Origin of the sequence: Xanthomonas bonasiae, from assembly GCF_014836395.1 — a bacterium.
GTDB classification, from domain to species: domain Bacteria; phylum Pseudomonadota; class Gammaproteobacteria; order Xanthomonadales; family Xanthomonadaceae; genus Xanthomonas_A; species Xanthomonas_A bonasiae.
In genome coordinates, this window is the sequence record NZ_JACSQX010000008.1 from 115,344 (window position 1) to 226,676 (window position 111,333).

The 111,333-nt window shown below is 67.0% G+C and carries 120 protein-coding genes and 3 pseudogenes (2 of these 123 running past the window's edge); 78 read left to right on the forward strand and 45 right to left on the reverse strand.

The annotated features are described in order from the left end of the window. From H9658_RS14335 to H9658_RS14345, 3 genes are all read left to right on the forward strand, one after another. Positions 1-96, forward strand: partial view of an aromatic ring-hydroxylating dioxygenase subunit alpha gene (locus tag H9658_RS14335; RefSeq protein ID WP_191825838.1) — the final stretch only. It extends 981 nt beyond the left edge of the window; 96 of the gene's 1,077 nt are visible here — the last part of the coding sequence; its start codon lies beyond the left edge, outside the window; its stop codon occupies positions 94-96. Positions 97-121: 25 nt separating this feature from the next. Next, a complete protein-coding gene (locus H9658_RS14340; protein ID WP_191825839.1) occupies positions 122-904 on the forward strand; it encodes a GntR family transcriptional regulator in 783 nt (260 codons plus the stop codon). Between the two features lie 82 nt (positions 905-986). Further along, the gene (locus tag H9658_RS14345; RefSeq protein ID WP_191825840.1) at positions 987-1,970 is read left to right on the forward strand and encodes a PDR/VanB family oxidoreductase; all 984 of its coding nucleotides are present in this window, start codon (positions 987-989) and stop codon (positions 1,968-1,970) included. A gap of 718 nt (positions 1,971-2,688) precedes the next feature. Here the strand turns inward: H9658_RS14345 and pobA are convergent. Then, positions 2,689-3,882: a 4-hydroxybenzoate 3-monooxygenase gene (gene pobA / locus H9658_RS14350; protein ID WP_191825841.1), complete on the reverse strand. Its 1,194-nt coding sequence runs from the start codon at positions 3,880-3,882 to the stop codon at positions 2,689-2,691. A 100-nt stretch (positions 3,883-3,982) separates the two neighbouring features. On the opposite strand from pobA, the gene H9658_RS14355 reads away from it, so the two are divergent. Continuing rightward, the gene (locus H9658_RS14355) at positions 3,983-4,906 is read left to right on the forward strand and encodes a helix-turn-helix domain-containing protein (protein ID WP_191825842.1); all 924 of its coding nucleotides are present in this window, start codon (positions 3,983-3,985) and stop codon (positions 4,904-4,906) included. Between the two features lie 61 nt (positions 4,907-4,967). Here the strand turns inward: H9658_RS14355 and H9658_RS14360 are convergent, their stop codons facing one another. From H9658_RS14360 to H9658_RS14410, 11 genes are all read right to left on the reverse strand, one after another. Then, a complete protein-coding gene (locus tag H9658_RS14360) occupies positions 4,968-5,939 on the reverse strand; it encodes an alpha/beta hydrolase (RefSeq protein WP_179570952.1) in 972 nt (323 codons plus the stop codon). Positions 5,940-5,989: 50 nt separating this feature from the next. Continuing rightward, on the reverse strand, positions 5,990-8,137 hold the full coding sequence (locus tag H9658_RS14365) for an acetate--CoA ligase family protein (protein ID WP_191825843.1): 2,148 nt from the start codon (positions 8,135-8,137) through the stop codon (positions 5,990-5,992). Positions 8,138-8,159: 22 nt separating this feature from the next. After that, complete coding sequence (locus H9658_RS14370; protein ID WP_179570954.1) at positions 8,160-8,999, reverse strand: p-hydroxycinnamoyl CoA hydratase/lyase; 840 nt, start codon at positions 8,997-8,999, stop codon at positions 8,160-8,162. Between the two features lie 275 nt (positions 9,000-9,274). Continuing rightward, positions 9,275-10,744 carry a benzaldehyde dehydrogenase gene (locus H9658_RS14375; protein WP_191825844.1) on the reverse strand — a complete coding sequence of 490 codons (1,470 nt, stop codon included), beginning with the start codon at positions 10,742-10,744 and terminating at the stop codon, positions 9,275-9,277. A 38-nt stretch (positions 10,745-10,782) separates the two neighbouring features. Further along, positions 10,783-11,550, reverse strand: a complete 768-nt coding sequence (locus H9658_RS14380) for a coniferyl-alcohol dehydrogenase (protein ID WP_191825845.1) — start codon at positions 11,548-11,550, stop codon at positions 10,783-10,785. Between the two features lie 16 nt (positions 11,551-11,566). Next, positions 11,567-12,544 (reverse strand): SphA family protein, encoded by a 978-nt coding sequence (locus H9658_RS14385; RefSeq protein WP_225209977.1) that lies wholly within the window; start codon positions 12,542-12,544, stop codon positions 11,567-11,569. Positions 12,545-12,711: 167 nt separating this feature from the next. Beyond that, complete coding sequence (locus H9658_RS14390) at positions 12,712-13,230, reverse strand: MarR family winged helix-turn-helix transcriptional regulator (protein WP_179570957.1); 519 nt, start codon at positions 13,228-13,230, stop codon at positions 12,712-12,714. A gap of 349 nt (positions 13,231-13,579) precedes the next feature. Further along, positions 13,580-14,890 (reverse strand): MFS transporter, encoded by a 1,311-nt coding sequence (locus H9658_RS14395; RefSeq protein ID WP_191825846.1) that lies wholly within the window; start codon positions 14,888-14,890, stop codon positions 13,580-13,582. Between the two features lie 28 nt (positions 14,891-14,918). Then, positions 14,919-15,803 (reverse strand): type I 3-dehydroquinate dehydratase, encoded by an 885-nt coding sequence (gene aroD, locus H9658_RS14400; protein ID WP_225209979.1) that lies wholly within the window; start codon positions 15,801-15,803, stop codon positions 14,919-14,921. A 62-nt stretch (positions 15,804-15,865) separates the two neighbouring features. Next, the gene (locus H9658_RS14405; RefSeq protein ID WP_191825847.1) at positions 15,866-17,161 is read right to left on the reverse strand and encodes a carbohydrate porin; all 1,296 of its coding nucleotides are present in this window, start codon (positions 17,159-17,161) and stop codon (positions 15,866-15,868) included. 38 nt (positions 17,162-17,199) lie between these two features. Continuing rightward, the gene (locus tag H9658_RS14410; protein WP_191825848.1) at positions 17,200-18,705 is read right to left on the reverse strand and encodes a right-handed parallel beta-helix repeat-containing protein; all 1,506 of its coding nucleotides are present in this window, start codon (positions 18,703-18,705) and stop codon (positions 17,200-17,202) included. A 382-nt stretch (positions 18,706-19,087) separates the two neighbouring features. On the opposite strand from H9658_RS14410, the gene H9658_RS14415 reads away from it, so the two are divergent. Continuing rightward, positions 19,088-19,639 (forward strand): gamma carbonic anhydrase family protein, encoded by a 552-nt coding sequence (locus H9658_RS14415; protein ID WP_191825849.1) that lies wholly within the window; start codon positions 19,088-19,090, stop codon positions 19,637-19,639. 27 nt (positions 19,640-19,666) lie between these two features. Here H9658_RS14415 and H9658_RS14420 read toward each other — a convergent pair whose 3' ends face one another. Next, positions 19,667-20,140, reverse strand: a complete 474-nt coding sequence (locus H9658_RS14420) for an Lrp/AsnC family transcriptional regulator (RefSeq protein ID WP_179570962.1) — start codon at positions 20,138-20,140, stop codon at positions 19,667-19,669. Positions 20,141-20,265: 125 nt separating this feature from the next. Between H9658_RS14420 and H9658_RS14425 the strand changes: the two genes are divergently transcribed. From H9658_RS14425 to H9658_RS14460, 8 genes are all read left to right on the forward strand, one after another. Further along, positions 20,266-20,826 (forward strand): RBBP9/YdeN family alpha/beta hydrolase, encoded by a 561-nt coding sequence (locus H9658_RS14425; protein WP_191825850.1) that lies wholly within the window; start codon positions 20,266-20,268, stop codon positions 20,824-20,826. 83 nt (positions 20,827-20,909) lie between these two features. After that, entirely contained in the window at positions 20,910-21,830 is a 921-nt protein-coding gene (locus H9658_RS14430) for a DUF2167 domain-containing protein (protein WP_191825851.1), read from the forward strand. Positions 21,831-22,062: 232 nt separating this feature from the next. Next, on the forward strand, positions 22,063-22,740 hold the full coding sequence (locus H9658_RS14435) for an RDD family protein (protein ID WP_191825852.1): 678 nt from the start codon (positions 22,063-22,065) through the stop codon (positions 22,738-22,740). Beyond that, positions 22,737-23,762 (forward strand): stage II sporulation protein M, encoded by a 1,026-nt coding sequence (locus H9658_RS14440; RefSeq protein WP_191825853.1) that lies wholly within the window; start codon positions 22,737-22,739, stop codon positions 23,760-23,762. Before H9658_RS14435 ends, H9658_RS14440 begins: the two co-directional genes overlap by 4 nt. After that, the gene (locus H9658_RS14445; RefSeq protein ID WP_191825854.1) at positions 23,752-25,449 is read left to right on the forward strand and encodes a DUF4129 domain-containing protein; all 1,698 of its coding nucleotides are present in this window, start codon (positions 23,752-23,754) and stop codon (positions 25,447-25,449) included. Before H9658_RS14440 ends, H9658_RS14445 begins: the two co-directional genes overlap by 11 nt. Continuing rightward, positions 25,446-26,633: a DUF4350 domain-containing protein gene (locus H9658_RS14450; protein WP_191825855.1), complete on the forward strand. Its 1,188-nt coding sequence runs from the start codon at positions 25,446-25,448 to the stop codon at positions 26,631-26,633. Before H9658_RS14445 ends, H9658_RS14450 begins: the two co-directional genes overlap by 4 nt. Then, complete coding sequence (locus H9658_RS14455; RefSeq protein WP_191825856.1) at positions 26,630-27,622, forward strand: AAA family ATPase; 993 nt, start codon at positions 26,630-26,632, stop codon at positions 27,620-27,622. Before H9658_RS14450 ends, H9658_RS14455 begins: the two co-directional genes overlap by 4 nt. Positions 27,623-27,785: 163 nt before the next feature. Further along, a complete protein-coding gene (locus H9658_RS14460) occupies positions 27,786-29,084 on the forward strand; it encodes a DUF58 domain-containing protein (RefSeq protein ID WP_191825857.1) in 1,299 nt (432 codons plus the stop codon). Between the two features lie 30 nt (positions 29,085-29,114). On the opposite strand, the pseudogene H9658_RS22965 reads toward H9658_RS14460, so the two are convergent. Further along, positions 29,115-29,291, reverse strand: a pseudogene (locus tag H9658_RS22965) (phage integrase N-terminal SAM-like domain-containing protein); the annotation flags it as partial. 500 nt (positions 29,292-29,791) lie between these two features. After that, positions 29,792-30,013, reverse strand: coding sequence for a SymE family type I addiction module toxin (locus tag H9658_RS14465; RefSeq protein WP_191825858.1), 222 nt, complete (start codon positions 30,011-30,013; stop codon positions 29,792-29,794). A 391-nt stretch (positions 30,014-30,404) separates the two neighbouring features. Between H9658_RS14465 and H9658_RS14470 the strand changes: the two genes are divergently transcribed. Together H9658_RS14470 and H9658_RS14475 are read left to right on the forward strand one after the other, a co-directional pair. After that, positions 30,405-30,731, forward strand: coding sequence for a hypothetical protein (locus tag H9658_RS14470; RefSeq protein WP_191825859.1), 327 nt, complete (start codon positions 30,405-30,407; stop codon positions 30,729-30,731). A 72-nt stretch (positions 30,732-30,803) separates the two neighbouring features. Then, entirely contained in the window at positions 30,804-31,286 is a 483-nt protein-coding gene (locus H9658_RS14475) for a RusA family crossover junction endodeoxyribonuclease (protein WP_191825860.1), read from the forward strand. Between the two features lie 275 nt (positions 31,287-31,561). On the opposite strand, the gene H9658_RS14480 is transcribed toward H9658_RS14475, so the two are convergent. The 3 genes from H9658_RS14480 to H9658_RS14490 are packed head-to-tail and all read right to left on the reverse strand — an operon-like array spanning position 31,562 to position 33,981. Further along, positions 31,562-32,197: a hypothetical protein gene (locus H9658_RS14480; protein ID WP_225209980.1), complete on the reverse strand. Its 636-nt coding sequence runs from the start codon at positions 32,195-32,197 to the stop codon at positions 31,562-31,564. A 19-nt stretch (positions 32,198-32,216) separates the two neighbouring features. Further along, on the reverse strand, positions 32,217-33,398 hold the full coding sequence (locus H9658_RS14485; protein WP_191825862.1) for a glutathionylspermidine synthase family protein: 1,182 nt from the start codon (positions 33,396-33,398) through the stop codon (positions 32,217-32,219). A gap of 40 nt (positions 33,399-33,438) precedes the next feature. Then, positions 33,439-33,981: a DUF1190 domain-containing protein gene (locus tag H9658_RS14490; protein ID WP_191825863.1), complete on the reverse strand. Its 543-nt coding sequence runs from the start codon at positions 33,979-33,981 to the stop codon at positions 33,439-33,441. 261 nt (positions 33,982-34,242) lie between these two features. Between H9658_RS14490 and ilvD the strand changes: the two genes are divergently transcribed. Further along, positions 34,243-36,081: a dihydroxy-acid dehydratase gene (ilvD, locus tag H9658_RS14495; RefSeq protein ID WP_191825864.1), complete on the forward strand. Its 1,839-nt coding sequence runs from the start codon at positions 34,243-34,245 to the stop codon at positions 36,079-36,081. 128 nt (positions 36,082-36,209) lie between these two features. Here the strand turns inward: ilvD and H9658_RS14500 are convergent, their stop codons facing one another. Then, positions 36,210-37,223, reverse strand: a complete 1,014-nt coding sequence (locus H9658_RS14500; protein ID WP_191825865.1) for an integron integrase — start codon at positions 37,221-37,223, stop codon at positions 36,210-36,212. Positions 37,224-37,395: 172 nt separating this feature from the next. Here H9658_RS14500 and H9658_RS14505 point away from each other — a divergent pair, with 172 nt between their 5' ends. From H9658_RS14505 to H9658_RS14565, 13 genes are all read left to right on the forward strand, one after another. Further along, a complete protein-coding gene (locus tag H9658_RS14505; RefSeq protein WP_191825866.1) occupies positions 37,396-37,701 on the forward strand; it encodes a hypothetical protein in 306 nt (101 codons plus the stop codon). A 709-nt stretch (positions 37,702-38,410) separates the two neighbouring features. Beyond that, complete coding sequence (locus H9658_RS14510) at positions 38,411-39,025, forward strand: hypothetical protein (RefSeq protein ID WP_191825867.1); 615 nt, start codon at positions 38,411-38,413, stop codon at positions 39,023-39,025. Between the two features lie 408 nt (positions 39,026-39,433). Beyond that, positions 39,434-39,832: a hypothetical protein gene (locus H9658_RS14515; protein ID WP_191825868.1), complete on the forward strand. Its 399-nt coding sequence runs from the start codon at positions 39,434-39,436 to the stop codon at positions 39,830-39,832. A 59-nt stretch (positions 39,833-39,891) separates the two neighbouring features. Then, a complete protein-coding gene (locus H9658_RS14520) occupies positions 39,892-40,173 on the forward strand; it encodes a hypothetical protein (protein WP_191825869.1) in 282 nt (93 codons plus the stop codon). A 404-nt stretch (positions 40,174-40,577) separates the two neighbouring features. Next, positions 40,578-40,871, forward strand: a complete 294-nt coding sequence (locus tag H9658_RS22970) for a DUF2695 domain-containing protein (RefSeq protein ID WP_225209981.1) — start codon at positions 40,578-40,580, stop codon at positions 40,869-40,871. A gap of 84 nt (positions 40,872-40,955) precedes the next feature. Next, complete coding sequence (locus H9658_RS14530) at positions 40,956-41,402, forward strand: hypothetical protein (RefSeq protein WP_191825870.1); 447 nt, start codon at positions 40,956-40,958, stop codon at positions 41,400-41,402. Between the two features lie 73 nt (positions 41,403-41,475). Next, entirely contained in the window at positions 41,476-41,886 is a 411-nt protein-coding gene (locus H9658_RS14535; protein ID WP_191825287.1) for a hypothetical protein, read from the forward strand. 123 nt (positions 41,887-42,009) lie between these two features. Next, a complete protein-coding gene (locus H9658_RS14540) occupies positions 42,010-42,234 on the forward strand; it encodes a hypothetical protein (protein WP_225209982.1) in 225 nt (74 codons plus the stop codon). 712 nt (positions 42,235-42,946) lie between these two features. Further along, positions 42,947-43,792: a hypothetical protein gene (locus H9658_RS14545; RefSeq protein ID WP_191825872.1), complete on the forward strand. Its 846-nt coding sequence runs from the start codon at positions 42,947-42,949 to the stop codon at positions 43,790-43,792. Between the two features lie 90 nt (positions 43,793-43,882). Continuing rightward, entirely contained in the window at positions 43,883-44,374 is a 492-nt protein-coding gene (locus H9658_RS14550; RefSeq protein ID WP_191825873.1) for a DUF4760 domain-containing protein, read from the forward strand. An 11-nt stretch (positions 44,375-44,385) separates the two neighbouring features. Then, positions 44,386-44,826, forward strand: a complete 441-nt coding sequence (locus H9658_RS14555; RefSeq protein ID WP_191825874.1) for a hypothetical protein — start codon at positions 44,386-44,388, stop codon at positions 44,824-44,826. A gap of 70 nt (positions 44,827-44,896) precedes the next feature. Beyond that, a complete protein-coding gene (locus tag H9658_RS14560) occupies positions 44,897-45,202 on the forward strand; it encodes a hypothetical protein (protein ID WP_191825875.1) in 306 nt (101 codons plus the stop codon). A gap of 57 nt (positions 45,203-45,259) precedes the next feature. After that, the gene (locus H9658_RS14565) at positions 45,260-45,601 is read left to right on the forward strand and encodes a hypothetical protein (protein ID WP_191825876.1); all 342 of its coding nucleotides are present in this window, start codon (positions 45,260-45,262) and stop codon (positions 45,599-45,601) included. 110 nt (positions 45,602-45,711) lie between these two features. Here the strand turns inward: H9658_RS14565 and H9658_RS14570 are convergent, their stop codons facing one another. Then, entirely contained in the window at positions 45,712-45,936 is a 225-nt protein-coding gene (locus H9658_RS14570; protein ID WP_191825877.1) for a SymE family type I addiction module toxin, read from the reverse strand. Between the two features lie 367 nt (positions 45,937-46,303). Between H9658_RS14570 and H9658_RS14575 the strand changes: the two genes are divergently transcribed. From H9658_RS14575 to H9658_RS23325, 28 genes and pseudogenes are all read left to right on the forward strand, one after another. Beyond that, a complete protein-coding gene (locus tag H9658_RS14575) occupies positions 46,304-46,648 on the forward strand; it encodes a hypothetical protein (protein WP_191825878.1) in 345 nt (114 codons plus the stop codon). 496 nt (positions 46,649-47,144) lie between these two features. Beyond that, positions 47,145-47,531: a hypothetical protein gene (locus tag H9658_RS14580; RefSeq protein WP_191825879.1), complete on the forward strand. Its 387-nt coding sequence runs from the start codon at positions 47,145-47,147 to the stop codon at positions 47,529-47,531. A gap of 147 nt (positions 47,532-47,678) precedes the next feature. Continuing rightward, positions 47,679-48,362: a LamG domain-containing protein gene (locus H9658_RS14585; RefSeq protein ID WP_191825880.1), complete on the forward strand. Its 684-nt coding sequence runs from the start codon at positions 47,679-47,681 to the stop codon at positions 48,360-48,362. A 499-nt stretch (positions 48,363-48,861) separates the two neighbouring features. Beyond that, positions 48,862-49,083 carry a hypothetical protein gene (locus tag H9658_RS23205; protein ID WP_318241375.1) on the forward strand — a complete coding sequence of 74 codons (222 nt, stop codon included), beginning with the start codon at positions 48,862-48,864 and terminating at the stop codon, positions 49,081-49,083. A 55-nt stretch (positions 49,084-49,138) separates the two neighbouring features. Next, the gene (locus H9658_RS14590) at positions 49,139-49,372 is read left to right on the forward strand and encodes a hypothetical protein (RefSeq protein WP_191825881.1); all 234 of its coding nucleotides are present in this window, start codon (positions 49,139-49,141) and stop codon (positions 49,370-49,372) included. A 76-nt stretch (positions 49,373-49,448) separates the two neighbouring features. Next, positions 49,449-50,255 carry a trypsin-like serine protease gene (locus H9658_RS14595; protein ID WP_191825882.1) on the forward strand — a complete coding sequence of 269 codons (807 nt, stop codon included), beginning with the start codon at positions 49,449-49,451 and terminating at the stop codon, positions 50,253-50,255. A gap of 70 nt (positions 50,256-50,325) precedes the next feature. Next, positions 50,326-50,640: a hypothetical protein gene (locus tag H9658_RS14600; protein ID WP_191825883.1), complete on the forward strand. Its 315-nt coding sequence runs from the start codon at positions 50,326-50,328 to the stop codon at positions 50,638-50,640. A 769-nt stretch (positions 50,641-51,409) separates the two neighbouring features. Further along, positions 51,410-51,721, forward strand: coding sequence for a hypothetical protein (locus tag H9658_RS14605; RefSeq protein ID WP_191825884.1), 312 nt, complete (start codon positions 51,410-51,412; stop codon positions 51,719-51,721). Positions 51,722-52,056: 335 nt separating this feature from the next. Then, positions 52,057-52,383, forward strand: coding sequence for an excalibur calcium-binding domain-containing protein (locus H9658_RS23210; RefSeq protein WP_318241376.1), 327 nt, complete (start codon positions 52,057-52,059; stop codon positions 52,381-52,383). 79 nt (positions 52,384-52,462) lie between these two features. Beyond that, positions 52,463-52,789 (forward strand): DUF4288 domain-containing protein, encoded by a 327-nt coding sequence (locus H9658_RS14615; protein WP_191825886.1) that lies wholly within the window; start codon positions 52,463-52,465, stop codon positions 52,787-52,789. Positions 52,790-53,433: 644 nt separating this feature from the next. Further along, entirely contained in the window at positions 53,434-53,766 is a 333-nt protein-coding gene (locus H9658_RS14620; RefSeq protein ID WP_191825887.1) for a hypothetical protein, read from the forward strand. A gap of 59 nt (positions 53,767-53,825) precedes the next feature. Continuing rightward, positions 53,826-54,245 (forward strand): hypothetical protein, encoded by a 420-nt coding sequence (locus H9658_RS14625; protein ID WP_191825888.1) that lies wholly within the window; start codon positions 53,826-53,828, stop codon positions 54,243-54,245. A 78-nt stretch (positions 54,246-54,323) separates the two neighbouring features. Beyond that, a complete protein-coding gene (locus H9658_RS14630) occupies positions 54,324-54,869 on the forward strand; it encodes an NADAR family protein (protein WP_191825889.1) in 546 nt (181 codons plus the stop codon). 46 nt (positions 54,870-54,915) lie between these two features. Continuing rightward, positions 54,916-55,593 (forward strand): DUF1963 domain-containing protein, encoded by a 678-nt coding sequence (locus H9658_RS14635; protein WP_191825890.1) that lies wholly within the window; start codon positions 54,916-54,918, stop codon positions 55,591-55,593. A gap of 225 nt (positions 55,594-55,818) precedes the next feature. Beyond that, a complete protein-coding gene (locus tag H9658_RS14640; RefSeq protein WP_225209984.1) occupies positions 55,819-56,127 on the forward strand; it encodes a hypothetical protein in 309 nt (102 codons plus the stop codon). 2 nt (positions 56,128-56,129) lie between these two features. Then, on the forward strand, positions 56,130-56,540 hold the full coding sequence (locus H9658_RS14645) for a hypothetical protein (RefSeq protein WP_225209985.1): 411 nt from the start codon (positions 56,130-56,132) through the stop codon (positions 56,538-56,540). Between the two features lie 211 nt (positions 56,541-56,751). Continuing rightward, the gene (locus H9658_RS14650; protein WP_191825891.1) at positions 56,752-57,738 is read left to right on the forward strand and encodes an AI-2E family transporter; all 987 of its coding nucleotides are present in this window, start codon (positions 56,752-56,754) and stop codon (positions 57,736-57,738) included. Positions 57,739-58,070: 332 nt separating this feature from the next. After that, a complete protein-coding gene (locus H9658_RS14655; RefSeq protein WP_191825892.1) occupies positions 58,071-58,712 on the forward strand; it encodes a DUF2625 domain-containing protein in 642 nt (213 codons plus the stop codon). Positions 58,713-58,768: 56 nt separating this feature from the next. After that, positions 58,769-58,996, forward strand: a complete 228-nt coding sequence (locus H9658_RS22975) for a VOC family protein (RefSeq protein WP_225209986.1) — start codon at positions 58,769-58,771, stop codon at positions 58,994-58,996. Positions 58,997-59,383: 387 nt separating this feature from the next. Beyond that, positions 59,384-59,827, forward strand: coding sequence for a DUF3592 domain-containing protein (locus tag H9658_RS14665; protein WP_191825893.1), 444 nt, complete (start codon positions 59,384-59,386; stop codon positions 59,825-59,827). A 352-nt stretch (positions 59,828-60,179) separates the two neighbouring features. After that, a pseudogene (locus H9658_RS14675) lies at positions 60,180-60,380 on the forward strand (AI-2E family transporter); the annotation flags it as partial. 79 nt (positions 60,381-60,459) lie between these two features. After that, a complete protein-coding gene (locus H9658_RS14680; RefSeq protein ID WP_225209987.1) occupies positions 60,460-60,948 on the forward strand; it encodes a YcxB family protein in 489 nt (162 codons plus the stop codon). Between the two features lie 25 nt (positions 60,949-60,973). After that, the gene (locus tag H9658_RS14685) at positions 60,974-61,261 is read left to right on the forward strand and encodes a hypothetical protein (RefSeq protein WP_191825895.1); all 288 of its coding nucleotides are present in this window, start codon (positions 60,974-60,976) and stop codon (positions 61,259-61,261) included. A 198-nt stretch (positions 61,262-61,459) separates the two neighbouring features. Beyond that, complete coding sequence (locus H9658_RS14690) at positions 61,460-61,687, forward strand: hypothetical protein (protein WP_191825896.1); 228 nt, start codon at positions 61,460-61,462, stop codon at positions 61,685-61,687. Between the two features lie 116 nt (positions 61,688-61,803). Beyond that, on the forward strand, positions 61,804-62,202 hold the full coding sequence (locus tag H9658_RS14695; protein WP_191825897.1) for a VOC family protein: 399 nt from the start codon (positions 61,804-61,806) through the stop codon (positions 62,200-62,202). 228 nt (positions 62,203-62,430) lie between these two features. Beyond that, on the forward strand, positions 62,431-62,637 hold the full coding sequence (locus tag H9658_RS14700) for a hypothetical protein (RefSeq protein ID WP_225209988.1): 207 nt from the start codon (positions 62,431-62,433) through the stop codon (positions 62,635-62,637). 244 nt (positions 62,638-62,881) lie between these two features. Then, complete coding sequence (acpA, locus tag H9658_RS14705) at positions 62,882-64,582, forward strand: acid phosphatase (protein ID WP_191825898.1); 1,701 nt, start codon at positions 62,882-62,884, stop codon at positions 64,580-64,582. Positions 64,583-64,729: 147 nt separating this feature from the next. After that, the gene (locus H9658_RS23325; RefSeq protein WP_406848133.1) at positions 64,730-65,011 is read left to right on the forward strand and encodes a hypothetical protein; all 282 of its coding nucleotides are present in this window, start codon (positions 64,730-64,732) and stop codon (positions 65,009-65,011) included. Between the two features lie 76 nt (positions 65,012-65,087). Here the strand turns inward: H9658_RS23325 and H9658_RS14715 are convergent, their stop codons facing one another. Then, entirely contained in the window at positions 65,088-65,393 is a 306-nt protein-coding gene (locus H9658_RS14715) for a hypothetical protein (protein WP_218848638.1), read from the reverse strand. Between the two features lie 141 nt (positions 65,394-65,534). Here H9658_RS14715 and H9658_RS14720 point away from each other — a divergent pair, with 141 nt between their 5' ends. Next, positions 65,535-66,002, forward strand: coding sequence for a metallophosphoesterase family protein (locus H9658_RS14720; RefSeq protein ID WP_179571015.1), 468 nt, complete (start codon positions 65,535-65,537; stop codon positions 66,000-66,002). A gap of 36 nt (positions 66,003-66,038) precedes the next feature. Here the strand turns inward: H9658_RS14720 and H9658_RS14725 are convergent, their stop codons facing one another. After that, complete coding sequence (locus H9658_RS14725; protein ID WP_225209989.1) at positions 66,039-66,416, reverse strand: TfoX/Sxy family protein; 378 nt, start codon at positions 66,414-66,416, stop codon at positions 66,039-66,041. A gap of 266 nt (positions 66,417-66,682) precedes the next feature. Here H9658_RS14725 and H9658_RS14730 point away from each other — a divergent pair, with 266 nt between their 5' ends. The 3 genes from H9658_RS14730 to H9658_RS14740 all read left to right on the forward strand — a co-directional run bounded on the left by H9658_RS14730 (position 66,683) and on the right by H9658_RS14740 (position 70,308). Beyond that, positions 66,683-68,779, forward strand: a complete 2,097-nt coding sequence (locus tag H9658_RS14730) for a S9 family peptidase (RefSeq protein ID WP_191825899.1) — start codon at positions 66,683-66,685, stop codon at positions 68,777-68,779. A 459-nt stretch (positions 68,780-69,238) separates the two neighbouring features. After that, positions 69,239-69,664: a hypothetical protein gene (locus tag H9658_RS14735; protein ID WP_179571018.1), complete on the forward strand. Its 426-nt coding sequence runs from the start codon at positions 69,239-69,241 to the stop codon at positions 69,662-69,664. A 116-nt stretch (positions 69,665-69,780) separates the two neighbouring features. Continuing rightward, positions 69,781-70,308, forward strand: a complete 528-nt coding sequence (locus H9658_RS14740) for a hypothetical protein (protein WP_225209990.1) — start codon at positions 69,781-69,783, stop codon at positions 70,306-70,308. 99 nt (positions 70,309-70,407) lie between these two features. Here the strand turns inward: H9658_RS14740 and H9658_RS14745 are convergent, their stop codons facing one another. Further along, entirely contained in the window at positions 70,408-71,988 is a 1,581-nt protein-coding gene (locus H9658_RS14745; RefSeq protein ID WP_191825900.1) for an SDR family NAD(P)-dependent oxidoreductase, read from the reverse strand. Positions 71,989-72,250: 262 nt separating this feature from the next. Next, positions 72,251-72,715: a winged helix-turn-helix transcriptional regulator gene (locus H9658_RS14750; RefSeq protein ID WP_191825901.1), complete on the reverse strand. Its 465-nt coding sequence runs from the start codon at positions 72,713-72,715 to the stop codon at positions 72,251-72,253. Between the two features lie 92 nt (positions 72,716-72,807). On the opposite strand from H9658_RS14750, the gene H9658_RS14755 reads away from it, so the two are divergent. Together H9658_RS14755 and H9658_RS14760 are read left to right on the forward strand one after the other, a co-directional pair. Then, a complete protein-coding gene (locus tag H9658_RS14755; RefSeq protein WP_191825902.1) occupies positions 72,808-74,040 on the forward strand; it encodes an MFS transporter in 1,233 nt (410 codons plus the stop codon). Between the two features lie 223 nt (positions 74,041-74,263). Beyond that, the gene (locus H9658_RS14760; RefSeq protein WP_191825903.1) at positions 74,264-75,013 is read left to right on the forward strand and encodes a CPBP family intramembrane glutamic endopeptidase; all 750 of its coding nucleotides are present in this window, start codon (positions 74,264-74,266) and stop codon (positions 75,011-75,013) included. A gap of 81 nt (positions 75,014-75,094) precedes the next feature. Here the strand turns inward: H9658_RS14760 and H9658_RS14765 are convergent, their stop codons facing one another. Both H9658_RS14765 and katB read right to left on the reverse strand, forming a co-directional pair. Next, positions 75,095-75,640, reverse strand: coding sequence for an ankyrin repeat domain-containing protein (locus tag H9658_RS14765; RefSeq protein WP_191825904.1), 546 nt, complete (start codon positions 75,638-75,640; stop codon positions 75,095-75,097). Positions 75,641-75,713: 73 nt separating this feature from the next. Beyond that, positions 75,714-77,237 (reverse strand): catalase KatB, encoded by a 1,524-nt coding sequence (gene katB / locus H9658_RS14770; protein WP_225209991.1) that lies wholly within the window; start codon positions 77,235-77,237, stop codon positions 75,714-75,716. A 291-nt stretch (positions 77,238-77,528) separates the two neighbouring features. Between katB and H9658_RS14775 the strand changes: the two genes are divergently transcribed. Beyond that, the gene (locus tag H9658_RS14775) at positions 77,529-78,794 is read left to right on the forward strand and encodes an alginate lyase family protein (RefSeq protein WP_191825905.1); all 1,266 of its coding nucleotides are present in this window, start codon (positions 77,529-77,531) and stop codon (positions 78,792-78,794) included. Between the two features lie 18 nt (positions 78,795-78,812). Here the strand turns inward: H9658_RS14775 and dinG are convergent, their stop codons facing one another. From dinG to aroE, 4 genes are all read right to left on the reverse strand, one after another. Next, complete coding sequence (dinG, locus tag H9658_RS14780) at positions 78,813-80,942, reverse strand: ATP-dependent DNA helicase DinG (RefSeq protein ID WP_191825906.1); 2,130 nt, start codon at positions 80,940-80,942, stop codon at positions 78,813-78,815. 56 nt (positions 80,943-80,998) lie between these two features. After that, complete coding sequence (locus H9658_RS14785) at positions 80,999-81,346, reverse strand: hypothetical protein (RefSeq protein ID WP_191825907.1); 348 nt, start codon at positions 81,344-81,346, stop codon at positions 80,999-81,001. 80 nt (positions 81,347-81,426) lie between these two features. Continuing rightward, complete coding sequence (locus H9658_RS14790; protein WP_191825908.1) at positions 81,427-81,753, reverse strand: hypothetical protein; 327 nt, start codon at positions 81,751-81,753, stop codon at positions 81,427-81,429. Positions 81,754-81,798: 45 nt separating this feature from the next. Further along, on the reverse strand, positions 81,799-82,647 hold the full coding sequence (aroE, locus tag H9658_RS14795; RefSeq protein WP_179571027.1) for a shikimate dehydrogenase: 849 nt from the start codon (positions 82,645-82,647) through the stop codon (positions 81,799-81,801). A gap of 52 nt (positions 82,648-82,699) precedes the next feature. Here aroE and H9658_RS14800 point away from each other — a divergent pair, with 52 nt between their 5' ends. Further along, positions 82,700-83,599, forward strand: a complete 900-nt coding sequence (locus tag H9658_RS14800; protein WP_191825909.1) for a TolB-like translocation protein — start codon at positions 82,700-82,702, stop codon at positions 83,597-83,599. A 236-nt stretch (positions 83,600-83,835) separates the two neighbouring features. Here H9658_RS14800 and H9658_RS14805 read toward each other — a convergent pair whose 3' ends face one another. Next, entirely contained in the window at positions 83,836-86,340 is a 2,505-nt protein-coding gene (locus H9658_RS14805) for a PepSY domain-containing protein (protein WP_191825910.1), read from the reverse strand. A gap of 196 nt (positions 86,341-86,536) precedes the next feature. Here H9658_RS14805 and H9658_RS14810 point away from each other — a divergent pair, with 196 nt between their 5' ends. Continuing rightward, positions 86,537-87,289 carry a DNA/RNA non-specific endonuclease gene (locus H9658_RS14810; RefSeq protein ID WP_179571030.1) on the forward strand — a complete coding sequence of 251 codons (753 nt, stop codon included), beginning with the start codon at positions 86,537-86,539 and terminating at the stop codon, positions 87,287-87,289. Between the two features lie 184 nt (positions 87,290-87,473). On the opposite strand, the gene H9658_RS14815 is transcribed toward H9658_RS14810, so the two are convergent. After that, on the reverse strand, positions 87,474-88,361 hold the full coding sequence (locus tag H9658_RS14815; protein WP_191825911.1) for a LysR family transcriptional regulator: 888 nt from the start codon (positions 88,359-88,361) through the stop codon (positions 87,474-87,476). Between the two features lie 93 nt (positions 88,362-88,454). Between H9658_RS14815 and H9658_RS14820 the strand changes: the two genes are divergently transcribed. Continuing rightward, complete coding sequence (locus H9658_RS14820; RefSeq protein WP_191825912.1) at positions 88,455-89,459, forward strand: NAD-dependent epimerase/dehydratase family protein; 1,005 nt, start codon at positions 88,455-88,457, stop codon at positions 89,457-89,459. Positions 89,460-89,615: 156 nt separating this feature from the next. Here the strand turns inward: H9658_RS14820 and hemB are convergent, their stop codons facing one another. Next, on the reverse strand, positions 89,616-90,608 hold the full coding sequence (gene hemB, locus H9658_RS14825; RefSeq protein ID WP_179571033.1) for a porphobilinogen synthase: 993 nt from the start codon (positions 90,606-90,608) through the stop codon (positions 89,616-89,618). Positions 90,609-90,817: 209 nt separating this feature from the next. After that, positions 90,818-91,066, reverse strand: coding sequence for a hypothetical protein (locus H9658_RS14830; protein WP_053839316.1), 249 nt, complete (start codon positions 91,064-91,066; stop codon positions 90,818-90,820). A 177-nt stretch (positions 91,067-91,243) separates the two neighbouring features. Between H9658_RS14830 and H9658_RS14835 the strand changes: the two genes are divergently transcribed. Next, positions 91,244-91,717: a hypothetical protein gene (locus tag H9658_RS14835; protein WP_191825913.1), complete on the forward strand. Its 474-nt coding sequence runs from the start codon at positions 91,244-91,246 to the stop codon at positions 91,715-91,717. 302 nt (positions 91,718-92,019) lie between these two features. Continuing rightward, entirely contained in the window at positions 92,020-92,394 is a 375-nt protein-coding gene (locus H9658_RS14840; RefSeq protein WP_191825914.1) for a hypothetical protein, read from the forward strand. Between the two features lie 45 nt (positions 92,395-92,439). On the opposite strand, the gene H9658_RS14845 is transcribed toward H9658_RS14840, so the two are convergent. From H9658_RS14845 to H9658_RS14860, 4 genes are all read right to left on the reverse strand, one after another. Beyond that, positions 92,440-94,233, reverse strand: a complete 1,794-nt coding sequence (locus H9658_RS14845; protein ID WP_191825915.1) for a DUF885 domain-containing protein — start codon at positions 94,231-94,233, stop codon at positions 92,440-92,442. 290 nt (positions 94,234-94,523) lie between these two features. Next, positions 94,524-95,114: a cytochrome c oxidase assembly factor Coa1 family protein gene (locus tag H9658_RS14850; protein WP_191825916.1), complete on the reverse strand. Its 591-nt coding sequence runs from the start codon at positions 95,112-95,114 to the stop codon at positions 94,524-94,526. Between the two features lie 39 nt (positions 95,115-95,153). Continuing rightward, positions 95,154-97,385: a S9 family peptidase gene (locus H9658_RS14855; protein WP_191825917.1), complete on the reverse strand. Its 2,232-nt coding sequence runs from the start codon at positions 97,383-97,385 to the stop codon at positions 95,154-95,156. 74 nt (positions 97,386-97,459) lie between these two features. Next, positions 97,460-98,149 carry a glutathione binding-like protein gene (locus H9658_RS14860; protein WP_179571038.1) on the reverse strand — a complete coding sequence of 230 codons (690 nt, stop codon included), beginning with the start codon at positions 98,147-98,149 and terminating at the stop codon, positions 97,460-97,462. 111 nt (positions 98,150-98,260) lie between these two features. On the opposite strand from H9658_RS14860, the gene H9658_RS14865 reads away from it, so the two are divergent. Then, positions 98,261-98,863, forward strand: a complete 603-nt coding sequence (locus tag H9658_RS14865; protein WP_191825918.1) for a TIGR00645 family protein — start codon at positions 98,261-98,263, stop codon at positions 98,861-98,863. Positions 98,864-99,041: 178 nt separating this feature from the next. Continuing rightward, entirely contained in the window at positions 99,042-100,046 is a 1,005-nt protein-coding gene (locus H9658_RS14870) for an energy transducer TonB (protein ID WP_191825919.1), read from the forward strand. A 139-nt stretch (positions 100,047-100,185) separates the two neighbouring features. On the opposite strand, the gene H9658_RS14875 is transcribed toward H9658_RS14870, so the two are convergent. From H9658_RS14875 to H9658_RS14900, 6 genes are all read right to left on the reverse strand, one after another. Beyond that, positions 100,186-101,367 carry an ABC transporter permease gene (locus H9658_RS14875; protein WP_179571041.1) on the reverse strand — a complete coding sequence of 394 codons (1,182 nt, stop codon included), beginning with the start codon at positions 101,365-101,367 and terminating at the stop codon, positions 100,186-100,188. Beyond that, the gene (locus H9658_RS14880; RefSeq protein ID WP_191825920.1) at positions 101,364-102,110 is read right to left on the reverse strand and encodes an ABC transporter ATP-binding protein; all 747 of its coding nucleotides are present in this window, start codon (positions 102,108-102,110) and stop codon (positions 101,364-101,366) included. Before H9658_RS14880 ends, H9658_RS14875 begins: the two co-directional genes overlap by 4 nt. 31 nt (positions 102,111-102,141) lie before the next feature. Next, positions 102,142-103,659 carry an alpha/beta hydrolase gene (locus H9658_RS14885; protein ID WP_179571043.1) on the reverse strand — a complete coding sequence of 506 codons (1,518 nt, stop codon included), beginning with the start codon at positions 103,657-103,659 and terminating at the stop codon, positions 102,142-102,144. A gap of 82 nt (positions 103,660-103,741) precedes the next feature. After that, positions 103,742-103,942, reverse strand: a complete 201-nt coding sequence (locus tag H9658_RS14890; RefSeq protein WP_003472309.1) for a helix-turn-helix transcriptional regulator — start codon at positions 103,940-103,942, stop codon at positions 103,742-103,744. Beyond that, positions 103,939-104,520, reverse strand: coding sequence for a hypothetical protein (locus tag H9658_RS14895; RefSeq protein ID WP_191825921.1), 582 nt, complete (start codon positions 104,518-104,520; stop codon positions 103,939-103,941). The genes H9658_RS14890 and H9658_RS14895 overlap by 4 nt, the downstream gene beginning before the upstream one ends. A 487-nt stretch (positions 104,521-105,007) precedes the next feature. Then, positions 105,008-105,763: an SDR family NAD(P)-dependent oxidoreductase gene (locus tag H9658_RS14900; RefSeq protein WP_191825922.1), complete on the reverse strand. Its 756-nt coding sequence runs from the start codon at positions 105,761-105,763 to the stop codon at positions 105,008-105,010. A 237-nt stretch (positions 105,764-106,000) separates the two neighbouring features. On the opposite strand from H9658_RS14900, the gene H9658_RS14905 reads away from it, so the two are divergent. After that, complete coding sequence (locus tag H9658_RS14905; protein ID WP_179571046.1) at positions 106,001-106,894, forward strand: AraC family transcriptional regulator; 894 nt, start codon at positions 106,001-106,003, stop codon at positions 106,892-106,894. Positions 106,895-107,007: 113 nt separating this feature from the next. Here H9658_RS14905 and H9658_RS14910 read toward each other — a convergent pair whose 3' ends face one another. After that, entirely contained in the window at positions 107,008-107,757 is a 750-nt protein-coding gene (locus H9658_RS14910; protein WP_191825923.1) for a ferredoxin--NADP reductase, read from the reverse strand. A gap of 100 nt (positions 107,758-107,857) precedes the next feature. Between H9658_RS14910 and H9658_RS14915 the strand changes: the two genes are divergently transcribed. From H9658_RS14915 to H9658_RS14940, 6 genes and pseudogenes are all read left to right on the forward strand, one after another. After that, on the forward strand, positions 107,858-108,865 hold the full coding sequence (locus tag H9658_RS14915; RefSeq protein ID WP_225209992.1) for an ABC transporter ATP-binding protein: 1,008 nt from the start codon (positions 107,858-107,860) through the stop codon (positions 108,863-108,865). A gap of 21 nt (positions 108,866-108,886) precedes the next feature. Beyond that, entirely contained in the window at positions 108,887-109,702 is an 816-nt protein-coding gene (locus H9658_RS14920) for an ABC transporter permease (RefSeq protein ID WP_191825924.1), read from the forward strand. After that, complete coding sequence (locus tag H9658_RS14925) at positions 109,699-110,142, forward strand: hypothetical protein (protein WP_191825925.1); 444 nt, start codon at positions 109,699-109,701, stop codon at positions 110,140-110,142. Before H9658_RS14920 ends, H9658_RS14925 begins: the two co-directional genes overlap by 4 nt. Positions 110,143-110,232: 90 nt before the next feature. Beyond that, positions 110,233-110,436: pseudogene (locus H9658_RS14930) on the forward strand (ABC transporter permease); the annotation flags it as partial. 176 nt (positions 110,437-110,612) lie between these two features. Then, on the forward strand, positions 110,613-110,846 hold the full coding sequence (locus H9658_RS14935) for a hypothetical protein (RefSeq protein WP_191825926.1): 234 nt from the start codon (positions 110,613-110,615) through the stop codon (positions 110,844-110,846). A 418-nt stretch (positions 110,847-111,264) separates the two neighbouring features. Continuing rightward, positions 111,265-111,333 carry the 5' end (the start) of a pilus assembly protein gene (locus H9658_RS14940; protein WP_184413945.1) on the forward strand. Its footprint extends 210 nt past the window's final position, so only the first 69 of its 279 coding nucleotides appear in the window; the start codon lies at positions 111,265-111,267; its stop codon lies beyond the right edge, outside the window.

Consider the following 111,333-nt stretch of genomic DNA (forward strand, 5'->3'; position numbering starts at 1 on the left):
GTCGATGCCGGCGGGATGTGGGCGCGGCGGCTGATCGAGCGCATGGTCGCGCGCGAGCAGCGCAGCCGCGACCTGGATCTGCGCATGGTCGGCTGACCGTCCCACCCACCACCGGAACGCCATGCACGCCACGCCTCCCTTCCGCTCCAGCGCCGCCCAGACCACCCGCGCGCTGCTGGAACTGCGCGACCTGATCCTCGGCGGCGCCCTGGCGCCGGGCGAACGCCTGTCCGAACTGGCGGTGGTCGAACGCCTGGGCGTCTCGCGCACGCCGGTGCGCGCGGCGCTGCAACGCCTGTGCGAAGAAGGCCTGGCCACCGCCCTGCCCGGCGGCGGCTACGCGGTCAAGGCGTTCAGCGAACGCGACGTGCACGACGCGATCGAACTGCGCGGCACCCTGGAAGGGCTGGCCGCGCGCCTGGCCGCCGAACGCGGCGCCAGCGTCGCCGAGCTGCAGCAGGCGCACGCGCTGCTGGAGCGACTCGATGCGGTCCTCGCCTCGGAGCTGGGCGAGGACGACTTCGCCAACTACGTGCAGTACAACGAACAGCTGCATGCCTTGCTGATCGCGATGGCGGGCAGCGACCTGCTGGCGCGCGAGTTCGCGCGCACCGTGCAGCTGCCGTTCGCCTCGCCCAACGGCTTCGTGATGGCCCAGGTGGCGGTGCCGGAAGCGCGCCTGATCCTGACCCTGGCGCAGGACCAGCACCGGCAGGTGGTCGAAGCGATCGCGCAGCGCCAGGGCGCGCGCGCCGAAGCGCTGATGCGCGAGCACGCCCGCCTGGCCCAGCGCAATTTCGGCTATGCCCTGCGCGACCAGGCGATCGGACGGGTGCACGGCGGCGGGCTGATCCAGCCGAACCCGCCAGACGCGCCGGCGCGCAGCCGTGGTGGCAGCGCCTGAGTCGAACCACGCCGGCGCCGGCCGCCGTCGGCACCCGCAGCGCCAGCCCGGCGCTCTTCTTCCTCCCCACCTGGACCCCGCCATGCGCAAGGAAACCCAGTGGTACCCGGCCCGCGTGGTCGCCGTCGCCGATGCCTGCGACGGCGTGCGCGAACTCCTGCTCGACCCCGGCGCGCATGCGCGTCCGTTCGCGGTCGGCAGCCACCTCGATTTTCGCCTGCGCCTGCACGGGCGCGAGGACATTCGTTCCTACTCGCTGGTCGGCGAGCCCCGCGCCGATGGCCGCTATCTGATCGCCGTCCGCGCGATGCCCGACAGCCGCGGCGGCTCGCGGCACATGTGGACGCTGGCGCCAGGCGACAGCATCGAGACCTCCGCGCCCAGCAACAACTTCGCGCTCGACGAGCGCGCCGCGGAGATCCTACTGGTGGCCGGCGGCATCGGCATCACCCCGATCCTGGGCATGGCGCAACGGCTGGCGCAGCGGCATCCCGCGTTCCGCCTGCTCTACGTGGGCCGCTCGCGCAGCGCGATGGCCTACGTGGCGCAGCTGCAGGACACGCTCGGCGAGCGCCTGCACGTGCATTGCGACGACGAGCGGGGCGCGCCCGACCTGGAAGCCGAGATCGCCAGGCTCTCCCCCACCGCCGAGATCTACGTGTGCGGCCCGCTGGGCATGCTCGACGCGGTCCGCCGCCACTGGCACGCCGCCGGCCGCTCGCGCGCGCGGCTGCACTTCGAGACCTTCGGCAACAGCGGCAACGCGCCAGCGCGCCCGTTCGTGGTGCGGCTGCCGGCCCTGGGCATGGAGGTCCCGGTGGCGGAGAACGAATCGATGCTCGACGCCCTGCAGGCGGCCGGCGTGGAAATGATGGCCGAATGCCGCCGCGGCGAATGCGGCCTGTGCCAGGTGGACGTGCTCGACGCCGACGCCGGCCTGGACCACCGCGACGTCTTCTTCAGCGACGAACAGCGCCGCGAGAACCGCAAACTCTGCGCCTGCGTCTCGCGCGCCCTGGGCGGCAGCATCAGCATCGACACCGGCTACCGCCCCGACGCGCTGTGAGCGCGCGCCGATCGCAAGCGAACAAGCTGCAGCACCTCACAGGGCACCCCGCAGGAATGGAGTGAGGGCACGCGCACAGCTTTGTGCGATGAAGGCAGCACGAGGCTTCGCCCGTACCCTCACCCAACCCCTCTCCCGATGGGAGAGGGGCTAAGAGCGCGCTCGCGCCGTTACTTCCACCGTCGCGCTTGTCCTTACCCGGCTCTTGCTCTTGCTCCTGCTGTTGCTGTTGCTGTTGCTGCTGTGCTTTTGATCTTCCGGGCCCCCTCAGCGCGGCAGACCCGGCGGGCGAATACCCGAAGGGCGGCGCGCAGGATGCGCGACGTTTTTCGTTGGCACATGGATGTGCCATCGAAAAATGCCCGTCGGGGCTGCGGACCTGGAGCGCGCAGCGCGGAAGGCGCGCTGCGGGGTGTGCTTGACCAGCCTTCGGCTGTGGTGAAGCGCTTCTTTTGGTTACTTTTCTTTGCACAAGCAAAGAAAAGTGACTCGCCGCAAGGCGAAAGCCTTTGCTCTCAATCTTTGCTCTAGCTCTAGCTCTAGCGATCGCTCCAGCCATGACTCCAGAATCCCAAACAACATCCGGATCAGAAATGATCCAGCGCCCGCAGTGAACGAGATCGGCAGCGGTGAGGCTTCGTTCGTCGCGGCTGAAGCCGCTCCTACAGGGGGCGCAGGAACCGATAGGCAAACCCCATCCAGCGCCGCGCCGACCCAACTAACCCAACGCCGCCCCCGTCTCCAGCGGCAACCCCGCATAGTTCTCCGCAATCGTCGCCCGCCCCTCTGGACTACCCAGCAGATAGTCCAACTCCGCCTCATGCAAGCGCCGTTCGAACGCATCCTCGTCCGGGAAGTGGTGCAACATCGTCGTCATCCACCACGAAAAACGCACCGCCTTCCATACCCGCTTCAACGCCAATTCCGAATAGCGCAGCAACGGCGCAGCGTCGCCCTGCTCCCGCGCCTGCGCGAACAACGATGCCAACAGCCCCACGTCGCCCGCCGCCAGATTCAAACCCTTGGCCCCGGTCGGCGGCACGATATGCGCCGCATCGCCGGCCAGGAACAGCCGGCCATACTGCATCGGCTCCACCACATAACTGCGCAACGGCGCGATGCTCTTCTCGATCGACGGCCCGGTGCGCAGGCGCGCCGCCACCGCGTCCGGCAGGCGCGCGCGCAACTCGTCCCAGAAGCGCGCATCCGACCAGTCCTCCACACGCTCGCCGGCCGGCACCTGCACGTAATAGCGGGTGCGCGTGGGCGAGCGCATCGAACACAGCGCGAACCCGCGCGCATGCCGCGCATAGATCAACTCCTCGTTGACCGGCGCGGTATCGGCCAGCACCCCGAGCCAGCCGAACGGATACACCCGCTCGTACTCGCGCAGCACCCCGGCCGGGATCGACGCGCGGCTGACGCCATGGAACCCGTCGCACCCTGCGATGTAGTCGCACTCCACCCGCACCCGCTCGCCGTGCTGCACGTACTCCACCCACGGATGCTCGCCGTCCACCCCATGCAAGGTCACGTCCTCGGCCTCGTAGACGCTGACCCCGCCGGCCTCGGCCCGCGCCTGCATCAGGTCGCGGGTGACCTCGGTCTGGCCGTAGATGGTGACCGCGACCGCGCCGCCGGAGCCGCCCAGGTCGATGCGCTCGCGGTGGCCGTCCAGCACCAGCTCGAAGCCATGGTGGACCACCCCCTCGCGCTGCAGCCTGGCGTCGGCACCGGCCGCGCGCAGCAGATCGACCGTGCCCTGCTCCAGCACCCCGGCGCGGATGCGCGAGAGCACGTACTGCGGCGAACGCCGCTCGATGACGAGGGTGTCGATGCCCTGGCGCAGCAGCAACTGGCCCAGCAACAGCCCGGCGGGGCCTGCACCGATGATGGCGACTGACGTCTTCATACGTTCTCCGAAACCGGCATGGCGGTACTTTTCGCCAGTCTTCTCGCGCCGTTGCGCGATTCCAATGGACTAACCGAAGAATTTCCTGCACTTTTCGCCGATGGCTGCGATCACCGAACCGCCCGTTCAGGCCCAACCCGTCCCCGCGTTCCGCCTGTACGGCGAAACCGGCGACGCCACCGCGGCCGATGCGCTGCACTGGGAGTCGATCGCGGCGCGCAGCCGCCTGCACGGCTGGCGGATCCGGCCGCACCGGCACCACGATCTGTCGCAATTGCTATACGTGCAGAGCGGCCCGGCCGGGATCCATATCGACGGGCGCAGCCAACGGGTGGATCGGGCCGCGCTGGTGTGGATGCCGCCGCTGTACGTGCACGGCTTCGATTTCCATCGCCGCATCCGCGGCCACATCGTCACCCTGTCCGCCGCGCTGCTGCAGGCCTGGCACGCGCAGTGGCCGCAGATGGCGCAGGCGCTGGCGCGACCTGCCTGCCTGGACGTCGGGCGCGACCGCGCCATGCTCGACGCCTGCTTCGCCGGACTCGCCACCGAACACGCGCACCGCCGCGAAGGCCGGGTGCCGATGCTGCACGCGCTGGCCGGCCAGTTGCTGGTGTGGACCGCGCGGCGCGTGCTGCAGCAACCCGCGCCGGGTGCGGACAGCGGCCACGACCGCGGCAGCGAGCACGTTCGCGGCTTCCTCGCCCTGGTGGACCGGCACTATCGCGAACACTGGCCGCTGCAGCGCTATGCCGACCAGTTGGGACTCAGCGCCAGCCACCTCGGCGCGGTGTGCCGGCAGCATGCCAACGCCGCGCCGCTGCAGTTGCTGCAGCGGCGGGTGATGCTGGAGGCGCAGCGCAGCCTGGTCTACACCTCGCTGAGCGTGCAGCAGATCGCCACCTGGCTGGGGTTCGCCGACGCGGCCTATTTCAGCCGCTATTTCGCCCGCAATGCCGGCTGTTCGCCGAATGCGTTCCGCCGCGCGCAGCAGGGCGGCGTCGGCGCGCCGGCAACGCGCTAGGAACGCCCGCGCTGCCGGGTGCCGCCTATCGGCGCGATCGGGATCGGCCTGCCCGCATCGCTCAAGCCAGGCGCTCGCGCAGGAACGCGCCGCTACGCTCGATCGCCTGCACCGCAGCCGGCAGCACGCCCGCCATCTCGATGAAGCCGTGGACCATGCCGGGCAGTTCGACGTACTCCACCGGTACGCCCGCGGTGCGCAATGCATCGGCATACAGGCGGCCGTCGTCGAGCAGCGCATCGCATTCGGCGGTGAACACCAGCGCCGGCGGCAATCCGGACACGTCCGCTGCCTGCAGCGGCGACAGGCGCGGGTCGCGCGGGTCCAGGCCCGAGGACAGGAACGGGCCGGACATGGCCTGCATCAGCTCCAACGTCAACGGCGGTACCGCGCCGTTCCTGCGCCGCGAAGGAAACGCATCGCCGCCGGGCGACAGGTCGGTCCCCGGATAGAACAGCACCTGCGCGCGCAAGGCCACCGCGCTGCCGCGCAACGCCTGGCAGGCCATGGCGGCCAGGCCGCCGCCAGCGCTGTCGCCGGCCACCGCGAGGCGTGCCGGATCCAGCGCCAGTTCCGCGGCGTGCGCGTGCAGCCAACGGATCGCCGCCAGCACGTCCTCGGGACCGGCGGGCGCCGGATGCTCCGGGGCCAACCGGTAGTCCACCGCGATCACCGCACAGCCGGCGGCATGCGCCAGGCGTCGGCAGACCTTGTCGTGGCTGTCCAGGTCGCCCAGGATCCAGCCGCCGCCATGCAGGTACACGATGGCCGCAGACGGCGCCGCGGCCGCCGCGGGCAGATAGCGCCGCAACGGAATCGGCCCGAGCGGCCCGTCGGCCTGCAGGTCGCGCACCTCCCGCATCGGCCACGCGTCGCCGCCGAGCACCGTGGTGATTTCGCGGTAGGCGCGGCGCATCGCCGGCATCGGCAAGGTATGCAACGGCGGCTTGCCGTCCGCAGCGGCAGCCATGGTCGCCAGCGCCGTGAGGACGTCGGGCGCCAGGCGCGAGGGGTCGAAAGGATCGGCTTGCATCGCTCGCTCCAGGTCTGGGGTCGTGGTGGAAAGGCGGCCAGGTGGCCGGATCAGTCGATCAGCATCAGCGCATCCAGCGCGAGCACGCCGCGCCCTTGCGGATAGACGATCACCGGATTGAGGTCGATCTCGCGGATCCGCGGTTCGGCGCGCAGCACTGTGCCCAGCCGCACCACCAGGTCCGCCAGCGCGGCCACGTCCAGCGCCGGCGCGCCGCGATGGCCGTGCAGCAGCGCCGCGCCCTTGAGCCGTTGCAGTTCGCCGATCACCGACGCCGCCGGCAGGTCCGGCGCGAGCAGGCGCACGTCGCGCAGCACCTCGGCGGCGACGCCACCGAAGCCGACCAGGATCACCGGCCCCCACTGCGGATCGTGGCGCGCGCCGACGATCATCTCCATGCCGCGCTCGCCCATCGCCTCGACCAGCACGCCCTCCAGCGGCGCATCCGACGCATGCCGGGCGAGATTGGCGTGCAGCCGTTCCCAGCCTTCCGCCAGCGCCGCGGCGTCGCCGAGGCCGAGGATCACGCCGCCGACATCGCTCTTGTGGCCCAGTTCGACCGACTGCACCTTCAGCGCCACCGGATAGCCGATCCGCGCCGCAGCCGCCTGCGCCTGCTGCAGCGTGGCGGCCAGTTCGCCGCGCGCGAACGGCAGCCCGAGCGGGGCCAGCAGCGCCTTGGCGCGATGCTCGGGAATCACCCCGCCCTGCGCCGGCAACGCGACCTGCACCGCCACCGCCGCGGCTTCGTCGAAATCGCGCTCGGCCAGCGCCGCCAGGCGTGCGATGGCGCGCAGCGCGCGTTCGCTGCTGGGGAAGTACGGCACGCCCACTTCGCGCAACTGCGCCAAATAGTCGGCCGGCAACGCCGCGCCCTCGTCGAGGCCGGCGAAGATCACCGCCTTGTGCGGGCGCAGCTCGCGCACCGCGCGCAGCACCGGCGGCAGCTTGATCGCGCAGGTCACCGGATCGGTCTGGATCAGGCCGACCACGATCGTGGCGAAGCGCGGGTCGTCGAACAACGCCGCCAGGGTGCGCTGGTACAGGTCCGGATCGACCAGTCCCTGCGCGGTGAGATCGAGCGGATTGCTGACCGCGACGAATGCCGGCATGGCCGCGCGCAGCGCCGGGGAATCGCCGTCGTGCAGCGGCGGCAGGGCCAGCCCCAGGTCTTCGCACAGGTCCAGGCACAGCGCCTTGAACGCGCCCGACTCGCCCAGGATCGCGGTGCCCACCGCCGGCAGGCGCGGGCAGCGCAGCGCGATCTCGGCGATGTCGCCCAGTTCTTCCAGGGTGTCGGCGAGCACCACGCCGGCGCGTTCGACCAGCGTGCGCATCACCTGGTAGTCGCCGGCGAGCGCGCCGGTGTGGGTGGCGGCGGAGTCGCGCGCGGCGCTGCTCTTGCCCGGATGCAGCAACACCAGCCGCGTGCCGGCGGCGCGTGCGCGCCGCGCCAGCGCCAACAATCGGCGCGGCTGGCGGAACTGTTCGGCGATCATCGCGATCACCCGCGTGCCGGCGTGATCGAGCAGGAAGTCGAGGTAGTCCTCGATGTGGCTAGCGGCCTCGTTGCCGGTGGAGATCGCATAGGACAGCGGCAGGTCACGGCTGGCCAGCGTGGTGTTGAGCACCGTCATCATCGCCCCGCTCTGCGAGAGGATGCCGATCGCCGGAGCGGCGCGGTTGCGCGCGGCCTGTTCGGCGCTGACGTCGGCTTCGATGAAGGTCAGCGGGATGCGCGCCAGGTAGTTGATGCAACCCAGGCAGTTGGGGCCTTCGACCAGCATGCCGGCCGCCGCGGCGATCCGCGCGATCTCGCGCTGCTGCGCCTGGCCCGCCTCGCCGGCCTCGGCGAAACCGGAGGAGAAGATCACCGCCGCGCCCACGCCGCGCGCGGCCAGCGCGCGCACCGCGTCGAGCACCGCCGGCTGCGGGATCGCCAGCACCGCCACGTCCACGCCATCGGGCAGGAGCGCGATCGACGCCAGGCACGGCCGCCCGCCGATCTCCTCGCGCTTGGGGTTGATCAGGTGGATCTGTCCGGCGTAGCCGTTGCGCTCGAGATTGCCCAGCACCGAGGCGCCGAGCGCGCCCGGCGTCGGCGAGGCGCCGACGATGGCGATCGAAGCCGGTTCCAGCAGCCGCTGCACCGGGGTCCGCACCGCGCCCAGCGGCGGCGCGGCGGGAGTCGTGCTCATGTCCATCGTGACCTCGCTGTGCTCAGGCGTCGCGGCGTTGCCGGGACAGATCGTAGGCGCCCAGGCCGGGCTTGTAGCTCTTCTCGTCCAGGAACTGCTTCAGCCCTTCCTTGCGGCCGTCGTCGTAGCTGTTGGCCGCTTCCTGCGCGCGCACCAGATAGTCCTCGGCGTTCTCGTAGGTCATTTCGCGCACGCGCCGCACCGCGTCCTTGGTCGCCTTCAGCGCCACCGGATTCTTCTTCGACAGCGCCTGCGCCACCTCCGCCACGCGCGCGCGCAGGCGCTCGCCCGGCAGCGCCTCGTTGACCAGGCCCCACTCGGCGGCGGTGCGGCCGTCGATCGGTTCGCCGAGCATCGCGTGGTACATCGCGCGCCGGAACGACAGCAGTTCGGCCGCCACCTTGGAGGCGCCGCCGCCGGGCAGGATGCCCCAGTTGATCTCGGACAGGCCGAACTTGGCGTCCTCGTCGGCGAAGGCCAGGTCGCAGGCGAACAGGGGGCCGTAGCCGCCGCCGAAGCACCAGCCGTTGACCATCGCGATGGTCGGCTTCTGGTACCAGCGCAGGCGCCGCCACCAGCCGTAGCTCTCGCGCTGCGCCTTGCGCGTGCCGGCCAGGCCATGCGCCTCGGTGTCGCGGAAGTATTCCTGCAGGTCCATGCCGGCGGTCCAGGCGCTGCCTTCGCCGGTCAGCACCAGCACGCGCACGTCGTCGCGGAATTCGAGTTCATCCAGGACCTCGAGCATCCTGCGGTTGAGCGCCGGGCTCATCGCGTTGCGCTTCTCCGGGCGGTTGAATTTCACCCAGGCCACGCCGTCCTCGACGGCATAGGCGACGGTGTCGTGTTCGGGTTTGCTGCTCATGTGGATCGACCTCGGTGGGGGGGAGAATGGGAACTCCCTTCTCCCATCGGGAGAAGGTGCCCCGAAGGGGCGGATGAGGGGCGCCGCGAGAAATCCAACGCTGCAGTGACGACGAACGCGTCGCCACGCGCCAGTGAGGCAAACGATCCAGCAACAGCATCATCGTGGTTCACCTTGGCTGACGCGTGGCGACGCGTTCGTCATGGCGGCTTCTGTGGATTTCCTGCGGCGCCCCCAACCCCTCTCCCGGAGGGAGAGGGGCTTAAGCATGGCGCTCAGTACGGGTACTGCGGCACCGCATCCTGGATCGTGACCCACTGCCAGTGGGTGTACTGCTCCCAGTCGGCCGGGCCTCCGACACTGGTGCCGTTGCCGGAGGCGCCGGTGCCGCCGAACGGGTTGACCACCTCGTCGGCCACGGTCTGGTCGTTGATGTGCAGCAACCCGGTGTGCAGGCGCTCGCCGATCGCCAGCGCGCGGCCGACCGAGGCCGAGATCACTCCCGCCGACAGGCCGTACTCGGTGCGGTTGGCCAACGCCACCGCCTCGTCGTCGCTGTCGAACACGATGATGTTGGCGACCGGTCCGAACACTTCCTCCTCGAACGCGCGCATGCCCGGCTGCACGTTGGACAGCACGGTCGGCGCGTAGAACAGGCCCTCGTGACTGCCGCCGGCCTCGACCACCGCGCCGGCCGCCACCGAGGCGGCGACGATGTCCACCACGTTCTGCAGCTGGCGCCGGTCGATGATCGGCCCGAGCGCGACCTGGCCGCTGGCCGGATCGCCGACCGGCAGGTGCCGCGCCTTCTCGGCCAGGCGCCGGGTCAACTCGGCGGCGATGCCGCGCTGGACCAGCACGCGGCCGGTGGCCATGCAGATCTGGCCCTGGTGGAAGTAGGCGCCGAACGCGATCGCCGAGACCGCGCGCTCCAGGTCGGCGTCCTCCAGCACGATCAGCGCGTTCTTGCCGCCCAGTTCCAGCGAGACCTTCTTCAGGTGCCTGCCGGCCAGCTCGCCGATCTTGCGGCCGGCCGCGGTGGAACCGGTGAACGCGATCATCGGCACGCCGGGCGCCTCGACCAGCGCCTGGCCGGCATCGGCGCCGCCGGGCAGCACGTGCAGCAGGCCCTTGGGCAGGCCGGCCGCGGCCAGCACCTCCGCGATGACGAAGCCGCCGGCATACGGCGTCCGCGGATCGGGCTTGAGCACCACCGCGTTGCCGACCGCCAGCGCCGGTGCCACCGAGCGCAACGACAGCACCAGCGGGAAATTGAACGGCGAGATCACCCCGATCACGCCCAGCGGCAGCTGTCGCGCCAGGCTCAAGCGGCCCGGCGCGCTCGGCAGCACCTGCCCGCTGGCGTGCAACGGCATCGCCGCGGCGCGCTGCAGCAGCACGATCGCCTCGCGCACTTCGTGCTCGCCCTTGGCCAGGATGCCGCCGGTCTCGCGCGCGATCAGCGCCGCGGCCGCGGCCGCCTGTTCCTGCAGGATCGCCGCGGCGCGATGGAACACCGCGGCACGCTCGCGCGGCGGCGTCGCGGCCCAGGCGCGCTGCGCCGCGCGCGCCTTCGCCACCGCGGCGCCGACCTCGGCCGGCCCGGCCTTGCCGACCGAATACAGCGGCTGGCCGGATCCCGGTTCGATCACCTCGAGGGTGTCGGCCGCGGCGATCCAGTCGCCGTCGAACAGCGCGCCCTGCCAGGTCGCGGCAAGGGCCAGGGGAGTGCTGGGGTTGTTCATCGTGCGTGGTCTCGGAAAAGGGACGGGAGAACGAAGGTTCAGATCGCGGTGGCGGCCAGGCCGCCATCCACCGGCAGGTTGACGCCGTTGATCCAGCGCGCGGCATCGGAGGCGAGGAACACGATCGCCTCGGCGACCTCGTCGGCATAGGCCGGGCGCTTCATCTTGCCCGCATCGGCCTGGACCCGCTCCGGCCCGAGCATCGCCACGAAATCGCCCAGGATCGGCGTGAACACCGGGCCGGGCGCGACGCTGTTGACGCGCACGTCGTGGCCGGCGAACCAGTCCTGCGAACGCAGCGCGCTCCACACGATCAGCGCTTCCTTGAAGTACTGGTAGCAGGTGGCCTGCGCCACCGGATGCGCCTGCAGCCAGCGTTCGCCGGCGGCGTAGTCGGGGGTCTGCGCCAATGCGCGATGCAGGTCCAGCCGTTGCGGCCATTCCGCGCCGAGGATCGAGGCGACGTTGACGATGCTGCCGCCGGCGGCGATGCGCGGCAGCAGCGCCTGGCTGAGATGGCGTAGGCCCAGGTAGTTCACCTTCGCCACCAGCTCCACCGGCGCGGTGCCTGGCACGCCGGCGATGTTGGCCAGCGCGTCGATGCGTTCGGGCAAGTGCGCCACCAGCGCATCGATCGCGGCAGGATCGCCGAGGTCGGCCTGGTGGAAACCGTCCAGCGTCATGTTGACCGGATTGCGGTCCACGCCGATCACGCGTGCGCCGTGGAAGCGTGCCAGCCGCGCCACTTCGCCGCCGATGCCCGAGGCCACGCCGGTCACTACGAGGGTCTTGTTGTGCAGGTTCATGAGAGCGAAATCCGGTTCAGAACACGTGGACGTACTGGAAGTTGACGTTGTTGCCGGAGGCGGCGTTCTTCACCTCCACCGGCAGGTACAGATTGGCGTTGAGCATGTTGTGCGCATCGATCCGCCACGACGCGCCGGGGCCGAGATAGAACTGGCTCTGCTTGGTGTCGGCCACGCGCTCGCCATTGGTGCGGTTGTCGCGCAGCTGCTTGAGGTAGTAGCCGTTCACGCCCAACCGGAACGCGGGCGTCAGCGCGTAGGAACTGGCGAAGTTGACCCAGAACGCATCGCCGGCCTGGCCGTTGCGGAACGTGAAACCGTCCAGTTGCGGTGGGTTGGCGGCCTTGTCGGCGCGGAAGTTGTAGACGTAGTTCAGGCGCGCGCTGAGTTCCCACTGCGGCGTGGGCAACACGGTGAACGCCCAGCTCGGGATCAGCGACCAATAGCCCGAGCTCTGGTTGAGATCGCGGTCGCGATCGAACTTGCCGACCGGCGCGATCGCGTCGAACTCGAAACGCTGGACGAACACCGGCCGCCCGTCGCGGATCGTCGGCAGCATCTGCAGATACGGACCGAAAGTGATGTCGCCGAGGCCGAAGCCGTTGTCGCGCAGCCGTGCCGGGCTGTCGGCCGCGAACGCGGCGTCGAGATTGACCAGCGGCACCAGCGCGTTGAGGCCGAACACGCCGCCGAACAGCTTGTACCGCGTCGCGTAGGCGAACTGGGTCAGCAGCAGCGTCGAGCCGATGTCGGTGCCGCGGAACGCCGGCACGTCGTCGCCGTGCGCGTCTTCGATCGCATCCAGGTGCGTATAGCGTGCGTACTGCACGATCGCCCAGCCTGGCTCGGTGCGGGTGAAGCCATCCAGGAAACTGGTGCCGCCGGTGTTCAGCCCGTTGGTCAGTTGCACGGTCTGCGGCACGCTCTGCGCCCAGGCCGGGGTAGCGGCGAGCGAGAGCAGGAGGGCGAAGGCGAGGTGCCGCGGACGCGGCATTGCGGGGACAGCGACGGGCATGCGACTCACGGCGAGGGTTCTCCTGGACAGGATGGAACGGCCGAGCGCGGGGGGGAGACGAACGCCGCACGCGCTGCACGCGCCGGCCAGAGAATCCGGCGGCGTGGAGCGGGATGCGGCGGAGCGGCGCGCAGGCGCCGCGGGGATCAGGTCGTCGGTGCGATCCTGCCGAGCAGGTCGAGCGCGCGCAGCAGCGAGCGCCCTGCGGACGCGCCCAGCGCGTCCAGCAATTGCGCTTCCATCCGCTGCACCGCCGCCTCGGCCTCGTCCAGCAATGCCTTGCCGGTCGCGGTCAGATGCAGATGCTGCATGCGCCGGTCCTGGCGTCCGCGCACCTGGCGCAGCAGCCGGCGCTTGATCAGCCGCGCGATCACGATCGCCAGATTGGGCGGGGAGACATCCAGCACTTCGGCGAGCTGGCGCTGGTTGGCGCCGCTGTTCGCATCCACCAGCACCAGCACCGAGAAGTCGACCGGCTTCAGGTCGTAGTCGCGCACGCACTCCAGGAACATCCGCCGGATCTGCAATTCGGTGCGGGTCAGCCGGAAGCCGAGCAGCCGGGTCAGCCGGGCCTGGTCGATCGATTCGGCCGGTGCGCTGCTGTCGGGAAGTTGCGTGTTGCTCAAGGGCGGTGCGCCGTGCAGGGGAAGCGGTGCGCACAGCATAGCGCAGGCATTCGCCGGGCTCGGCCGGCGCCGGCGCGCCGCCGCATGGCGCAGCGACACCGTGCGCGGCCCGCGCTGCGGGCGCCGGCACGGCCGGCAAGAACGACGCACTGCCTCGCTGCTGCATACGACGCATCCTCCCGGATCCGACCACACGCCATGGATATCGCGGCTTCGCAACGGCGCCGAGCGCCCTGTTCCGATCCGCCCCGCGCCGGCACCCGGATCGGGGACCGCACGCTTCTGTTACTTTCAATAATAGTTATTGATCATAAGTATTATCGCAAGCTGCATTGCAGCATTCGGTGGCCGCGCCCTCTTGCCTTCTCGCTGCGCGCCGGCGCCCGGCTCAGCGCGCGCTGCGTTGCAGCAGCGCGCAGACCATGGCCGCCAGCAACAGCGGCGCCGCGCAGACCAAGTACAGCGTCGACGGCGACCAACCGCGATCGACCAGCAGGCCCACCGTCAGCGGCGACAGGATCGCGCCGAGCCGGCCGATGCCGATCGCCCAACCCAGCCCGGTGCTGCGCACCTGCGGCGCGAACACCGCCGGCGCGGTGGCGTACAGACCGGCCATCGCCGCGAACAGCGCCGCGCCGATCACGAACGCCACCGGGAAGGCGATACCGAGCCGGGTGTTGAAGCCGGCGAACAGCACCATGCCCAATCCGGCCAGCAACAGGCTGACGCTGGTCAGGCGCGACAGCGGCAGGCGCGACGCCAACCAGCCGAACAGGCTGCCGCCGACGATGCCGCCCAGGTTCAGCAGCACCCCGCCGGTGATGCCCTGCTGCGCCGAAACGCCAGCGGCCACCAGCAATTTCGGCGTCCAGCTCAGCACGAAATAGAACGCGAACATGTGCAGGAAGAACGCCAGCGCGATCAGCAGCGCCGGCCGCCGCAGCGGGCCGACGAACAGCGCCGCGTAGCCCTGCTTGTCGCCGCTGTCGCGCACCGCCACCGGCGGCAGTGCGGCCAGCGGCGCCATCCGCATCCGCGCCAGCAGCGCATTGAGCCGGGCCAGCGCGCCGGGCGGACGCCGCGTCACCAGGAAGTCCAGCGATTCCGGCAGCCAGCGCAGCACCAGCGGCACGCACAGCAGCGAGGCCGCCGCGCCGAGCAGGAACACCGCATGCCAGCTCCAGCGCTCGAGCACGAATGCGGCGATCAGCCCGCCCAGGGTGGCGCCGATCGGATAGCCGGTCGCCTGCAGCGCCACCGCGGTGCTGCGCCACTTGGCGTCGGCGTACTCGGCGGTGATCACGCCGACGCTGGCCAGCATGCCGCCGATGCCGACGCCGGTGAACACGCGCAGCAGCCCGAGCTGCCACGGCCCCTGCGCCAGCACCGACAGGCCCATGCCGGCGGTCAGGATGCCCAGGCACCACAGGATCACCGCGCGCCGGCCGATGCGGTCGGCCAGCGGCGCCAGGAACAGCGACCCCACCGCCATCCCGACCAGGCCGGCGCTGAGCAGCAGCCCCAGCGCCTTGCCCGACAGCTGCCAGTCGCCGGAGATGTGCGGCGCGGTGAATGCCATCACCATCACGTCGAAGCCGTCGAGCATGTTGAGCAGCACGCAGATCGCGATGGCGACCCACTGGAAGCCGCTCATGCGTTCGAGCACGACGGAGGAAGGCGCGGCGGCGGCATGGCTCATGGCGGGATTTCTGGGTGGCGGCGCCGGCTCAGCGCGCGGCGCTGGCGGCCTGGTGGATCGTGTCGAGCACCTCGCGCAGGCGGCCGACCTCGACCTGCCCCGGCGCGGACGCCTTGCCGAGCATGCCGAAGGTCAGCGCCTGGCCGAAGGTCTCGCCGGACAGGCGCGAGACCACGCCGGTGCCGCCCATCGCCATGGTCAGCAGCGGACGGTCGCTGCTGCGGCGCAGCTGCCAGGTCGCGTCGAGCAGCTTGAGCACGTCGCCGGCGTCGCGCGGCATCACCGCGATCTTCAGCACGTCGGCGCCCAGCGCCTGCTGGCGCTGCAGGCGCGCGACGATCTCGGCGGTGTCGGGCGTGCGCTGGAAGTCGTGGCTGGACATGACCACGGACACGCCGGCCGCGTGCGCCTGCGCGACCAGCGCCTGCACCACCGCCGCATCGCGGAACATCTCCACGTCCAGCAGGTCGGCGAAGCGCGCCTGCAGCAGCGTCGCATAGAGCTTGCCGTAGTCGGCGTCGGCGATCGGCCTGGCGCCGCCCTCGGCCTTGGTGCGGAAGGTCAGCAGCAGCGGCTTGCCGTGCAGGGCCCTGGCCACCTGCGGTCCCAGCCGCGCCAGCGCCTTGCCGTCGAGCGCGTTGTCCAGGTAATCGATGCGCCACTCGGCGATATCGGTATCGGCGTTGGCGGCGATGCGCGCGGCCTGCGCCAGCGCCTCCTCGGCCGTGGTGGCGGTGATCGGCACGATGGTCTTGGGCGCGCCCTCGCCGATGCCCACACCGCGCACCTCCAGCACCTTGGTCGCCGGCAACGGCGTTGCCGCCGCAGCGGACTGCGCCGACACCGGCAGTGCGGCCAGCAGCAGCGCTCCGGCCAGGGCGGCAACGAAAACGCGCGACAGCGACATGGTCATCGGAACACCTCGTGGAAACGACGGAGCGCGCAGCGCGGCGCGCCGGGAAGCGCCGGCACGCATCAGAACGTGACCTTGGCCTGCAGGCCGACCACCCAGGCGTTGTCGGTCTGGCGGTAGGAGAAGGTGCCGGGATTGACCACGTACTGCACATCCGGGCGCAGCATCAGCCACGGCGTGATCTGGGCGCTGTAGGACAGCTCGTACAGTTCCTCCGCCCCGCTCAACGCGTACAGCGGCGAATCCGCCGGCACCCCGGCGTCCACCAGCGCCACGCGGCGCGCATCCACCAGCGTGCGGTTGATGTCGCCGCCGACATAGCCCAGCGCTACGCGGTCCTGGCTGCGCGCGCCGATGCCCTGGTAGATGCCGCCCAGCGCGTACCAGCGGCGGATCTGCGCGGTGGCGCGGTCGGACTGCATGTATTCGCCGAACACGCTGAAGCCGCGCGCCGGATCGGCCGCCTCGCTGTACAGCTTCTGCTCGGCCAGCAGGTAGGCGCCATGGCGGCCGGTGGTGTCGCTGCTGTCCAGGCCCTTGCGCGCCACGCGCGAGGAATCGTAATAGCCGCCGAGCTTGTACACGCCGGCATGGCGCGTGCCCTTGCCCGGGGTCCAGGTCAGCTCGACCGGAAACAGCGTGCCGGTGGTGCCGCCGACGAACGGGCGGAACGCGTTGTGCACGTTGTCGCCGGCCAGGTTCGGATTGACCTGGAAGCCGCCCACGCGCAGGTTCAGCGCCGGGCTCATTTGCTGCGCCACTTCGCCGCCCCAGCGTGCGACCGGATAGTTGTACCAGCCGCTGTTGCCGGACATCGCCAGCGGATGCGCGCAGAACGCGGCATTGACGAAACTGGTGCCGGCGCCGAGCAGGCCGAACTGGTTGCCCATCGCGTAGTAGCCGAGCTTGAAGTAGGTGCCGCTGGCGAACTTCTGGTCGTAGCTGAATTCGGACAGGCGCGTGTACTGGCCGCCATAGGCCTCCTGCACCGGGAAGCGGTTGCCGATCAGGTCCACCGACGTGCTGCGGCCGCGGCGGTCGTTGAGGGTGAAGCGGAAGGTGCCGCCCTCCCAGCCGGCCAGCTTGCCCATGTCCAGGTCCAGCCCCAGCCGCACCTGCTGCGCATAGCGCGCGCCAGTGCGGCCGTAGCCGCCGTCGGTCACGCCCAGCGCTTCGCCGACGTAGTCGCCGCGGACGCTGACCCCGTTCGCGGCCCAGGCGCTGCGCGTGCCGCCCCAATCGCCGGTGAGGGTGTTGCCGGCGTAGGCGTTGGCTGCGGACTGCGCGGCGGCCGCGGCGGGCAGCGCCAGCAGCACGGCGACGAGCAGCAGGCGGGATGGAGGCGGCGATGCGGACATGCGGACACTCTTGCTGGGCGGAAGCAGGGTCATGGCGCTCAACGCGGCAACGCCAGCGGCGCGCTCAGCGGCGAGGTCGCGCCGTCGGCGCTGGTGACGGTGGCGGTGAGATTGGCCAGCTCGGCGCTGTCCGGCGGCAGGCGATAGCGGAAGCGTGCATGGCCGTCGCCATCCACCACCGCGTCGAGCCGGCCGAGGTAGCGCTCGGCCTCGTCGCTGCCGGCGTCGCGGTTGCCGAACAGCTCCACCGTGTAGCGGCTGCGCGGGGTGCCGGCGAACTCGCCCTGCAGTTCGCGTTGGCCGTTGCCGCTCACTGCCAGCAGCCGCGGCGGCGCCTGGCCATGGTTGGGCGCCGGCTGGCAGTCCGCGCTCTCGCCCGCGGCGCAGATCCTGGCGCGCTTGGACGCGTCGGTGTCCACGCCGATCCCGCGCGAGCCGACGAAGCTGGCGTGTTCCAGGCCGGGCACGCCGAACACGATCGCGCCGCGCGGCTGCCCCGGCACGCAGGCGCCGCCGGCCTGGCAGCGCTCGATCTTCAGGCCGTTGCCGGACAGCAGGTTGGCGGTGAAGCGGTTGGCCTCGCTGCGCGGCTGCGGGCGGACCGCGATGCCGATGCCGTTGCCGCTGAGGGTGTTGCCGTCGACGACGTTGCCGCGGCCGCTGATGCTGACCCCGATCGAATTGCCGGTGAAGGTATTGGCAGCGATGGTGTTGCGGTTGCCCCAGTTGATCTGCAACCCGTCGGAGTAGTTCTCGAAGCGGTTGCGCAGCACGCTGTTGTCGTTGCCCCACAGGATCTCGATGCCCTGCGACGGCTCCGGATTGGCGTCGGTGGAACGGAACAGGTTGTCGGCCACCAGATTCCATGCGGCGCCGCGGGTCAGCTCCAGCCCGTCGCCGTTGTCGAGGAACTCGTTGCGCACGATGCGGTTGTGCACGGTGCTGGTGGCGGTGGACTGGCCGCTGCCGTCGTCGCCGGTCAGCATCACCCCGGCGCCGCCCTTGTTGGCGACGATGCGGTTGTCGTGGAGTTCGTTGCCGCTGGCGCGATTGATCAGCACGCCGATGCAGAAGTTGCGGATCTCCAGGCCGCTCAATTCCACGCCCTGGGTGTCGCGCAGCACCAGCCCGGGCAGCGTGGTGGTGCGCACGTTGGCGCCGAACTGGCCCTTCTCCGCGCCGGGGCACGCCTCGGTGCCCTTGCCGCGCACATAGGCCGAACCGTCGATGGCGATGTACTGCCCGTCCACGTCGCGCGCGGTGCCGACGATCTGCACCGGCCCCCTGATCTCCGGCAGCGGCGACGCCGGCCGGATCACGTACGGCGGCCGGCCCACCGCGGCGATCTCGATGCGATGGCGGCCCGGCGCCAGGTTGGCGGTGGCGATCGCCCAGCGCAGCGAGCCGGGCGCGGTGTCGTCGGCATAGCGGTCCACCGTGAGCACGCTCAGTGCCGCAGGCAGCGGCTCGGCCTGGTAGGCGGACACGCACGGCGGCACCACCGCTGCGGCCAGCAGCGCACACCCGGACAAGCTACGACGCATGGGACACATCTCCGCACAAGGACGTTGATCGGCGCCGCCACGCGGCGCGCACTCCCGGCGGTCATCCCCTGCACCCGACCTCGGCACGCAAGTGCCGCCCTCGCCGCGTCAGGGATGGAACGCTGGAACAGGAGGCAACGCTAGTTTTATCGCACTGCACCATTCAAGTGCGAATATCGATGTAATGTGCGTTTATCGAACAAAGCCCGGATTTGCTTCGATGGTCGGCCGCTGGCGCCTGGCGTCCGGGCGCTGCTCCGCCATGCCTTGTTCCGGCCAGAGCGGGCCTGCGTCGCGGCAGGCGCGGCGTGGCCAGGCGCTATCATCGACGACCGCGCCGCAGCCCGGCGCATGTCCCCCGCCGCTTCCGCCGGAGAATGCCGTGAACCCGATCCGCCCGTTTCTGGACAAGACGCCGCAGCTCGGCGCACGCGTCTACGTGGACCCGGCCTGCACCCTCATCGGCGACGTGGTGCTGGACGAGGACGTGTCGGTCTGGCCGGGCACGGTGATCCGCGGCGACGTCAACCACGTGCGCATCGGCGCGCGCAGCAACATCCAGGACGGCACCATCATCCACGTCAGCCACCACAGCCCGTTCAACACCGCCGGCTATCCGACCCTGATCGGGACCGACGTGACCGTGGGCCACGGCTGCATCATCCACGCCTGCACCATCGAGGACCTGTGCCTGATCGGCATGGGCGCGTGCATCCTCGACGGCGCCACGGTGAAGAAATACGGCTTCGTCGGCGCCGGCGCGGTGGTCGGGCCGGGCAAGACCGTCGGCGAGCGCGAACTGTGGCTGGGCAATCCGGCGCGGCTGGCGCGCACGCTCAGCGACAAGGAGGTCGAGAGCCTGCACTACTCCGCGCAGCACTACGTGCGCCTGAAAGACCGTTACCTGGACGCGGCCGCGCAGGCGCCGCAGTAAGCGCAGACGTCGCGCGTGGCGTCGTAGCTACTCTGCCGCCAACGCCAGCAAGGCGCGGCCGATCGGGCGCGGCGCCTCGCTGCGCAACACCACGCTGGTGGTCACCGCGCCGAACCGCGCCAACGCATCGATGATCGGCTCCAGCTGCGCCGGCGCGGGCACCAGCACCCGCAGCACGAAGCAGTCCTCGCCGGTGACCCGATGCACTTCCAGCACCTGCGGCATCTGCGCGAACTGCTCCAGGCACGCGCCGATCTGCGCATGCGTGGTACGCAGGCGGACGATGGCCGCGGTCGCCAGGCCCACCACCCGCGGATCGACCCGGGCCGCGTAACCGGTGATCACGCCCTGCTCCTCGAGCCGGCGCACGCGCTCGGACATCGCCGGCTGCGACAGGCCGATGCGCCGGCCCAGTTCCGCCAACGCGATGCGCCCGTCGCACTGCAACGCCTCCAGAATCGCGTGATCCAGGGCATCGCCCTGCCAGGGTTTCGCTGCCACGCCGCTCGTCCTCTCTTCGTGCACCTTGGATTCATCGGCAAAACGCCGCGTACGGCGATGAATCGCCATGGCGCGGCGACGCACGCATCGCCACACTGGCCGCTCTCTGGAACGGAGCGTAGCGCATGCAAGCGGTGGTGATCGTGCCGGGCATCGGCGACTCGGGACCGGGGCACTGGCAGACGCATTGGCAACGGCGCAACGCGCACATGCGGCGGCTGCAGCCCAGTTCATTCGCGCAACCGCAGCTGCGCGATTGGCTGCACGCGCTCGACCGTTGCGTGCAGGACTGCGCCACGCCGCCGCTGCTGGTCGCGCACAGCCTGGGCTGCCTGCTGGTCGCGCACTGGGCGGCGCGCGCGCAACGGTTGCCGCGCGGCGCCTTGCTGGTCGCGGTCCCCGATCCGGACAGCGCGGCGTTTCCGCATGCGCAGGCCGCCAGCTTCGTCCCGGTGCCGACGGCGCCGCTGCCGTTCCGCAGCCTGATCGTGGCCAGCAGCGACGATCCGTATGCGACACCGCCCTACAGCCGCCGCCGCGCACGCGACTGGGGCAGCGGACTGGTCGAACTCGACGGCCTGGGACATCTCAATGCGGCCAGCGGCCTGGGCGAGTGGCCAGCCGGCGCGCAGCTGCTGGCCACCTTCGACGCCGGCATCGGCCACGCGCCCGCAGCGCGCGCCTGATCGGCGCGGACGACTGGCGCGGCGTGGCGCTTTGCGCGACACTGCGCGCCTCTGGCGTGGGGACGCCACCGAATGGATTCGCGATGACCAAGACACTTCCGCTGCGCGGCCTGCTGGCCGCTTTCCTGCTTGCGCTGGGCGCCAGCGCCGGATCGGCCATGGCCGAAGAAGCGCACGGCGAGGACGGCATGACCGCCGAGCAGTTCGTCGCCGCGCTGCATTTCCAGGATGGGCACATCGAGGTGCCGCAGGCCAAGGTGCATTTCGACCTGAACCACGATTTCCGCTACCTGGGCAAGGACGATGCGCGGCAGGTGCTGGAAACGTACTGGGGCAACCCGCCGGACGACACCGTGCTGGGCCTGATCGTGCCGCGCCAGCCTGCGCTGGACGAGAAGGGCAGCTGGGCGGTGGTGGTCACCTATGCCGACGACGGCTACGTGTCCGACGAGGACGCCAGCAAGATCGACTACCAGGACATGCTCGCGGACATGCAGAAGGAAACCCGCGAGGAGAACACGCAGCGCAAGGAAGCCGGCTACGAGAGCGTGGACCTGGTGGGCTGGGCGGTGCCGCCGCGCTACGACGCCGCGACCAAGAAACTGTACTGGGCCCGCGAACTGGCGTTCCAGGGCAACGAAGGCCACACCCTCAACTACGACATCCGCGTGCTCGGCCGCCACGGCTACCTGAGCCTCAACGCGATCGCCGGCATGGACGAACTGCCGCAGGTCCGTGCAGGCATGCAGCAACTGCTGCCGATGGCCGAGTTCGACAGCGGCGCGCGCTACGCCGACCACAACCCGTCCACCGACAAGATCGCCAGCTACGGCCTGGCCACGCTGATCGGCGGCGGCCTGGCGGCCAAGGCCGGCCTGTTCGCCAAGCTCGGCCTGATCCTGGCCAAGGCGTGGAAGCTGGTGGCGCTGGGGCTGATGGCGCTGGTCGGCGGGATCGGCAAGCTGTTCTCCGGGCGCAAGCGCGACGGCGGCACGGTGCGTTGAGCGGCCTGCGCGGCACGCTTGCCGCGCCGCCGTCGTCGTCGCGTGAGGACTTTCCGGCGCCGACCACGGCGCCCGGCTGGGCAATTGGCGCCGCGCCGGCTAAAGTCGCGGTTCGGAGCAGGACGCAGTCGAGATCACGCATGCCGCCACAGGCAGCCGGCCGGACGGAAGGACGGCCTCCCTACATCGCAGGCACGCATGCGCGCCACGCCGCACTCCGGCAGTGAGCGGCATGCTCGATACCTACCGTGAAGTGATCACGCCCGAAGGCGTGCCGTTGCATCTGCCGGCCGCCGGCGCGGTGCCGCGCGCGCTGGCCTGGCTGATCGACCTGGCGGTGCGTTTCGGCGTGCTGACCCTGATGGGCCTGCTGCTCGGTGCGCTCGGCGGCTTCGGCCAGGGCCTGTACCTGGTGGCGATGTTCCTGGTGTTCTGGGCCTATCCGATCGTGCTCGAAGGCTGGTTCGGACAGACCCTGGGCAAGAAGGCGCTGGGCCTGCGCGTGGTCTCGCGCGACGGCGCGCCGGCCGGATGGATGGCGGCGATCACCCGCAACCTGCTGCGCACCGTGGACATGCTGCCGTTCGGCTACGCCGTCGGCCTGATCGCCTGTCTGTTCGATGTGCATGCGCGGCGCCTGGGCGACATGGTCGCCGGCACTCTGGTGATCCACCAGCCGCCGCGCCACGAGACCGGACTGCCGCCGATCGCCAGCGCCGCGCCGCCGCCGCTGGTGTTGCTGCCGGCCGAGCAGGCGGCGTTGATCGCCTTCGCCGAGCGCGCGCCGCGGCTGGCGCCGGCGCGGCAGCTGGAACTGGCCACGCTGGCGCTGCCGTTGACGCACACGCCCGGCCAGGCCGGCGTGCTGCGGCTGTATGCGATGGCCAACTGGCTGCTGGGGCGACGATGAGGCAGGAGCAGTTCATCGCCCGCCACCAGCACGAGTGGGAGGCCTTCGAGAGCTGGCTGCACACGCGCGGACGCAAGCGCCCCGCGAACGCGGACGCGAGCGCGCCCGACAGCGCCGCGGACCCATGGCGCCTGGCCGACGAAGACATGCCGGCCCGCTACCGGCGCCTCTGCCAGCAGCTGGCGCTTGCCCGCAAGCGCGGCTACAGCCCGCTGGTCACCGCGCGCCTGCAGCAGTTGATGCAGCAGGGCCACACCGAGCTGTACCGGCCGCCGCGGCCGCGCTGGCGGCGCGCGGCCGAGTTCCTGTTCGCCGATTTCCCGCAGCTGGTGCGCAGCCAGGCCGGCTGCATGGCCGCGGCCACCGCGCTGTTCGTGGTGCCGCTGGTCACCATCTTCGTGCTGCTGCAGTACCGGCCGGAACTGATCCATGGCTTGATGGATCCCATGCAGATCGCGCAGATGGAGGCGATGTACGACCCGGCCACCGCCGTGCACAAGCTCGGCCGCGACAGCGGCGACGACTGGCAGATGTTCGGCACCTACATCATGAACAACATCAGCATCGGCCTGCGCACCTTCGCCAGCGGCCTGCTGGCCGGGCTCGGCACGGTGCTGGTGCTGCTGTTCAACGGCGTCACCATCGGCGCGGTGGCCGGGCATCTGCACCAGATCGGGTACGGCGTGACGTTCTGGCGCTTCGTCGCCGGGCATGCGCCGTTCGAGCTGACCGCGATCGTGATCGCCGGCGGCGCGGGCCTGCAGCTGGGCCTGAAGCTGCTGGCGCCGGGCCGGCGCCGGCGCATCGACGCGCTGGTCGAAGGCGGCACCATCGGCGCCAAGCTGTGCCTGGGCGTGGCGTTCATGCTGCTGGTCGCCGCCTTCATCGAGGCGTTCTGGTCCTCGATCGGCTCGCTGCCGGCGGCGGTGAAGTACGGCGTGTCCGGCCTGCTGTGGACGCTGGTACTGCTGTGGCTGTGGCGCGGCGGACGCGGCGTGGCGGAGGCCGGCGATGCGGATTGAACGCCTGGACGTGGTGCTGCGCGCGCGCTCGGCCTGGGAGGCGATGGAGCTGGGCAGCGCGCTGGTGCGCCGTCATGCCGGCGCGATCTGGAAACCGTGGCTGCTGTTCACCCTGCCGCTGTTCGCGCTGCTCAATCTCGGTGCCTGGGCGATCGACCAACTCTGGCTCGCCGGATTGCTGCTGTGGTGGCTGAAACCGGTACTGGACCGGATCCCGCTGTTCGTGATCTCGCGCGGGGTGTTCGGCGACGTGCCGCGCGTGCGCGACACCTTGCGCGCGCAACTGCGTTGGGGCTGGGGCCCGATGTTCGGCTACCTGACCTGGCGCCGGCTGAGCCCGGCGCGCACCGTGTTCATGCCGCTGGAGCTGCTCGAAGGCGCCAGCGCCGAGCAGCAGCGGCAGCGCCGCCGCACGCTGGGCGGCGCGGTGTACGGACACGCGCTGCTGCTGGCCAGCGTGTGCTGGCACTTCGAGCTGATGCTGTGCCTGGCCTGCATCGCCGCGATCCTGATGTTCGTGCCGGTGGACCTGCTGCCGGAAACGGTGCGCGCGGCGTGGGCGCTGGTCGGCGAGGAGAACCCGGCCTGGGCCGACATCGGCCTCAATGCCTTCGGCTGGCTGGGGATGACGCTGATCGAACCGTTCTTCGTCGGCGCCGGCTTCGGCCTGTACCTCAACCGCCGCACCGAGATCGAAGCCTGGGACGTGGAAATGGCGCTGCGCCGGCTGCGCGATCGGCTGGGCGGCGCCGCGCCGCTGCTGCTGGCGCTGGTCCTGCTCGGCGCACCCGGCGCCGCGCTGCGCGCGCAAAGCGCAGCGCCGGGCAGCGAAGGCCCGGTCGCGACCGACCCGCACGCGCTGCCCCCCGCTCCGGCGACCGCCCCGTCGCAAGCCGACGCCGATGCCGATGCCGCCAGCGATCCGTACGACATCAAAGATCCGGAGAAGGACAACGACACCGACACCGACACCGACGATGACGCGGCCGAGCCGGCCGCGCTCGACGACATCTTCAACACCGTTCCCGCCGCCGACGCGCGCTTCGATCGCGCGGCAGACCGTGCCTATGAAGATCCACTGCTGTCGGGCAAGCGCAGCATCGGCTACTGGAAGAAGCGCGACCGCAGCGACGACGACGAGAAGAAGGCCGATCCCGCCAAGCTCGATCCGCGCTTCGGCAAGGGCTTGCTGGCGAGCGTGGCGGCCGTGTTCGCGTTCGTCGGCGAATGGGGCATGTGGTTGCTGGCCGGCATGCTGGTGCTGGTGCTGCTGCTGACCGCCAAGCACTGGCTGCCGTGGATGCGCGGCAGCGTGCGCAAGCGTGCCCCGGTCGAGACGCCGGTGGCGCATGCGCCGGTGCTGACCGCCGAGCCGCTGCCGGACGACGTCGCCACCCTCGCGCGCCGCCTGTGGCGCGAGGGCAGGCAGCGCGACGCGCTGGCGCTGCTGTACCGCGCCAGCGTGGCGACCGTGTGCGAACGGGCCAACCTGGTGCTGCCGCCGGGCGCCACCGAGGCGCAATGCCTGCGCGCCTCCAGGCGCCTGCCCGACGAAGCCGACCGCAGCCTGTTCGCGCGCATGGTGCGCACCTGGCAATACGCCGCCTACGCCGGGCGCCTGCCCGACGACGACGCCTTCGCCGGCTTGCTCGACGCGCTGCAGCAGCAGTACCGGTGGCGCGCATGAACAGCGGCACCCGCAATGCGCTGATCTTCCTGCTCGGGCTGCTGGTGACCAGCGTGCTGGCGGCCTGGTTCCTGGGCCGCTACGAACGCGCCGAACGCGAGCTGGCGTTGCCGCCGCGCGGCGAGGCCGCGTACAACCCGCTGTATGCGTTGCGCCAGACCCTGCGCGCCGACGGCGCGCGCGCCGAATCGCGGCAGCGCCTGGACCTGGCGGCGATGCGCCTGCAGCCGCACGACAGCGTGCTGCTGTTCGGCGACCCGCGCGCGCTGAGCAAGCCCGACAGCGATGCGCTGCTGGCCTGGGTCGAGCGCGGCGGCCACCTGATCCTGCGCACGCCGGCGGCCGACGAGGACGACGACCCGGCCAAGCTGCCGATCTTCGATGCGCTCGATGTCGCGCTGGAGAAAGGCAAGCCGGCCCACTGCCTGAAACTGGCCATTCCCGGGCAACCCGAACACAGCGAGTTCTGCAACGGCCGCCGTTTCCAGGTCGACTACGACGCGGCGAGCAACCTGTGGGGCAGCGACGAGGACTACGCCTACGCGCGCCTGCCGTACGGCGACGGCTACGTGGACCTGCTGGCGGAAATGGATTTCCTGCAGAACGGCAGCAACGGCGGCAGCCGCCTGGGCGACGACGCGCTCGAGGCGCCGCCCGCCCCGCCCAGCGGCGGCCTGCGCGACGTGCCGCATCGCCTGCTGGCGCGGCAGATCCTGGCGCCCAACTACGGCCACGGCACCATCTACCTGATCTACTCCGCCGAACTGCCGTCGCTGTGGCGCACGCTGTTCACCCGCGGCTGGCCGGCCTGGCTGCCGGCGCTGCTGATGCTGCTGGCCTGGCTCTGGTCGCGCATGCAGCGCTTCGGCCCGCTGCGCGCCTCGCCGGCCGGCGACCGCCGCTCGCTGCTGGAACACGTGCGCGCCAGCGGCGAGCACCTGTTCCGTTACGGCAAGTCCGCGCTGCTGTACGCGGCGATGCGCCAGGCATTCCTGACCCGGCTGCGACGCCGCGCGCCGCTCGCCGCGGCGCTGCAGGGTCCCGCCCAGGCCGCGGCCATCGCCGAACGCCTGAACCTGTCGCCGGCGCAGGTCGAACAGGCGCTGCAGGCGCCAGCGCCCAAGCAACACGCCGCCTTCCGCGATCGCATTCGCCTCCTCGTCCAGATGAGAAACCAGTTATGACCACCGCCCCCGCCGAATCCGTCGCCCCCCTCACCGGCCCCGCCCTGATCGAACGCGTCGAGGCGATCCGCGAAGCGGTCGGCCAGGCCTTCATCGGCCAGCCGGAGGTGCTCGAGCAGATCCTGATCGCGCTGCTGGCCGGCGGCCACGTGCTGATCGAAGGCGTGCCCGGGCTGGGCAAGACCCTGCTGGTGCGCGCGCTGGCGCAGGCGCTGGAACTGAACTACGCGCGCGTGCAGTTCACCCCCGACCTGATGCCCAGCGACGTCAGCGGCCATGCCGTGTACGACCCCAAGACCGAGAGCTTCAAGATCCGCCGCGGCCCGGTGTTCACCCACCTGCTGCTGGCCGACGAGATCAACCGCGCCCCGGCCAAGACCCAGTCGGCGCTGCTGGAAGTGATGCAGGAAGGCCAGGTCACCATCGAGGGGAAATCGTTCCCGCTGGCGCCGCCGTTCCTGGCCCTGGCCACGCAGAACCCGGTCGAGCAGGAAGGCACCTATCCGCTGCCGGAAGCGCAGCTGGACCGCTTCCTGCTGAAGATCCTGATCGACTATCCGCAGCTCGAAGACGAGAAGCGCATGGTGGAAGCGGTCACCACCGGGCGCAGCGCCGGCGACTTCGACCTGACGCAGGTGCCGCGCGTGCTCGGCGCCGAAGACGTGGTGGCGATGCAGTTGGGCACCGCCGCGATCGTGGTGGACCCGCAGGTGATCGACTACGCGGTGCGCATCGTCGCCGCCACCCGCAGCTGGCCGGGCATCGCGCTCGGCGCCGGCCCGCGCGGCAGCATCGCGCTGATCCGCGCCGCGCGCGCGCAGGCGGTGCTGTCCGGGCGCGACTTCGTCACCCCCGACGACATCCGCGACATCGCCAAGCCGGCGCTGCGCCATCGCATCGCACTGGCCCCGGAACTGCAGATCGAAGGCCAGAGCGCCGACGACGCGCTGGGCGCGCTGCTGGCGAAGGTGGAGGCGCCGCGCAAATGAGCCGGGATTCGGGAGTGGGGATTGGGGATTCGCAAAAGCCCGCACCGGCGGCGATGCCGGCATTCCCCGCTCGCATCCGGACGGCGACCGGTGCGGCCTTGAGCGCGCGCGCCGCGCTGTTCCGAATCCCCAATCCCCACTCCCGAATCCCGGCCCTCAACCCATGAGACCCGCCCCGCCACTGCTAGCCCTGCTCGGCCTATGGGCGCTGTGCGGCCTGGCCGCGGCGCTGCAGGTCGTCGCGCTGTGGCCGTGGCAGGCGCTGGGCGCGGCGATCGGCGTGATCGCGGCGGTCGATGCGTGGCGGCTGTGGCGCAGCCCTACCCCGCAGGTGCGCCGCGAATTGCCCGAGGCCTTGCCGCTGGGCGTGGAGCGCGAGGCCGGGCTGCGCCTCGACAGCGCGCAGCGGCAGACACTGGACGTGTTCGATCTGGTGCCCAGCGGCTGGTGGATGCAGGGCCTGCCGCGGCGGGTGACCCTGCACGCGGCCAGCGAAACCCATCTCACCTACCGGCTGCGTCCGACCGCGCGCGGCCGCTTCGAATTTCCCGGCACCCATCTGCGCCTGCATTCGGCCTGGCGCCTGTGGCGGCAGCGGCGCGTGGCCGGCGCGGCGCAGACCGTGCGCGTGTATCCGAACTTCGCGCCGCTGACCCGCTTCGCCCTGTTCAGCGCCGAACAGGCGTCGCGGCTGGTCGGCGCGCACCTGAAGCGGCGCCGCGGCGAAGGCACCGACTTCCACCAGATGCGCGAGTACCGCGTCGGCGACAGCCTGCGCCAGATCGACTGGAAGGCCACCTCGCGCGCGCGCAAGCTGATCTCGCGCGAGTACCAGGACGAGAAGAACCAGCAGCTGCTGATGCTGATCGACACCGGCCGGCGGATGATGGCCAGCGAGAGCGGCCTGGCGCATTTCGACAACGTGCTCAATGCCGCGCTGGTGGTGTCGTACCTGGCGCTGCGCCAGGGCGATGCGGTGGGGCTGATGGCCAGCGGCGGCGACGCGCGCTGGGTCGCGCCGCAGCGCGGCATGGGCACGGTCGATGCGCTGCTGCGCGCCAGCTACGACCTGCAGCCGCAGGCGGTGGCCACCGATTACCTGGCCGCGGCGACCGAACTGTCGCTGCGCCAGCGCCGCCGTTCGCTGGTGATGCTGATCAGCAACGTGCGCGACGAAGACATCGAAGACCTGCTCGCCGCGGTGCGGCTGCTGCAGCGCCGGCACCTGGTGTGCGTGGCCAGCCTGCGCGAGCACGCGCTGGACCAGGCGCTGCGCCAGGACGTGCACGACCTGCAGCAGGCGGTGCAGGCCGGCGCGGTGGCGCGCTACCTGCAACAACGCGGCGACGCCCACGACGCGCTGCGCAGCCACGGCGTGATGGTGCTCGACGTCACCGGCGAGGAGCTGCCGGGCGCGCTGGTGGAACGCTATCTCGCGGTCAAGCGCGACGGGTTGCTGTAGCGCGACGCCGCGGCCCATGACGATGTCGCCACCCCGCTGCATCGAATGTCGCTTGCCGTTGGACAGAATGAAACGCCGGATGCGGCCCACATAGGCCTGCTCGGTGCGCAGGCTGTAATGGCGAAGCCGCAGCCGACCACGGACCTGATCCAGCAGCTTGGAGGACAGGCGCGCCATTACGCCTGCAGCGTCACGGGTGTAACCCATACGCCCGCTCAAACGTCGGATAACGCGACCAGCATCGACGCCAAGACCGGCGACTGCCATCTGGCAAGTCATTGTTACGGGTTAGGAATTCGCCCCTTTCCAGACCTCCGGCGTTAGTCGATACTTGGTGCAACACCGCTTTTAGGCGGTCCAATAGTAGTTAGGCAGATCGATCAACTTGGAGGTGTAGCTGATGAGTGACCCAAGACCATGTAGCGTGTATTTTGGACACGGTGACAAGCAAACAGGCATGTTTATCCAATACGGCACCCGCGTGATCTACGACGAGGGGAACAATCCGATACAAGTATCATCGGCAATTGTTGAGATGGATAGCGGCCGAGTTGTTGAGGTAGAGCCGTCCACAGTTACATTCGGCAGGTCTGCCTAACAATTCATTCAAGCCGAACCCGCTCTGCGGGTCGGCTTAATTCAGGCGTTAGGCATCAAAAAGCAAAATGCCGCGGGTATGTACAGTCTTTGCCCGCGGCTTATCTAGCTCAGCCTTCAGGCAAGATCACAATGCCTTGGCCGATCACTTGTATTCGCGCCTTTTGTCCAACCGTGAAGCCAGCTGCGGATAGCCAATCGCCACTCAACCGTAGGAACGGCACTTGTCGTGGTCGGTAGCGGCATTCCCGATCTTTGTGTCGGCTTTCGTAAACCTGGTAGCCAATCGTCAGATAGCGAGGCTTCGGTGACGAGGTCTTCTTGGTAGTCACGGTGTACTCCTACGATTCGTTCTATTTCGCCTCCTGTTCAGAGAGGCGGCCGGGTGCTTGAACACGGTCGTAGGGCCGCCCGCAGTTTTCCCCTTTCGGGTCTTGCATAGCTGCGCGCCACCCGGCCATAGAAAAAGGCGGGGCACAAAAAAGCCACTTGGCTAACGGGAGTGGCTTCCGCCTACGATGGTGTGTTCAGCACCTTGGTCAAATTTAGCGCCACGCATGGTCCGGGTCAAGCCGTGTGCAAGCAGCAGACTTATTGTTGTGGCATGCTTGGTCTGCGGCAGAAGCGACGGGGACTGCAAGAGCAACTGCCTAACAATTCATTCAAGCCGACGCCACTTCGTGGCGCGGCTTAATTCAGGCGTTAGGCCTACAGGAGAGATCCATGCGACTTCTAGTGATTGCACCGCTCTTGCTGCCGCCCTTCTCTGCCCTTGCAGCGCCCGACTACACCTATTGTGAGATCACTGGTCTGGCACTCGGTGCGGACAAAGAGTTCGTTGGCTCAGTTGCGGCTCGCATCGTTGACCGTCAAGGTCTTACTGGTGAGCCCGGGTGCCAGGCCGTCTGGAAGGATTCTTATGCAACAGGCAAGCGACTTTCGGCTGGAGGTCAGTGGTCCGATCTGGATTCGGTCAAGTGGCAAAAGCTTCAGGGTTTCGAGACCAAAGTCTTGGACAGTGTTATCAGCGGCCTGCATCTCGGCTTGTAGGCCTAACAATTCGTCCAAGCTGACGCCACTGCGCGGCGCGGCTTGACTCAAACGTTAGGCCTCTCCACAAGCATGGCTAAGAAAAAGAAGACCGTCAGATTCCGCGTGGCGGACTACTATGACGGAGGCTTGGTACGCTTAGATGACCTTGAGATCCCTTCAAAGAGAGTCGGCTATAAGAAGCAAGATGGTGTTCTTGTTGCCACGGTTCCTTTAGGCGTGCCCGCATTCGAGGAGGCAGTAAGGGAGATATTCTCCAGGTCAGCTAGTGAGGGCTGGCCACTTAAGGGGCGCTTGCTGGTTGGCATCGGAATCTCCCTACCCAAGTCCGCATATCGATCCAAGGATGTAGACAATATGGCAAAGGCTATATTGGACGCGTTTTGCGGCATTGCCTACGAGGATGACAAGCAGATCGATGCACTCTTTGTGTCTAAAAGCGAAAGTTCAAAGTGGCAAGTATGGATGGCTTTCAAGACGCTCGGCGACACACCGCAATCTTGGTTTATTGAGCCAATGATGGTGCGACTTCCAAACAACGAGCCCGAGGCCTAACAATTCATTCAAGCCGAAGCCGCTTCGCGGCTCGGCATAATTCTGGCGTCAGGCGGTAGTGCTGCAAGTGCGGCGCGGCTTTCGTCTCTGGACTCCCGCGGCATCTGCGCCGCATGCGGCACCGCGAACTTGGCGCCGCGCGTGCGCTGCATGCCAGCGCGAACGGCGTGCAGCGTGCCCACGCCACATCGCGGACGACAAGCGCGCGGCGCCGTCCCCGCGCCTACGTCCGCGCGACCACGAATCCGGCGGCACTCCGCCATATCGGGGCCGGGTCACGGCGCGACAGCGGGCGCCAGCGGCAACTGCGCGCAGGCCTGCTGCAGGCGTTGGAGCGCACGCAGCATCAGCGGCCGGTGCCGCGCCAGCTTCATCCACGCCGGCAAGCGCGCCACCATCGAGCGCCCGAACAGACCGCGCCGCTCACGCAGCGTGGCCGCGACGTAGTCCTGCAGCTCCTGCAGATGGCGCGCGTTGTAGGCCCACAGCACGCCGGCGCGGGTCGGTGCGACCAGCGCCAGGGACATGCCGAAATGCGGGTCGCAGGGCTGCGCGTCGCGCACGCGTTGCGGCTGCACCGCCACCGCGCTCTGCTTGCCGCAATGCGCACAGCGCCCGGGCAAGCTCCCGGGCGGCGCAACCGCCGCGGTCGAGACCGCACAGACCTGGACCCACTGGTGGCCGCAATGGCCGCAGGCGCGGCGGCCCGACAGCCGCACCGCGCCCACCCAGTCGTCGTTGCCGCTGTCCAGCGCCGCGCTGCACTGGCCGCAGCGAAAGCGCGCCTGCCAGCGGTACGGCTGCCACTGCGCCAGCACCCAGCCCGGCGCGTCGCAGCGATGGCAGCGCACCGCCACCCGGTCCGCGTAGGCCGCCAACGGCGTCCCGTCGTTGCGATGCCGCCGTGGCATGACCGGCGACGGCCCATGCTCAGGCATACAGCACGCCGGCCTGCCCCGCCTCGACGATCGCATGCGGCACGAAGCGCGCGCTGTCGCGGGTGATCGGGCCGTCGTCCTCGCGGATGCCGATGCCGCACGCGCTATCGCCGACGATCCAGCTGCCGACCATCGGATAGCGGCCGTCGAACGCCGGCAGCGGATACGCCTGCTGGACGATGCACGGCCCCTGGTACGGACCGTCGCTCTCCAGCATGCGCCCGTCGGCCAGATGCAAGGCGATGTTGGCGCCTTCGCGCGAATGCAGCGGCTTGCGCACCCAGCCCGGCGGCAGCGCGGCGCCGTCGTCGAACGCGGCCGGCAGCAGGTTGGGATGGCCGCGATGGCGCGACCACAGCAGCGGCAGGATGCCCTTGTTGCTCAGCACCGCCTTCCACGGCGGCTCCAGCAGGCGCAGGCCCGATCCTGGCAGGGCCTGGCCGAAGCGCTCGGCGAACAGGTCTTCCAGCGGATACAGCTTGAACAAGGTGCCGATCACCGCGTCGTTCAGATCCGTATAGCGCCCGTCCTCGGACAGGCCGATGTCCTCGATCGCGATCGCCTCGCCGAACAGCCCGGCCTGCGCCGCACAGTCGCGCAGGTACGCGACCGTGCCCTGGTCTTCCTCCGAATCGCGCACCGCGGCGAAGGATAGCGGTGGCGGCAACTGCGCCGCCAGTTCGGCGAAGCGCTCCACCAGCGTCTCGTGGATCGAATTGAACTGGTCGGCGTCGTGCGCCAGGCGCCCCTGCGCCCGCTGGTCTTCCAGCCACTGCCACTGGAAGAACGACGACTCGAACAGCGAGGTCGGCGTGTCGTAGTTCAGTTCGTACAGCTTGGCCGGGCCGGTGCCGTCGTAGGCCAGGTCCAGGCGCCCGTACAGGTGCGGATCGCGGCGCCGCCAGCTCTCGGCGATCCAGTCGCGGAACGCCGGCGGAATCGCCAGGCGCTGCATCAACTCCTCGCTGGCGACGATCTCGTCCACCAGCCCCATCGCCATCTGGTGCAGCTCGGCGCTGGGATCCTCCAGGTCGCGTTCGATCTGGCGCAGGGTGAACGCGTAGTACGCGCGTTCGTCCCAGTAGCGTTCGCCGCCGATGGTGTGGAAACGGAAGCCGCACTCGGCGGCCTGCGCGCGCCAGTCGCCGCGTTCGACGATCGCGATGCGTTGCATGTGCTTGCCTTGGTCGATGCGGCGTAGGAAGGCGCGGCGGTCAGCCGCCGACGCTGCCGCGCGCGCCGCTGGAGCTGCCGAAACCGCCGCGGCTCACCGTGACCGCCCGGTTCGGCGTGGCGCCGATATGGGTCATGGTCTGGTTGCCGCGCAGGCTGGTGGCGGCGGCCGCGCCGGCCCCGGCGGCCGCGGGCCGCTGCCACTGGCTCTGCCGGTCCTGATAGGCGGGCGCGGCGTTGAAGCCGGCCATGCGATTGCCGTTGAGCATCTGCGACAGGAAGAAGCCGGTCATCAGCGGGCCGATGAACGAATGTCCCTGGCTGTCGCGCTGCTCCACGCAGCGCTCGGCCGAATACTCCTGCGCGCACTGCTCACGGTTGGCGTACTTGGGCCCCTGGTCCGCCGACTGCTGCTGCGCCTGCTTGAACGCCTCGCGGCAGGTGGTGATGTCGTGGGTCTGCGCCGCGCAGGCTTCCACCGAGGTGTACAGCCCCTCCTGGCGCTTGGCTTCGGGCGCGCAGGCGGTGAACAGCAGCGGCGCACTGCCCATCAGCAACAGCGCGGCCTTCTTGGATCGCTTCATCGGTTCCCTCCCGGAGCACAGACCCCCGATGATGCCTGGTTCCGGCCAGGGACGGAAATCGCCGGCACCGCGGCGCCCGCCGGGCGCCATGCGCATCGCGCCGGTTCATCGCCGACAAGGGCAGCCGCGCAGGCCGCGTGATAACGTGGCGAATGGCCCTGTGCGCGGCGCAAAAGGTTGCGAATGCAACCCTTTACCGCCCTCGCCGGGCCGCCCGCTTCCGCCAGCATTCCGCCCGCCTTCCGACCGTACGACGCCCCCATGCCCGACTATCGCTCCAAGACCTCCACCCACGGCCGCAACATGGCCGGCGCGCGCGCGCTGTGGCGCGCCACCGGCATGCAGGACGCCGACTTCCACAAGCCGATCATCGCCATCGCCAACTCCTTCACCCAGTTCGTGCCCGGCCACGTGCACCTGAAGGATCTCGGCCAGCTGGTCGCGCGCGAGATCGAGCGCGTCGGCGGCGTGGCCAAGGAATTCGACACCATCGCCGTGGACGACGGCATCGCCATGGGCCACGACGGCATGCTGTATTCGCTGCCCAGCCGCGAGATCATCGCCGACTCGGTGGAATACATGGTCAACGCGCACTGCGCCGACGCGCTGGTGTGCATCTCCAACTGCGACAAGATCACCCCCGGCATGCTGATGGCCGCGCTGCGCCTGAACATCCCCACGGTGTTCGTGTCCGGCGGGCCGATGGAAGCGGGCAAGACCAAGCTCGCCGACCACAACCTGGACCTGATCGACGCGATGGTGATCGCCGCCGACCCCAACGCCTCCGATGAAAAGGTCGCCGCGTTCGAGCGCAGCGCCTGCCCCACCTGCGGCTCGTGCTCGGGCATGTTCACCGCCAACTCGATGAACTGCCTGACCGAAGCGCTGGGCCTGGCCCTGCCCGGCAACGGCACCGTGGTCGCCACCCATGCCGACCGCGAACAGTTGTTCCTGAAGGCCGGACGCACCGCGGTCGAGCTATGCCACCGCTGGTACGGCGCCGAAGATCCGACCGCCCTGCCGCGCGGCATCGCCACCTTTGAAGCGTTCGAGAACGCGATGACCCTGGACATCGCGATGGGCGGCTCCACCAACACCATCCTGCACCTGCTCGCCGCCGCGCAGGAAGGCGAAGTGCCGTTCACCCTGCGCGACATCGACCGCCTGTCGCGGCACGTGCCGCAGCTGTGCAAGGTCGCGCCGAACATCCAGAAGTACCACATCGAGGACGTGCACCGTGCCGGCGGCATCGTCGCCATCCTCGGCGAACTGGCGCGCGGCGGCCTGCTGCATACCGACCAGGCCACCGTGCACAGCCGCACCCTCGCCGACGCCATCGCGCAGTGGGACATCACCCAGACCGACGCCGACGCCGTGCACACGTTCTACAAGGCCGGCCCGGCCGGCATCCCGACCCAGGTCGCCTTCAGCCAGGCCACGCGCTGGCCGACGCTGGACGCCGACCGCGCAGCGGGCTGCATCCGCGATGTCGCCCATGCCTACTCGCAGGAAGGCGGACTGGCGGTGCTGTACGGCAACATCGCGCTCGACGGCTGCGTGGTCAAGACCGCCGGCGTGGACGAATCGATCCACGTGTTCGAAGGCAACGCCAAGGTGTTCGAGAGCCAGGATTCGGCGGTCAAGGGCATCCTCGCCGACGAAGTGAAGGCCGGCGACGTGGTGGTGATCCGCTACGAAGGCCCCAAGGGCGGCCCCGGCATGCAGGAGATGCTCTACCCCACCTCGTACCTGAAGTCCAAGGGCCTGGGCAAGCAATGCGCCCTGCTCACCGACGGCCGCTTCTCCGGCGGCACCTCCGGCCTGTCGATCGGCCACGCCTCGCCGGAAGCGGCGGCCGGCGGCGCCATCGGCCTGGTCCGCGACGGCGACAGGATCCTGATCGACATCCCCAACCGCAGCATCAACCTGCTGGTCGACGACGCCGAACTGGGCGCCCGCCGCGCCGCACAGGACGCGCAAGGCTGGAAGCCGGTGGAAGTGCGCCCGCGCAAGGTCACCACTGCGCTGAAGGCGTATGCGCTGTTGGCGACGAGTGCCGACAAGGGCGCGGTGCGCGACAAGGCGATGCTGGACGGTTGAGGCGTTGCCATGAAGACCGTGGGTTCCCACGGTCTTCATGGCATCCCGGGATTGCACTGTGGGAGGGACTTCAGTCCCGACGCGTGACCACAAACGCCCACAGCTGGATTGCTTTTCTTGGCGGCACGTCACATACCGCCGACGCCCAGCCCATCCAACGGACTGCGCACCGCAGACGCCCCTCGCCCCAGCACATGCGTGTAGATCTGCGTGGTGGCCACATCCTTGTGGCCCAGCAGCTCTTGCACGGTGCGGATATCGTGGCCGGCTTCCAGCAGATGCGTGGCAAACGAATGCCGCAGGGTGTGGCAGGTCGCCGGCTTGGCGATGCCTGCACGGCGCCGTGCCGCCTGCACCGCGCGCTGCAGCGTTTCCTCCGACACGTGATGCCGGCCCACTCGGCCACTGCGCGGATCCACCGATCGACGCGCGGCGGGGAACAGATACTGCCAGCCGGGCTCGACATCGGCATTGGGATACTTGCGCGCCAGCGCATGTGGCAGGAACACCCTTCCCGCCCCGTCGGCGAGATCCGCGGCGTGCAGCAGCAGCGCCCGCTCGCGTTGCTGCATCAATTCCCCGCGCAGGCTGCGCGGCAGCGGCACCCGCCGATCCTTGCCGCCTTTGCCGTCGCGCACCACGATCTCGCCGCGAACCATATCCACATCCTTGATCCGCAACCGCAGGCATTCCAGCAACCGCATCCCGCTGCCGTACAGCAGCCCCGCCATCAGCCGACAAGACCCCTCGAGCATCGTCAGCAAGCGCGCGACCTCCTCGACCGAGAGCACCACCGGAATCCGCCGCGGCCGCTTGGCGCGCACCAGATTCTCCATCCAGGGCAGTTCCACGCCCAGAACATCACGATAGAGGAACAACAGCGCCGCCAGCGCCTGATTCTGCGTTCCGGCCGAGACCTGCCCCCGGGTCGCCAGATCCGTCAGGAACGCTTCGACCTCGGCCTGCCCCATCTGCGCCGGATGCCGCTTGCCGTTGGCCAGGATGAAGCGCCGTATCCAGCCCACATACGCTTGCTCGGTGCGCAGGCTGTAATGCCGAAGCCGCAGCCGACCACGGACCCGATCCAGCAGCTTGGGCGCCAGGCGCGTCGTTACGCCTGCATCGTCACGGGTGTAACTCATACGCCTGCTCAAACGTCGGATAACGCAACCAGCATCGACGCCAAGACCGTCGGTTGCCATCCGACAAGTCATTGTTACGAAGTAGGAATTCCCCCCTTCCCAGACTTCTGGCGTTAGTCGATACTTGGCGCAACACCGCTTTTAGGCGGTCCAATAGTAGTTAGGCGCTCATATGGCTTGGGTAGATAGCATAGACGGTCTTTATGACTTCATTGGCTTGGTTGTGCTCAGTGCTCCCGACCAATTCCGCAATCCCGGCTTTCTCGCACCCGAGGACACTCTAGATCTTGAACGAGCCTTTATTGAGCTACGCAGCGGCATCGCGCTTGTGCTTCAAGACTTCCCGGATGCGGACAATGGCGGCCGGCTTAGCGGAGTGCTGGACAGGTCACTTGCTATGTACAAGGCTGGTGATACCTGTGGCGGTGCGCACAGTCTGCAAGACTTCCAAGATCTCATCTTCAAGGCTCCCGCATGACTCCCGTGCCTAACAATTCATTCAAGCCGAAGCCGCTTCGCGGCTCGGCTTAATTCAGGCGTTAGGCCCATGTTTTGCTATCCATTCCCATCTAACTTTCCTCAAACCTTCACAACGCTGCTTCACCTGACCTCGCTATCTGGCGCAGTGGGAATACTGCGCAGTGGAAAGATATTCGGTAGAGACACGGACAAGCATGCAAATTTCAGCGTGAAGAGGCCAAGGCCAGATATTTCACGCGAGCAAGAAGTTCTGCTTACATTTGAATTTCGTGGTCAACACGCCGCATATTTTGGCTCACCATTCGGTTACGGCACCCCTTTTTGCCAAGGCCTTGCCCCGCCTATAGCGTTCCACATATTTCCGGAAGGGCCGCCTCATGACTGGCCGCACTCAAATCTTCTAGGAATCAATTACTGGCAAACCAACTTGTACCCTGGCGCCAACATGCTTTACCTAAAAGATGCGAGACTTCTGACTAGCCGTCCAATTCTAAAGAAAGCACCAAGAGTCATTTGGCCGTGGTATTCAACTCAGTACCGCAACCAACTAGGAGAGCTTGATCTATACGCAAAGCGGCTGAGGGTTCTAGACAAGCTTAGGTCGAGGGCTAGTGGCATTCAGTTCTCAGTGCCATGAGGCCTAACAATTCATTCAAGCCGACGCCACTTCGTGGCGCGGCTTAATTCAGGCGTTAGGTGCTCATGTCATGAAGACGTTGCCCATCTCTGTTCAACACTCTGTCGCCGAGTTCTATCACAGGGATGCTCGAGACTTTGCATCGCGCTTTGACGTCCTGTGGGAAGACCAGCTTCACAAGACCGGAAGGATTAAAAGCTTCGTTGATCTTGTCATGGGCTGTGAATGTGCGCTCAAGTCTCATGTCTTCCTTTCGCGTTTAGACGAAGATCCGGACGAAACATACAAGCTAGTTCGTCGCGCAGGCCACAATTCGGAACGGCTGTCCATTCTAGCCACATTTCTTGCAGACAGGTCGCTTTACGAGCAAGTCGGATCAAAGCTTGCTCCTTTCTCAGTCATCGTGCGCTACTCGCTTGACGCTTATTCCACATTCTTCCCAGCGCTTTCTGACTGGTCAGATGCACCCATCAATCACGCAGCCACGGTAGGCAATAACACCTGGGTTCTGAGCGTTCGTCAAGACCTGGAGCAGCTGATAGATTCGGCTTCTCCTGAGTTCACAGGCCTTGTTAGTAATGACATCGAAGCTATCTTTCAGAATGAGCAGGAACTAGAAGCGTTCATGCGTAGAATCGCACCTAACAATTCATTCAAGCCGAACCCGCTTCGCGGGTCGGCTTAATTCAGGCGTTAGGCCGTGGTGGAGCAACAGCATCGGCGCTCGCATCTTCGACCAGATCACTGGCGCGTACGCGGTCGGCTCCGGACAGTGGTTCTCACCGTAACTGGCATCGGACAGTCCGCCGCTTCGTCATTTCGTGTCACTGCCGCGCGGCACTCATTGCGCCTAGCTTCGGAGCCAACAGGCCCCGTGGCATTGCGGTGCAAGCTTCATCCCGCAAGCTGTGGCACACTCGGCTCAGGCGGGCAGTGCTGGGGAGCACGGTTGCGGTCTCAACCGTTTCGGCCACTCACTGCCTAACAACTCATTCAAGCCGACGTTGCTTCGCAACGCGTCTTAATTCAAGCGTTAGGCCCCATGGAAGCATTCTTAGTCGCCCATTACGCTCCCGATGGAGAAGTACTAGGCATGTCCGACCTTGACGCCAACCAACTTTCGGCGCGGTGGCTGGGCGTCTGTCGTGATCTGATCGATGCAGCGGGGCCTGTGTTCGATCGTCCCTTGGGCAGCACGTTGGAACGCTTCTCCATTGACTGCGCGGGACCGATTTGTCGCTTCAAGGCAAACGGCTTGCCGGTCTACTCGGCAGTACTTATAACAAATGGTGCTACTGCCAACTGCCAGCAGACGCTTTCGTTCTTCTCAGGGCAGTTGGAGGCAGGCGCCCCTTTCGAAGCGCCGGCGCATTTCCCGGCTTTTCTTGTGCTAAACACGCTTGCGCTAGGCGTTGCCGAATCTGATAGAGCGGCGCTATTCCAGCTGGCGTACCATTTCGCAGGCGCTTACTTTAGCTGGTCAGGCGCCTAACTAATCATTCAAGCCGACGCCTTCGGCGCGGCTTAACTCAGGCGTTAGGCATCAACGTAATGTCTGTCGAAATCACCGAGTTCCGGCAAATGCTAGAGGCGGGGCAGCGCTACCTGGGCGGCACTTGCTCCATTCAAGAGCTCAACGGCCGCGTCAGCCAGTGCCGCGACGCGGCTCGGTTCTGGGGCGGTCATTCAGCGATGGCGCAAGTCGTGGACGATTGGTCCCAAGTTGTTGACCGGCGCTGGAACGAATGTGGGCATTTGCCAGATCCACTCACCGAGCAACAGTTCAAGTCCTGGCTGGGCCAGCAGCTCACACTGCTTTCGGCGCATGCCTAACATCTCGTTCAAGGCGGACGCGCTAACGCGCGCCGCTTAACTCCAGCGTTAGGCCGTGGTGGAGCAACAGCATCGGTGCTCGCATCTTCGACCAGTTCACTGGCGCGTACGCGGTCGGCTCAGGACAGTGGTTCTCACCGTAACTGGCATCGGACAGTCCACCGCTTCGTCATTTCGTGTCACTGCCGCGTGGCACTCATTGCGCCTAGCTTCGGAGCCAATAGGCCCTGTGGCATTGCGGCGCAAGCTTCATCCCGCAACCTGTGGCACACTCGGCTCAGGCGGGCAGTGCTGGGGAGCATGGTTGCGGTCTCAACCGTTTCGGCCACTCACTGCCTAACAACTCATTCAAGCCGACGTTGCTTCGCAACGCGGCTTAATTCAAGCGCTAGGCAGCAGAACCAATGCCATCGAAACTCGAGCAAGAGCGGCGCAAGTCCATGGTCCGTGAGGTAGCTCAGCAACAGCGGGCCGCGGCAGTAGCTGCAATGCCAATCTCCCAAGATAAGCTGGCCCAGCTGTTTGAATACTTAGACGGCGCTCTGTCAGTCGGTTGTGACCACTCGCTTCGATTCACGCGCCGATTTCTACAGGATCACGACCTGCCGGAGGCGGCAATCCTTCCCTGGCTCGGCGAGTACGGCGGATTTTGTGACTGTGAGGTACTGGCCAACGTTGAGCAGGAGTTGGCGCAGTGAGTCGGCTGCTGCCTAACAATTCATTCAAGCCGAACCCGCTTCGCGGGTCGGCTTAATTCAGTTGTTAGGCCCCAAGGATAATTCATGCCGATCTCCAACGATAGAGAACTTCTTCTTGAGTTTGCGACTGATGTATATGTATGGCTAGACGCCTGCTATTTAGTCAACAGCCAAACGTCTGAGCGGAACGAAATGTGGCCGATTCTTCACCCCTACGTTGCGTTGCGACCCGCTGGCGAGGAGGCGTGGCTTGAGTTAAAAGAACATCAGCCACTAAATGAGGTTATCTCGTTAATTTCTAAAGCTCCAGACGCAAAGTTACAAGCCCACGGCCTCACGGGAACCCAGCTGCGCTACAAGCTTTCTGTTCTTCAAGATCTTGCAAAGAGAATGCGGCGGGTAAAATTTCCCGGCCGCTTCCGTCCTAAACTTGTTGACGCTATTGACACTATCCTAGACAGCTTGCTCAGCGCTGTTGGCGCTGGAACGGCGCTGAAAGAAATTAAGGACATGCTCCGTGCTCAAGTTTAGGAGCTTGGGGTCTAACAATTCATTCAAGCCGAACCCGCTTCGCGGGTCGGCTTAATTCAGGCGTTAGGCCGCTATGAAAAATTTCTCACCTGTCGACTTGAAGGCGCGCCATGCGATTCTTTCGGGCGAGCCGGGGAACGTCTCGCTGACATTGCTTATGAGTCCGTTCCTGGTAGATGGGACGCTCGTCGACACATCTGTTCGCCTCGATGGGGTCAACCTTCCGTCAAATCTTCTTAGCGATCTAGCAGGCAAGTCGTTCGTCTTCCCGGTCAACCCTCAGGAGGGATACATCGACGGGTCGATCTACCTAGATGACAGGCACCACCCAGTAGACGTAACGTCGCTTACGTTCAACTGTTCGCGGGCTGGTGGCCTGACGCTCCTCGTCAAGGGCACGTACCTGTTCAGTGTTGAGGGGCTTGTCGGTCTCGGCAATATGCCTTTTCAAATGGCCGCACCCGTTAGCTCGTGCGCGGCCTAACCATTCATTCAAGCCGAACCCGCTTCGCGGGTCGGCTTAATTCAGGCGTTAGGCCCTGAAAGGCGATTCCTGATGACTGTAGGGATAAATAGACCATTCTGGCGACGATTCCTCATAGGTTTCTTGGCCTCTTCGATTTTGGTCTTTGCTTGCTCGCTCTCCATGCAGCTTCACGTATTGCGTGATCCTCAGTGGCTGGGCATTGTCGCGCTTGGCATTGCGATTGCATCTGTTCCTGGCGCAGCAATTGAAGCTTTGCTCTTTCGCCGCAGCGAGTTACTGTTGGTGCTGGGCGCGCAATTTCTCACTATTTCGTCACTGATTGCGTGGTTTGCGGTTAGGGCCTAACAATTCATTCAAGCCGAACCCGCTTCGCGGGTCGGCTTAACTCAGGCGTTAGGTGTGAGATCAAGCTCATGAGCTTCCTGACAATTATATCAATCGGATTCGCATTGGCGTCGGCTGGGGCTTGGCTCTATGCGAGCCGCGTAAAGGTTTCGCGTGAGGAAGCACTATCGCGGCGCCGTCGCGCTGCTGATAAAAGCGGCAATGCCCCTGATCTCTCCGGAGTAACTTTTGACGGCTGGGAGGTTCGGGAGACCTTGGCCGCTCAATCCAGGTGAAACTCCATAGGTGCTGTACTCGCGGCTGCGTCAATCCTTAGCCAAGCTGTGGCCCAAGCGATTGCTCACACCTAACAACTCAATCAAGCCGAACTGGCTTCACCAGTCGGCTTATCTCGGGCGTTAGGCCTCATGGGCGACCTTCAGCTGCCACCTCGCGTTAACTGGCTGTCCCGGATTCTGCTCTTGGCGGTTTCAGTTTCGTTCTGTGTGGGCGGCCTGTACGCCCTGGCGCAACCAGTTCCACGCCAGCTCACCATTGTCGGTTGCTTCGCGGCATCGGCAATCCTGGCTCTTGGTGCATTCTTCGCGCCGGCCAAGCTACGCGCTGCACTTGTTGGCTGGCACGGATGACGCTGCTAGGCTGAGGCCTAACTCATCATTCAAGCCGACGCCTACGGCGCGGCTTAACTTAGGCGTTAGGGGGCAGCGGAACAATGTCGGTCGTTGAAGCAGTCATCGCAAGCACTACGCTTGATAGCCAGGGGGAGAGGTTAACTCCCGAGGCCATCCGACAAATTTCTGATTCAGTCAACTCTCATTTGATACCAATCGGAACGGAGCACGACCCAAGAATCCCTCCGCAAGGAAGGCTTAGGTCATGCTTCGTTCGAGAGCGGCCTGACGGAGAGCTGGAAGCTGTGGCAGAGATGGAGTTCTTTGAGCCCGACCAAGAACCACTTCCCGCTGGGGACCGGCAAATCCCGATCCACTCGGCCAACGACGACAAGCTAGTCGTATCTTATGACTGGACTCACAGAGATCAATCCGATCGCAACGACATAGAGGCAATTGCCCAGCTGCTTGGCACTCGACCCGCGTATGAGGCCAAGAAGGCTGCTGACCCAATCAGCATAATTTCTCTAACTGGTGCGTTCGTCCTAGGCGGCATAGCATCTGGTCTATTCAACAAGATTGGCTCTGACATTTGGGATTCTCTCAAGCCTCGGCTTGCCCGGTTGACGTCAAAAACCGATACAAGGAAAGGAGATCAGCTTGTCATTTTCCGCACGCTAGTCGAGATCGAGGGTTCAACAAGAGAAGTTGAAACCATTTTGACAAACCCAACGGCCGAGCAAATCGAAATCTTCCTCCGGCAAGGAGCATCTGCACTAGACAAGGTTCTACCCGTCTACGCACAGGACGCGCCGGAGCTTAAGAGACTTGTGTTTGAATACAAGCATGGTGAACTGCAAGTACGCTTTGGCGTGCTCACAAATTGCAGGCCGGTGACCCCAACACTTTCTGTTAAGGACATCATTGAACGTGGGCCTGCCCCCTAACAGTTCATTCAAGCCCACGCCTCTTCGCGGCGCTGCTTAATTCAGGCGTTAGGCCTCAACATCCAACCGCATTTTCACCCGAGAATCGTCATGTACCCAGAATTTCTGATCTCCACAATGGCTTTGATGATTTCTGCGCTGAGTGCGGTAGCGACACTCTACCTAGCGCAGCAACTCTCAATTCTGCGAAGAACCTACCTTCGGGAAGCGAGGGCAAGCCAAATGGAACGCACCCTCAGAGCAGTTCAGTTACCACCAGAGATTTCGAAAATCATCGAGTCCATGCTTCATCGTGCTGCAAGGGGCGATGGCGACTACTTCGTAGAAGACTCCGACGCCGCAATTGAAGTGACGAAGGCGCTGGAGTACTTAGAGACACTTGCCACTGGAATTTTGTCGGGCGTCTATGACGAAGACATAGCCTACTCAAGGCTGGGGGACAGAATTGTTTACTTCTATGAAATTTCGAAGCGCTTCATTTATCAATCGCAAAGTCGCTCGCCCGCAAGCCTTTACGTGCAACTAACTCAATTAGCACGAGCTTGGCAATCTCGCGAACGCCACTCCAGCTACACGCTCTGAGGAGATAGCCAGTGGCCACCCCTTTCGAAATCATTGCGGAACACTGCGCTCGCAACAACAAGAGTGACTGTGTGCGCGATCTAGCATTCAGCATATATCGCCAGCAGTTTGAGTCACTGACGCTTGACAGGAATCCGCCATTGGATGCCGCCGCTCTAGTAGCGACAGAGCAGACCCTTCTTGCCCCAGGAAGCCTCATTGCGCATACGCGATCCGCGGAAGAGATTCTAAAGAAGCAGTTTGATACAGAAGCTGGTCAGCTTCGCTCTAGGATGAAGCGCGACTCCTTTTGGTTTGCAGTGGGATCGGGAATCGTTGGAAACATCATTTATTCACTCCTCCTAATTATTCTCTTTATCGTTGCGAAGGACCAGCTTTCCTCATGGCTCTCGAACTTGGCTCAAGACAAACCAGCAGTCACTGAAAGATCTGGAGATTCAAAGATGCCGTAAAATTGAGGCCTAACAATTCATTCAAGCCGAACCCGCTTCGCTGGTCGGCTTAACTCAGGCGTTAGGCCCCATGAGCAATATCGAGCCACCTCCAGAAGATCTGACCGGCGCACGTGTCCTCGCTTATGCCCTCATAGATGAGACCAATGCATACAGCGGTCGCACAACTTTGCATGTGGACGGCAAGCTAATTGGCCCGGTCCCACGTTTAGCCATTGCGCTCAACAATTACGAGCCAGACGACTATTTGTTGCTCTATTGCAGCGAAAGCTGGGATGTCATCGGCGCCGGCGGATACGCATCCCTAGCAGCGGCCAAGCAGGCGGCAGACATTGCCTACCCGGGCGTGGCGTCACGGTGGCAAGATGTGGCCTAACAATTCATTCAAGCCCAACCCGCTTCGCGGGTCGGCTTCATTCAGGCGCTAGGCCCCATGATCTTTGCTGCAGCAACCGACGAGAACACGCTTTTCGTATTCGCCTCCATCGCGGAGGCAATCGCATACTGCGAGGATATCGACGTGGAGGACGGTGGCTGGATCTTCTGGGATGACATTGGCAACGCTCTGAGGGCGGAGTTCCTCACTCCAAATTATCCTAGTAGGTTCGCTGTTGGTGGGAGTACTTATCGGCTGACCCAAGCTGCCGACAAGCCCACGCTGACGGAGTCTATTGCCGCCATCCGTCACATCGATGGCAATCCGCACTTCGCAACTCTTTCTGCAGTTCATGAGCATCTTGCAACTGCTGCCCAGGTGTCCCAGCATGGGGCCTAACAATTCATTCAAGCCGAACCCGCTTCGCGGGTCGGCTTAATTCAGGCATTAGGCCCGTACAAAGCAGAATGCCGCAGGCGGATGTTTTTCCGTCTGCGGCATTCTCCGCATTACTCTTTGGCTAAAATCATAATTCCGCGCTTAGTGACTTGCACTCGTGCTTTCTGGCCTACCGTGAACCCTGCCGCTTGCAACCAAGCGCCGCTCAAACGTAAGAACGGCACTTGTCGCGGCCGGGTCCGACGCTCTATGTCTCTGTGCCGGCTTTCGTAGACCTGATAGCTAACTGTTAAAAAGCGCGGTTTCGGCTGTACAGCCTTTTTCTTTACGGCCATAGTGGCCTCCTAGCGGTTTGTTGAGTTATGCCCATGTTGAGAGGGCGACCGAGTACTTCAACACCGCCGCTAGACGGCCCCCAGCTTTCCCCGGCAAGCCGGGTCTTGTATGACTGGACGCTACTCGGCCATAGAAACTATGGACGCAAAAAAAACGCGTTTCAGTCGCGGGCACTGCTAGCGGAAGGTATGTTGAGTACCTTAGGTCAATTTAGCGCTCTACTGGCTTGCGGTCAACTGGTGGGCATGGGCCTAACAATTCGTTCAAGCCGACCCCACATCGTGGCAGCGCCAGCGTGCTTTACGCTACGCTAGCACGTAGTCGCTGCCCCGCTACGGGGCGGCTTAACTCAGGCGTTAGGCAGTTATGGACACAACTCTGTACGACAAACTTATTCAGCTAGCCAAGGATGGCGATTTAGCCGCCTACAGCGATGTCGCGCCACTTATCGGCTTAGACATGTCTAAGGATCAAGATAGAGACATCATTGCAAAGAAGCTTGGTCACATTGCAGACCACGAGGACGCGGCAGGCCGTCCAATGCTCACTGCGCTGATTGTTCATTATGGTAATGACAACAACCCGGGCGAGGGCTTCTTTGCCAAGGCTGTAGAGCTTGGGCACTACAAAGGCAGTCGTGACCCGTTACGCCGACTTACTTTTTGGGCAAACCAGGTAAGAGACATCTATGATCATTGGCAGACTGCCTAACAATTCATTCAAGCCGACGCCGCTTCACGGCACGACTTAACTCAGGACTTAGGCCCTTGAAAGAAGCTATTCAGCAACTCGTGGAAGCGTGCACCAAGCCAGAGCCAGGAAACCCTCTCTTGCCCGATGGTCTGGAGCGTTTTGTACCGGGCATCAGATCAGCTTAGAAGCGTTCAGCTGTCACTTCGCTAAGCATGTGGCGCTCGAGTTCGCGGAGGGGGTTTTCTCATATCGTCAAGCAGACGCTGCAATGAACCGACTATCTGGCGCTGATTCTGCTTGGAGACACTCGCCCTTCGCGGAGACCATCTACGAGGCATTTGATGCCGGTGAATTCCTGCACGACGGAGATCCACAAAGTACCATTAGCTGGCAAAAGTACACATTGCCGGCGGTCATGGAGGCGCTTAGCAATGAAGGTCTGTTGCCACGTGCCTAACAATTCATTCAAGCCGAACCCGCGTCGCGGGTCGGCTTAACTCAGGTATTAGGCCGCATGCAAGCTCTCCTAGAATCTGTCGGCAAAGAGATCGAGTGGCACGGCGGCTCCGACGTGATTGAGCTCACCAACACCAACTCAGGGTTGCGAGTGGTGCTTTCTGCTCCTGTAGGCATTGATCGATACGCTGAGATCCACTTCTCTTTCGCCCGAGCCTTCCAAGTCATGGATGAGGGAGACATGCTTGAGTATTGGCACACTCCGCTCAAGAGCAAACATTTCTTATACAGGGTTGTCTCAGGTGGCTGGCGCGATCGAGTAGCCGGGCAGTACTTGCACGTAACGTCTGCGCTTGATCAGATGCAGGAGTGGTTGATCGTTTCTGAGTGCCTGTGCGTGTCTGTGATCTCAGCGCAGCCTCCACATGTTAGGGAGTACAGCTAGTGCGGCCTAACAATTCATTCAAGCCAAACCCGCTTCGCGGCGCGGCTTGACTCAAGGCTTAGGTTTCAGGCCGATACAACCTGCGTCGCGCCCCATCAAGGCCAATCCTGGACGACCTCAGTGCAGCCGACGAAAGAGAGGTTTGCGATGAAGACTGTTGCTCTCACCGTGCTTGTTGCAGTTTTTGGCTTGGCTCATGCAGCTCAGGCGCAACCTTCCACGCCGGATCTCTCGACGATTGCCGACGGCAAGTCGTGGAAGGTGTTTCATGCAAACGTCGAGCGCACCGAGAAGGATGGGAGCACTGCGGTGCGCCTAATCGCCAAAGGGGACCCACCCATTGGAATCGTGGGTTTGGCGCTTCCGCGCGGGTTGACCTTCTCGACCGGGACGATTGAGGTCGACTTGAAGGGCAAGAACGTCAAGCAGAGAAGCTTTCTCGGCGTGGCGTTCAACATCATCGACGAGAAGACCTTCGAAGCCGTGTATTTTCGGCCGTTCAACTTCAACGCCGAAGCCCCCATTCGCAACCGCTCGGTACAGTACATAGCGTGGCCGGAAAACACCTGGGAGCATCTGAGGGAGCGCGCACCGGGTCAGTTCGAGAAGGCAGTGAACCCGGTGCCGGACCCGGACGCCTGGTTTCACGCCAAGATTGAGGTGACCGCCAGCCAAGTGCGGGTCTTCGTGAATCACGCAAAGGAGCCGAGCCTGGTCGTCGCCAGGCTGTCGAGCGGTGGTACCGAACGCCCCGTTGGACTTTTCGTCGATTCAGATGACGGCCAATACGCCAACCTGCAAGTCGCGCCGCTCAGGCCTCTACACCCGTAGGCTTTGCATCGGCGGCCGCGCCGATGCCTGACCCCTCGGTCAAGCGGGGCGCCAATGGCAAGTCAGCAAGCCCGGTCTGACGGAACGCGGTACGTTTTTCGCAGACCTGGGCTTGGCTTCTTGCCATCGTCGCCCTTTTACCTCGCTTGTGCATTACACCGAAAAGACGGCCATGCCACGTTGAGCCCCTGGGCCTGGTCGCTTAGGCCTTGAACAGGCATCTTTCGGGCCTGGAGGTCCATGGCTACTCGGATCGTCAGCGCCCTTGACGTCAGTAGCATCAAGCCATGGCGCGTGCGGCGTTGCGGATGCCGCCTAACCATCGCGGCCGGACTCACCTCGCGGATCGGCTTGACTCAGGCGTCAGCCCACTGGGAGAGTTCGTCGCCATATCTAGCGCTTCATCCGTTGCTTTGGCTCATTCGTCGCACGCCAGTTGCCGCATTTCCCTGGAACTGCAATCCTTCCGCTTCCGCTCACGGGCCAAAGGAGCCGCGTCGTGAAAGCGCTAATTGCGACAGTTGCCTGGTGCCTTCTCTTTGTTCTGTGCTGGCCGCTGGCCCTGCTGGTCTTGGTACTGTGGCCAATCGTTTGGATACTGACGCTGCCATTCCGCCTCGTGGGGATCACCTTCTCCGCAGTGTTCGCACTCCTGCACGCCATCCTGTTCCTGCCTGCCCGCCTCCTTGGTTGGCGGCCGGGACACACAGCGGCGGCCTAGCGCTCAATCGGAAGCCGTTCCGCAGCGGGACCTAGCTCGAACGACAGGCGACAGCATGAAGTACGCGGATGGCACAGACATAGAAGTTGGCGACATTCTGCGGATCGACGGGGCCTACCGTGGCCGCGTCATTGCCTCGACGGACACAAACAAGTACCTGCCGGGCGAGGACAGTTGGGCATATCTTGGCGCAGGCATCATGGTCGACACGGATTTCGCCGGGCTTGTGCATTACACGACGGAGACGGCGGAGGATTTCGTACTGATCGAGCGCGGGGCGCCCACCTGACACCTCGTTCAGCGGTATCCGCATCATGGCTTGGCTCAGGCGCAAGCCACTCGGAGATTCTCCAAGGGAATCGCATATGACACGACTCTTGTTGCTCGCACTGTTCGTTGTGCCTTTCGGTGCAAGCGCAATCGTCATTCGGGATGACGTTGATGACGCGAAGTATCGGGTTCCGGCATCTGAGTTTCCTGCGCTAGTCGACATGCCTGGTGAGGGACATGGCGTGCTGATTGCACCGCAATGGGTGATAACCGCTGCCCATGCAGTCACCTGGCAACCGGATATCAAGCAGGTCACTATCAATGGGATATCCAGGGACGTTGAACGTCTCGTGATAAACCCCGGATACAAGAAGCCTCCACAAGCGCTGCTAGACTCGGCGCTCGCCACTTGGGATTGGACGCTTTTCCGGGTGGCGCTCTCCTCCTCGGATGACATCGCACTTCTCAAGCTGGCACAACCCGTTACCGATGTCTCGCCAGCCGCACTCAGCAAGCGCGATGACGAGTTCGGCAAGACCATCAAGGTCATGGGGAAAGGCGCTACCGGTAACGGCGTCACGGGCTATGCATTCGGCAGCTCCCACCGCACGGAGCTTCGCCGCGCTTACAACACGGTCACCAGCGCCGATGGCCGCTGGCTCTGCTATGTGTTCGACAAGCCGTCGGACGCCCTTCCCCTTGAGGGTGGGTCAGGAAGTGGCGACAGCGGCGGGCCCGTCCTTATCCAGGCTGACAAGGATTGGCTGGTGGCTGGACTGACTTCATGGTCGGATCCTCAAAGCGCTATCAGAACGCCCGGGAGGTATGGTCAAATCACCTGCAATGTCCGCCTGAGTCACTACAGCGAGTGGATTGGGAGCATCATATCTACGCACCCGTAGGCGGGCGCCAATCATTACATCAGGTCGAAGCCGCCTAGCGGTTGATTCAACTCAGATTCTAGGCCTTATGATGCAATCTCTGGGCTTTGCCATAGCCGCAAGCCTCACTTTCCTTGTCTTCGGTGCTGGGATGATCTATGTCACATGGATCAGGCCATCATCGCGATTCCGCCGGATTTTCTGCGCCCGGTGGCGCCTGTTCGGCCGCACCGCCTCCAAGTTCGGCGCCGCGACGCAGTCGTTTACTCTTTTGGCTATGGGATTGGGAACTTTGCTCAGCGTTTTTGACGCGCCATTCAAGAAATACGCATTCGCTCCTCTCTTGATTGGCGTAGTCCTCACCGGCATTGCACGCCTTGGCGATCTCCGCGACGATGAGGCCTAACACTTCATTGAATCCGAACTCACTTCACCAGTTGACTTGACTCATTCATTAACCCGTAATCCAATGCGGGCGCCAACAATCCAGTCGAGTCGAGGCCACTTCGCCTGTAGGCTAAATTCAATTTTTCGGAGCGGCTCGAATGGAGGAAACAAGATCATCGGAGAGAGGCGGCGCCGGCATGTGCTCTCCTCTGGCTTCTCATTCGATCCGCCGCTGCTCAGCCGCGCGGCTCAATTCAAGCATTAGGCAACAATGACAGCTCCATCGCATCCAGTTGTAGATCCAATGCTCGTTGGCACGTACCCAGCGAGCGCAAAGGCTGGCGGCGGCTACGTATGGGACGCCGTTCTTGAGTATCGGGTGTGGTGTCACCCGGAGCGCGGTGCACCGGATCTCGCTGATGGGAGTGACTACTACTATCCCTTCGAAACGTATGAGGAGGCGCTGGCTTTCTCGCAAGACACGCAGGGCTCGGAAGAACCTCTGGCCCTGATCCTGCAGGACGAGTACATAGACGAGCCTGAGCCTGGGCGGTACGTACATGTCAAGCAACGTCGGGTGGCAGAGTGGCCGGTGCAACTCCTCTCCCGCCCCAGGCGAACGCCCCATACAATCCCGGACTTCATGGCGCCGGATGCCCCGCCCAACAAGCTGGATATACTGCGTGGCCTTGCACAGTCCATTCATGGTGCCAACAGGGTTGGCACCTAACAATTCATTGAGGTCCACGCCGCTTCCCGGTGCGGCTTATTTCAGGCATTCGATCACCATGAAATACATCGCAAGGCCAAGGGATTTCAAACGGCCTGATATGCATATAGTCGGCAGTATCGTCGATGGGCACTTGGTCGAAGGAAGCGCGATGCCACTGCCTGAGCGCATCGAGATTGAACCTGAGCCAGGAAGCGCTCACTACTTCGTTTTCCGCTATGCAAAGTCCGGTGAGTTCTGCGGGGACACTTGGCATGAGAACCTGGAGGCTGCATTCGCCCAAGCAAACCTCGAGTACGGCCTTGATGCTGCAGACTTCTTCTTGGTACACGATGGTGACTCAGGCAGCGGTCATGGGGGCGCAGCCTAGCGATTCATTAAAGCCGACGCCGCTTCGCGGCACGGTTAGCGCCTGCCCGCGCTTGGCGATGCGGTCTACCTTGTCACCCTTGCGGCGCGCGGCATCCCGAGTCGGGTCGGTGCGCAAGGGCACCGCAGCGACGACCAGCCAGGGCACAGGTCCCGCATGCTGAGCATGTCCTCCAAAGACTGAACACCGCACCGAAACACACGAGGAGCCTGAGCGCCTGGAATGATTGACGGCGGCCGACGACTCGACGAGGATCGTGCCAGGCCGCGTATACACGGTCCAATAGGATTTTCCGCGCATCAGGGGGCTGTGTGCGATCTTTCGTTGCAACGCTTGTGGCACTCGCTTCCTTGGCCATCACCGGAAGCGCGTGGGCGCACGGCGGCGGCCTCAACAAGGACGGCTGCCACACCAATCGCAAAACGGGCGACTACCACTGCCACCGGGGCGGAAGCACTCCCCCCTCTCCACGCAGCTCCTATGTCCCTGCCAATAGCGTTTCCCCCTCGGGATCTACGTCGGGCAGTCACGCATTTGCCAACTGTACGGAGGCCCGTGCCGCGGGGGCGGCTCCAGTCCATCGCGGCGATCCAGGCTACGGGCCTCACTTGGACCGGGACAACGACGGTGTGGGATGCGAGCCTTCCCGTGGGCGTCGGTAGACTATGCGCTGGCAATCATTCAGACCGAACCCGCTTCCGGGTCGGTTTAAATCGGGCATCAGGCTGCGTAGGAGCTGCCATGGGGTGGTACGCAATCAGGACGGTGTATGCCTTCGGAACCAAAGACGATGGAACCAACGTCTTTGAGGAGCGCATCGTTGCATTTGAGGCAAACGACCAGGACGAGGCCTTCGCTAAAGCCCACAAGAAATCCGTTACCTATGCGGCTGACCTGAACCTTGAGGCGCATCCCGATCAAGTCAGCTACGAACAGGATGGCAACGCTCTCACCGACGGCTATGAACTTTGGTCCAAACTCTTTGAGTCGCGTCTCGAACTCAATGAATTCTATGAGAGCCGTTACGTCTCCTACGAATACCATCCCGATCCTCGGCCTAGCAGCTAGTCCGAACATGGCACACCCACCATGCGCTCCGAAGAGACTTAACTTGGTTCTTATTCCGCACAACCGGCCTTGATATGGACATGAAAATTCCCAAGGCTTCAGCGGCTGGCTTGACTAAAGTAGTTGCAGCGGCATTCATTTCTCTTGCAGTCCTGGCGTACATAGCCCTTTGCCTTATCGTTCTTTACAGGCAGGACTGGCTACCAAAAAATTCTGTCCTTTATGCATCTCTCATTGGCCCGCCACATTGGCTCGCTTGGAGCACTGGCGCCAGGCCCATGTTTTGGGGCTGCACATTGGCGGTGATGGTCGTTGCCATCGTTGGAGCAAGCGTTCGCCCGCTGTTGCTGCCTAGCGCTGGGCTTTGCTTTCTCATCTGGATTGGCTCAGGATTTCTGTCGGTAGCCCTGTCCGTCTAGGCGGACAAGGCCTAACGACGCTACCGACGGATCGGCCTAATCCATGCGGTAGCGCAAATCGCACCTCAGCGAGCCGACCATGAAGATCGGGGAATGCTCGGTACTCGCGCCGGACGGAGACAGTCGTGTCATCGTCCGTGCCTGCTGCAGGGGCACGCCACACAGCAGACCAACCCAGGCAGAGTTCCGCTTGGTGGCTCGGCATAGTTCACGTTCGGAGATCAAATGAAGTTACGCCCACTCAACAAGCGCCAGGAGAAGCACGCGTTGGCATGGATGCTGGCCAGCCTGAACGAGCCGATAGACAACAGCTGGCGATCGATGCTCAAGCGAGAAGTTGTCGGACTCTTGGTTCCCTTCCTCGTTGTCGCGATCGTCCTTGGCGTCATGCGCTCTCAGTCGTTACTGGCGTTGTTCACGACGGTTGGCGCACTTATCGTCGGGTTGGCTACCGGCATTGGCATACGGCATATTGCCGCGGCACGACATTGGCCCGTGGTTGCTCGCTGCTTGGACCGTGACAAGATCGAGCAGAGGCTTCGCGAGCTCGACGCCTAACGACGCACTCAAGCCGATGCCACCTCTCGTGCCAACTCAGTTCAAATGTTGGAGTCCCCATGACCCCTCTCGACCGCATCACCGAGCGCGTCAGCCGTCTAGGGCATCCCGACGAGCCTGGAACCCCGCGACCACTGCTGACCGTCGACGAGTTCTTCGAGGGTAACGTCGAGGTCGGGAGCATCGGCTGCAACCTTGACGGCGCTCCGGGACCCGGCGCGTTCCACAACCTCTTCCGCACTATTGCACAGCGTCCGGATGTCGAAGACATCCGCGTTCAGATCACCGCATTCGACTGTCCCGAGTGGCCGTTTTCGGATACCGTCTACATCATGACCTCCGCCACACCCGAGGAGGTGGCGACATGGTTCCCCAAGCACCTAAAGCCCGACGAGACCTGGACGGGCTTCGTGGATCAACCATACGAGCCTTATCAAGTTCCCAGCGAGACACGCCCCGTTGCCTGTTGGTGGGACTGATGGACTCTGGCGTGCTGTTCGAGCGTGCGCCGCTTCGCGGTGCAGATTGATTCCTGCGTAGGCGCCATGACATCCACCATGCATGATTCCCAGCCTCTGGAAGCCCTTCGCTCCCGTTTCAACGCTGGCGAGGACCTGAAGTACCTCTTCTTCTGGGGTCATCGGACCAGCAAAGGCAAAGTGACCGCATCCTGCTTCAGCCAATGGTATGAAGCTCCGTTCGTCGCTGAAGGGCAGCGCTATCCAACAGCCGAACACTTCATGATGGCGGAGAAGGCCGCGCTGTTCGGGGATCAGGCAACAAGGGCGTTGGTACTTCAGGCGCCTACGCCCGGAGCAGCGAAGGCGCTAGGGCGGCAGGTGCGCGGCTTCGATGAGGCGACTTGGCTGGAGAATCGCTTCGCCGTGGTGATCCGTGCCAACGAGGCCAAGTTTGCTCAGAACACGGCGTTGGGCCTGTTCCTCAAGCAAACAGGCTCACGCATTCTCGTCGAGGCGAGTCCGGTCGACGCCATCTGGGGCATTGGCCTCGCCCAAGACGACGCAAGGGCAGGCAACCCGAACCTCTGGCTCGGCCTCAATCTCCTGGGCTTCGCCCTCATGCAGGTGCGCGACGGCTTCTAGGAACGCTGCGGACCATGCTGCGCCGCCGACACTTCATTGCGCCCCCATGACGCCTACCGCACTCGAAGTACTGAACCAGCTGCGCACCAAGCTGCGCCGTGCTTCCGTCGCTACGGTCGGCGGCTTCCGCCCATCCGAAGACCCGCTGACTTCATGGTTCTGCCGCGCAGTTGGCCTGCCGAACGAAGGCCTTCCTTCGTGGAATGGCGAGCCGATGTTTCCGCTGTTGCAGGTCCGCATCGACGAGTTGCCCTTCGTTCCCCCGCAGTTGCAAGGCATCGCGTTGCTGGTGCTGTTCCAGAACCTGCAGCGCCACCCATTCGATCGCCCGCATGGCGATGGCTGGCTGATCCGCGAGTACAGGTCGCTGGATGGCCTGCAGCCGCTTCCCCCCACAGCGCACCCTTTTCGGCCTTTTCCGATCGACTGGAGCGGGGTGGAGGACGATGCTCCCGGGTGGGAAGATGCCTGGGACTGCGTCGACCTGACGCCCGTCAACGACGACGAGACGGCATCCGCTGCATTCTTCGATGACTTCGCGCGCCATGCCGGTACCAAATTCGGCGGATACCCTACCGAGGTTCAGCATGGCGTCGGCTTGAAGGACTTCGTCTTCCAGGTGGCATCGGAAGAAAAAGTGGGCTGGATGTGGGCAGACAACGGAGTTGGCTACTTCTTCCGCTCGCCCGAAGGGCAATGGTCATGGTCTTGCCAGTTCTACTGAATACAGCCGACGATGCATCCAAGCCGAGCCAGCAGCGCAATGTCGCCTGCGTGCCCACCCTGGGCGGTGTTGGTGCTTCCGGCCCGGTCCCACCACGAAGTCAGGCATTCGGACAGTCATGACATGAAGCCCGCCGGCTACTCGGGAACACCTCTCGCCCAAAAGCTGGGTATCGCGGCGAACAGCAAAGTGGTTGCGCGATACGCGCCCGACAACTAACGCGCATTGCTCGAGCCGGTTCCCGCTGGGGCCATCTTCGAATCGACCGTCTCCCCCGCCACCGACATCGTGCATCTCTTCGCCGAGCGCAAGCGTGTCTTGGAAGCCGAACTTGCGGTGCTGCGAAGCGCGATCAGGCCCAATGGCGTTGTCTGGGTGTCCTGGCCCAAGAAGGCATCGAAACTGCCCACCGACATCACCGAAGACACCATCCGGGAGTTGGCGCTACCGCTCGGCTTTGTCGACGTGAAGGTCTGCGCGGTGGACGCGATCTGGTCGGGCTTGAAGTTGGTCATTCGCAAGGAACTCAGATAGGCATGCGACCTACGCCCCGTGCCTGCCGTTTCGCCTGTCGTGGTCTTGGCCTCCGTCGACGCCCGTGCGGCCATTGTGCAATCGCTGCGCCAGCACGGACTGGGATTCAACAGCGGCGTTCGCCAGGCAGCGCGCTTGTTGCGCTGCTTGCGTTCTCCTTCCCCGCCTACGCGACAAGCCAATGCCCGCCCGAATTCGGCCCGAAGGATCCGACCGTCAACCTGCTGGGCTGGCTCGTCGTCGCCGTGGGCATCGTCGTTGGCGGCCTGCTGTTCGCTTATCTCGTCCGGCGCTCGCGCGGCATGCGTTGGCTTTCTCGATCGGCCGTCATCGTCCTTGGCTTCTGCGGGATGATCGCCGCGTGGGTGGGCGGCCTGGCGTTGGCCTTTGTGTACTTCTTCTTCCAATGCTAGCAATGCGCCCGGGCTGGTCATCCGCGCCAAGCCCCGGTCATGGACCGGCATGGTTCCGGCAACCGCGGCGCCTCGCGCCCTTCGCTCGGCTTGCACTTCGCTGACCGTATCGTCCGCCCACTGCCGTTCTGCCGGGATGTTCCAGATGCTGTCCTCCTCCCCAAGTTCTCCGTCCCCGCTGCGGCCCTTCGCGGCGCGGGTTCTGGTCGTCATGGCGCTGGCCGGCCTGGCGCTGCTGGCCTGGCAACTCTCCGAACTGCTGCTGGTCGTGTTCGGCGCGGTGGTGGTGGGCGTGCTGCTGCACGGGCTGGCGTCGGCACTGCGCAAGTGGCTGCCGGTGCCGGAGTGGGCGGCACTGGGCCTGGTGATCCTGCTGTTGGTGCTGATCCTGTCGTCGATCGTGTTGCTGTTCGGCGCGGAAGTCGCCGCCCAGATCGACGCGTTCCGGACCACGCTGCCGGCGGCATGGAACAAGTTCCACGCGTGGTTGCAGTCCGGCCCGCTCGGGCCGCAGATCGAGAGCATCCCCGACCAGTTGCGCGACGGCGCTTCGACGCTGGCCACGCATGCCGGCGCGATCGTGCTGTCGGCCGGCGGCGGGATCACCGACGCGGTGCTGATGATCGTCGGCGGCGTCTACCTGGCCGCGCAGCCCAAGCTGTACCGGCGCGGGCTGCTGCGGCTGCTGCCGCGCGACCGGCGCGATGTCGCCGACGAGGCCTTGGCCGCCAGCGGCCAGGTGTTGCGCGCCTGGCTGGGCGGTCAGTTCCTGGCGATGCTGGTGATCGGCAGCCTGACCGGCCTTGGGCTGTGGCTGCTGGGCGTCCCGGTGGCGCTCGGCATCGGCCTGCTGACCGCGCTGCTGGACTTCATCCCGATCGTCGGCCCGATCGTGGCGGCGGTTCCGGCGGTGCTGCTCGGCTTCACCGTCAGTCCGCAAGTGGCGCTGGGCGCGCTGCTGGTGTTCGTGGTCCTGCAGCAGATCGAGGGCCATGTGCTGCAACCGCTGATCCAGGCGCGTGCGGTGGACCTGCCGCCGGCCTTGCTGCTGTTCTCGCTGTTCGGCATCGGCGTGCTGTTCGGACCGATGGGCGTGGTGTTGGCGGCGCCGCTGACCGTGGTGATCTACGTGCTGGTCAAGCACCTGTACGTTCACCATGCCCTGGACGACCCCGACGACGCCGTGCCGGTGGCCTGATCCGCTGGAGTCGTCCGAGGCCACCTCGTGGGCTCTGCACCAGGACATGCCAAGCAATCGCCCCAAGAGTCAGCGTTTGCCGGGAAATGCGTGGGTCGGTCGGCCAAACGATCTGGCCAGCGGATAGATTTGCATCGGAACTGGAGCGTGCTCCGGCCACGTCGGGCGGCGCCCGATCCTCTGGATCGTGCTCGCCGCCGAGCAAGGCGGTGCGTCCGGCATCGCATTCGTCCGGGATTCCGTGGGCTGGTATCCTGGACGCCAATTGAAGCGTTGCGGTCGGATAGACCCCTTTACTTGGCCGCGCCACGCTGTACAGGTATCAGACATTCATGCTGACGCTGCAAGAACTGCTCGTCCGCGATGATCCGGCGATGCCGCTGGTCAGGCAATGGCTTTCCGAAGCCAGCCGGCCGTTCGAGGTGCTCTCGCCTTCGCAACAACGCGATGGCGTTCTGCTCGGTCTCCAAGTCACGACCCGCTCCCCCATGGGCGCCATCGCGTACGAGACCGGCGGGCTGTTGATCGATCACGGCTGGCTGCGCATCCTCGGTTCGGGCCATCCCAAGTTGCCGCGCGACATCGTCGAGTGGAATGCTAGCCGCGCTTCGGGCCACCTATTGGTCGCAGACGATGTGGCCGGTGGCTTCTTCTCGGTGAACGGCGGCAGCCTGGGAAGCGACCTGGGTGCGATGTACTACTTCGCACCCGACACGCTGCGATGGGAAGCCTTGGATATCGGCTACACGGACTTCCTCCGCTGGGCGCTCAGCGACCGTCTGGACATTTTCTACGAAGGCTTGCGCTGGCCCGGGTGGGAGACAGACGTGAGGCAGGCCGGTGGAAGCCAGTGTTTCAGCTTCTTTCCGTTTCTTTGGAGCAAGGAAGGATCCGTTGCATCCAGCTCCCGCAAGCTGATCAACGTCGCCGAACACTACGCTTCCCATACAGGGTGGGCCAGCGAAGCGGAATGAACCCGCCCCCGCTTCGGGTAGCGCCCACTGTCCAGCGCTGAAAGACATCTATCCAAATGCTGCACCACATCTCCCTAGGCGTTTCCGAAATCGAGCGCTCGGCGCGCTTCTACGACGCCGCGCTTCTGCCGCTCGGCTACGTGCGCGTAGGGGAAGACCTGACCCCGGGAGACGACGATCAAGCCGTCGGCTATGGCACTCCCGGTAGCGGCGACAAGCTGGCCATCAAGCTCAGGAGCGCGGATGCGCGAGCGCCCGGTCCCGGATTCCATCTGGCCTCCTAAGCGGATACCCACGCTGCCGTCGACGCATTTCATGCGGCGGCGCTATGCAACGGTGGTCAGGACAATGGTGCTCCCGGGCTGCGTCCGGACTACCGGGACAGCCACTACGCCGCATTCGTCGTCGATCCCGACGGCCATCGTCTTGAGGCCGTCCTCAACCCGATGCACTGACGCCGGGATACGCTCGAGGCCTCCTAGCGAGCGCGAGCATCGGTGCATCGATGGATGCCGTCGAGAAGCTTTCCGCGACTTCGTTCGCTCCTCCAACCGGACCCCATTCCGCATCGTTGCGCAACGCTGGTCGGCGATGGCGAGGCATCGGGAAATGCGCCGGCGAAGCTTCTTGTTATCCTGGCTCCCTTTTTTCATGGACGAACGCCGAGAACCATGTCCAACCACTCCTCGCCCCACATCGGGAAGATGTTGCTGGGCCTGCTGTTCGCCCTGATCGGGATCGGCTTGCTGGGCATCGCCGTCAATCTTGCGCTGGATCGGCACGCGTTCCTCGCCCGCGCACGCATCGCCGATGGCGTCGTCAGCCGTTTGAACGCCGGCGGTTCGCACCCTGAGATCGCCTTCACTACCGGTGCTGGCGAAAAAATTTCCTATCCCCAGGGCGGCTTGATCTCCGGCTATCGGCAGGATCAGCGGGTGCGGGTGCGTTACCTGCCCGAGTGGCCCGCAGGCAGCGCCATCGTCGATGATCCGGGCGCATTGTGGGGCGTCCCTGGGTTCCTGGGAGGTCTGGGCCTGATATTCGGCGGCGTCGGCTTGGCAAAGGCCGTTCGCTGGCGCAGCAGCGATACCGATCGTTCGCAGCAAAGGCGTTGAACGCAGGCGCCACAGCACTTCGATACCGATGATCGTAAGGTCGATGGCACCATCGGACCATAGCGTGGGGATCCATCCGAGCGCCTAGGCGCTGGCGGCAGTTCTCCGAAGCCAGCGCCCTGGCGGCATCCTTGCTGTGCCCCCGATTAGGCTAGCGGCATCCCTCCGTTGCGAATGGCCCCCATGCGTCCAACCCAGCCTCTACGGATCGGCCTGCGCACGCACCCGCACGCAGACCCGCGACGGCGTGCTGCACCTCAGTCCCGGCAGCGCCGGGCCGCGTCGCTTCACTCTGCCAATCGGCGTGGGCTATCTGTATCTGGAGGCTGGCGGCGTCCGCGGCGAGTTGCACGCGCTGCCGCTGATCCAGGCGCGTGCGGTGGACCTGCCGCCGGCTTTGCTGCTGTTCTCGCTGTTCGGCATCGGCGTGCTGTTCGGACCGATGGGCGTGGTGTTGGCGGCGCCGCTGACCGTGGTGATCTACGTGCTGGTCAAGCACCTGTACGTCCACCATGCCCTGGACGACGCAGACGATACCGTACCGGCGGATTGATCCGGCCGGGTAACGCGTAGACTCCGGATCTCCATCACCGATGCCGCCGCACAGCGGCGCCCAATGCGGACGTTATCCGATGCACCGCGCCACCCTGAGCTACGACAAAAAGCTGATCCGGCAAGCCGTGGCGAGCTACTGGTGGCGCGTCGTCGGGCTGCGCTATGTCGTCGCCCTGGCCTTGGTGGCGGGACCCCTCGTGTTCCTCGTTCGCGGCGGCAACGCCTCCTGGTTGGTCGGCGTCCTGGCAAGCGTACTGGCGCTCGGCTTTGCCCTTCCCGTAGCGCTCTACGCCATCCACTATCGCAACTCGCTGCTCAAGCTCGATGCAATGGGTACTCCCCTCGGCACGCTCGCGGCATCCGAAACCTCGCTGTCGCTTTCGTCCGGCGCCGGCACCACGACCATGCCCTGGTCGGCAGTCCGCGAAGTGTGGCGATTCGACTCCTATTGGCTGCTGCTGCTTTCGAAGTCTCAATTCGTCACCTTGCCTCTCGCCGACCTCAGCCCGGAAGCCGCGGAGTTCATCCGCACAAGGGTCCTGGCTGCGGGCGGCAAGGTTTCCTGACGCCGGATACGGTCGCGGCCACCCGATGCCCCACTACTACAAACGCCGCTGGAATCAGTCCCGCGCCGATCGCTACGACGCATGGGGTCACTCCTGGTGGCTGTTCGAGACCGATGATGCGTTCTGGCCGAGCCGGCAGATCGAGATCTATGACGCCGGCCCGGTCCTGGTCTACCACCGCGACCGCCTTGAGGATGCGTATGGAGGCCTCAGTGCCGCGGCGCTCGATCCAGACGAGTTCGAGCCGTTTCGTATCGATCGCGCCGAGTTCGAGCACGAGTGGGCGAGCCACAAGCCGCTCAATGACAGCTAAATTAGGCGAGCAGGCGCCCCTGCCGCGGCGCTGACACATCGGGACTGGCAGGGACGTGGCGTGCCGCATTCTGCAATCTACATTCTCGGCCGCTTGGCAGTGCTTTTCTGCGCGTTGCTCTGGCTGCGCCGCCGGCGCAGGCCCATGCGCTCTGCAGAAGAAGCCGTTGCGACGACATGACTTGGCGTCAGGCGCCTGGTGCTGCTTGGATGTTCCCTGCTGCTGGTTCTGGGCGCACTGCGCAACGTGTATCTCGCCTTCGCGCTGCAAGACGTTCGCCATGTCGGCTATGCGCTGCTGGGCGTCCTGCTTGCGCTTGCCGCCTACCAGGTCGGCCGCTATGGAAGGGCCCGCAAGGGCTCCACGGCCGCGGAGGATATGCGGGTGCACGGCAAGCGGATGAAGAAGTACGGCTGGCGTTGGTAAGCTGCCCCTCGCGTCGGACCACGCGTCGAATCGTCCGATCCGTACCAGTCCCACACGCCATGGCATTCCGCTTCCGCAACGGCGCAGCCGCTCCACTCGACCAGGAACTCCGCAACATGCTCCATCACGTGTCTCTCGGCGTCGCAGACATCGAACGCGCCGCGCGCTTCTACGATGCCGTGCTGGGTGCGCTCGGCTATGTCCGGGTATGGGAAGACCTGAGTCCCGGGGACGACGACCAGGCCGTTGGCTATGGACTGCCCGGCGGCGGCGACAAGCTGGCGATCAAGCTGCGCGGCGCCGGCGCCCGCGCGCCCGGTCCCGGCTTCCACCTCGCCTTTGCCGCGCCCAGCCGGGACGCGGTCGCCGCGTTCCACGCGGCGGCGCTGCAGCATGGCGGCCGCAGCAACGGCGCCGCCGGCCTGCGACCGGACTACGGCCCGGACTACTACGCGGCGTTCGTGGTGGATGCGGATGGACACCACATCGAAGCCGTCATCAATCGGCCGCTGTAAGCGCGGCGACACCGCGGCGGTTGGCGGGCGCTTGCCTGCGTTCCGATTGCTGCTGGCGTCAGTGCGCGCCATGCCGTCGACCGATCGCAGGAGGCGCTGCCCGCAACGCAAGGCCTCGCAGGACATCTCCGCCGTCGAACACAGCTGGATCGGTTGGTCGGCGCCCTCCTTCCTGTCGGATCGCGCCAGGGCACGGCGGCGATCCGGCGACACGCCAGGGTCGCCACGATGCCAACCGATCAGCAGGACCCGTCGCACGCGCTTGCCGAAGCGCTACACGGCGTGGCGATGTACAACGACAAAGGCCATGCCTGGCTCGGACACGATGCGCAGCAGATCGCGGCCATGCAGCGCGGCTTCCAGGCGCAACTGAGCGAGCTGGCTGCACGCGTGGGGCACGCGCGGCTTGGAAAGGTACTCAGCGAGGCCATCTAAAGCGGGGCGGCGGCCCGCGACGACTCGGGCCGTTACGCCGACCTGTGCAAGCACATCCTCGGCATCGCAACGCGGCGCCGCTGAGCCGATGCGGGGTGCCCACGTTCCGCCTGATCCAGGGACATCGGCGACGGTCTGCGATACGGCCGCTGAACGCCACGCCGGCCAGCCGTCCCGCCCGCTTTGACTTGTCATTTGCGCGGCCCACACTGGCCGATGCCTTTCCCCCAATGCCCATGACACCGTGAAGAAGCCGCCCCAGGACCCCGTGTCCACCGACGCCGATGCCACTCCCGACAATCCGCAACGTCGTCGCCTGCTCGGCGGCCTGGCACTGGCCGGCGGCGCGCTGGCCATCGGCCCCGGCGAGGCCCTCGCCGAGGCGGCCAGACGCGCGCCGCAAAGCCCGCTGTCGGCCAGCGACCTGGACAAGCAGCTGCGCGAGAAGATCCAGCACGTGGTGGTGATCTACGCCGAGAATCGCAGCTTCAACAACCTGTTCCCGGACTTTCCCGGGCTGCAGCGGCCGCTGTCGGCGGTGACGCCGGCGCAGGCGCGGCAGGTCGATCGCGACGGCAGCGTGCTCGACATCCTGCCGCCGATCTGGGGCGGCCTAGCGCCGGACGAGCAGGTGGTGGACCACCGCCGCTACAAGATCGGCGAGGATGCGATCGGCCCGCTGCCCAATGCGCCGTTCCCGCTGCGCACGGCCGACGGCAAACCGCTGCCGCATGGCGTGGTCACCCGCGATCTGGTGCACCGCTTCTACGAGAACCAGATGCAGATCAATGGCGGCCGCAACGATGGCTTCGCCGCCTGGAGCGATGCCGGCGGGCTGGTGATGGGCCATTACGCCGACGCCCCGGCCACGCTGCGGCTGTGGAGCCTGGCGCGCGAGTACACGCTGTGCGACAACTTCTTCATGGGCGCGTTCGGCGGCTCGTTCCTCAACCACCAATACCTGGTCGCCGCGCAGGCGCCGTACTACCCGCATGCGGACACCAGCCCGGCGCGGCTGCAGATCAGCGCCATGGCCAGCGACCGGCCCGACGAGATCCGCCTGGCCGTGCAGGAGGATTCGCCGGACACCGCGCTCAACGGCAAGCCGCGCTTCGTGCGCAACGGCGCGCTGACCCCGGACTTCTGGGCGGTCAACACCCTGAGCCCGCCGTTCCAGCCCAGCACCAGCCAGGACCCCGCGCGCCCCGACTACGCCGCCCCCGACAGTCCCGACACCTTGCCGGCGCAGACCCATCGCCACATCGGCGACGCGCTCGATGCCAAGGGCGTGGACTGGGCGTGGTATGCCGGCGGCTGGGGCCTGGCGGTGCAGGGCAAGGGCGACACCGGCGACACCCCCGAGTTCCCGACCAGCCCCAATTTCCAGATCCACCACCAGCCGTTCAACTATTTCGCCAATCTCGCTCCCGGCACGGCCGCGCGCGCGCGGCGCCTGCGCGACGGCGGGCTGGGCGACAGCGCCCCGGACAACCGCTTCATCGCCGATGTGCAGGCCGGCACGCTGCCGCCGGTGGCGTTCTACAAACCGCAGGGCAACCTCAACATGCACGCCGGCTATTCCGACGTGGCCGCCGGCGACCGCCATATCGCCATGGTGGTGGACGCGCTGCGCAACGGTCCGCTGTGGGACAAGACGGTGGTGTTCATCACCTTCGACGAGAATGGCGGCTGGTGGGACCACGTGGCTCCGCCCAAGGCCGATCGCTGGGGGCCGGGCTCGCGCATCCCGGCGCTGGTGGTATCGCCGCACGCCAGGCGTGGCCATGTCGACCACAGCGTCTACGACACCGGCTCGATCCTGCGTTTCATCACCCGCCGCTTCGGGCTAGAGACGCTGCCGGGCCTGGCCGAACGGGAGCGTGCCATGCAGGCCGCCAGCGGGGTGCGCCCGGGCGACCTGACCGCCGCCCTGCACTTCGCCTGAGCCGGAGCCAGGGGAGAACGGTAGCCGCCTGCGCAGCCGGGCTATCGGCCTCCCCATCAGGCCACCGCCGATGCCGTCCGTCTCGCCGCTGCGATCGGCCTGATCTCCGACATCCACGGCCTGCTGCGGCCGCAGGCGCTGGCGGCGATGCGCGATCACGTGGTCGTCGTGCACGCCGGCGACATCGGCAACCCCGTGATCCTCGATGCGCTGCCCACGCGCGCGTGGGTGCAGCGATCCGCGGCGACATCGATGCCGCGTCATGGGCGGGCGCTGCCCGACACGCTGGACGTCGGCATCGCAGGTACCCACCCGCACGCGCTACGCGGCGTTCGTGATGGATCCGGATGGCCGCCACATCGACGCGGTCATCCATCGGGCGCCGCGATGCGACGCTGCGCGCCGCATCACGGCGGAACAGGGACGTAGCGGCCACACTCGCCGATGCGCCTGGCGACTCGGCCAGGATGCGCGGTCGCGAGCAGCCGGTCCGCGTGGCACGCGATTACGCCTCATCCACTCGGTAGCGGCCGGGCTGGGTCCAGGCGATGCGCAGGAACGGGCCGCTCAGCAACCCCTTGTCGCGCAGATAGCCGAAGACCTCTGCCGGGCACCACTCCCTTCCGGCGGCAAAGGCCAGGCCGAGTTCGCGCAGCGCGTGGAAGGCCTCGGCCTTCTCCGCATCGTCGCGCACCACCATGGCAGAGACGCCAGCCTCGCCGGTGCGTGCGAAACCGAGCGCACGTAGCGCCGCATCGTGTTCGTTACGCATCGCCCGGACCCGGATCGCGGCGGCGTCGGCCTGTTCCACGTAGGCCGCTGGTTCCCGATCAAGCGCTGCAGACATGCGGTTCTCGCGACGTGGTGAAGGAAGCCTTTCGCTCGGACCGGCACGCGGCCTTGCGAACGTGGGGTTTAGGCTAGCACTCCGTCCCGTTGCCAAGCCCTGCCGATGCCTACCGTGCCGCCGCTGCGAATCGGCCTGATCTCCGACACCCACGGCCTGTTGCGGCCGCAGGCGCTGGCGGCGATGCGCGATTGCGTCGCCATCGTGCATGCCGGCGACATCGGCAAGCCGGAAATCCTCGATGCGCTGCGCGCGCTCGCGCCGCTGCATGCGATCCGCGGCAACATCGATACCGCGCCGTGGGCGCAGGCGCTGCCCGACACCCTGGACCTCGACATCGCGGGCATCCGCCTGCACGTGCTGCACGATCTGAAGACGCTGGCGCGCGATCCCGCCTCCGTGGACGTGGTGGTCAGCGGGCATTCGCACAAACCGCTGCTGCAGAGCCGCGACGGCGTGCTGTACGTCAATCCCGGCAGTGCCGGGCCGCGCCGTTTCAGCCTGCCGATCGGGGTGGGCTATCTGCATCTGCAGGCAGGCGGCGTCCGCGGCGAGCTGCACGCGCTGACCTGAAGCGGCGCTGCGGGATTCCGGGAAACGACGCGCGATCTACCGCGGCGCCGGCGGCCGGCTCGCGCGTTTGCCGACCTTGGCCGCCTTGGCCAGTTTGGGGGCGGGCAATGCCTGCGCCGTGGCGCGCAGCAAGCGCTGCAACAGGCTCCGGTCCTCCAGCCCCTCGTCGATCAGGTAATGCGGCTTGCCGCCAGGATACGGCGCCTGTTCGACCACATCGTCGAGCAGCGCGCGCCCGGCGGCGGTCGGCTTGACGAAGACCTGGTTGTCGCAGACGAACGCCACCACCTTGCCGTCCAGGTACAGCGCGTATTCGCCGAACATCTTCTTGCAGGTCAGCGCGGCGCCGAGCGCCGCCTGTTCCATGACGTATTCCACGTAGCTGGCATCGGAGGCCATGTCGTCGCTCTGCATTTGGGTCGATGCCGGATTCTGCATCGCGGCCGGCAAAGCGCAAGCGCCGGCGCCGCCGGGTGCGCCACACATCGGAAGCATCCTGCGCCACGCCGATACGCCCATGTCCGGGCGCCGAACCCCGTAGTCGCAACGGCCGCCGGCAACCGATACTGGAGCGCGTCGCAGATCCATCACGCGTGGCCGCATCGGCACCCGCCGCACTGGAATCCCCACTTGTTATAGAGTAACAATCCCATCCCGCCAACAACGTTCCCGGAGCACTCATGCGGCGTCTCGTCCTGGTTTCCAGCCTCGCCCTCGCGGTCTCCGCCTGCTCGCAGCAGGCCGCCGCTCCCGCCGCCAAGGACGCGCCGGCCGCACAGACGCCGGCAGCGGCCGCCGCGGCACCGCCGTTGATCCCGCGCGACGTGCTGTTCGGCAACCCCGAGCGCAGCAGCGTGCAGCTGAGCCCCGACGGCAAGACCCTGAGCTGGCTGGCGCCGGTGGACGGCGTGCTCAACGTCTGGGTCGCGCCGGCCGACGCACCCGACAAGGCGCGCGCCGTCACCCACGACCGCGGCCGCGGCATCCGCTCCTATTTCTGGTCGTTCCTGCCCGACACCTTGCTGTACATGCGCGACAGCGGTGGCGACGAGGATTTCCACCTGTTCGCGCTCGACGTCGCCAAGGGCGGCAACGGCCGCGACCTCAGCGACTTCCCCAAGACCCGCGCGCGGGTGGTAGCGGTCAGCCGCACGCATCCGGAGTCGATCCTGGTCGGCATGAACGACCGCGACGCGCAGTGGCACGATCTGTACCGGGTCGACCTGGCCGGCGGCAAGCGCACGCTGCTGCAGAAGAACACCGATCAGATCGGCGAATACCTGGCCGACGACGACTACCAGGTGCGGCTGGCGACGCGTTCGCGCGAGGACGGCGGCGAGGACCTGTTGCAGCCCGACGGCAAGGGCGGCTGGCAGAAGCGCGAGGAGATCCCGTTCGAGGATTCGCTGACCACCGCGCCGTCCGGCTTCAGCGCCGACGGCAAGACGCTGTACTTCGTCGATTCGCGCCAGCGCGACACCTCGGCGCTGTACGCGGTGGACGTGGCCAGCGGCACGCGCAAGCTGCTGTTCGAGGATGCGCGCGCGGACGTGGGCGGCACCCTGACCGATCCGCGCAGCGGCGTGGTGCAGGCGGTGGAATCGAACTACCTGCGCCCGGAATGGAAGGTGCTGGACCCGGCCATCGCCGCGGACATCAGGCAGTTGCAGGCGATCGGCCCGGGCGAGATCTCGGTGCTGACCCGCACCCAGGACGACCGCACCTGGATCGTCGCCTACTCGGCCGCCGATGCGCCGGCCACGTTCTATCGCTACGACCGCGTGCCGTCCGCTGCGGGCAAGCTGACCAAGCTGTTCGCCGCACGCCCGGCGCTGGAGGGGCAGCCGCTGGTGCCGCAGTGGCCGCAGGAGATCCGCTCGCGCGACGGCCTGACCCTGGTCAGCTACCTCACCCTGCCGCGCGAGGCCGATGCCAACGGCGACGGCAAGGCCGACAAGCCGGTGCCGCTGGTGCTGTTCGTGCACGGCGGGCCGTGGGCACGCGACGACTACGGCTATAGCGGCTACAACCAGTGGCTGGCCAACCGCGGTTACGCGGTGCTGCAGGTCAACTACCGCGGCTCCACCGGCTTCGGCAAGCGCTTCACCAACGCCGGCGATGGCGAATGGGCGAGCAAGATGCACGACGACCTGCTCGATGCGGTGCAGTGGGCGGTGCAGCAGGGCGTCACGACCAAGGACCAGGTCGCGATCATGGGCGGCAGCTACGGCGGCTACGCCACGCTGGTCGGGTTGAGCTTCACCCCGGACGCCTTCAAGTGCGGCGTGGACATCGTCGGCCCGTCGAACTTGAACACCTTGCTCAGCACCATCCCGCCGTACTGGAAATCCGGCTTCGAGCAGATGGCGCGGCGCATCGGCGATCCGCGCACCGAGGCCGGCAAGAAACTGCTGGACGAACGCTCGCCGCTGAGCCGCGCCGACCGCATCGCCAGGCCGCTGCTGATCGGCCAGGGCGCCAACGACCCGCGCGTGAAGCAGGCCGAGGCCGACCAGATCGTCAACGCGCTGAAGGCCAAGCAGATCCCGGTGACCTACGTGCTGTTCCCCGACGAAGGCCACGGCTTCGCCCGGCCGGAGAACAGCAAGGCCTTCAACGCGGTCAGCGAGGCGTTCCTGGGCAAGTGCCTGGGCGGACGCACGCAGCCGTTCGGCCAGGACCTGGTCGGCTCCAGCCTCAGCGTGCCGGACGGCGCGGCGCAGGTGCCAGGCCTGGAGGACGCGCTGAAGTCGCACACGCAGAGCGTGCGCAAGTAGGTCCTCGCCGACGCCGATGCGTGCCTCCCGTCGTGCACGCATCGGCGCCGTCGCGGCAGCGCCACGGCGGCGATGGCGCATTGCGCCGCGGCGATCATGACCGCGATATGCGATGGTGCGCCGACCAATCCGTCGGCGTGCAGTCCTTGGGCACTGCCCTCACACGGGCTCGCGGCGTTGCAGCCGTGGAGGATCGCCTCGACGATGCGCGCGACGCCGCCGACGATGTCCAGCGGCGGATGGAAACGCTCTTCCCGCGCCTTGCGCATCCGCGCGGGCGGCGATCGCGCTGTGGGCGTCTCCAATCTCCGCTAGAGTTGGCCGCTGGCCGCAGGGTTGGCAAGGCGGGTCGGGAACGGGGAATATGGTCGATGCCGCGCGGGGGCGCAGGCAGCGTCGAACGCTCGATGCAGCGGGAACAGACGACATACGTCACGTGGCAGACAAAGGGGATGTCTCATGTGGAAGAAGTTCGGCGGTATCTTCGGCAAGACCGGCCTTGGCAAGATGTCCAATGGCGAATACCAGGCGAATCTAAGCGGAATCAACACGTTCTTCGGCGCCGTGCTGGGCCTGGTGCTCACCGGTACGGAACGGCTCGACGGCTGGCGGTTCGGCGTCGTGCTGGCCATCCTCGCCAGCACGGTCATCTCCATCCTGTTCATTTCCAACAGCCGGCACAGGATCGCGTATGCGGTCTACACGCTGCTGCTGGCGCTGACGATGCCGCAGATGATCGACATCATGCTCAAGGGGCACGATCTGCTGCCCGACAAGGTGCAACCCACCCTGCTCGTGTGGACCTTGATGACCATCATGGTGGAATTCTGGGGCCGCGAAAGCGGCCAGGCCGCCTCCACGGCCGCCTCCGATCCATCCAGTTGAGACGTATATGGCACCCCTCAAGCGCATCGTCCAATCGCTCTGATCCAGATGCGTCTCTTGTAACCCACCCAAATCGAATCGGCCGCGCTGGTTGATCGAATCGGATGCCACTTCCCATGAAAGCATGCACACGCTGGACGGTTGCGCTTGCGCTGTTTCTTCTGACGTCCTGCGCCACCGTGACGGCGCCGCTCTACACGTATCGGCCACGCCCCGTCCTCGCCCACCCGAGCGATGCCAAATTCGATTTCCAGGGCACGTGGGAAGGTGTGCTGGACGGATTCGACGCGCCCCGCTACGTGGATAGCGCAGGCTTTCCGAGACGCTTTCGCTTCGTCGTTTCCCGCTGGCAAGTACGGGTCTACAACGTGGTCAAGGGATCGTGGCAAGAAATGAAGCCGGGGCAGTTCCGCATGCGCAATTCCGGCCCGCATGCGCTCATCTACAGCACCACCTCGGGACGGGACGAGGATGGCGTCTGGGTTGAGTCGTCCTCATTCACGCTTGCGCGGACCTCCAACGACGAAATGATCGTCTATTGGCAGCGCACCGTGAACAATCTCGACGTTTCCCCTGACGATCAGTGGTATCAATTCGCCTGGGGCTACAGTGGCACCATGCACCGTGCGGTCGCCGGCGACTGATCTCCGAAAGCACGCCGCCGCCCCGTCGGGATGGCCCCGGCGATCGTCAGATCGCCACGATCATGGAAGCAGACCGGTTGGCGTGGACCACGCCGCCCCTCACCAATCGGTCGGCGCGTAATCCTTCAGGAACTGCCCCCACACGTGCTCGCCGGTGTTGAAGCCGTGGATGATCGGGTCGACGATGCGCGCGGCGCCGTCGACGATGTCCAGCGGCGGGTGGAAGCGTTCTTCCTGCACCTTGCGCGCGGCGATCTCGGCCGGGTCCTCGTCGGTGACCCAGCCGGTGTCCACGCTGTTCATGTGGATGCCGTCGTTCTGGTAATCGGCCGCCGAGGTCCGGGTCATCATGTTCAACGCGGCCTTGGCCATGTTGGTGTGCGGATGCCGGGTGGTCTTGAAGTTGCGGTAGAACTGCCCTTCCATCGCCGACACGTTGACGATGTGCTTGTCGCGCTCGGGCGTGCGCAGCATCAGCGGCTTGAGCCGCGCATTGATGATGAACGGGGCGATGGCGTTGACCAGCTGCGTCTCCAGCAATTCCACCGACGGCACTTCGGCCATCAGCAGACGCCACGAGTTGCGTCCGCGCAGGTCCACCTGCTGCAGGTCCTGGTCCAGGCGCCCTTCGGGAAACAGGTGCTGCTGGCCAAGCAGTTCGTCGGCCAGCAACGGCACCTGCGACAGCTCGGCGGCACGGGTCAGCCCGTCGGCGCCGCTGATGCCGTGGCCCTGGCCCGCCGACAGCGTGGTCGCCGACGCCGCCGGCAGCAGTTCCGGGCTGCGCAGGCCTTCGTAGTGGCCGACCAGGCGGCGCACGTGCTCGGGCAGTTCGTGCAGCGCGGCGGTCTCGCCGGCCATCATGTGCGCGTAGAACTGCGGCGGCCGGCGCACGGTCTGGCAGGCGTTGTTGACGATGAAGTCCAGCCGCTCGCGCGTGGCCAGCAGCTGGCTGCAGAACGCTTCGACGCTGGGCGTGTGGCGCAGGTCCAGGCCGAACACCTGCAGGCGGTGGCCCCACTCGGCGAAATCCGGCTCCTGCGCGTAGCGCGCGGCCGAATCGCGCGGGAAGCGCGTGGTCACGATCAGTTCGGCGCCAGCGCGCAGCAGCTTCAGCCCGGCCTGGTAACCGATCTTGACCCGGCCGCCGGTCAGCAGCGCCACGCGCCCACGCAGGTCCGCGGTCTCGGTGCGCTTGAAGTAGTTCAGTTCGGCGCAGGCCGGACACATCTGGTCGTAGAAATGGTGCAGCTGGGTGAACTTCTGCTTGCACACGTAGCAGTGGCGCAGCTCGGGCGACTGTGCCGCCGCGGGTTCCTCGGCCGCGGCATTGCTGGCGTCGTGCAGGCCGGCGGCATGCGGCGGGAAGTAGTTCGGCGTGCTGAACACCGGCTTGCGCCGCAGCGCGCGGATCCCGGTCTGCTCGAGCAGCGCTTCGGCCTTGCGCACCTTTTCCTGGTGGCGTTCGCGTGCCTGCTGCTTGAGCAGTTGCCGGCGCGCTTTGGGCTCGGGGTGATAGACCTTGGCGACGACCTGGTGCAGGCGCACGCGGTCGGCCTCGGGCAGCGCGTCGAGCACGCTGCGGTCGGCATCGATGGCTTCGAGCAGGTCCAGGGCGACGCGCAGGCGCTCGGTCAGGGGCAGGGCGTCGGTGGCAGGGGGCGAGGCGGTGGTGTTCAAGACGGATCCGGAATGAGCGGCGGCGAGCCGTGGCGAAGGCGCGGCAGCAAGCCGACGAAAGGGCGGCGATGCAGCACGCCCGGCGCTTGCGGCGAACGGGCAACGGCAGCGCAGGGAGCGTTGCAACGGGCCGGGACAGACCGGCCAGACGGTATTTTCGCCGATCCGGGGGTGTCGGCGCCATGTCGCCCCCGGATTGCGTCCCGATCCTGCCCGCGTCCCAACACGCCGCCGCTCACGCAGCACGGCGCCGGTGCCGCGCTCATGCGCCGTCGGCAGGCGCCTCGACCTTGCGTACCAGCGTCTGCCGCGGCTTCAGCGCGCGGCCTGCCGCATCGCGCGGCAGCATCGCCGGCACCGGCTTGCCGGTGCGCCGATCGAGCAGGCGCGAATGCGCCTCGCCCGGCGCGAACAGGTGCCGCTCGCCCCATTGCCGCAACGCCAGCAGCAGCGGGAACAGCTGCTCGCCTTTTTCGGTGAGCGCGTACTCCTGATAGGCGCTGCCATCGGCGGCCGGCCGCAGCGCCAGGATCTGCGCCTCGACCAGCAGGCGCAGGCGATCGGCCAGGATGTTGCGCGCCATGCCCAGGCTGCGCTGGAAATCGCCGAACCGGCAGATACCGTCGAAGGCATCGCGCACGATCAGCAGCGCCCAACGCTCGCCGATCAGCTCCACCGAACGCGCCACCGGGCACGGTTGGGCAGGGTGCTTGCTGCGTCTTGCCATGCTGGCTCCCATTCGCCGAGTGCGGCATCCGGTTGCATTTTAAAACCAAAATCGACACCCTGTCAGTGGTTTTTTATTGCAACCAGTTAGCCATGCGCAGCCCCCTGCCGACCGCACCCAACCCCCAGCCCGAGCCCGAGCCGCCCGCGCTGCGCCGCGCGCAGGTGGCACTGTTCGCCTGCGCCAGCGGCGCCAGTGTGGCCAACGTCTATTTCGCGCAGCCGCTGCTCGACGCGTTGGCGGCGGAGTTCGGCATCGGTCAGGGCGCTGCCGGCGGGGTGATCGCCGCGACCCAGGCCGGCTGCGCGCTGGCGCTGCTGCTGGTGGTGCCGCTGGGCGACCGCCATGCGCGGCGCCCGCTGATGCTGTGGCAAGCTGGCGCGTTGCTGGCCGCGCGGCTGGCGGTGGCCGCGGCACCGACGCTGCCGGCGCTGCTGGCCGGCATGCTCGCCGTGGGCTTGCTCGGCACCGCGATGACCCAGGGCCTGATCGCCTACGCCGCGGCCAGCGCCGCACCGGCCGAACGTGGCCGTGTGGTCGGCGCGGCCCAGGCCGGCGTGGTGATCGGCTTGCTGCTGGCGCGCGTGTTGGCTGGCGTCATCGCCGACCTGGCCGGCTGGCGCGGCGTCTATGCGGCATCCGCGGCGCTGACGCTGCTGTTGCTGCTGTGGCTGCGGCACGCCTTGCCCGCCCTGCCTGCGCCGCGACGGCCGCCCGGCCACGCCGCCCTGCTGCGCTCGATGCTGCACATGCTGGCGCACGAGCGCGTGCTGCAGATCCGCGGCGGCATCGCGCTACTGATGTTCGCCAGTTTCTCGGTGTTCTGGACCGCGCTGGTGCTGCCGCTGAGCGCGCAGCCGCATGCGTACTCGCACACCACGATCGGCGCGTTCGGCCTGGTCGGGGCGGTCGGCGCCCTGGCCGCAGCGCGCGCCGGGCGCTGGGCCGACCGTGGCTGGGCGCAACGCTGCAGCGGGCTGATGCTGGCGTTGCTGCTGGCCTCGTGGTTGCCGCTGGCGCTGGGCATGCGCTGGCTGTCGGCACTGATCCTCGGCATCGTCGCATTAGACATGGCGGGTCAGGCCATCCATGTCCTCAACCAGAGCCTGATCTTCCGCGGCGACGCGCAGGCGCACAGCCGGCGTGTGGCCGGCTACATGCTGTTCTACGCACTCGGCAGCGGCCTGGGCGCGATCGCCGCCACCGCCACCTATGCGCATGCCGGATGGACGGGCGTGTGCATGTTGGGGGCGGCGACCAGCGCGGCGGCGCTGCTGTTCTGGGCGGCGACGCTGCGCTGGATGCCGGCGGAACCCGCTCGCTAGCCATCGTCGTCGCGCGCAACCGCCGTTGGCGGGGCATTTGGGAACGACATCGGGTGGCCTCGGCCATTCCTTGCCACAAGCGCCACCGGTAGCGTCTGTGGCGACTGACGCTCCCGCGCGTCTGTTGCAGCCTCTCCAGTGATCGCACGCTTGCGTGGCCGAGCACCAGCACAGTAGCCTGCCCCACGCGCACCAGCGCACCCACATCGAGCGAGATCGGCCCGTGTCCCTGACCTCGCGTCTGTCGTGGAAGTTCAGCAGCGCGCGCGGGTTGCCTGTTGCCGTGGCATTGGCGCTGGTCTTCGCCGCCATGCGTGCGGCAGGCACGCTGGCGCCGGCGCACTGGCGCTGGTTGCTGCCGCTCGGCTTCGTGTGCATGGCAGCGAGTCCGTGGCTGCTGCTGTCCCGTCCAGGGCGCCAGCAGATCGGATTGGTGCGGCCGATACGGCTCGCCTGGTTCGCGCCGTCGCTCGCGTTGGGGGCGCTGGCGGCCCTTGCATGCTTCGCACTCGGCGCCATCGCCTTCGGCAGCGGCGAGGACAACTGGTTCGTCAGCGTCGCGCGCAATTACCGCGACACGATTCCCCACCAGGGTTTCAGCACGCTGCAGCTGTTTCTGGTGGCCACCGTGCCCGCGCTGCTGTTCAGCCCGATCGGCGAGGAGATCTTTTTCCGCGGCCTGCTGCAACGCGCGCTGGAAGATCGGTTTTCGCTACGCGCGAGCACCTGCATCGAAGCGCTGTGGTTCGGCCTGGTGCATCTTTGCCATCACGGACTGCTGGCGACCGCGGCCGGCATCCGCCTGCTGCCGCTGTCCGCTGCGCTGTGGGTCGGCCTGATGTTCTGCACGGCGCTGCTGTTCGCATCGCTGCGGCACCGCAGCGGTTCGTTGTTCCCGGCGATGGCCGCGCATGCCAGCTTCAACCTGGCGATGAACGCGTGCATCTTCGCTGCGCTGTGGCCGCCGCATTGAACGAGCCCGCATGGCGGCACGGTCGGCTGAGCGCGCGGGGCGCGGCCACACCCGCGCGCACCGCTGGTGTCCGCTTGCGGTTCAGCGCAGCGGCGCCTGCGCGAACTCGCCGCGTTGCAGCTTGGCCACGTCGTTGCCCTGCGCGTCCTTCGCCTGCAGATCGGCGCCCTTGGCAGCGAGGTCCTTCAGCACCTCGGTGCGCTGGAACAGGGCCGCGTACATCGCTGCGGTCTGCCCGGCGTTGTTGCGCTGGTCGGGCGCGCAATCGGCCTGCATCAGCCGCTTGGCGATCGCCAGCTCGCCCTTGAAGATCGCGCCCATCAGCGCGGTGTTGCCGCGCCTGTCCTGCGCGCACGGATCGGCGCCGGCCTGCAGCAATTGCTCCACCGCCGGCTGCTGGCCGTGGTAGGCGGCCAGGATCAGCGCGGTATAGCCCTTGTCGTCGCGGGTGTTGAGGTCGTAGTGCGCCCGGATGAACTCGGCCAGCATGTCCTGGCGGCCTTCGCGCGCGGCATCGAAGAAGTAGTCGCGCAGTTGCGCCTGGACCTTGGCCGGGTCGGCGGGTGCGGGCGCGGCAGTCGCCGAGACGGCGACCAGGCTCAGGACGAGAAGAAGGAAGCGACGCATGCTCGGTCTCCGATAAAGAGGGCGCGGCGCAGCGCGGCGTGGGGGAGGCGCCGCCGCGCTGCGCAGCGAACGGTCAATCCTGCAACTGCGCGGCCAGCTGCTTGACCCGCGCCAGATCGCCCTTGGCGACGCGGGCGACACCGCTGCCGTAGGCCGGATCGGCCTTGTACAGGAACGACAGCATGATGTGCTTGCTGGCGTCGTCGGTGCCGGCCAGCGATTCGCCGAAGCTCTGGATCAGGTCCTGCTGCTCTTTCTTGCTGTAGCTGCGGAACAGATCGCCGGCCTGCTTGAAGTTCTGCTCGCGGACGATCTTCGCCTGCTGGGTGCTGCCCGACAGCGGCAGCTGGCTGTAACGCGCGTTCGGATCCTGCGGACGCGGGCTGAGCCGGCTCGGTTCGTAGTTGACGCCGCTGGCGGTGGCGCCGGCGTTCATCGCGCCGTCCTGATTGCCGTTGTTGACCGCCACCAGTGGCCGGTTCACCGGCAGGCTCAGGCCGTTGGTGCCGACGCGGTACAGCTGGGTGTCGGCATAGGAGAAGATGCGGCCCTGCAGCAGCCGGTCTTCCGACGGTTCGATGCCCGGCACCAGGTTGGCCGGCGCCATCGCCACCTGCTCGGTCTCCTGGAAGAAGTTGTCCACGTTCCTGTTCAGCACCATCTGCCCGATCTTGCGCTCGGGGACGTCGGGCCAAATCTTGGTCGCGTCCAGCGGATCGAAGTCGAACTTGGCCAGGTCTTCCGGCTTCAGTACCTGGATGTACAGGTCCCACTTCGGATAGTCGCCCTGCTTGATCGCGCCGACCAGGTCGTTGGTCAGGTGGCTGTAGTCCTTGCCCTGCACCTGCGCCACCTGCTTCGGATCCAGGTTCTTCAGGCCCTGCAGCGACTTCCAATGGAACTTGACGTAGTGCACCTCGCCCTGCGCGTTGACCAGCTTGTAGGCATGCACGCCGTTGCCGTCCATGAAGCGGTAGCCGGCCGGCGTGCCTTCGTTGGAGTACAGCAGGGTCAGCGTGCGCGTGGCTTCGGGCACGTGCGAGAAGAAATCGAAGCGGCGCGAATCGTCGTCCAGGTTGGTGCGCGGATCCGGCTTGAACGCATGCACCATGTCCGGGAACTTGATCGCATCGCGGATGAAGAAGGTCGGGAAGTTGTTGCCGACCAGGTCCCAGTTGCCTTCGCTGGTATAGAACTTGGTGGCGAAGCCGTGCGGGTCGCGCAGCGTCTCCGGCGAATGGTTGCCGTGCACCACCGAGGAGAAGCGCACGAATACCGGGGTCTTCGCGCCGGCAGCGAACACCTTGGCCTTGGTCAGGTCGGAGATGTCGGCGCTGGCGGTGAACTCGCCATGCACGCCGGTGCCGCGCGCATGCACCACGCGCTCGGGGATGCGCTCGCGGTCGAAGCGCTGCAGCTTCTGGATCAGCTGCACGTCCTGCAGCAGTGTCGGGCCGGTGGCGCCGGCGGTCTGCGAGTTCTGGTTGTCGCCGACCGGCGCGCCGTTGTCGCGGGTGAGCGTGGACTGCGCGAACCCGGCGGGGACGATCAGGGTCTGCGACAGCAGGGCGAGCACCAACAGTGTTCCAGGGCGCATGGCGTCAGCTCGTGTTGAGGGAGCTGAATGATGGCGGTAGCGTCGTGCGCGGAGAATTCGTTAGTTGCTATGGAAGCGATAGGCGCGGCAGATACAGCGACGGCGATGTGATTGCGGTCTCCGATAGCGTGGGCGATGCATTGCAGGTTCGACGACACACATCGCATGCGCAGCGCAGCAACGGAAAACCGACATCAAAATGTAGACGATGCCGGCGAACCTGCCGTGCCGCGCGCGCCGAGCGCGGCCGCCGTGCGCGCATCGCGCGCCCCCCCAACCCAGGAGATTCCGATGCATGACCACACGACTGTGCGTGTAGAAGAGCGCCGTTCGCGCACGCGCGGCGCGCTGCGCTGGATCGCGCTGTTGCTGCTGTGCATGGCCGCTCTCGTCGCCGAGGCCGATGCAGCGACCCGGACCTTCGCACATCCCGGCTTGCTGCACAGCGCACAGGATCTGGCCCGTATCCGGGAAAAACTCACCCTCTCCGCCGCCCCCTGGCAAGCAGGATGGGAACGCCTGATCGCCAACCCGCATGCCTCGCTGGACTGGAAGCCGCGTCCTGTGGAGATCGTCTACCGCGGCTACGACGGCCAGCATCCGGAGAACTACACACTGCTGTACAGGGATGCCGCGGCCGCCTATGCATTGGCGCTGCGCTGGAAGCTCGGCGGCGACAGCCGCTATGCCGACAAGGCGGTGGAGATCATGAATGCCTGGTCGGACAAGCTCACCGCGATCCGCGGCACCAGCGACGCGGCGCTGGCTGCCGGCATCTACGGCTACGAATTCGCCAACGCCGGCGAACTGATGCGCGACTACAAGGGTTGGAACGGGGATGACTTCAATCGCTTCAAGCGGATGATGCTGGACGTGTTCTATCCGATCAATCACGACTTCCTGGTCCGCCACAACAACGCGCAGATCGACCACTACTGGGCGAACTGGGATCTGGCGCAGCTCAATGCGATCCTCGCCATCGGCGTGCTTACCGACCGCGCGGATCTGTACGACGAGGCGATCGACTACTTCAAGCACGGCGCCGGCAACGGCAGCCTGGCCAAGGCGATCTGGAAGCTGTATCCGGCGCAGGGCATGGGCCAGGTGCAGGAGAGCGGACGCGACCAGGGCCATGCCACGCTGGTGATCGCGCTGCTCGGTTCGCTGTGCCAGATGGCCTGGAGCCAGGGCGATGACCTGTTCGGCTACGACGACAACCGCGTGCTCAAGGGCGCCGAATACGTGGCCGCCTACAACGTCTGCGACACCGATGGCGACCGCTGCGACGACACCCTGGCGCTGCCGTACACCCCCTACAGCAACAGCGACGTCACGCAGACGACGCTCTCGCCGAACGGGCGCGGCGCGCTGCGCCCGGAATGGGAGCTGCTGTACAACCACTACGTGGTGCTGAAAGGCCTCAAGGCACCGTACCTGACCAGATTCGCCGCCAAGGTCCGCGCCGAGGGCGGCGGCGGCGACTACGGCCCCAACAGCGGCGGCTACGACCAGCTCGGCTACGGCACCTTGCTGTACAGCCTGCAGCCGACGCCATAGCGCCGGCCTTCGCGATCGCTACCCGATCACCCGCTTGAACGGCGGCAGCGCATCGATGATGCGCTTGCCGTAGCGCTTGGTCAGCAGGCGCGAATCGAGAATGATGACCCGGCCGTGGTCGCTGGAACTGCGGATCAGGCGGCCGGCGAACTGGGTCAGCGTACGCAGCGCATGCGGCACCGCGATCAGGTTGAAGGCGTTGAGGCCGCGGCTTTCGAACCATTCGCCGAGCGTGGCGGTCTGCGGGTCGGTCGGCACCGCGAACGGCACCTGGGTGATGACCACGGTGGTGCAGGCCTCGCCCGGCAGGTCCAGGCCTTCGCCGAAGGAATTCAGGCCGAACAGCACCGAGCCTTCGCCGGCGCCGATGCGGCGCATGTGCTCGCCGATCATCTGCGACTTGGAGCCATCGCCCTGCACCAGCACGCGGTTGCGCTGCGCGATCGGCAACAGGTCGGCGACCTTGAGCATCTTCCAGCGCGAGGTGAACAGCACGATCGAGCCCTTGCCCCAGTCCAGCTCCTTGACCAGGTAGCGCGCGACCTCGCGCGGATGGCCTTCGCGGTCGTCCGGCGCCACCGGGAATTTCGGCACGATCAGTTCGGCCTGGTTGGGCAGGTCGAACGGCGAGGACAGCGACACCATCTCCGCATGCGCGGGCAGGCCGTTGTCGATCGCCAGCGCCTGGAAATCGCCGCCGCCGGTCAGCGTGGCCGAGGTCAGCACCGCCGAGTCCACTTCGCTCCACAACAGCGCGCGCAGCACCTGCGCGGCCGACACCGGCGAGCAATGGCAGACCAGGTCGGCATCGCGCGACAGGGTGATCCAGCGCGCCATCGGCGCCTGCCCGTCCTGGTCCTCGCGGCGCCAGCCCAGCCATAGCGCGTATTGCTGCTCGACCATCTCCAGGGCCATGCCCAGGCTGCGCTGCAGGCGCTCCTTGGCCGCGTCCTCCTGCTTGGACTTGGCCACCAGCTGATGCGCGGCCTGCACCCAGTTGAGCAGCGCGGCGGTGTCCTGCGCCTGCGCATCGATGAAGGGTTTCCAGTCCTCGGGCAGGCGCCCGTTGGGCGCGCGCCACATCGGTTCTTCCTGGCCCGGGTCCGGCACCCAGGCGCGTTCGATCTCGGCGCGGAAGCTCTTCAGCCCCTTGCTGACCTGGGTCGCCAGTTCGATCGCTTCGTTCGGCAACTGGTTGCCGATGGTGTCCTTGTCGGCCAGCCGATAGGCGGCGCCGACCAGCGCCTGCAGGCGGCCGGTGCGCCGCGCCATGTCGTCCAGCGCCAGGTTGGCCGCGCCCTGGTCGATGGCCACGCCGGCGATGTGGTGGCCTTCGTCGAGCACCAGCAGCATGTCCGCCGGCGGCGCGATCAGCGGCTGGCCGTTGTCGCTGTCGCCCAGCGCCAGCGCCGACAGCAGCAGCGCATGGTTGGTGACCACGATCTGCGCATCGCGCACGTCGCTGCGCGCCTTCAGCACCGGGCACTGCACCGCGAACGAGCAGCGGCGTCCGGCACAGCCGGCGGCGTTGGTGGTGATGCGCGCGCGCAGCGAGGACGGGATCGGCTCCGGCGCGGTGTCCAGGTCGCCGTTCCAGGTCTTGTCGGCGTAGGCCTTGGCCAGCGCGCGCGCCTGCTCGGCCTCGGCCGGACTCAGCGGGCGGTCGTACAGCGGCGCCTCGTCCTCGAACATGCTGTTCTGCGCGGCGTCGCCATGCAGCTCGGCGACGTTGCGCGCGCACAGGTAGCGGGTGCGGCCCTTGGCCAGCGCCACCGTCGCCTCGATGCCGGTGGCCTTGAGGAAGGCGGGAATGTCGCGTTCCACCAATTGCGACTGCAATGCCACGGTGCCGGTGCTGATCACCAGCTTCTTCTTGCTGGCCAGCGCGATCGGCACCCCGGCGGTGAGGTAGCCCAGGCTCTTGCCGACGCCGGTCGGCGCCTCGGCCACGCCGACGCCGCCGGAGGTGCCCAGCGCGCGCGAGACCACGCCGATCATCTGGCTCTGCGCGCGGCGCACCATGAAACCGGGCGTGTTGGCCTGCAGCTTGGTGTAGGCGTCGCGGATCGCCAGCTTCATCGGCTCGGTCAGCTGGCGCTGGGGCTTGTCGGCTGCGCGGGCCGCGGCCGCTGTGGCGTCATCGTTCATGCCGGCATTTTCTCACGTCTGGTCGCAACTACCGCGACCGGGCATGCGCCTGCCGATCAGCCAGGTGCGCTCTGCTTGCGCGGCAGGGTCAGCCACAATGCCTGCAGCAGCAGCGCCAGGCCGATGGCGAACAGAAGATCCTGCAGCAGCTTGATCGCGGTGTCCGCCCACATGTCGCCGGAGAAACCGGTGATCAGCCGCACCACGCCCACCACTGCCACCAGAAACATCGGCAGCATCACGTTGGCCAGCAGCACCACCAGCCCCCACTGCAACAGGGTGCGCGGGCGGCCGGGTGCGCAGCGCAACAGCAGCAGGAAGCCGAGCAGCAGGATACCGAACTTGGCGGCCAGGCCGACACTCCCGGCCACCAGCGCAAAATCCACGAAATGGTTAAGGCGCATCGCGATCGTTCCGGCTACGGCAGGCGTGACCACATGGTAGCAACACCGACAGCTGCTGCGACCAACGCGGACGGCCCGTGCTAGCGCGGCAAGGCAAACCGCAGCGCCAGCACCACCAGCAGCATCGCCACCGCATGCAGCAGGGTGAACACCGCCTGCAGCATGCCGTACCAGACGGCGTAGCTGGAGAAGCTCCCGCCCTGCGCGACGACCCACATCGGCAGCAGCGAGGTCACCGTGCCGCACAGCCCGCCGAGCAGCAGCAGGCTCAAGCCCCACAGGCCCAGCGTGCGGGCGCGGCCGGGGCGGCGCGTGGCCAGCAGCACCAGGCCGGTGCCGAGCACGATCAGGATCGGCAGCTGGAAGCCCACCGTGGTCAACAGCTGCATCACGAATCCATCGTCCATCGAAATCTCCGTCTAGCCACGAAAACAAGCGCCGGGGCGCAAAGATCAGTCGGCGCTGACCAGCACCGCGTCGCGCGCACGCAGCGCGGCGTAGACCGGGTCGGTGTCCGGGCGCACGCCGTGCCAGCGCTCGAAGCTCTCGGCCGCCTGCTCGACCAGCATGCCCAGCCCGTCCACGGTATCGCGGCAATGCGCCGCACGCGCCCAGGCCAGGAACGGAATCGCGACCTCGCCGTAGTTCAGGTCCACCGCCAGGGTCATGCTGTTGACCAGCGACAGCGGCAGCGAGAATCCCGCGCTGTCGTCGCGGCCGGCCGCGGTGGCATTGACGATCAGTTCGAAGTCGCCCAGTTCGCGCAGGTCTTCCCAGTAGCGGGAAATGGCCCGTGCCGGTTCGCCCAGCGCATCGACCAGCGCATCGGCGCGCTCGGGCGACCGGTTGACGATCAGCAACTGCTGCACGCCGGCCTCCAGCAGCGCCGGCGCCACGCCGCGCGCGGCGCCGCCGGCACCGATCAGCAGCGCGCGGCGGCCGCGCAGGTCCAGGCCGTTGCGCCCGGTCAGGTCGCGCACCAGGCCGGCGCCGTCGGTGTTGTCGCCGTGCCACTGCCCGTCGCGGAAGCTGAGCGTGTTGACCGCCCCGGCGCGCTGGGCGCGCTCGCTGTGGACCACGCTCAGCGCGTAGGCGGCTTCCTTCAGCGGCAGGGTCACGTTGGCGCCTACGCCGCCTTCCGCGGCAAAGGCCGCCAGCGCCGCCGCGAAGCCGTCCGGCAGGGCGTCGATCGCGTCGTACTGCAGGGCGATGCCGGTCTGCTTGGCGAAGTCGGCATGGATGCGCGGCGACAGCGAATGGGTGACGGGATGGCCGAACACGGCATAGCGGGATGTGGGCATGGAACGCTCGTTGGTTGTTTTAGACTGGTCGCGACATCCGAAGGAATCCGACATGCGGACCCCCGCCCTGCCGCTCGCGCTGGCCGCGAGTTTACTCTGCGCGCCGCCGGCGTTCGCGCTTTCCGAGTTCGGCATCGAGGGCATGGGCGTGGTCTCGACCAAGGCCGACGAGACCCGCGCCAGCGTTTCCGCCGACGGACGACGCATCGTCTGGGCCAGCCCCGACCGCGCCGGCGGGCCCGGCGGCGGCGACCTGTGGCAGGCCACGCTGCGCGACGGACGCTGGGTCGACCCGCAGCCGTTGCCGGCGCCGCTGAACTCGCCCGATGCCGATGGCGACCCGTTCTTCAGCACCGACGGGCGTTGGCTGTACTTCGCCTCCGACCGCGCCGGCGGCCACGGCGGCAGCGACCTGTACCGCGCGCCGGTGCTGGCCGACGGCCGCTACGGCCCGCCGCAGAACCTGGGCGCGGCGGTGAACTCGCGCGGCGACGAGCGCGCGCCGACCCTGTCGCTGGACGGCACCCGGCTATTGTTCGCCAGCGACGGCCACGGCGGCGCCGGCGGCATGGACCTGTTCGTGGCGCGGCTGCAGGGCCAGGCCTTCGGCCAACCGCAGGCGCTGGAAGGGATCAACAGCGCCGACGACGAAACCGACGCGGCCTGGCTGGGCGACGGCCGCGCGCTGGTGTTCGCGCGGGCGCGCAAGACGCAGGGCGCGCAGCTGTTGCTCGCGCAGTGCGCCGGCGGGCACTACGTGCAGGCGCAGCCGCTGGCGCTGTCGTTCAACGGCGCCGATGGCGACACCCGCGGTGCGGTGCTGGATGCCTCCAAGCCGACCGAGCTGCTGGTAGTCGGCAGCGCGCGCGCACCGAAGGCCGGCAAGCTCGACGTGTACCGGATGAAGGCACCGGCTGCGAGCGGCAGCGGCGATTGTGCGGGTGCGCGCTGACGGCGACGGCTTCGCTGGCGAAACGTCCGCGTGCCGCAGGCCGGTTGCTGCATCTCCGTTTCCACGCGATCGCTGATGCAGTTGGTCGCGGCTGAAGCCGCTCCTACAAAGGCAACGGAGGCGCGCGGCTTTTTGTAGGAGCGGCTTCAGCCGCGACAGACGCAGCGGTGGAAGCAACGCCACCGAATTCGATCCGGGGCCAAGAACTCACCGAACCGCTCCACCTGCCTCAGACCTCAATACACATCGCGCCGATACCGCCCATCCGCGCTGAGCGCATCCAGCGCATCCTCGCCCAGCATCTCGCGCAAGGCCGCATCCACGCCGCGGGCCATGCTGTCCAGGCTGCCGCAGACGTGCAGCGTGGCACCCCGCGCGAGCCAGGCGCGCACTTCGTCGGCGGCGTCGCGCAGGCGATCCTGCACGTAGAGCTTGTCCGGCTGGTCGCGCGAGAACGCCAGGTCCAGCCGCTGCAGGTGGCCGCTGTCCCGCCATGCCTGCAGTTCCGCACCGAACAGCGCGTCGTGCGCGGCATTGCGTTCGCCGAACAGCAGCCAGTGCCCATGCACACCGGCCTGCTCGGCTTCGCGCAGCAGGCTGCGCAGGCCGGCGATGCCGGTGCCGTTGCCGATCAGCAGCAAGGGGGCGGCGCCGTGCCGGCGGAAACCGGGGTTGGCGCGCACCCGCGCCTGCACCGCGGTACCGAGCGGCGCGTGCAGGCACAGCCAACCCGAGCCCAGGCCGGCGCTGCCGTCGTCGCGTCGGGTCAGGCGCACCACCAGTTGCAGCAGGCCGTCGGCCGGCACCGAGGCGATCGAGTATTCGCGCAGCGGCAGCTGCGGCAGCGCATCCAGCCAGGCCTGCAGATCGTGCGCGTCCCCGGGCGGCGCCAGTTCGCGATCGGCCAGCGCCGCCTGCAACGGCAGCGGCACGCCAGCGGCGCGCAGCGGCGTGTCCGCTGCCAGGCCATGCGCGGCCAGCCAGGCGCGCACGGCATCCGCGGCGTGACACGGTTGCACTTCCAGGATGTCGCCCGCCTGCCACTGTGCCTGTGCCGGTAGCGCCAGATCGATGCGCCACACCGGCGCGCCGGCACTGCCGGGGTTGAGCAGGGTGCGTCCGGCCAGGCGCCACTCCAGCGCCGGCGGCGCCTGCAGCGCCGGTGCCGTGTCCGCCACACCGGTGACCGCGGACAGCTGCCGCTGCCACTGCGCCAGCGCCTGCGGATCGGCGTTGTCCACCTCCACCGCCGGGAACAGCGCCTGCGCGCCCTGCGCGGCCAGCCACTGCTCCAGCCGGCGCGAGAACCCGCAGAAGCGCGCGTACTGACGATCGCCCAGCGCCAACAGCGCATAGCCGAGGTCGGGCAGCGCCTGCGCCTGGCGCAGCACCTTCTTCTCGAAGGCGCGCGCCGGGTCCGGCGCCTCGCCGTCGCCGAAGGTGCTGACCACGAACAGCGCGCGCCGCGCACCGAGCAACTGCGCCGCATCCAGCTGCGCCAGCGACTGCACCTGCACCGGCACGCCGGCCGCCTGCAGCTGGCCGGCGGCCTGCCAGGCCAGGCGTTCGGCGAATCCGCTCTGGCTGGCGAATCCCACCAGCCACGGCTCGGCGGCGTCCTGCACGGGCGAGGCCAGATCGCGCCGCGCCGTGTGCAACGCGCGCTTCTTGCGTCGCCGGTCCAGGTACAACAGCCAGCCGGTGACGAAGAACAGGGACATGCATAGGCTCGCCAGCATCACCACCACGCGCCCGGCCAGGCCGAAGAAGCTGCCGGTGTGCAGGGCGAACACGCTGCTCAGCAATTGCCGGCCCAGCGGCTGCTGCCGGTAGTCCAGGCGGCGCAGGATGCGGCCGCTGCGCGGATCGATCTCCAGGCCGTCGAAGGCCCGGCTGTGCACCGGATCGGCGGCCAGGTAGCGTGCGATGAGCGGCTGCCCGGGACGACTGGGCAGGCGCAGGTCCAGATAGGCGCGGCGCACGTCCGGCAGCGCCGCGAGCGTGGCCTGCAGCCGCGCATAGTCCACCGCCGGCGGCTTGCCGCCGCGGCCGCCGCCCTCGTTGTCCGCGCGTTCGCCGCCGAGCACCGCCACCAGCCCTTGCCGGTACCAGTCGTAGGACCAGTACAGCCCGGTCAGCGCGATCGACAGGTAGATCGCCAGGCACCAGGTGCCGATCACCGAATGCAGGCTCCACAGGAAACTGCGGCCCTGCCGCTTCCATTCCACCACCCACCACGCGCGCCAGCTCCACCACTGCCGCGGCCAGCGCAGGTACAGCCCGGACAGACAGAAGAAGAGCAGCGCGATCGCGCAGGCGCCGGTGACCGCCTTGCCGCGTTCGCCGGCGGCCAGGCGCCGATGCAGGTCCTCGACGAAGGCGAAGAAACCGGTCAGCCGCGGCTCCGCCACCGTGCGTCCGGTATAGGGATCGAAGTACAGGCGTCCGCCGTCGCGGCCGGCCAGGCGCACGTTGGAAGGACGCGTGCCGGTGGGGTCGATCAACATGCGCGTGGTGCGGTGCGTGCCGCCCAGGTCCAGACGCCGCGCCAGCTCGGCCAGCGGCAACGGCGACTCGCCGGCCGCATGGCGCGCGGCCGCCTCGGCCAGCGGCGGGTTGGCCCAGCGCACGATCTCGTCCTCGAACGCCAGCGTGGCCCCGCTCAGGCCCATCACCGACAGCACCAGCCCGGTGCTGATGCCGAACAGCCAGTGCAGCTGGAACAACAGCTTCTTGGTCACGGCGCGGGACACGTTCGGAAGGCGGCCGCGCATTGTAAATGAGAACGCTTATCGGATCCGCCTCGAGCCGGCCCGCGTCGTCTACCCGCAAACGTGACCGGCAACGCGTTTGCCATGCGCGACACATCCAACAGTCACCGTAACGACATCGCCCCTCGCCAGTTTCTTCACTCCCCCTTGGCTAGCGAGGTACGCGATGTCCTTCTCCCTGCGCGGTTGTCTGGTTCTGCTTGCGTTGTTCACGGCCCAAACGGCGATGGCCGCCACCAGTTGCGCCACGCTGTACGCAGGCGGCAAGCCGCCGAGCGTGGACGCCTCGCTGACCGCCCGCACCACCGAGGTCTGCCACACCGAATACGCGATCCTGGCCTCGGGCGTGACCAAGGGCCCGCTGTACTCGGCCGAGCACCTGACCGACCAGCAGGTCGCCGGCGCCGAGGCGATCGGCCGGGTCGGCTCGTTCCACGAGGAAACCGCCATTCCCGCCGCCGACCGCTCCAAGAGCTCGGACTACACCAATACCGGGTTCGACCGCGGCCACATGACCCCGGCCGGCGACGCCTCGACCGAGAGCTCGGAGAAGGAGACCTTCTCGATGGCCAACGTGGTCCCGCAGGACCACAAGCTCAACACCGGCGAATGGGCGCGGATCGAAGAGCAGGTGCGGCAGCTGGCCAAGCAGCGCGGCGAGATCTACGTGGTCACCGGCCCGGCCTTCGACGACAACGTGACGACCATCGGCACCGACAAGGTGGAAGTGGCGGACTACGTGTGGAAGGCAGTGTACGAGCCGGGCGTGGGCGCGGCCGCGTACCTGTGCGTGAACGACGACAGCATCACCTGCGATGTGGTGTCGATCGACGACGTGATCACCATGGCCAGCGTCGACCCGTTCCCGTCGATCTCCGCGGCGATGAAGTCCACGCCGATCGCGTTGACGATGCCCTGAAAGCCGGGATTGGGGATTCGGGATTTGGGATTCGTCGCCGCATCGCCTACTGAGACTGTGTCGATGCCGTAGTTGCATGTAGCGCTGCGAAGGCGGTCTGCAGATGCATTCGCACGCGCAGACCGCATTTCCGCAGACAGGCGGCTCGCCCATCGAATCACCAGCGAATCGCCGCGCGCGTCGCTCAGGCCACGTGCGCGGTCATCGCTTCCACCAGCGCCGCGAACACGGCGCTGCAGGCCGCGCTGCCGCGCAGGTCCTGGTGCATGGTGATCCAGGTCTCCAGGCCCAGCCGCACCTGCTGCGGCAGCACCGGCAGCAGGCTCGGCGTGCGCCGGGCCAGGGCCGCCTGGAAGAAGCCGATGCCGCAGCCGGCGCGGATCAAGGCCAGCTGCGCCAGGTCGCTGTCGGCACGCAGCGCGAACGCCTCGCGGCGCCACTGCGGCAGCCCGGCGCGCGCGGCGCGCAGGAACGGCGTCTCCGCATCGAAGCCGACCAGTGCGTGCTGCCCGAGTTCGTCCAGGTCTTGCGGCGTGCCATGCCGTGCCAAGTAGTCGCGATCGGCGTACAGGCCGATCGCGATCTCGCCGATGCGGCGGGCGATGAGCGGATCCTGTTGCGGCCGGGTCATGCGTACCGCCACATCGGCTTCGCGGTGCAGCAGGTCCTGCACGCGGTTGCTCAGTACCAGTTCCAGCCGCAGCTGCGGATGCGCCAGGCGCAAGCCGGCCAAGACCGGCGGCAACACTTCCGCGCCGATCACCTCGCTGGCGGAGATCCGCACCGTGCCCTGCACTGCCTCGCCGTGGCGGCCGGCCGCGCGCTGCAGCGACGCGGCGATGCTGCGCATGGCCTGCGCATGGCCGCGCAGCGCCAGGGCCGCGTCGGTCGGCAGCAATCCGCTCTGCGAGCGCACGAACAACGGCACCGCCAGCGCCTTCTCCAGCGCCGCCACATGCCGTCCCACGGTGGGCTGGGTCAGGTCCAGCGCGCGTGCCGCCGCGGACAGCGACCCCTCCTCCAGCACCGCGAGGAAAGACCGGTACAGCTCCCAACCGATGGCGTTGTCCATACATAAATGTATAGCCGATGGCCGATGTTCGCCAATTCCTTTGCTATGCGGCGGTGATCACACTGCTCGCATTCCCCGCAACGGAGTCCCCGCATGACAACGACATCCACCGCCCTGGTCCTGGGCGCCAGCGGCGGCATCGGCGGCGAACTGGCGCGCCAGCTACGCGACGCCGGCTGGCAGGTGCGCGCCCTGCAACGCGGACTCGCCGCCGCCAGCGAAACCCGCGACGGCATCCACTGGCTGCGCGGCGACGCGATGTGCCGCGAGGACGTGCTGCAGGCGGCGCGCGGCTGCGCGGCGATCGTGCATGCGGTCAATCCGCCCGGCTACCGGCGCTGGGCCGAGCTGGTGCTGCCGATGATCGACAACACGATCGCCGCGGCCTGCGCCGAAGGCGCGACCATCGTGCTGCCAGGCACGGTCTACAACTACGGCCTCGATGCCTACCCGGCGCCGGACGAAGACGCCGCGCAGACCCCAGCCACGCGCAAGGGCGCGATCCGGGTCGAGCTGGAGCGGCGCCTGCAGGCTTCGACCGCGCACGGTGCGCGGGTCATCGTGGTGCGCGCCGGCGACTTCTTCGGCCCACGCGTGGGCAACAGCTGGTTCGCGCAGGGACTGGTGAAAGCAGGGCACCCGATCGCCAGCGTGACGCTGCCGGGCGATCCCGGCGTCGGCCATCAATGGGCGTACGTGCCGGACGTGGCGCGGACCATGCTGCGCCTGCTGCAGCAGCGCGATGCGCTGCCGGCGTTCGCGCGGCTGCACATGGACGGACACTGGGACGCCGACGGCACGCAAATGGCGGCGGCGATCGCACGCGCGCTGCACCGCCACGGCATAGCGCCGCCACGGACCCGCCGCTTCCCGTGGTGGCTGCTGACCCTGGCCATGCCCTTCTGGCCGCTGGCGCGCGAGCTGCGCGAGATGCGCCCGCTGTGGCGCCATCCGCTGCGCATGCGCAATACGCGCCTGCTACAGACGCTCGGCGAAGAGCCGCACACGCCGCTGGACGAGGCGGTGGAGGCGACGCTGCTCGGGTTGGGCTGCCTGCCGGCAGCGGCTTCCATGCCGCTGGCGCATCCGTCCGCGTAAATGCATCACCGACGCCCGCACGTTTTTGTCTGCGCGCATCATGCCGTCGCAGGAGCGGCTTCAGCCGCGACAGGGTGCTACCGGTAGAGCCCTGTCGCGGCTGAGGCCGCTCCTACAACAAAGCGGCATGATCTGAATCGCAAGAACGCTACCGCCTCAGCGCGCCTCGCGCAGCCAGCGCGCCACCTGCGGCGCGAAGTAGGTCAGCACGCCGTCGGCGCCGGCGCGCTTGAACGCCATCAGCGATTCCAGCACGCACTTGCGCTCGTCCAGCCAGCCGTTGGCGAAGGCGGCCTTGAGCATCGCGTACTCGCCGCTGACCTGGTAGGCGAAGGTCGGCACGCGGAATTCGTCCTTCACCCGCCGCACCACGTCCAGGTACGGCATGCCGGGCTTGACCATCACCATGTCGGCGCCTTCCTCCAGGTCCAGCGCGATCTCGCGCATGGCCTCGTCGCCGTTGGCCGGGTCCATCTGGTAGGTGCTCTTGTCGGCCTTGCCGAGGTTGCCGGCGCTGCCGACCGCGTCGCGGAACGGGCCGTAGAACGCCGAGGCGTACTTGGCCGAATAGGCCATGATGCGCACGTGCAGATGCTCCTCGGCATCCAGCGCGCGGCGGATCGCGCCGATGCGCCCGTCCATCATGTCCGAGGGCGAAACGATGTCCACGCCGGCCTGCGCGTGCGACAGCGACTGCTTGACCAGCGCTTCGACGGTGATGTCGTTGAGCACGTAGCCGCGCGCGTCGATGATGCCGTCCTGGCCGTGGGTGGTGTACGGATCGAGCGCCACGTCGGTCATCACCCCCAGTTCGGGGAAACGCGCCTTCAGCGCGCGCACCGCGCGCTGCGCCAGACCGTCCTCGTTCCAGGCCTCGGCCGCGTCCAGGCTCTTGCCGGAGGGGTCGATCACCGGGAACAGGTCGATCACCGGAATGCCCAGTTCCAGCGCGGTCTCGGCTTCCTTCAGCAGGTCGTCGATCGACAGCCGCTCCACGCCGGGCATCGAGGCGATCGGCGCGCGGCCTGGCAGTTCGTGCACGAACACCGGCCAGATCAGGTCGTCGGCGGTCAGGGTGTTCTCGCGCATCAGCCGGCGCGAGAAGTCGTCGCGGCGCATGCGCCGGGGGCGGTAATGGGGATGGGCCACGCGAGGCTCCTGCAGGGACGGGTCGGACGTCGCGCACGCGGCACTGCGAGGCGACGCCCGGTCTGCCGAGCCGCGCCGCACGCACCGGCGCGAACGGTGACGGCCACCGCAGCGGTCGTCACCGCCGAATTTTACGCCTGCCGGCCGCAGATGGACGGGAACTGCTGCAACACAGCATGCCGCCGTGCCCGGCATGCACCGGCATGCCGTTAGATCACTCCGCCGCCCAGGCTCAGCCGGATCACCCCGACCACGATCACCAGGCCGTTGAGGATCAGCCCGGTCTTGGCGCGGCCGCGGTTCGGGGCCGAGGTGAACAGCAGGCCGATCGCGGCGATGATCGCGCCGACCGCGGCGAACGGGATCACGAACCAGTTGCCCCAGCCCAGCAGCGGGATGAAGGCCAGGATCATCCACAGCAACGCTACGATGCCCCACAACAGACTGATCAAGCCCATGCCGTCGCCCTACGCTGAATGCCAGTGCGCACCATAGCGCGCGGCCCTGGCGGCGCAAGCCAACTCTTGGCACGGGACTCACGGCGTGCGTGCCACGGTGGCGGCGATGGCGGGTGCGCCGCGGTTCACCGATCGCGCCTATCATCGCGTCGTGAACCGATTCCCAGGGGTGATGCCATGAACGTCCGACCGCTGTTGCCGCTGGCGCTGCTGTTCGCGCTGGCCGGCTGCGCCAGTTCCTCCAAGGTGATGGTCGGCGCGCCGCGCCCCCCGATCGACCCGGCCCTGGTCCAGATCTATTCGACCCCGCCGCTCGGCGCGGTCGACATCGCCCAGCTCGAATCGTCCAGCGCGGCCGGCTTCGGCACCCAGGGCCAGACCGATGCGGCGATGGCCCGGCTCAAGCGCGAGGCGGCCAAGCTCGGCGCCAACGGCGTGGTACTGATGGGCGTGGCCTCGCAGCGCTCCGGCGGCGGCGTGTCGGTGGGCGCCGGCAGCTACGGCGGCCACGTCGGCGGCGGCCTGGGCATCGGCATCCCGACCACGCAGAAGCGCGCCGCCGGGATGGCGATCTGGGTGCCGCCGGGGGCGCAGGTGCCGACAGCGCAAGAGCCACAGCCCCAACCGCCGTTGCCGGCGCAGGAACGCTGAGCGTCTTGGGAGAGTGATCCCGGCGGTTTCCGCTGTCGAAGCGCCGCCCGCCCCGACAATCGGCCATCCGCAGGCCGATGGCGGGCCAGCCTCCTCGGCGTCCGGCTTCACCGTGCCCTGGGTCGCCGCGGCGGCCCAGGCACAGACGACCGCCGTCCGGGAACCCTTGGTAAGCTATTGGCCGGGTTATAGTATTCCCCGACCCTCGGGCATTTCAGGGGATGGATCCGGACCCGTGAGGGCCGTGACCCGTCATTGCTCTGAGCGCACGGGATGGACCGTCTTTGACAGAAGGACTCGTTATGAAGCGCTGGATATGGATATTGGTCGCGTTCTTCGGACTGCAGGGCACGGCCAAAGCAGTGGGCCCTTATGTGGAGTTTGCTTGCCGCGACAATGACCCCTTCGTGTTCTGTACCCAAGGCTGCAAGGACAGCGACAAGAACTGGATCCCGATAAGTCCAAGCAGCGGGACTTGGGTAGCGGTGCCTGGATATTGCCCTTACCCAACCACTGGCGCCTGCTGCATCGGAAATGTCTGCTTTCTGCCCTGGACGCAAACCGCAGTGACCGCTGTCGGGCAGTACATGGCCTATTGCCCCATAGGCGGCGGTAAAGCAAGCGACTGGAAGAACACGGACGGGCGGCGCCCTGAGAGCGTCCCGGAAGATCACTGAAGTCCGACCGTGCCGCTGCGCGGTCGGCGCAGCGGCACGGTTCCATCACTTCCGTTGTGCCGGGACGAACACCTCGTCCACCGCGGTCGCCAGCTGATCCGGCGGCAGCAGGCCCTGGTCGAGCAGGAAATTGTTGAACTTGAGCCGGTCGAACTTCGCGCCCAGCGCCAGTTCGGTGCGCATGCGCAGTTCCATGATGCGGCTGTAGCCATAGAAGTAGCTGCCGGCCTGGCCGGGCGCGCGCATCATGTAGCGGTCCAGTTCCTGCCGCGCCATCGCCGGCGACAGGCCGACGTCGTTCTCCAGCACCAGGCGCGCGCGTTCGCGGTCGGTCAGGCCCAGGTTGAGCATCGGGTCGAGCATGGCGCGCGCGGCGCGCAGCAGGCGGAACTGCAGCGCGATCAGCTGCCCGTCCAGCGGTTCGTACGGCACCATTTCGGCCTCGGCGTACAGCGCCCAGCCTTCGACGTTGACCGAATTGAACGCGAACATGCTGCGCGCCAGGGAGACGCCGCGCTCGACCATCGCGGTGAACTGCAGTTCGTGGCCGGGCCGGCCCTCGTGCGCGCTCAGCGTCCACGCCGCCGAGCCGAAGTTGAAGTCGTCGTAGTGCTCGCCCTTGCCGGCGGTATCCGGATTGCCCAGCGGCAGCACGAAGGTGCCCTGCTCGCCGGTATTGCCGACCAGCGGCGCCGGACGGAAATGCGGCGCCGGTTGCGCCGCGCTCTCGGCCGCCGACCCCAGGCGCATCTGCATCGGCCGCTGCGGCACATCGACGATGCGCTGCTGGCGGATGATCGGATCGATCTGCGCGATGACGTCGCGGTAATGGGTTTCCAACTGGTCGTTGGCGATGGTGTCGCGCTTGAGCGCTCGGATCACCGCGCGGTAGTCGCCGGGATTGTCGACCTTCAGGCCCTGGGCCTTGGCCACCAGCGGCGCCAGCTGCTGCATCGCCGCGCGGGTCTCCATGAATTCCAGTTGCGCGCGCTGCATCAACAGTTGCGGCGCGATGTCGATGCCGACCTGCTTGAGCTGGAAGGCGTACAGCTCCGGCGGCAGGCGCGCGTCCTCGCGCGCCTTCGGCAGCACCACCTTGCGCGTCCAAGCGGCGTAGTCCTTGAACTGTTTGTCCATCGCCGCCAGCGCCGGTTCGGCGCCGTCGATCTTGTAGGTCGCGAACAGTTCGCGAATGCCCTTGGCGTAGGTGTCGACGTTGCTCAAGGCCTGCTCGACCTCGCGTCGGGTCGGCGGCAGCAGCGCGCCGTTGGCCAGCTTTTCCTCGTAGCGCTGGCGCGCCAGCACGAGCGAGGAGGTGCTGCCGGGCGCCAGGCCGACATAGCGCTGCAGCCGGTCCAGCGCCTTGGCCCGGCGCGCCGCCGGCACCTGTTCGGACAGCAGATTGTTGAGGCCGCCGAACACCATCTGCGGCGCATCCTGCCACGGCAGCAGCAGGCGTTCGTTCAACGCGCTGCCTTCGGCGGCCTGGTCGGCGGCATGGATCATGATCGCCAGGTCCTGGCGCACGTTGGGATCGCGCTCGACCTCCAGCTTCTCCTGCAGCGCGCGCCGGGCCTTGCCGATCGCGTCGCGATAGCGGCGGGCATTGTCCGGCCCCAGGTCGGCGACCTTGTCGTCGTAGCCCGGCACGCCGAAGAAGCTCACCTCCTCGGGTTGGAACGGCGCCTGCGCCTGCAGCAGGATCTGCGCGAAGTCGTTGCTGCGCTTCACCCATGCCGGGCCGGCGGCCTCGGCCGGAGCGGCGGCGGGCGCGACCTGCGCGAGGACAGGCAAAGGCGCGACCAGGGCCAGCGCGATGGCGAGGACGAGTGGCTTCATCGGTGAATCTCCAGCGGGACGATGCGGCGACCGTACGCGGCGCGCGCACGGCCGGCAAGCTGCCGTAGGTCATGGCCGCGCCGGGTGGCCAGCGATCGCGCGCGACACGGAAGCGACCAGGGCCGCCGCTGCAGGCTCGCGAATCGTAGACACGGCCACACCGTCTGCGGACGGCAGCACGGCGACAGCGCGATGCCCCGCACCCACCCTGCCCGCGCAACGCAGCGACGCGACGGATTCGGCCACGCGGCGTGGGTGCCACTGCGCCGCATGCCGCGGCTGCGCGGAGCTTATTGCGTGCTGTCCGCCTCGGCCGACGCAGCCGGATCCGCGTCGGTCTGCACCTCGTTGACGGCATCCGCGTCGGAATCGGACTCGGCGTCGGTTTCGATGGCGTCGTCCACTCCGGAATCGACATCCTCGAGCAGCGGAATCGCCTCGCCGGCGTCGGGCAGCACCTGCAGCGTCGTGTAGTGCCATTCGCCGGCATGGCGCTCGGCTTCGATGTACAAGGTGCCGTTGCCGCGCGCGCCGTGCAGCGACACGCTGAGATTGGCGCTGCCGGTGCCGTTGCTGGTGGAAATGCTGCCGCTGGGCATGATCCCGTCCTTGACCGGCGCGCCCAGCGCAGCGATGACCCGCTGGTCGAGCTGCGCGGCCATCAGGCCGACGCGGTACGGCTCGGACGACTTGGTGACGCGTGCGATGCCCATCACGAACACCGCGATCGAGGCCAGCAGCATTGCGCCCAGCAACAGCACCACCAATGGCACCGCCCATTTCCAGTGGCGTGCCCACCAGCCCTTCCGGGCCGCCACCGGCGGCGCGGCGGCGGCGGGGTCAGACACGGGCGAACCGGGTAACGGCGGCGGCGTGGACATGCAGAACTCCTTTTCGGCGAAAGGCGGTGCGGGTGGTGATCAGGGCTTCAGGCAACGTGCCAGGAACGCTTCGGTGGTGCGGTAGCGGTGCAGCGCATTGCTGCCGGACAGGCCGTGCTTCGCCCCAGGATAGGTCATCAGCTCGAACAGCTTGCCGCGCTTCTGCAGCTCGCTCATCAGCGAGGTCGAGTTGGTGAACAGCACATTGTCGTCGGCCATGCCGTGGATCAGCAGCAGCGGCGAATTCAGGCCATCCAGATGCGCGGCCACGCGGCCGTCGCGGTAACCGTCGGGATTGGCCGCGGGCAGGTTCATGTAGCGCTCGGTGTAGTGGCTGTCGTACAGCCCCCAATCGGTCACCGGCGCGCCGGCCACGCCGCAGGCATAGGCCTCGCTGTGCTTGGCCAGCAGCATCAGGGTCATGTAGCCGCCGTTGGACCAGCCGTACACGCCGATGCGCGCGGCATCCACCCACGGCTGCGCCTTCAGCCAGGCGACGCCGCGCAGCTGGTCGTCCACTTCCACCGTGCCCTGCCGCTGGTACAGCGCACCGCCGAAGTCGCGGCCGCGGCGCGGCGTGCCGCGGTTGTCGACCGAGAACACGACATAGCCATGCTGGGCCAGGTACTGGTCGAACAGCGCGTCGCCGCGCACCGGCCAGCCGTCGAGCACGGTCTGCGCGGCCGGGCCGCCGTAGACGTACACCACCACCGGATAGCGCTTGGCCGGATCGAAGTCGGCGGGCTTGGTCAGCCGGTAGTGCAGCGACGTCTTGCCGTCGGCCGCGGTCAGGTGGCCGAACTCGACCGGACGCTGCGCGTCGCGGTACCTGGCGTAGGGATGCTGCGGATCGGCCAGATCGTTGACCAGCAACGTGGCGATCTTTTCGCCACTGGCGCGGAACAACTCGATCTGCGGCGGCGTGGCGGTGTTGGACCAGCTGTCGACGTAGACGCTGGCGTTCTTGGCGAAGCTGGCCGCATGCGTGCCGTTGGGCTTTGACAGCTGCTCGATCACGCCGCCGGCCAGCGGCACCGCGTAGAGCTGGGTCTGGGTCGGCGACTCCCTGGTCGCGGAGAAGTAGACCTTGCCGGCGCCTTCGTCCACCGCCAGCAGCTCGTCCACGATCCAGTCGCCGTGGGTCAGCGGAACCAGTTTGCGTCCGTCTTCCGAGGCCAGGTACAGGTGCTCGTAGCCGCTGCGCTCCGAGCCCCACACGAAGCGCCCGTCCTTGAGGAAATGCAGGTCGTGGTTGAGCGGCACCCAGGTCTTGCTGGTCTCGGTGACCAGCACGCGCTGCTTGCCGCCGGCCAGGGTCACCTCGATCAGTTCGAGCTTTTTCTGGTCGCGCGACTGGCGCTGGAAGGTCAACCGCCGCGCATCGCGCCAGTCCACCCGCGCCAGGTAGATGTCCGGATTCTTGCCCAGGTCGATCCACTGCGGCTGCGCGCCGGCGCGCGGCGCGATCGTGCCCAGCTGGATCCTGACGTTGGGCTGCCCGGCCTGCGGATAGCGCTGCTCGATCACCTCGGTGTGGTCGGCATACACCTCCGGGCGCTTCTGCACCGGCACGCCGGATTCGTCGATGCGCGCGAAGGCGATCGCCGAGTCGTCCGGCGCCCACCAGTAGCCGGTGTGGCGGTCCATTTCCTCGTCGGCGACGAACTCGGCCACGCCGTTGCCGATGGTGTCGCTGCCGTCGCGGGTCAGCTGGTGCTGCTGGCCGCTGGCCAGATCGATCACCCACAGATTGCGCGCACGCACGAAGCTGACGTAGCCGCCCTTGGGCGAAATCTTCGGATCGGTGGCGAAACCCTCGCCGTGGGTCAGCTTGCGCACCGCGGCGCTGCCGGTCTTGCGCAGGTCGTACAGATACAGCTCGCCACCGAGCGGGAACAGCAGCGCGTGCGCATCCGGCGCCCACTGGTAATCGACGATGCCGGCATAGGCGGAAATGCGCTGGCGCTCGCGCCGCGCCTTCTCCTCGTCGCTCAGCGTCTCGGTGCCGGGCAGCACCACCTTCGAGTCCACCAGCAAGCGGGTCTGGCCGCTGGCGATGTCGTATTCCCACAGGTCCAGCTGGTTGCGGTCGCTGTCCTTGCCGCGCAGGAAGGTCACCCGCGAACCGTCGGGCGCGACCTGCGGCTTCATCAGGGTCGGCCCCGACAGCGGCTTGCTGCCGGTGATGGCCTCCAGGGTCAGTTTTTCGGCGTGCGCGGGAACGAGGGAAGTGGCGAGCATGAGGGCGAGAGCGGCGAACACAGAGCGCATGAAGGTTCCTGGCGTGGCACTAGCGCGCAAGGATGCGCGCGTGCCGGCGGTTTGAGAAGCGTGACGCGGACGGCTCAGCGCTTGCCGAACAGATGCTTGCGTTCGGCGTCGCTGAGCGGCTTGCCGGCGTCCGGATTGACCTGCTGCTTCAGCGCGTAGGCGCGCTGCGTGGCCGGGCGCGCGCCGATCGCGTCGTGCCAGCGTTTGAGATGCGGGAACGCGGCGTAGTCGGGGGTGAGCCCGTTGTACACCTCGATCCACGGATAGCTGGCCATGTCGGCGATGCCGTACTCGGCGCCGGCCAGGTACTCGCTGTGCGCCAGGCGCTTGTCGAGCACGCCGTGCAGGCGCCGCACCTCGGCGTTGTAGCGGTCGATCGCGTAGCCGATCTTCTCCGGCGCATAGACATTGAAGTGGCCCATCTGCCCGCTCATCGGGCCTAGCCCGGCCATCTGCCAGAACAGCCACTCCAGCGCGACGATGCGCCCGCGCGGATCGGCCGGCAGGAAGCGCCCGGTCTTCTCGGCCAGGTACAGCAGGATCGCGCCGGATTCGAACACGCTCTGCGGCGCGCCGCCGTCGGCCGGCGCATGGTCCACGATCGCCGGCATCTTGTTGTTCGGCGAGATCGCCAGGAACTCCGGCGCGAACTGCTCGCCGGCGCCGATGTTGACCGGCTTGATGGTGTAGTCCAGGCCGGCTTCCTCGAGCAACAACGTGACCTTGTGGCCGTTGGGCGTGGGCCAGTAGTACAGATCGATCATGGCGGCGGTCCGGAAACGGGGGCGTCCAGTGTAGCCGCGCCGTGCGCTTGGCAGCATCACGGCGGGCCAGTACCCTGCGCCTTCCTGCAACGCAGCATTCGATACCACGCCATGAGCCCTCCGCGCCCCCGCCTGAATCCGCTGTCCAGCCTGATCTTCGCCTCGCGCTGGTTGCAGCTGCCGCTGTACCTGGGATTGATCGTGGCCCAGGGCGTCTACGTGTTCCTGTTCGGCAAGGAACTGTGGCACCTGATCCACGAGGCGCCGAGCCTGGGCGAGCAGCAGATCATGCTGATCGTGCTCGGCCTGATCGATGTGGTGATGATCTCCAACCTGCTGGTGATGGTGATCGTCGGCGGCTACGAGACCTTCGTCTCGCGGCTGGGCCTGGAAGGCCATCCGGACCAGCCGGAGTGGCTGAGCCACGTCAATGCCAGCGTGCTGAAGGTGAAGCTGGCGCTGTCGATCATCGGCATCTCCTCGATCCACCTGCTCAAGACCTTCATCGCGGTCGGCGCGCTGGGCGGCATGCCGCTGTGCTCGCCGGACCAATTGGCCAGCGCCGCAGCCACGGTGGACCTGAAGAGCTGTGCGACGCTGACCCAGACCGGCGTGCTGTGGCAGACCATCATCCACGGCATCTTCATCCTGTCGGCGATCGGCATCGCCTGGACCGACCGGCTGATGTCCGCGCCGCCGAAACCGGCGCACTGACCTCGCGTGCACGGGCTCACGCTTTTCCGGCCGCCGCCACGCGGCCGTCAAGCACGCGGCCGGAGCGGATGCTAGATTGGCAGGTGGGGTGCGCTGGCAGGGACGGGGGAGCCGGACCGGCTGCGCGGGAGAACCACCGCTGCGTATTCATGGCCATCACCGGGGATTAGGGGGAAGCATGTTGCAGGTAACGACATTCGCGAAGGCGCGCCGCATGGCGCCGGTACTGCTGCTGGCCGCGTTGGCCGCCTGTTCCAAGCAGGAGGACACCACCCCGGCCGCTGCGCCGGCGGCCAAGCCCGCGGCAACCGCGCCGGCCGCACCGCCGGTCTCGGCCAAGGTGCAGTCGATGGGCACCGAGCAGCTGCACGAGTCGGCCAGCCAGGCGCTGCGCGAGAACCGCATGTATGCGCCGGCCGGCAACAACGCGGTCGAGTACTACCTGGCGTTGCGCGACAAGCAGCCGGACGACGCCGGGGTGAAGAGCGCGCTGACCGACCTGATGCCGTACACGCTGATCGCCGCCGAGCAGAGCATCAACCGCGAGGACTTCCCGGAAGCGCAGCGGCTGGTCGCGCTGATCGAGAAGATCGACAGCCAGGCGCCGGCATTGCCGCGGCTGAAGCTGGGCGTGAGCAACGGCATGCAGTCCGCGGCGCAGCGCAGCCAGGAAGAGACCGACAAGGTCAAGAAGGAGGCCGAACAGAAGGCCAAGCTGTTGGCCGAGCAGCAAAAGCAGGCGCAGCAGCAGGCCAGCGAGGCGCAGGCCGCGCAGCAGATCGCCGCGCAACAGGAAGCCGCGCGCCGCGAGAGCGCGCGCCAGGAAGCCGAGCGCCAGGCCGCCGCCGCGCGCAGCGCGCCGACCCCGGCTCCGGCAGCCGCACAGCCTGCGGCCACGCCACCGCCGGCGGCCGCCACCGCCAGCACCCAATCGCTACGCGCGATCAGCACCCCGGCGCCGCGCTACCCGCCCGAAGCGCTGCGTTCGGGCACCGCCGGCGAAGTGCTGGTGGAGATCACCGTCGGCACCGACGGCTCGGTCACCAGCGCCCGCGTGCTGCGCGCCACCCCGGCACGGGTGTTCGACCGCGAAGCGCTGAACGCGACCAAGCGCTGGCGCTTCGAGCCGGTCAGCGCGCCGGTCACGACGCGGCGCACGTTGGCGTTCAATCCCGGCGGCTAAGAAAAAAGCCCGGCTCCGCCGGGCTTTTTTTGGGATTGGGGAGTCGAAATTGGGGATTCGTAAAAGCAGCGCAAATGCATCGCTGCAGGAACGCCCTTCGCTCTTACGAATCTCCAATCCCGACTCCCCAATCCCGGCTTCACCCCGATATCGCCAACCGCTCCTGCCGGTAGCGACGCACCGCGGCCAGCCACAGCACCGCGGCCAGGCCGAAGCCGGCGGCCAGGTACACCGCCCAGATCTGCAGGTCGATCGGTTCGCGGCGGATGATCTTCAGCAGCATCTGGTTCTGCGCCAGGAACGGCACCGCGAACTGCCACAGCGTGGTCTTCAGCGGATACACCATCAACGCGTAACCGGGCAGCATCGGCAGCAGCATCAGCCAGGTCATGTGGCTCTGCGCTTCCTTCATGCTCTTGGCCGCGGCGGCCAGCAGGGTCAGCAGCGAGGTGCCGATGAACAGCATCGGCAGCAGCACGAACAGCATCTGCAGCATCGCCACGAAGCTGACGTTGAGCTGGCGGCCGATGCCGCTGGCGACCTGCGCGCTGAGCTTGAACGCGAGCAGGGTCAGCAGCAGCGAGGCCAGCCCGACCACGCATGCGGCGGCGATCTTGCCGCTGACGATGGCGCCGCGCGACGCCGGCGTGGCCAGCAGCGGCTCCAGCGATTGCCGCTCGCGTTCGCCGGCGGTGGCGTCGAGGATCAGATAGGCGCCACCGATGAACGAGGTGATGCTCAGCAGCACCGGCAGCAGCATGGCCAGCAGCACGCCGCGCTTGGCCTCGGCCGTGGCCAGGTCCTGGACGGCCATGTCCAGCGGCCGCGCCACCTGCGCGTCGACGCCGCGCGCCAACAGCCGCAGCGCGCCGACCTGCTGGCTATACATGCTCAGCGCCGTCTGCACGCGCGTGGTCGGGATGTCGGCATCGCGGCGGGTGCTGTCCTTGATGATCTCCACCAGCGCCGGCCGCCCCTCGCGCCAGGCGTTGGCGTAGTCCTCGTCGATCTTCAGCGCCAGGTCCACGTCCTGGCTGCGGATCGCCGCGGTCAGGTCCTTGGGCGGGGCGACCGCGTTCAGGCCTTGCGCGGCGAGGAACGCGACCAGGTTCGGCGCGCGCTCACGGCCGATCACCGGGATGTTCAGCGGCTTGTCGATCTGGGTCCTGACCCGGCTCTCGGCCAGCGCGCCCATGCCCAGGATCAGCGCCGGGTACAGCAGCGGGCCCAGCAGCAGGGCCAGCGCCAGGGTCCGGCGGTCGCGTCCGAGGTCGCGCAATTCCTTGCGCATTACGGTGAAAACGGTTCGAAACAGGCTCATGCGTGCAGTCCCTCGTCGCTGCCGATCGCCTTGACGAAGGCGTCTTCCAGATTGTCTTCGCCGGTCAGGGCACGCAGTTCGTCGGCCGTGCCGGCGGCCACCACCGTGCCCTTGGCGACGATGACGATGCGATCGCACAGCGCAGCCACCTCCTGCATGATGTGGCTGGAGAAGATCACGCAACGCCCCTCCTCGCGCAGCCCGCGCAGGAAGCCGCGCATCGCGCGGGTAGTCATCACGTCCAGGCCGTTGGTGGGTTCGTCGAGGATCACGTTGCGCGGATCGTGGACCAGCGCGCGCGCGATCGCGGTCTTGGTGCGCTGGCCCTGGCTGAAGCCCTCGGTCTGGCGATCGAGGATGTCGTCCATGTCCAGCGCCGCCGACAGCAGCCGCGTGCGCTCGGCGATGCGCGCCGCCGACAGCCCGTGCAGTTCGCCGAAGTAGGCGATGTTCTCGCGCGCGGTCAGCCGCTTGTACACGCCGCGCGCGTCGGGCAGCACGCCCAGCGCGCGGCGCACCGCCAGCGGATCGGCGCCCACGTCGATGCCGTCCACGCGCACCTGGCCCTGGTCGGGCGTCATCAGCGTGTACAGCATGCGCAAGGTGGTGGTCTTACCCGCGCCGTTGGGACCGAGCAGGCCGGTGATCTGGCCGTCGGCGGCTTCGAAGCTGACCCCTTGCACGGCCTTCACGGTGCCGGCCTTGGTCTTGAACGCCTTGTGCAGATTGTCGGCGACGATCATGCGCACTCTCCCCTGCGAAACGCTGCGCGGCTCATGGTTCCCATCCGTTGAATGAAGTGAAGGCCGGCACGCCGCTCATCGCGTCCAGGCAGGTGGCGTCGAGCTGCTTGGCATCGGCGTTCTCGAAGAACTGGCTCAGCAGCTTGGGCATGCAGCCCAGGGTCATGGTGCCGTGGCCCTGGCCGCGCACCACCAGGTGGCGGCCGTTGGGCAGGCCCTGCAACACGCGCGCGGCATAGCGCGGCGGGGTCACCGGATCCAGCTCGCCGGAGGTCAGCAGCACCGGCAGTTCGGATTTGAACGGCGCGGTGAAACCGGCCGGGCGCGTCCCGGTCGGCCATGCCGGACAGGCGGCGAAGAACATCTGCGCCACCTCCGGGCCGAGCAGGGTTTCGCCGCCGGCGGCAGGCGGGTGGTAACGGTCGGCATCCTCGGCGCAGATCACCGACCACTGCATGCCGCGGTTCATCTGCCCGTCCAGTTGCTTGCCCATCATCTTCGCCAGCGACATCAGCGGCGCATAGCGCTCGTGCGCGGCCTCGTCCAGCACCAGCGGCAACAGCGACGCGGTCTGCGGCGCGTACGAGAACGAGAACGCCAGGCTGGTGACGGTGTCGGCGGTCACCCGGTCGTGCTTGCTCTCGCCGCTGGCCGGGTCGCGATAGTCCACGTCCGCCGGCGCCTGCCGCAGCCGCTCCACCACCGTGCGCAGCTGCGCGCGGGTGTCGGTGGGAAAACGTTTGGCGCAGGCCGGGGTGGCCCTGCACTGCTCCGATTGCAGCTTGATCGCATCCTCGAAGGTGGTGGCGAATTCGCCGCCGACCACCAGGTCGTTCGGCGCCACGCCGTCGATCACCACGCTGCGGGTGTGCGCCGCATAGCGCGCCGCGTACTGCTGGGCGACGCGGGTGCCGTAGGAGCCGCCGATCAGGTTGAGCTTGTCCGTGCCGAGCGCGGCGCGCACCGCATCCAGGTCGGCGATGGCCTGGGTGGTGGTGTAGTAGCGCGGATCGGCGCGGCCCTGCAGCGACTGCGCGCAACGCCGCGCGTAGTCGAGCAGCTCACTGGCGGTGGGCGCGCGCGCCGGATCGGCCAGCTGCATTTCCTTGCCGTCCGCGCCCAGGCAGGTCAGCGGATTGGACTGGCCGGTGCCGCGCTGGTCGATCAGGAACACGTCGCGGCGCTTGCGGGTTTCGCGCAAGGCCATGTCGACGATGCTGGCCACCTCGGTCGCCGCCTGGCCCGGGCCGCCGGCGAGGAAGAACACCGGATCCGGATCGCTGCCGCCCTGGCCGGTGACCGGCAACCAGGCGATGTTGAGCTCGATCTTGCGTCCGCCAGGCACCGCCGGATTCTCCGGCACCGGCATGCGCGTGCATTGCGCCTCGACGTTGTTGGACGCGACCGGACTGGTCAACGTGCAGGGATGGAAGCGCAGCGTGCCGTAGCTGCGCCCCGCATTCTGCGGGGCCGGTCCGTGTCCGCCTTGGCAGGCGGCGAGCAGCAAGGTCGCCGCGACGACGGCGAGCGGTCTGCATGGGTGTCGCATGGTTCGCATCCTTGAGTTCATGGCTTGCAGGATGCCATGCCGGAGCATGGCGTCGTAGGTGACCGATGGCAGGTCGGAAGGGCTACTCGGAATCGTCGAACAGGAACACCTGCTCGATACTGTGCGCGAACAGCCGCGCGATACGGAACGCCAGCGGCAGGCTCGGATCGTACTTGCCGGTTTCCAGCGCGTTGATGGTCTGCCGCGACACGCCCAGCCGCTCGCCCAGCTCGCCCTGCGACCAGCCGCGGGCCTCGCGCAGTTCGCGGATGCGGCTGTTCATTGGTAGCGGCGCGCATTCACGCCCTTGGCGATGCCGTAGGTCGCGCACAGCAGCGGGAACACCCACAACATCGCCGCCGCCGCCGGCACCGCGATCGTGCCCGCCGCCTGCAGGAAACCGGCGGTCATGTAGCCGCCGGCGACCAGCCCGGCGGCGATGGCGATGGACTCCAGCTCGATGCGCCGCTGCATCTCGTCGGAGTCGCGCACGAAGCGCGCCACCGCACGGATCACCAGCGCCACCAGCAGCGCCGGCAGCAGCGCGATCAGCACCCGAGCCCAGTCCGCCTCGACACTGTTGAGCAGGCGCCTCCAGCACAGCATCACCGCGACGTACATCAGCATCGGCGGACCCAGTTCACGGTAGTAGCGGCGCGCCAGCGCCGGCACCGCGCTGTCGCGCAGGCTGCCCGACGACCACCACAGCATCAGCGCCAGGAAGATGCCGCCGATGCACAGCCCGAACCACAGCCCGCGAAAATAGTCGTCGCCGCGCAACAGCCGCAGCCACGGCGTGACCGCGAGCAGCGCGACGCTCACGCCCAGCACCACGATCGCGCTGCGCTTGCAGCGGTTCACGGCCGCGCCCCGACCGCAGCGCCGACCGTCTCCGACCGGCACCAATCGAATGCCATCACGACGTTTCGCATACATCCCCCTGTCAAGCACGCTTTACAGGAGGATGCGCGCGCCGGCAGCGGCTGTCAAGCGTCCTTTACAGCCGCTGGTGACAGGCGATGCCGTCGTGCAATCCGTCAGGGTCGCAGCGTCGGCATCGGCATCGGCGTTGGCGTTGGCGTCGCGCGCGATTGCCGCACGCGCGACTCCCGCAACACGTACCTCGGCATCGCGCCGGCAGCTGCGTCGTGGCCAGGCACGGAGGCGTTTTCAGACAGTCGCGCAGGGCCTCTCTGCGATCGCACTGCGCATCCGTCTCCTTGCGACATCGGCAGCTCCGTCGCGCTGCGATCGCACACAGGCCGCATCCTTGCGCGCGCTCTGCCGTCGCCGCACAAAGGGCGCCGGCCAGCAGGCCGACGCCCTCCGAGCCTCGCGGGACCGTCGGTCAGATGACCTGCCCGCCCGACACCTCGATCCGCTGCGCGTTGACCCAGCGGTTGTCCGGGCCAAGCAGGCTGGCGACCATCGGGCCGATGTCGTCGGGCACGCCAACGCGCCCCAGGGCGGTCATGTCGGCGAACTGCCTGTTCAGATCGGGCAGGTCGCGCACCGCGCCGCCCAGGAAGTCGGTTTCGATCGCGCCCGGGGCCACGGTGTTCACCGCGATGCCGCGGCCACCGAATTCCTTGGCCATGTAGACCGACAGGATCTCGACGGCGCCCTTGGCGGCCGCGTAGGCAGAGAAGCCCGGCATCGACACGCGGGTCAGGCCGGAGGAAAAGTTCACGATGCGGCCGCCATCGGCGATCAGCGGCAGCAGCGCCTGGGTCAGGAAGTACACGCCCTTGACGTGGGTCGCGAACAGCGTGTCGAACTGGGCTTCGGTCGTCTCTGCGAGCATGGCCATCTCGCCATGGCCGGCATTGTTGAGCAGGTGGTCGAAGTTGGTCCGGGACCAGGTGCCGGACAGGGCGCTGCGCACTGCGTCGGCGAAAGCGCCGAAGGACGCCACGTCGCTCACGTCCAGCGGCAAGGCCACCGCCTTGCGGCCCATCGCTTCGATTTCGGCGACGACGGCCTTGGCCTGGTCGGCGCCATTGCGGTAGGTCAGCAGGACATCGCCGCCACGGCGGGCGATGCTGATGGCGGTATTGCGGCCGAGGCCGCGGTTGGCACCGGTGATGAGGGTGATCGACGTCATGGGAATCTCCAGCGGGGTGGATGTTGCGGGGTGGAGAGACGATCGGACGGAACGCCCTCGCGCAGTTTCCCGATCCCGCCCATTTCTTGCCTATTCGCCCCGAATTCGCACTAACGAACCTCAGGAACCCCTCGTTTCCCCGCAAAAAATGAGCGCACCCCTGCCTTTTCTTCCGGATTTCTTGCCCAATCATCCAACTCGATTGTGCCCGCTGCGGCCACGCGCTAGGGTCTGCTTATGCCTGCGAATCTGTTGGAAACCGCGCGTCGCTACGCCGATGCGAACGTCGACGAGGCCGGGGTCGCGCGCACGCCCTTGCCCGGGCTTGCGATCCTGCGCGAGACCCGGCCGACGCCATTGCACTACGCCATCTGCAGGCCGCTGGTGGCGCTGGTGCTGCAGGGCAGGAAGCAGGTCACGATGGGCAGCAGCAGCTACGACTTCGGTGCCGGCGAGTCCCTGCTGGTCACCGCGGAAGTGCCCACGGTCAGCCAGATCACCCGTGCCTCGCTCGCCGCGCCCTACTACGCCTGCGTGGTGGAGCTGGACCCGGCCACGATCGCATCGCTGGTGGCCGAGATGGGCACGACCCCTTTCGCGATGGGGTCGCCGGTACGCGTCGATCCGACCGAGGCGGAAGTCGCCGACACCGCCGACAGGCTCATCCGCCTGCTGGACCGCCCCGCGTCGGTCCCCGTGCTGGGCCCGCAGTTGCTGCGCGAACTGCACTACTGGCTGCTGTCGGGGCGGCACGGCGGCGCGATGCGCGCGCTGGGCGTCACCGACAGCCATGCCCGGCGGGTGGGCCGCGCGGTGGCCAGGATCCGCTCGGACTTCGCCAGGCCGTTGCGCATGGAGCAGCTGGCGGACGCGGCGGGAATGAGCCTGTCGACGTTCCATGTGCACTTCCGCGCGATCACCTCGCTGACCCCGCTGCAGTTCCAGAAGCAGCTGCGCCTGATCGAGGCCAGGCGCCTGCTGTTGGCGGAAGGCGCGACGATCGGCCGGGCGGCCTCGGCGGTGGGGTACGAAAGCGTTCCACAGTTCACGCGCGAATACGGCCGCATGTTCGGCATGCCGCCGGGCAAGGACATCAAGGACACCCGGCAACGCCTGACCTCGGCCGCGTAGCCGAGGCGCGGGTCCCCTGCCGAGCAACCACTGCAGCGCCCGGAGCGATGTCCGGCGCGCGCAGGAAGCGAGCCACCAGGCGCCGGCGCATGGCGAGCGACGGCGCGCAGGCGCTACTTGCTGCTGACGTACTTCTCGCGGCGGATGTGCTGCACCGGCAGACCCGCCTCTTTCAGCGCATCGAAGCAGGCGTCGACCATGTTCGGATTGCCGCACAGATAGGCGATATCGCCGTCGGCCTGCGGCGCGAACTCGCCGAGGAACTGCTGCACGTAGCCGTGGCGCACGTCCGCATGCGGCGCGGCGGGCAGTTCGCGCGAGAAACACGGCACGAAGCGGAAGCGCGGATGCGCGTCGGCGAAGGCGCGGAACTCGTCGCCGTACAGCAGCTCGGCCGGCGTGCGCGCGCCCAGCATCAGTACCACCTCCGCGCCGCGCTCGGCCATCGCCGCTTCCAGCAGCGGCAACATCGAGCGATACGGGGTGACGCCGGTACCGGTGGCGATCAGCAGGTAGCGGCGGTTGCTGTCGCCCTGGTTCAGGCAGAAGCGGCCGTACGGACCGCTGGCGCAGACCTGCCCGCCGATCTCCAGGCCTTCGAACAAGGCCGTGGCCGCGCCGCCGGCGACGAAGCTGACCGCAATCTCGACCGTCGCATCGGCCGGCTGCGACGGATCGTGGCGGGTGGCCAGCGAATAGCTGCGCTTGGTGGCGGTGCCGTCGGCGTAGTGGAAGTGCACCTGCACGAACTGGCCGGGCACGAACGGCAGCGGCTGGCCGTCGTCGCGGACGAAGCGGTAGTGGCCGACGGCCGGGGCCAGCATGTGGCGGTCGACCAGTTTCAACGGGAATTGGGCAGGCACGCGGATGCAACAGTCTATGGCCGGGGCCGAGCCCACGAGGTCTTCTATAATAGCGGCTGCATTTCTTCAGCGCCGTCAACAGGGCGCGAAAGGGTCCGCCTTGAATATCGCCTCCCCGCTCCCCTCCCCGGTGCCCGCGCTGCGCGTGCGCGAGCTGCGCAAGACCTACGACAACGGCGTGCAGGCGCTGCACGGCGTGTCGCTGGACGTGCTGCCCGGCGATTTCTTCGCCCTGCTCGGCCCCAACGGCGCCGGCAAGTCCACCCTGATCGGCATCATCAGCTCGCTGGTCAACCTAAGCGCCGGCCAGGTCGAGGTGTTCGGCACCGACCTGAGCACCCAGCGCAGCGCGGCGATGCGCCTGCTCGGCCTGGTCCCGCAGGAGATCAACTTCAACCTGTTCGAGAAGCCCTTCGACATCCTGGTCAACTACGCCGGCTTCTACGGCATGCCGCGCGCGCAGGCCGAGCGCCAGGCGGAAGTGGAACTCAAGCGCGCGCACCTGTGGGAAAAGGCGCAGGTGATGAGCCGCACCCTGTCCGGCGGCATGAAGCGGCGGCTGATGATCGCCCGCGCGATGATGACCCAGCCGCGCCTGCTGATCCTGGACGAACCCACCGCCGGCGTGGACATCGAGATCCGCCGCGACATGTGGCGCGTGCTGCGCGAGATCAACGCCGCCGGCACCACCATCATCCTGACCACGCACTACCTGGAGGAAGCGGAGAGCCTGTGCCGCAACCTGGCGATCATCGACCGCGGCCGCATCGTCGAACAGGGACCGATGCGCGAACTGCTGGCCAAGCTCGACGTGGAAGGCTTCCTGCTCGACATCGACGGCGAACTGCCGGCGCAGCTGCCGGCGATCGAGGGCACCACCCTGCTCGCGCAGGACGCGCATACGCTGGACCTGGACATGCCGCGGGCGATGGACCTCAACCGCGTGTTCGCCGCGCTCGGCGCGGCCGGCATCCGCGTGCGCTCGATGCGCACCAAGAGCAACCGCCTGGAGGAACTGTTCGTGCGCCTCACCGGCGACAACCGGGACGGCGCCAGCGGCCCGGCCTCGGCGCCGGACTCGCCGAAGCAGCCGCCCGCCGCCGCCTGACCCCTCTTTCGCTGGACGCCAATGAATACCACTGCCAAACCGCAATCCCTCCTCCCCGAGACCACCCCGGCCCAGCGCAACTGGGTCGCGCTGGGCACCGTGGTGCGCCGCGAGGTCAAACGCATCCTGCGCATCTGGGGCCAGACCCTGGTGCCGCCGGCGATCACCATGACCCTGTACTTCCTGATCTTCGGCGGGCTGATCGGCTCGCGCGTGGGCGACATGGGCGGCTACAGCTACATGCAGTTCATCGTTCCCGGCCTGGTGATGATGAGCGTGATCCAAAACAGCTACGGCAACATCAGCTCCAGTTTCTTCGGCGCCAAGTTCGGCCGCCACGTCGAGGAACTGCTGGTCAGCCCGATGCCGAACTGGGTGATCCTGTGGGGCTACGTGGCCGGTGCGGTGCTGCGCGGGCTGATGGTCGGCGTGCTGGTGCTGATCATCGCCATGTTCTTCACCCCGGTGCGCATCCCGCACCCGCTGGTGACCCTGACCACGGTGCTGCTGGGCGCCACGATCTTCTCGCTGGCCGGCTTCATCAACGCCGTGTACGCGAAGAAGTTCGACGACGTGGCGATCGTGCCGACCTTCATCCTGACCCCGCTGACCTACCTGGGCGGCGTGTTCTATTCGGTGAAGCTGCTGCCCGGCTGGGCCGAGGCCGCCACCCACGCCAACCCGATCTTCTACATGGTCAACGCCTTCCGCTACGGCCTGCTCGGCAGCAGCGACGTGCCGGTGTGGGTGGCCTACGCGCTGATGCTGGGCTTCGTCGCGGTGCTCAGCGCGCTGGCGCTGTGGCTGCTCAAGCGTGGAGTGGGACTGCGCAGTTGAGCGCGCGCCGCGCCATCGGGCCGCTGTCATTGTGGCTGCTGTGCGGCGCCGCCGCGGTGCCGGCTGACGCGCCCGCGGCCGGCCAGGATCCGAGCGCCGAGACGCTGTACCGGCTGGGCGAGGCCGACGGCACGCAGCTGGCCCAGGCCCGTTACTGCGACCTGCCGCCGGCCGAGATGTCCCGCCTTGCCGACGCGCTGCAGCAGGCCGCGCGCGAGCGCGCGCTGGCCGCGAACGTGACCTTCGATGCGGCCGCGCACGACGCTGCGATGCGCGCCGGCTTCGACGATTTCCGCAAGCTGATGGCCGCCATCGAGGCGCAAGGCGGCGCCCAGGACCTGGCGCAACGCCAGGCGCACTATCGCGAGCAGTGCGCCGAGGTACGCGCCGGGATCGAGACCCTGATCGGCCCGCTGGCCAAGCAGGACACAAAGGGCTAGCGCGGCTCTGCCGGCGGATTCCACATCGCCAGAGGGCACCACCAGATGCGCATCCCGATCCTTGGCGCCATCGCGACCAGGGAGGACGCGTCGGTGAAGCCGCTGCCCGGCTGGGCCGAGACCGCCACCCACGCCAACCCGATCTTCTACAGGGTCAACGCCTTCCGCTACGGTCTGCTCGGCAGCAGCGAAGTGCCGGTATGGGTGGCCTACACGCTGATGCTGGGCTTCGTCGCGGTGCTCAGCGCGCTGGCGTTGTGGCTCCTGCGCCGTGGCGTGGGGTTGCGCATTTAATTGAATGCTGCCCTGGCGCGCCCAGCTTGCGCGCGTCAGGCTGCAAGAACCGATATCAAACATCGCAGCGGCACGTCGTCCGGGCGTTGGCGCCCGGTTATGCCAGGGACAAGGGCATCGTCGACGCCGGCAACACCTGCGGCGTCTGCGAAGCCATGCAGCCGTAGATCGATGCCTTGGTAGTCGCCGCCACGCCGGCAGGCACTTGGCGATCGGTGGCGGTCAACCCACGCAGCGAAGCCCTGGTGCCGCTGCCTGCGCAGATTCTGTCGCCGGCCATTCTCGACACGCTCGCCAAACCTTTAGAGGTGAAAGCGATGGGACCAGCGTCAGTCATCGCAGGCTCTCGCCATACCGTCGTTCTCCACCACTTGGCGATGCGTCTTGCGCATCCCTATTCCGGCTTTTGACTCCAGCAGTGCGCCGGGACCAAATAAAAAAGGAATTCTCCATTCATCTAAGGGCTCCAAGGGCATAGCCGCGCCGAGTCAAGAATTCGCCGCGTACCGCCCTGGATAAGCGTGCATTCTGAAATCAGCACAGAGTGAATCGATTCATGGAACGTCGCGCCTAAAGTTTGACTCAATTGTTGGATAAACATCACATTTTTAGCTAAGACATTAACGGTAGTTTTCTTGAACCGGCAATATTTTGACTATAAAGTGCCCACGTCCGAGATACATTTGCCATCAGATGTCAAATGCGGGCCAAGGACAAGTTTCATATCTGTGCATGTTTTCACTTATGCAACCCACACGCCTACACGCAACCGCGCGGACGTAAGTGTGCTGCCGGTCCAGTGGGCGCCAGAGCCAAGGAGAGGATTCAATGAAGAACCAACGCAGGCACATTCGTTTCGGCCGCAAGCAGCTCGGCCAGGGTATGACCGAGTACATC

Coding starts and splice junctions, on each gene's coding strand:
- H9658_RS14340 (WP_191825839.1), top strand. CDS start 122: ATGCACGCCACGCCTCCCTTCCGCTCCAGCGCCGCCCAGACCACCCGC.
- H9658_RS14345 (WP_191825840.1), top strand. CDS start 987: ATGCGCAAGGAAACCCAGTGGTACCCGGCCCGCGTGGTCGCCGTCGCC.
- pobA (WP_191825841.1), bottom strand. CDS start 3,882: ATGAAGACGTCAGTCGCCATCATCGGTGCAGGCCCCGCCGGGCTGTTG.
- H9658_RS14355 (WP_191825842.1), top strand. CDS start 3,983: ATGGCTGCGATCACCGAACCGCCCGTTCAGGCCCAACCCGTCCCCGCG.
- H9658_RS14360 (WP_179570952.1), bottom strand. CDS start 5,939: ATGCAAGCCGATCCTTTCGACCCCTCGCGCCTGGCGCCCGACGTCCTC.
- H9658_RS14365 (WP_191825843.1), bottom strand. CDS start 8,137: ATGAGCACGACTCCCGCCGCGCCGCCGCTGGGCGCGGTGCGGACCCCG.
- H9658_RS14370 (WP_179570954.1), bottom strand. CDS start 8,999: ATGAGCAGCAAACCCGAACACGACACCGTCGCCTATGCCGTCGAGGAC.
- H9658_RS14375 (WP_191825844.1), bottom strand. CDS start 10,744: ATGAACAACCCCAGCACTCCCCTGGCCCTTGCCGCGACCTGGCAGGGC.
- H9658_RS14380 (WP_191825845.1), bottom strand. CDS start 11,550: ATGAACCTGCACAACAAGACCCTCGTAGTGACCGGCGTGGCCTCGGGC.
- H9658_RS14385 (WP_225209977.1), bottom strand. CDS start 12,544: ATGCCGCGTCCGCGGCACCTCGCCTTCGCCCTCCTGCTCTCGCTCGCC.
- H9658_RS14390 (WP_179570957.1), bottom strand. CDS start 13,230: ATGCTGTGCGCACCGCTTCCCCTGCACGGCGCACCGCCCTTGAGCAAC.
- H9658_RS14395 (WP_191825846.1), bottom strand. CDS start 14,890: ATGAGCCATGCCGCCGCCGCGCCTTCCTCCGTCGTGCTCGAACGCATG.
- aroD (WP_225209979.1), bottom strand. CDS start 15,803: ATGACCATGTCGCTGTCGCGCGTTTTCGTTGCCGCCCTGGCCGGAGCG.
- H9658_RS14405 (WP_191825847.1), bottom strand. CDS start 17,161: ATGTCCGCATCGCCGCCTCCATCCCGCCTGCTGCTCGTCGCCGTGCTG.
- H9658_RS14410 (WP_191825848.1), bottom strand. CDS start 18,705: ATGCGTCGTAGCTTGTCCGGGTGTGCGCTGCTGGCCGCAGCGGTGGTG.
- H9658_RS14425 (WP_191825850.1), top strand. CDS start 20,266: ATGCAAGCGGTGGTGATCGTGCCGGGCATCGGCGACTCGGGACCGGGG.
- H9658_RS14430 (WP_191825851.1), top strand. CDS start 20,910: ATGACCAAGACACTTCCGCTGCGCGGCCTGCTGGCCGCTTTCCTGCTT.
- H9658_RS14435 (WP_191825852.1), top strand. CDS start 22,063: ATGCTCGATACCTACCGTGAAGTGATCACGCCCGAAGGCGTGCCGTTG.
- H9658_RS14440 (WP_191825853.1), top strand. CDS start 22,737: ATGAGGCAGGAGCAGTTCATCGCCCGCCACCAGCACGAGTGGGAGGCC.
- H9658_RS14445 (WP_191825854.1), top strand. CDS start 23,752: ATGCGGATTGAACGCCTGGACGTGGTGCTGCGCGCGCGCTCGGCCTGG.
- H9658_RS14450 (WP_191825855.1), top strand. CDS start 25,446: ATGAACAGCGGCACCCGCAATGCGCTGATCTTCCTGCTCGGGCTGCTG.
- H9658_RS14455 (WP_191825856.1), top strand. CDS start 26,630: ATGACCACCGCCCCCGCCGAATCCGTCGCCCCCCTCACCGGCCCCGCC.
- H9658_RS14460 (WP_191825857.1), top strand. CDS start 27,786: ATGAGACCCGCCCCGCCACTGCTAGCCCTGCTCGGCCTATGGGCGCTG.
- H9658_RS14470 (WP_191825859.1), top strand. CDS start 30,405: ATGCGACTTCTAGTGATTGCACCGCTCTTGCTGCCGCCCTTCTCTGCC.
- H9658_RS14475 (WP_191825860.1), top strand. CDS start 30,804: ATGGCTAAGAAAAAGAAGACCGTCAGATTCCGCGTGGCGGACTACTAT.
- H9658_RS14480 (WP_225209980.1), bottom strand. CDS start 32,197: ATGCCACGGCGGCATCGCAACGACGGGACGCCGTTGGCGGCCTACGCG.
- H9658_RS14485 (WP_191825862.1), bottom strand. CDS start 33,398: ATGCAACGCATCGCGATCGTCGAACGCGGCGACTGGCGCGCGCAGGCC.
- H9658_RS14490 (WP_191825863.1), bottom strand. CDS start 33,981: ATGAAGCGATCCAAGAAGGCCGCGCTGTTGCTGATGGGCAGTGCGCCG.
- ilvD (WP_191825864.1), top strand. CDS start 34,243: ATGCCCGACTATCGCTCCAAGACCTCCACCCACGGCCGCAACATGGCC.
- H9658_RS14500 (WP_191825865.1), bottom strand. CDS start 37,223: ATGAGTTACACCCGTGACGATGCAGGCGTAACGACGCGCCTGGCGCCC.
- H9658_RS14505 (WP_191825866.1), top strand. CDS start 37,396: ATGGCTTGGGTAGATAGCATAGACGGTCTTTATGACTTCATTGGCTTG.
- H9658_RS14510 (WP_191825867.1), top strand. CDS start 38,411: ATGAAGACGTTGCCCATCTCTGTTCAACACTCTGTCGCCGAGTTCTAT.
- H9658_RS14515 (WP_191825868.1), top strand. CDS start 39,434: ATGTCCGACCTTGACGCCAACCAACTTTCGGCGCGGTGGCTGGGCGTC.
- H9658_RS14520 (WP_191825869.1), top strand. CDS start 39,892: ATGTCTGTCGAAATCACCGAGTTCCGGCAAATGCTAGAGGCGGGGCAG.
- H9658_RS22970 (WP_225209981.1), top strand. CDS start 40,578: ATGCCATCGAAACTCGAGCAAGAGCGGCGCAAGTCCATGGTCCGTGAG.
- H9658_RS14530 (WP_191825870.1), top strand. CDS start 40,956: ATGCCGATCTCCAACGATAGAGAACTTCTTCTTGAGTTTGCGACTGAT.
- H9658_RS14535 (WP_191825287.1), top strand. CDS start 41,476: ATGAAAAATTTCTCACCTGTCGACTTGAAGGCGCGCCATGCGATTCTT.
- H9658_RS14545 (WP_191825872.1), top strand. CDS start 42,947: ATGTCGGTCGTTGAAGCAGTCATCGCAAGCACTACGCTTGATAGCCAG.
- H9658_RS14550 (WP_191825873.1), top strand. CDS start 43,883: ATGTACCCAGAATTTCTGATCTCCACAATGGCTTTGATGATTTCTGCG.
- H9658_RS14560 (WP_191825875.1), top strand. CDS start 44,897: ATGAGCAATATCGAGCCACCTCCAGAAGATCTGACCGGCGCACGTGTC.
- H9658_RS14565 (WP_191825876.1), top strand. CDS start 45,260: ATGATCTTTGCTGCAGCAACCGACGAGAACACGCTTTTCGTATTCGCC.
- H9658_RS14570 (WP_191825877.1), bottom strand. CDS start 45,936: ATGGCCGTAAAGAAAAAGGCTGTACAGCCGAAACCGCGCTTTTTAACA.
- H9658_RS14575 (WP_191825878.1), top strand. CDS start 46,304: ATGGACACAACTCTGTACGACAAACTTATTCAGCTAGCCAAGGATGGC.
- H9658_RS14580 (WP_191825879.1), top strand. CDS start 47,145: ATGCAAGCTCTCCTAGAATCTGTCGGCAAAGAGATCGAGTGGCACGGC.
- H9658_RS14585 (WP_191825880.1), top strand. CDS start 47,679: ATGAAGACTGTTGCTCTCACCGTGCTTGTTGCAGTTTTTGGCTTGGCT.
- H9658_RS14590 (WP_191825881.1), top strand. CDS start 49,139: ATGAAGTACGCGGATGGCACAGACATAGAAGTTGGCGACATTCTGCGG.
- H9658_RS14595 (WP_191825882.1), top strand. CDS start 49,449: ATGACACGACTCTTGTTGCTCGCACTGTTCGTTGTGCCTTTCGGTGCA.
- H9658_RS14600 (WP_191825883.1), top strand. CDS start 50,326: ATGCAATCTCTGGGCTTTGCCATAGCCGCAAGCCTCACTTTCCTTGTC.
- H9658_RS14605 (WP_191825884.1), top strand. CDS start 51,410: ATGAAATACATCGCAAGGCCAAGGGATTTCAAACGGCCTGATATGCAT.
- H9658_RS14615 (WP_191825886.1), top strand. CDS start 52,463: ATGGGGTGGTACGCAATCAGGACGGTGTATGCCTTCGGAACCAAAGAC.
- H9658_RS14620 (WP_191825887.1), top strand. CDS start 53,434: ATGAAGTTACGCCCACTCAACAAGCGCCAGGAGAAGCACGCGTTGGCA.
- H9658_RS14625 (WP_191825888.1), top strand. CDS start 53,826: ATGACCCCTCTCGACCGCATCACCGAGCGCGTCAGCCGTCTAGGGCAT.
- H9658_RS14630 (WP_191825889.1), top strand. CDS start 54,324: ATGCATGATTCCCAGCCTCTGGAAGCCCTTCGCTCCCGTTTCAACGCT.
- H9658_RS14635 (WP_191825890.1), top strand. CDS start 54,916: ATGACGCCTACCGCACTCGAAGTACTGAACCAGCTGCGCACCAAGCTG.
- H9658_RS14645 (WP_225209985.1), top strand. CDS start 56,130: ATGCGACCTACGCCCCGTGCCTGCCGTTTCGCCTGTCGTGGTCTTGGC.
- H9658_RS14650 (WP_191825891.1), top strand. CDS start 56,752: ATGGCGCTGGCCGGCCTGGCGCTGCTGGCCTGGCAACTCTCCGAACTG.
- H9658_RS14655 (WP_191825892.1), top strand. CDS start 58,071: ATGCTGACGCTGCAAGAACTGCTCGTCCGCGATGATCCGGCGATGCCG.
- H9658_RS22975 (WP_225209986.1), top strand. CDS start 58,769: ATGCTGCACCACATCTCCCTAGGCGTTTCCGAAATCGAGCGCTCGGCG.
- H9658_RS14665 (WP_191825893.1), top strand. CDS start 59,384: ATGTCCAACCACTCCTCGCCCCACATCGGGAAGATGTTGCTGGGCCTG.
- H9658_RS14680 (WP_225209987.1), top strand. CDS start 60,460: ATGCACCGCGCCACCCTGAGCTACGACAAAAAGCTGATCCGGCAAGCC.
- H9658_RS14685 (WP_191825895.1), top strand. CDS start 60,974: ATGCCCCACTACTACAAACGCCGCTGGAATCAGTCCCGCGCCGATCGC.
- H9658_RS14695 (WP_191825897.1), top strand. CDS start 61,804: ATGCTCCATCACGTGTCTCTCGGCGTCGCAGACATCGAACGCGCCGCG.
- H9658_RS14700 (WP_225209988.1), top strand. CDS start 62,431: ATGCCAACCGATCAGCAGGACCCGTCGCACGCGCTTGCCGAAGCGCTA.
- H9658_RS23325 (WP_406848133.1), top strand. CDS start 64,730: ATGCGCGATCACGTGGTCGTCGTGCACGCCGGCGACATCGGCAACCCC.
- H9658_RS14720 (WP_179571015.1), top strand. CDS start 65,535: ATGCCTACCGTGCCGCCGCTGCGAATCGGCCTGATCTCCGACACCCAC.
- H9658_RS14725 (WP_225209989.1), bottom strand. CDS start 66,416: ATGCAGAGCGACGACATGGCCTCCGATGCCAGCTACGTGGAATACGTC.
- H9658_RS14730 (WP_191825899.1), top strand. CDS start 66,683: ATGCGGCGTCTCGTCCTGGTTTCCAGCCTCGCCCTCGCGGTCTCCGCC.
- H9658_RS14735 (WP_179571018.1), top strand. CDS start 69,239: ATGTGGAAGAAGTTCGGCGGTATCTTCGGCAAGACCGGCCTTGGCAAG.
- H9658_RS14740 (WP_225209990.1), top strand. CDS start 69,781: ATGAAAGCATGCACACGCTGGACGGTTGCGCTTGCGCTGTTTCTTCTG.
- H9658_RS14750 (WP_191825901.1), bottom strand. CDS start 72,715: ATGGCAAGACGCAGCAAGCACCCTGCCCAACCGTGCCCGGTGGCGCGT.
- H9658_RS14755 (WP_191825902.1), top strand. CDS start 72,808: ATGCGCAGCCCCCTGCCGACCGCACCCAACCCCCAGCCCGAGCCCGAG.
- H9658_RS14765 (WP_191825904.1), bottom strand. CDS start 75,640: ATGCGTCGCTTCCTTCTTCTCGTCCTGAGCCTGGTCGCCGTCTCGGCG.
- katB (WP_225209991.1), bottom strand. CDS start 77,237: ATGCGCCCTGGAACACTGTTGGTGCTCGCCCTGCTGTCGCAGACCCTG.
- H9658_RS14775 (WP_191825905.1), top strand. CDS start 77,529: ATGCATGACCACACGACTGTGCGTGTAGAAGAGCGCCGTTCGCGCACG.
- dinG (WP_191825906.1), bottom strand. CDS start 80,942: ATGAACGATGACGCCACAGCGGCCGCGGCCCGCGCAGCCGACAAGCCC.
- H9658_RS14785 (WP_191825907.1), bottom strand. CDS start 81,346: ATGCGCCTTAACCATTTCGTGGATTTTGCGCTGGTGGCCGGGAGTGTC.
- H9658_RS14790 (WP_191825908.1), bottom strand. CDS start 81,753: ATGGACGATGGATTCGTGATGCAGCTGTTGACCACGGTGGGCTTCCAG.
- aroE (WP_179571027.1), bottom strand. CDS start 82,647: ATGCCCACATCCCGCTATGCCGTGTTCGGCCATCCCGTCACCCATTCG.
- H9658_RS14800 (WP_191825909.1), top strand. CDS start 82,700: ATGCGGACCCCCGCCCTGCCGCTCGCGCTGGCCGCGAGTTTACTCTGC.
- H9658_RS14810 (WP_179571030.1), top strand. CDS start 86,537: ATGTCCTTCTCCCTGCGCGGTTGTCTGGTTCTGCTTGCGTTGTTCACG.
- H9658_RS14815 (WP_191825911.1), bottom strand. CDS start 88,361: ATGGACAACGCCATCGGTTGGGAGCTGTACCGGTCTTTCCTCGCGGTG.
- H9658_RS14820 (WP_191825912.1), top strand. CDS start 88,455: ATGACAACGACATCCACCGCCCTGGTCCTGGGCGCCAGCGGCGGCATC.
- H9658_RS14830 (WP_053839316.1), bottom strand. CDS start 91,066: ATGGGCTTGATCAGTCTGTTGTGGGGCATCGTAGCGTTGCTGTGGATG.
- H9658_RS14835 (WP_191825913.1), top strand. CDS start 91,244: ATGAACGTCCGACCGCTGTTGCCGCTGGCGCTGCTGTTCGCGCTGGCC.
- H9658_RS14840 (WP_191825914.1), top strand. CDS start 92,020: ATGAAGCGCTGGATATGGATATTGGTCGCGTTCTTCGGACTGCAGGGC.
- H9658_RS14845 (WP_191825915.1), bottom strand. CDS start 94,233: ATGAAGCCACTCGTCCTCGCCATCGCGCTGGCCCTGGTCGCGCCTTTG.
- H9658_RS14850 (WP_191825916.1), bottom strand. CDS start 95,114: ATGTCCACGCCGCCGCCGTTACCCGGTTCGCCCGTGTCTGACCCCGCC.
- H9658_RS14855 (WP_191825917.1), bottom strand. CDS start 97,385: ATGCGCTCTGTGTTCGCCGCTCTCGCCCTCATGCTCGCCACTTCCCTC.
- H9658_RS14860 (WP_179571038.1), bottom strand. CDS start 98,149: ATGATCGATCTGTACTACTGGCCCACGCCCAACGGCCACAAGGTCACG.
- H9658_RS14865 (WP_191825918.1), top strand. CDS start 98,261: ATGAGCCCTCCGCGCCCCCGCCTGAATCCGCTGTCCAGCCTGATCTTC.
- H9658_RS14870 (WP_191825919.1), top strand. CDS start 99,042: ATGTTGCAGGTAACGACATTCGCGAAGGCGCGCCGCATGGCGCCGGTA.
- H9658_RS14875 (WP_179571041.1), bottom strand. CDS start 101,367: ATGAGCCTGTTTCGAACCGTTTTCACCGTAATGCGCAAGGAATTGCGC.
- H9658_RS14880 (WP_191825920.1), bottom strand. CDS start 102,110: ATGATCGTCGCCGACAATCTGCACAAGGCGTTCAAGACCAAGGCCGGC.
- H9658_RS14885 (WP_179571043.1), bottom strand. CDS start 103,659: ATGCGACACCCATGCAGACCGCTCGCCGTCGTCGCGGCGACCTTGCTG.
- H9658_RS14890 (WP_003472309.1), bottom strand. CDS start 103,942: ATGAACAGCCGCATCCGCGAACTGCGCGAGGCCCGCGGCTGGTCGCAG.
- H9658_RS14900 (WP_191825922.1), bottom strand. CDS start 105,763: ATGACGTCGATCACCCTCATCACCGGTGCCAACCGCGGCCTCGGCCGC.
- H9658_RS14905 (WP_179571046.1), top strand. CDS start 106,001: ATGCCTGCGAATCTGTTGGAAACCGCGCGTCGCTACGCCGATGCGAAC.
- H9658_RS14920 (WP_191825924.1), top strand. CDS start 108,887: ATGAATACCACTGCCAAACCGCAATCCCTCCTCCCCGAGACCACCCCG.